Here is a 115,003-nt window from a genome sequence, read left to right as displayed (position 1 = left end):
GGCTCTACCAGTACTTCCCAAACAAGCACGCTTTGCTGCGGGAGTTGACCGAGCAGCACTTCCGCGTCCCGAGGACCTCGGGACCACACAGATGTCTGCGGCGATGCCGACGGATTCGCGGCGACGAGGTCACGCAGGCGGTGGGCAGGTCCGCCTACGGTCGCAGGATCACCTTGCCGACGGTGTGGCGTTCGCCGAGTGCTTGGTGTGCAGCCACGACGTCACCGAGCGAGTGGTCGGTGATGGTCAGTTGTAGTTCGTTGCGGGCGACGAAGCCGAGGAGCCGTTGAAGGGCCTGCCCGATCCGGTCCGAGCGCTTCAGCCAGCCCAGCAATGAGTACCCCGTCACGGTCAGATTGTTTGTCATCAGCGACATTCCGGTATACGAGGCGACGGTTCCGCTCGCGGCACCGAAACTGACGATGCGGCCGAACGGGGCAGTGCATTCGAGGGTTTGTTCGGAGATGTGACCTCCGACCGAGTCCAACACGAGGTCGACGCCATGCCCGTGGGTCGCGTCGAGGACGGCCTTGGCCCATCCGGGGTCGGAGTAGTCGACAGCGAGATCGGCGCCGTGCGCGCGGACGTGGTCGAGTTTGTCCGGCGTGCCCGCGGTCCCGATGACGCGACCGGCTCCGAGCAATGTACCCAGCTGGGTGGCCAGGGTTCCGACGCCTCCGGCGGCGGCGTGCACCAGTATGGTTTCGCCGGAGCTGAGATGTCCTGCGTCGCAGATTGTTTGGTAGGCGGTCAGACCGTGCACCCACAGCGCGGCTGCGCTGCGGTAGTCGACCGCGTCGGGCAGTGTCACCACGGCATCGGACCGTGCCACCGCGTATTCGGCGTAGCCATGGTCGACCATCGCGGCCACCCGCGAGCCCATCGCGGGCCCACCGGCGCAGGTCTGTCGGACCGTGCCGGCGACCTCCTGGCCCAGCCCTGCGGGCAGTTCGAAGTCGTTGCCGAAGCCGCCCTGCCGTTTCATCACGTCGCCGTAGGTGACGCCGGCCGCCTCGACCTCGATCAGTACCTGCCCTGGGCCGGGTACTGGAACAGGGGTGTCGACGACGCGCAGCACGTCCGGGCCGCCGAAGCCGGTCATCCAGACCGCTTTCATCGGTGCTCCAGTACGTGTCCGGAGGAAGCGCGGCGAATGTGCTCATCCAGGATCGCCGGGTGGGTGGCGGTGCTGCGGGCGGCGATGTAGCCGTCCGGACGAATGAGCACTGACCCACCGCCGGCGAGTCCGTAGGCGGAAGCCGCAGCGGGGTCAGCTACCTGCACGATATGCACGAACTCCCGGTGGTGGCCGTACCTCCCGTCGAGTTCGTGTATTTCCTCGCCGAGGACCAGCAGGGTGTGTCTGTCGGTGTCCAGCAGATCGAACAGGCGGATCGCTTCGCCACCGGGTCCGGTGATCAGCAGGTCGGGTGCCCGGTCTCCGACGGCGACCCGGCCGTGCGGCGCTGAACCGGACCCGTCGTGATAGGACACGTCGATCTGGGAGATCGCCCGGGTGAGCGTGCGCTGGACGTGTGCGCGCCCCAGTACGGGCGGGGCGATGCGACGCCGGAACGCCGTGGATACTGGGTTGCGCAGCAACGTCATTCGCGTGATGCGCCGGGTGCCCTTCACCAGGCGCCGGGCGACGGGCGCTCGCTCGGCGGCGTAGGTGTCCAGCAGTGCCGGTTCGGCCCACCCGCGTACCACCGCGGCCAGCTTCCAGCCCAGATTGAAGGCATCTTGAATCCCGGTGTTCATTCCCTGAGCGCCGACCACGGAGTGGATATGGGCGGCGTCGCCGGCCAGGAAAACGCGGCCAGCCGAATGTGATTCGACCCGGCGCTGGTTGATTCGGAACCGCCCGGCCTGTCTGACCTCGGCGATCGCGGCTCCGTGCGGCGCGCACACATCGACCGCGCGCTGAAGCTCCTCAATTGTCACCGCGCCGGTCGGAGTCGGCCGTTCGGGCTGGGCTACTGCAATGCGGTGCCAGCCGTGCAGCATCGGGAAGTAGGCCACGAATCTGCCGCGGTTGAGGAAGGCGAAGAACTCATCCGCGGGCAGCGACCACTTCATTCGCAGGTCGGCAACGGCGAAGTTCTCCTCGAACGAGGTGCCCAGGAAGCGCAGTCCCAGCAGGCGCCGTACTGTGCTGTGCGCACCGTCGGCGCCGATGACCCAGTCGGCGTCGGCGGATTCCACCCGCCCATCGGCGTGGCGCAGCTCGGCTGTCACATGGTCGGTGTGCTGGGTCAGCGCGACCAGCTCGACGTGGTGCTCGACTCGGGTGCCCAGCGTCGCGAGGTTGGCGGCGAGTACGTCCTGGACCTCGTTCTGCGGGATCATCAGCAAGAAGGGGTATGGGGAATCCAGCTGTGCGAAGCTGGTCCGCAGGATCTGATGGTTCTCGCTGAACACGTTGAAGGTGTGGGTCTGCAGGCCCCGTGCGAGCAGTTCGCTGGTGATCCCGTGTTTCTCGAACAGCTCCAGGCTGCGGGCCTGCATCCCCAGCGCGCGGGTCTCGGTGTTGGGTCCGGCCGCTGCGTCCACGATCCGGGTGCGGATGCCGCGTCGCGCTAGGTCGGTCGCTATGGTCAGCCCGGTGGGACCCGCGCCGATCACCAGCACATCAGTTTGATCAGCCATCACGAATGCTCCTCCTGCACAGTGTGTTTGACCGCGCTGCGCACGAACGCGACCTGATCGGCGACGACGTTCTGTCGAACATCGGGTCGGTAGATGCCGAAGTGGCTGACCGGGTAGCTTCGAACATGCCCGCGGGGGGCCCGCTGCGCGATCTCGATGCTGTCCGCGCCGAGGGTTTCTGCGTCGAAGTCGGCGATGCACACCAGCACCGGCATCCGCAATCGCTCCGCGAACCGCCCGGGTTTGTACCGCATCATGTCCAGCAGCCCACGCGGGGCGACCTGGTTCTGCCACGACTCACTTGTCGTATCCGAGATCGCTTGAAGTGCTTCGGAGCTCCCGATGACAGCGATCTCGTCCGGCGTTCCGATCACCTTGATGTAGTACGGGACGCGGCCGAGCGTGCCGCGCAGCTTGTCGCGCACGATCGCCGTCAGCAGCTTGAGGGTCGTCCTCGTCGACCGTTGCTCGACCTTCTTGGGAAATCCGTTGAACGGCACTTGGGCGACCACGGCGCAGATTCGGGGATCTCCGGCCGCGACGGTGACGACGTGACCGCCGCCCAGCGAGGTGCCCCACAGCGTCACGCGTTCAGGGTCGACATCACGACGGGTACGCGCGTAGTCGATGGCCGACCGGATATCGGCGAGCTGACCCTCGATGTCCACCAACTGCCGCGGCTCGCCGGAACTCGAGCCGAAGCTGCGGTAGTCGAAGGTGATCGCGACGAACCCGGCGTCGGCGAAGGCGCGTGCGGTGAACACCAGCGACGGGGTGTCCTGAGTTCCGGCGAAACCCGTGCACAGAATCACGCACGGGCACGGGCCTTCAACGTGGGGCAGATACGCCTGCCCGACGCATGAGGTCCCGGCGGAGTCGAACTGCACGACGGTGGTGTCCATCAACTTCCTTTCGGGTCAGGCGAACTGAGCCGCGAGAATCCTTTCGAGCAGCTCGATGAGCTGGCGGCGATGTTCGGTGAAATCCAGATCGGTGATCCCTGCGTAGGCCTCGTGAAGACCCTGCAGCGCACCCAGCACGGCGATGGCGGTGAAGCCGGCATCGGTGACGGCGAATTCGCCGGCCTGTGTGCCCTCTTCGATCAGCGCCGTCATCGCGGGAAGCAAGCTCGCGGCCACTTGCGCGGTCACACGGCTGTGGATGTCGGCGAATGTGTGCGAATACAGGTCCCGCAGCAGCTCCGAGGAGGCCGCACCGGTGGCCTGCCAGTAGCTGTAGTCGACATAAGACATCAGGCGAGCAGCAGGGGACACCGAGCGGTCCTCGAGGCTGGCCAGGGATGCGTCGACTATCTGCTGCACAACGGTCAGCACGCACGCTTCGAACACCTCGTCCTTGGACCGGAAGTGGTGGTAGAAGCAGCCCTTTGCGACGCCGAGCTCGCCGATGATCGCGGCGACCGTTGTCTTCTCGTATCCGCTCTCGGTGAACAGTTTCAGTGCGGTGGTGACGATCTCACTCTTTCGCACCTCCGGTTGCTTGACCTCTCGCACACCGCCTAGGCTACAGACCGACGGTCGGTCTGTCCAGGTGCACGGTCGATTGGCGAGCGGGAGGGCGAGGCATGCAGGACAGTGGAGGATTCCGAGAACACATACGCCGGCTCGAATTGAGCGCCGGCGAAATCGACTACCTCGACACCGGCGGAGACGGACCCGTGGTGGTGCTGCTGCACGGGGTCAACATGGACGCGTCGCTGTGGCGCGGCGTGGTCGATCGGCTGGCGCCCGAGCACCGGTGCATCTGTCCGACGCTGCCGCTGGGCAGTCACCGGATGCCGATGAAGCGCCCTGACCTGGTGACCCACACCGGCGTCGCTGAACTCGTCGGAGAACTCTTGGTGGCGCTGGATCTCCGCGAGGTGACCCTGGTGCTCAACGACTGGGGCGGTGCGCAGTTCCTCGTCGCAGACGGCACCGATCGGATCGCCGGCCTGGTCCTGGCCGCCTGCGAAGCATTCGACAACTTCCCGCCCGGGATGCCGGGAAAGATGATCGCGGCCAGCGCCCGGATCCCGGGTGCGCTCTGGCTCGCGATGCAGCTGCAACGGTCCGACTGGTTCCGTCGCGCCCCCGGCGGCTGGGGCTGGATGAGTAAGCGCCCCATACCGAAAGATTTAATGGACCGCTGGTTCCGGCCAGCGCTCGTCGACCCCGGAGTGCGCCGTGACCTGCGCACGTTCGCGCGCTCGACACCGAGCCGACAAGAGCTCATGCGACTGTCCGAGCGACTGGGCACATTTGACCGGCCGGTACTCGTGGTGTGGGCCACCGAAGACAAGTTGATGCCCGCCGAGCACGGGCAACGGCTGGCTGCGTTGTTCTCACGCGCCCGCCTCGTCGAGATCGACGACAGCTACACACTGATACCCCAGGACCAGCCGAACCGGCTTGCCGCCGAGCTACGCGGTTTCATCGCCAACGACGTACTTGAACTATGAGCGCCTGGTGAAGGCGCAGCGCCGCGAGAAGGTGCTGTCGGTAGTCAACCGGTTGGTGCGCATGATCTTTCACGTCGCCGACCATGACGACGGGGACAAGGTGTTCACCGTGTCGGAGGACGTTGGTGGGTCGCGCTCCGGGCTCGGCTCACGGCGCTCGCCGGTACCTGAGGCCTTGTCCGCAAGGAACGGACGATCGTGACGTGCCAGCGCGGGTGTGCGGCTATTCGAGCCCACTGACCTCACGGAGAAACGGGCGTATTGCTTGCGCGAGTTCGTGAGGGTGCTCGTGATATGTCGCGTGCGTGCCTGGCACGGCGACGACATCGACGCCAAGACGCTTGCCGAAACGACCGGCCACCTGGACGAAGACCGGAAGGATGTCCTCGCTGACGAGCAGGCGCACCGGGACGGTGATGGCTGCCAACGCCTCATCGTCGGGCATGTAGAGCTCGTAGGTCCCAAGCTCGACCCCGAACAATGTACGGGCGGAGTCCGCAGGCGCTCACGAAGTGCAGGTGCAAGCCGGGCCCAGCCGTCGCCCCCGGCCACGTAGCGCCAGAACGGCTCCACCGCAGCGGGCGGCCCACCGACTTCGAGCGCCTTCTGGATCGACGCCCTCACCGGGGCTGGAACCGCATCGATGTTGTCGACCAAGGCGTACAACATCGGCTCGTGGAGGATTGCGCCGCGCACCGAGGCGGGATGGCGGATCATGAGACAGAGCGCGAAGGTCCCGCCACCGCTGGTACCGAAGACCGCCGCAGGACCAGTCCCTAGTGCGTTCAGCAGGGCCGCCGCGTCGTCGGCCTGCTCCTCCGGCGATGTCGTCTGCCAGTTGTCGGGAACAGGACTACGTGAGTTTCCGCGCCGGTCATAGCTGATGACCATGAAACTCATCAGCCAACCAGTCGGCGAACGCATCGAAATGGCCGCCGTCTCCGGTCGCACCCATGATCAGCAGGACAGGCGGGCCCGCTCCCCGAAGCTCGTAATAGAGCGTGGTCCCGTTGACATCGATTGTTGGCATCTGTGCTCCCGTCGGACTGATGATGTGAAAAGCACTCGCGCCCCCGGCTACCGAGGTGGATCAAGGCAGTCGTTGAACAGCTTGCTGGCGCAGGAACCACACCGGATCAGGGTCGTTTGGCATTTCCCGCCGACGGTGTCCCGAGCATCGCCGCGAGCGCGTCCTCTGTGGACTCGATGCGTTCGATGCCAATCGGATCGCCGGTGCGCACTACGCCGGGCCTGACCACCTTCGCATAGCTTCCGGCACAGGCGACTTGGCCCAACGGACCCAATTGCTTACGGCCGACTCGAGCGATCGCCTTCAGCACACCCATGTCCCTCGGCAAACCAGGTTGTGCGAGCGTCGTCATCACGCACCGCGGCACGGGCAGCACGACATGGACCACCACCTCAGTGCCGATGCGGAGATCACAGCCCAGCCAGTCGTCCTCCTCGCCCAGTTCGCCACCGTCGTCGATGAGCAAGTTCGGCCGCAGCCGCCGCGGATCCCAGTCACCGGCCGGGTATTCGGCCGCCAGTCCGCGCAGCGTGCCCGCAGCCAGGACGTGCAGAGGACCGATGTCGAGCAGGGTGCCGGGTGCTGCCATTCCGACAGCGAAGTCCCTGACCTGCTCGCCTCCTTCGTCGCGGAACAGCGACCTCAGCGCCCCTGGCTCGACATCCTCGATGCCAGGCATGGCCAACTCCGACGAGGCTCCCTCCGGCGCGCCGGTCAGCAGGCGCACGTCGCGACCCATCAACTCCGACACGCGGCGCGTCAGCTCGGACGGGTCATCCCGCACCACCGCGCCGTCCGGGAAAGTGACCTCTATCGGCGGAGCTGGCGCGTCGGGACGGGGCGGCGACAGGAATCGCGCCTGGCACTCCATCAGGGCGCCGTAGCGCTTGGGACGTTTGGCACTGACCACTTTGCCCGTCTCGATGTCCAGGAACCCGTAGGCGCGGTCACCCACCACGCCGCCAGGGCCAATCAGAACTTCCTCGACTTCGGCGCCCTGCATCGACTTAACGGGGTAATGCCAAAGCCGACCAACGGATGCGCCGGTCCTCCGTGGTGTCATCGAGGCTCCTAGTTATCGACCGAATGTGGATGCGCGCCACGGAAACGGCTCCGGGACCAGCATCCCTTCGTCTCCTAAAATGAATGTTCGTTCGGTATCAAAATGATGCAACGCTTGCCATCGACATGTCAAGAACGAGCGTTCATTTTGTGGCATGCTCTGATCGTGCCGAAGGTGAGTCAGCAGCATCGGGAGGCCCGCCGGGAGCAGATCATCGACGCGATGCTGCGTTGTGTCGCTCGCGACGGCTTCCACAAGACGACCATGGCGGCCGTGGTCGCGGAGTCCGGCCTGTCAGCGGGCGCGGTGTACCTCTACTTCAAGGGCAAAGACGACCTGATCCGGGCGATCGCCGAGCTCGTGGCCGGCGAGGGACTGTCAGTCGTGTTGGACCGTGCCGCCGCCGAGGTCCCGCCGCCACACGAGGTGCTCGCCGCTGTGCTGGAGCGGGTCGTCGCGTTGGGCGAGGAGCGCGGGGTCGAACTACATCGAGTGGCGCTGCAGGCCTGGGCTGAGGCGGCTCGGGATCCCGAGATCATGGCGATCTACCGGCGGGAGGGCAGCCGCGGCCGTGCGGCGTGGGCCACCTATGTCGAGGCCGCGACCGCCGCTGGGCACCTGCCGAGCGACGCTGATCCGGCGCGGACGGCTCACCTATTGATCGGACTGATCCCTGGCTTCATGGTGCAGCGGCTGTTTTTCGAGGATCTCACCCCCGCGTCCTACGCTGCGGGCCTCGCCGACCTGATGGGCCATCAAGCCCCGACACTGTGATCAGCTCAGTCCCGTTGTTTGCGCAGCTGGAGCGAAGGGCGCATCAGAAACCGCCAAGGCCAGCTCGGATCTCGGGCTTGCTAAGGACTCGGTCCGCGTGGTGGACGGGCATCCCACAGCGCCGCACAGCTGATGATCAAGGCGCTCAGCACCAACACGGTCGCGATAAGTTCGAGCAGGGCGGCGTAGAGCATCGTCAGTTCCTCGGTGCGGCAGTGGATTGTTCGGTCTTGCGGGCACGCAGACTGGTCAAGGTCACCGTCACCAAGACGATCACGATCACCGCCAATGAGATCGGTGTGGGAATCTCCGGCACCGCAGGCCAGATGCCGTGCGCCCAGTGCAGCACCAGTTTCACCCCGATGAACGCGAGGATCACTGCCAAACCGTGATTGAGGTGTGCGAGCTCGGCGAGCGCGGTCTGCAGCACGAAGTACAGGGCACGCAGGCCCAGCAACGCAAAGGCATTGGTCGCGAACACGAGGTAGGGATCTTCAGTGATGCCGTACACCGCGGGCACGGAATCCAGCGCGAACACCACGTCGGTGGCGAAGATCGCGACCACCACCACGGCCAGTGGGGTCAAGGCGCGGCGACCGTTCTCGCGAACGGTCAGTTCTGTGCCGCGATAATCGTCGGTGACGGGCATCAACCGGCGCAGCAGGCGCACCGACCGCAACTGCGAGACGTCGCCGATGAACGCCCGCTCGGTCACGGCGTCGTGCAGGATCTTGCCGGCGGTGACGAACAGGATCGCGCCGAACAACAGAAATGCCCAGGTGCCAGCCTGCAGCATGGCAGCGCCGGCGGCGATGAAGATTCCCCGCAGTACCAACGCGCCGATGATGCCGTACAACAACACCCGCTGCTGCAGGTCGCGCGGCACGGCGAAGCCGGCCAACAACAACATGAACACGAACAAGTTGTCCACGGACAGGGATTTCTCCACCACGTACCCAGTGGTGAACTCCACCGCCGGAGCGCCGCCATAGGCCATCCAGACGAAGAGTCCGAAGGCCAACGGCAAGGCAAGGTAGAACGCCGACCAGGCCACGGCCTCGCGCATCGAGGCCTCGTGCTGTCGGCGGGTTACCAGAAAATCGGCGGTGAGCAACGCCAGCAGCACTGCGATGCTGACGGTCCACAGCCACGGAGACCCGATCGACGCGGCGGGCTCTGCGTCGAGGCCGGATAACGAGTCATTCATGAAAGCTCCTCGAACTCTTATAGGTTCGAGGTCTCCTTCGCCCGCACCGTGGCGGCCTTCCGGGGACATCGGATGCTGTCCGTAGTGACCGGAGCGACCTTGTGAAGTACTCCCCTCCCCAGCCATTATCCACAACCGCACACGGCACGGCCACCTAGATTGACCGCATGCACACTGTCCTGAAGATCAGTACTGACTACGTTTTACCAGTGTCTCGACGGCATCCACCCCAAGGTCCGACTGGAGCAGGTGCGCTGTGCCTACTGGTAATGATCAGGACCGCTGCCGACCGCCGGCGGACGTCGGCCTCTATTAAAGATCGGCCAACCCATGGACGCCAGCGGCTTCAGCGCGTTGGTGCCGCTCTTTCCTGACCGCACGGTAATCACTTATGACCCGCGAGGTCTTGCGCGCAGCACGCGCAAGGACGGCCAGGTGGACAACAGGCCTGAGGTCCAGGCATCCGACCTCCACGCGCTGATCGAAGCTCTCGGCGCGATTCTCCGCACACGCCTCTGGAAAGTAATGAGATTCGGGATGGATGAAGGCGGCGGAATACTCTGTTGCACAACATGTATCGGCGATCATAACCCTTATCTGAGCGGACAGCGTAGCTGCGTCACAGTGACGAATGGGTGTCCAGTGCGCGGTTGTCGTCGCATGGCGGCTTGACGCGCGGTTCCGCATCAGTCTCGAAGTGGACATGAAAGTGAGAATCGGCGGTGTGGACATCGATTGAGAACGCCGAGATTCATGCAGGTCTGGGGGTCATAAGTGGACACGAAACATGAGAAGCCACAGATCATAGGAGTGTGCCTTCTCAAGTTTGATGTCCAATTCTGAATTGAAATATCCATCTGATGTCCGATTGGACATTTGAATGAGATTCCGCCCATCGAGCCAGCGGTAGCACTGCTGGTCGGCCGCTGGTCAGCGCCGGGGATGGACCACTCCCGCGGAAGCCGCGGGCCGGGCGTTTCATACCCACGCCGATCTGAGTGGCGGCCGACGACACTGTCCGAGTGATCCACCCCAGCAGCGTGCGCCTATGCGTCACCCAAACTCGGCCGGTAGTCGGCCACTTCGGCCTCAGCAGCGAGCAACGCACCCAATTCGCCCTCCTGCTGGGCGACAAACACACCGATAACGTGCCGGCACACCTCCGGCACGCTGACCCCGCGCATATCAGCAATGCGTTTCAACCCGACCAGCATTGACGTCGACACGTGAAACTGCACGGCGAATTGACCGCAAGAACCATCCTCGGGCGGTAACCCCGGACCAACGACCACCGGATGATCTGACCCGAATTGGTCAACATCAGCACCGCGAGCCCTCACAACGGGCCCACCACTAGCGCCGCCAGCAACGCCCTCGTCCGGGTCGCGGAACTCCTCATGGCTGAACAAACCCATTGCGCCACGCTAGCCCTTGCAGAATGCCGAAGCCGCCGAGTGAGCGGGTGAGGCCTGCAAGAGACCGAGGCGGCGGCGAGGCGCTGCGGGGCCGGAGGGTTGTGGTCGTGGTTCTCGGTGCGGCTGGAAGGGGGTTCTCACTGCATGGCCGACGCGGACACCATGCCTCGACGCTAACAGCGCCCTGAGCTAAATACCGGCCCCGAGGCAGCCCGTTTCCAGGACCAACCAATGGCCAGAAGAACCTGCCGCTGAAGCTCGACGGCGGAAACCGTGCCGCCGGCAGGTACTTCTCCATCGAACGACCACAGAAGGATTGCACCGGTGCGCGGCGGCCGCGACATTGTGGCCTAGCGCACGGCAGATACCCGAAACGGCCTAACAAGCTCAGATCCACGCGGTCCTAATTACGTCGGTCTCGGATGCCGCCGGATTTCGGTCTCGTTCGACACTGCATCGAAGGGTGCGAATCGGGAGTCAATGGGCTTGACACCACGGACGATCTTTAAGCACCGGGTGTCACTTATATAAGTCGCGGCTGTTTTGATTCGGTTTGTGCACGCGTTCGACATCCTCGGCGACCCCGTGCGCCGGCGCATTCTGGAATTGCTCGCCGACGGCGAGCAGACCTCTGGCGCGATCACCGACGTGATCCGGGCCGAGTTCGCAGTGTCCCAGCCGGCTGTCTCGCAGCATCTGCGCGTTCTGCGTGAGAACGGGTTCGCGTCGGTCCGAGCCGAGGGAGCCCGCCGGTTCTACGCCGTCGACCCCACATCGCTAAGCGAGGTTGATGTGTGGTTGGACCGGTTTCGCAAGTTCTGGGATCAGCGGCTCGATGCCCTGGGCACGGAGCTGGCCCGCGGCAGGCGTGCATCCCGGACCCAAGGTGTTGGCAAGGCAAATCCACCAGCGAAAGGAAGATGACGTGAAGGACGTAATGGACGAACTGGCCGCTGCGCGCCGGACGATGGGTACAGCCACCCTCCCCGCCGGCGACGCGTACACAATTGAGCTGAGACGTTTCTATGACGCGCCGGTCGACGACGTGTGGAACGCCATCACCGACCCTGAGCGACTAGGCCGCTGGCTGAAGCCAGTGACCGGGGACCTGCGGCTGGGCGGGTCGTTCGAACTGGACGGCGGCGAGCACGGCGAGATCCTCCAGTGCGACCCGCCGCGGCTGCTACGGGTGTCGTGGCTTTTCGGACCGGAGGCCGACGAATGGCCGGGCACCAGCGAGGTCGAGGTGCGTCTGTCCCCGGGCCCCGCCGATGGCACCGAGTTCGAACTGGTCCACGCAGCGGCCGTCGGGGAGCCCATGTTCCCGACCTACGGTCCCGGAGCCGGCGGTGTGGGCTGGGACCTGCATCTCCTCACACTGGCTCTGTTCCTGGCCGACGGCGAGGCCCTCGACCACGAGGAGTTCGAGAACCTGCCCGCGGGACGCGAGTTCGTCAGGCGCAGCGCCGTGGCATGGGGCGAAGCTCACCTTGCCGCGGGTGGCGATCGGGATCAGGTCGCCGCCGCGGTCGAGGCGACCACCGCGTTCTACGCCCCCGCAGTCAACGAGCGATGAAGCACACCTCGATCGAGATCTACTTCCCCGCGAGAAGGTGATCCAGCTTCTTGCTCCGGCGTGATCGCTGGAGCGAGTCCACTAATGCCAGAACGACTACCAGTGCCGACGTCACGGGCATCCGTTTCGAGCGTCGTGCTCTGCGGTGTTGGTGGGTGGTCGCCAGTGACTGACCGGCGAACGCCATGAGGAAGAGGACGGCGGGCCCTGGCCATCGCCGCGATCACCCTTGATCATGTCTCCACGCCACGCCCTTCAGAACCCGCCTCGGTCAGGATCTTCAGTCGGGGAAATCCGCGCTGCGAGAGAGGTTTTCGTTGGCTCGGATGTCGGCCAGGGTCTGCTCCAGCGCATCGATGACGGCGTCGTAGCCGTTATTGCCCAGAACCAGCCGGCGTGGAGGCGGATCTTGAGCCATCGCTGCGATCACCGCACGGGCACCGCGGTGCGGGTCGCCGGGTTGCGTCCCGTCCATCTCGACGAAGGCGGCGCGGACCTGCTCCAGCATGTCGTGATACTGCGGAATCGTCTCCGCGACGGGCTCGTTGGCGAAGCCGGCGTAGGCGTTCGTGCGGAACGCACCTGGCTCGACTGTCAAGACGGAGATGCCCTGAGCAGCCACCTCGTCGCGCAGGGCATCGGTGATCGCTTCGATGGCATACTTTGTCGCGCTGTAGTAGCCGAATCCGGGCGCTGATACCAGCCCGGCCACCGACGACACGTTGACGATCCACCCGTTCCCGCGGGCACGCATCCCCGGCAGCACCGCACGTGTCACCGACAGCACGGCGAAGAAGTTCAGTTCGAACATCGCCCGCAACGAGGACTCGTCCATCCCTTCGATCGATCCGTACCAACCGCGGCCGGCATTGTTGACCAGCACATCGATGCCACCGAAATGCTCCTCTGCGGCGTGCACCGCACGCTGCACCTGGGCCGCGTCGGTGAGCTCCAGCGGGACCACGAGAACGCGGTCGCCGTAATGCTGCACCCAACTGTCCAGCTCCTGCGGACGCCGGGAGGTCAGTACCACCCGGTCGCCGGCCTCGAGTGCGGACTCGGCGAACGCCATCCCGAAGTTGCCGGGGGTGCCTCCGGTGATGAACCAACGCCGCGTCATGGCTCGATCACCACCCGGCTGATCACAGTGCCGTCGAGGGTGAAGCGGTAGTGCAGGTCGGCGGCCCCGCCCGGGAAGTCGCCCTCCAAGTGCTGCCCGACGTCGACGCCTGCTTCGGTCGTGATCGCGCCGGTGAACACGGTGGTGTAGGTGTACTCCGCGGCCGCGGTGGCGACCCACGCTCCGATCTCGTCGTGTCCCTTGTAGTCGTGGCCTTCGTCGGTCACCACGGCATCGGTGGTGAGTGTGGCCAGCGCTTGGTCCACCTCCCGAGCATCGAGCGCGGTCATGAACGTCTTCACGGTGTCCGGGAGTGCATCCCATTCTGTGGTCATGACCCCACGGTGGATCTTCCCCCAAGGGGAAGGTCAACCCCCGGCCGGAGAATTAGTTTCAGACTTGACCTTGCCCTAGGGGGAAACTGCACGATGGCCTCACCCGATGAGGCAGGGCGACAGATTGCACAGGAGGATGCCATGGGCGCACGGGTTTCGATCGGTGACTTCGCCGTGATGACCACCCTGAGCAGGAAGGCGCTACGGCATTACCACGACATCGGCATCCTCGCGCCAGTCCACGTCGACTCTCACACCGGCTACCGCTTTTACGACACCAGCCAGGTTGATCATGCGCACATCATCCGTAGGTTCCGATCGCTCGGCATGTCGATTCCCGACATCAAGGCGCTGCTGAGCACAGAAGATGCCGCGGCCCGCACCGAGATCATCACGACCCATCTCGAACAGATGGAGGTGCAGCTGCAGCAAACGCGTGACACCGTAGGCGCGTTGCGCGAGTTGCTCTCGCCCGTAACCACGCCCGCCCACGTGGAGTTGCATCTCAAGCCGGCGTTCGCGGTGTGGTCCGTAGGCGCCACCATCGACGTCTCCGAGATCGACAGCTGGTTCGGGATGGCGCTGGGGACGCTGCGGGAGGCAGTCGCGGCGGCAGGAAGCGCACCTCTCGGGTTCGTGCCGGGTGGCCTGTACGACCGAGCGCTGTTTCTCGAATCTCGGGGAGAGGCGACACTCTTCGTACCCGCTCCAAATTCCGTGCACCCCCCAGACGGCGTCCGCGCCGAGGTCCTACCTCAGGCCGAGTTCGCGGTGCTCACCCATTCCGGCAGTCACGACGGCATCGACCGCAGTTACGGGGCTCTGGGAAGACACGTAAACGAGCATCTGATCAGCGACCAGGGACCGATCCGCGAACACTACATCGGCTCCACGCCCTCGGAACCATACAACTTCACCTCGACAGAGATTTGTTGGCCGATCTTCAGCACCACCCCACCGTCAGAATGACAGCAGCCCTCGGCTAGTTCGTGACCCGGAAAGGGTTGTGCCGCAGAGCCATCCGTTCGACCGTATTGGGTTCCAAACGAGGTCACCGACCCCGCCGTGAGCACCTCGGCGCCCGTTGGTGTGCGACCCCGAAGGGACGGGTGCTTGATGGGGTCCGTCAGGTGTTCATCGTCAAGATCACCTTGCCGAGATTGCCTCGAGCACTGATTATTTCGTGCCCTTTTGCGACCTCTTCGAGGGGCAGGACCTCGCTGATCACTGCCTTGAGGCTGCCCTCCTCGAGCACCGGGCCCAGCGGCGCCAGCCAAGGCGCGATGGTCCCGCGATCATCCCAGAGAACTCGCTGATCGAGTCCGATCAACGACTTGGAGTCCATCAGGAGATTTGCCGAGCTCAGTCCCTCGATCAATCGGAAGTCCTTGGCTTCGTCTGCGCCAGAGGAGCGTTGGCCACCATCGAAGGAAGACGCCGCACCGAAGATGACCAGACGTCCGCCCGAGCGCAGCAAGTCGTAGCTCTGTGCAAACGATCGTCCGCCGATGGCGTCCATGATGAGATCGAAACCGGGGAGGCGGGTTTCCCAGCCCTCCGTGGTGTAGTCGACGGTTGCGTCCACACCGAGTTGCTCCAGGAACTGGTGCTTCCCGGGTGAGGCAGCACCCCACACTTCGGCGCCCGCCCGTCTGGCCAGCTGTACGGCAGCGACGCCGACACCTCCGGCTGCTGCCTTGATCAACACCCGCTCACCGGGCTGCACGTTGCCATAACTGACCAACGCAGCCCAGGATGTTGTCCCGGCCACCGGAATCGCGGCGCCCTCTTCGAAACTCATGGCGTCGGGCAGTCTGAGTGTGTCGCGGGCGTCCGCAGCGATTCTCTCGGCGAATCCACCACTTCGGGTCATGGCAATGACACGCTCACCCACCGTTCGATCGGTGACGTCGGACGCCACCTTCGAAATGACACCGGCCACCTCGAACCCGCCGATGTAGGGAATGGGGGTTCCGCGCTTGTAGTGCCCGAGACGGGCCATGACATCCGAAAAGTTCAGACCGGCCGCATGTACGGTGATCTCGACCTGTCCGACTGTCAGCGACGGATCGGCGACGTCTTCGATCCGCAAGACGTCGGTTGATCCGTACTCGCGAATCACTATGGCACGCATTGATGTTCTCCTTGTGTAGACGGCGTCGGTCCCAGGCTCTGAAGCATCGTCGACTGGACCGACGGTTCCGACTCTGATCAACCCGAAGCACTGTGGCTAGTGCACGAAAGTGCAGTGTTTGGCAGGCGGGGTGCTTTCGGAGTGGTACAGACGCCCTGCGACTGGTGGATCTCTTGGATCACCGGGGTTCGACGAGGCATGGATCGGCAAACATCATTCCGCCGGTAGCGAGATCAGGCACGTCGCAGCGTTCCCGCAGATGGGGTTCAAGGTGGTGCCTACGATGAAAGGCAAAGCGTCTCAAGTCGGAGGTCAAGGGGCGTTGATCGGCTTTCGCTGATCAGCAGCGCCACCTGTGTGCGTGAATGGCACTTCAACGTGGCAAGAATTCCGCTCACATACTTTTTCACGGTGTCCTCGCGCAGTGCCAACAGCTCGGCGATTGCCGCGTTCGTGAGACCTTCGGCGATCAACATGGCGACCTCGCGTTGACGCGGTGTCAACTTGCCGACCGCGTCGGGTCGGCAGTCAGCCGGTGCCGGCGACATCGACCGGCTGATGGCGTTCAGTGGTTCGGCCATCCTGCGAAGGATGTAAGCATCCCGTTGTTCCTTGGCCGGATCGTCGTTGCCGAACAGTCCGACGAAGGAGTTCTGGTTCTCCGATACCTGGAGATAAAGTCCGACCGCGGATGTCAGACCCCCGCGGATGAAGAAGTCTGCGAGAAACCGCTGGGTCTTAGGCGGAGCGGAGGGCTGTAACTCGCTCAGACTGGACACGCGCGTTGACTGCAGGCAGCGCAATGACTGTGGCATGGCAAAGAAATCGTCTCGGAACCAGTAAGCGTGATATTCGGGGAACATGCGCACGGCATGGCCGATGTGCAGGGGTTTGGGGTCGGCGAACAGCGCCGAGAAATTGGGTCCACTGAAGACCGTCGCGGTCCGGTAGCCGAAGTGCCGGGACAGCGACGTCATCACTGCCTCGTGGAAGGAGTCCACCGACCGAGCGGATGCACAGTCGTTGAGCACCTCGAGCATTCGATCGTATTCGTGCGTGTTCAGCGGCGAACTCATGTGCCCAGTTTCACGCTGGTTGAGCGCTGTCATCCAGCTGCTCCTCTCAGTCCACCTAGCCCAGTGACTGTAATCTCAACCCAGCGTCGCCATGGATATTCCGCATGCGTTGGCCCACAGGGACCATGGTGCGTCCGGGGCGAGGCTCCAGGTCGTCGCATCAACCTCCACTTTCGTGCATTGACGGCCTCGTCACGGGCACCGTCGGCTCAAGATCGCCGACCGCGAGGGCGGTGCCGGGTGGCGCGCGTCGCGGGGACGTGGCGTCCTTCCTTGTGGATGAGGCGCTCCAGGTTTCGTATCGATAAGCGGCGAGCCGGCCGACATGATGATGTTCGGAATACCTCAACGACGAATGAGGTTTGCGATGCTGTGAAGGCTTTCGGATTTCTGAGCTTCGGGCACTATGCGTCTGCCGGCGGGTCCGGCGGGCCCGACGCCGCGGACATGCTGCGCGATGCAGTCGACATCGCGACAGGTGCCGACGAGATAGGCGTCAACGGCGCATACTTCCGCGTTCACCACTTCGCCCGGCAGTCCGCTGCACCCATGCCGCTGCTTGCTGCGATCGCCGCCCGCACCCAGCGGATCGAGGTCGGCACCGGTGTCATCGACATGCGATATGAGAATCCACTGCACCTCGCTGAGGAGGCGGCTGCTCTCGACCTGCTTTCCGGAGGGCGGGTGGCACTCGGAGTGAGCCGAGGGTCGCCCGAGCCGGCGTTACGGGGGTGGGAGGCCTTCGGTTACACCGGCTCCACGGATCCGCGTGGCGCCGACATCGCCCGGGACAAGTTCGACCTGTTCCAGCGTGCCGTCCGCGGTGAGGGTGTCGTCGACGCCGATCCCCGACAGTTTGGGCGGGTTGGAAAGCTGCGCATCGAGCCGCACTCGGCAGGGCTGGCCGAGCGCATCTGGTGGGGTGCCGCATCGCGGGAGACCGCGAGATGGGCGGGCACCGCAGGTGTCAATCTGATGAGTTCGACGCTGCTGACCGAGGCCACCGGGGATGCCTTCGCAGACCTTCAGGCTGAGCAGATCGACCAGTTCCGTGCGGCATGGGCGGCCGCAGGACACCCACGAACTCCGCGAGTATCGGTGAGCCGCAGCATCTTCCCGCTGGTGACAGATCTGGACCGGCACTACTTCGGCCCTCGGGGAGACGATTCGGTAGACGAGGTCGGCATCATCGACGGATTCCGCTCGACCTTCGGCAAGACCTATGCCGCCGAACCCGACGCCCTCGTCGAGCAACTGAAGGCCGATGCCGCGGTCCAGTCGGCTGACACCCTGATGCTCACGATCCCCAGCCAGCTCGGGGTGGACCTGAACCTCCACATCCTCGAAACCTTCGCCCGCTACGTGGCGCCGGCGCTGGGATGGGAGCCGAACTTCGAGGGCCCGCGAGTTCCTGCCGAGGTCTGAGAAGTTAGGCCGTTGCGCTCGAGCTACCAGCCCACTGCGCTCCAGCTACGACATCGCCGTGATTTCTTCGAAGATCAGCGCCGCCTAAAAAGCGTTGTGCCAGTGATCAGGCAACCAGGTGGGATCCACACACTGGCGGGCTATGTCGGATCGCCGGAGGCGGTCAGCGGCTGCGGCCACCCCGCCAACGCTACGTTTGCAACGGCGTGTAGTTCGGCGCGACTGGCCCCACTGCGGGCTTGAACCGAAATGCCCTGGCCTACGGCAACAATCCAGCGTGCCAACACCAGAGTGTCGACACCGGAGAGTTCGCCCTCGGCGACCGCAGCGTCGAATCGTTCGGCGAGTCGGCGCACAATCGCTTCCCGTAATTCGGCCAGACCCGGGGCTTCGCCGACGGTAGTCAGGCATCCGAGGATGGTGCCGCTGACGAGATCGGCGGCACCGTGCACCATGGCCTCGGCGACCTCACGGGCCGACGGCCGGGTCAGCGCATCACTCACGTAACCGCTCGGCCCCGCGAGGTAGCGCTCCGCAGCCCGCATGAACAGCTTCTCCTTGGATCCGAACTCGTCGTAAATGCTGCGGCGGTTGACTCCGGTCACGGCCGTCACGTCGGAGATCGAGACCCCGTCGAAACCGTGCTTCCAGAACAGTTTCATCGCCGCGTCTTCGACTTGGTCGGCGTCGAATTCCCGCGGCCGCCCGACTGCCACGTCGCACCTCCCTTCTCGTGTGATTCCGGTCACATCGGGAGTAAACCCCTTGGCGACCGGCTTTGACCTCAGTGTACTAAGTAACATATCGGTTCGTAATTAGGAGGAGGCGCAGACATTGAGCACACTGACCGGACGACGCGCACTGGTTACCGGGGGATCACGGGGCATCGGCGCGGGGTTCGTGCAGCGATTGACCGCCGACGGCGCCGCGGTGGCGTTCACCTATTCGGCGTCGAAGGTCGAGGCTGACGAGCTTGTCGCCCAACTCACCGCGAACGGCGGCAAGGCGGTGGCGATCCAGGCTGACGCCGCCGACCCGACTCAGACTGCGGCCGCCGTCGACACCGCCGCCGCTGAGCTCGGCGGCTTGGACATTGTGGTGAACAACGCCGCCGTCATTCATAAGGCGCCGGTCGATGAATTCAGCCAGGAGCAGTATGACCGGCTGGTGGCAATCAACATCGGTGGCCCGTTCTGGACTATTCACAGCGCGCTCAAACATTTGGGCGACGGTGGGCGCATCATCAACATCGGCAGCATCAACGCCGATAGGGTTCCGGTTCCCGGCCTGTCGGTGTACGCGATGACCAAGGGGGCTGTGTCGTCCTTCAACCGTGGGCTGGCCCGCGATCTGGGCCCGCGCGGCATCACCGTGAACAACGTCCAGCCGGGTCCGATCAACACCGACATGAATCCGGACGGAGGCGATTTCGCCGCGGCCTTGAAGGGTGTGACGGCGCTCGGGCGTTACGGACAGACCAGTGAAGTGGCCGCCGTGGTGAGCTTCCTGGCGGGCCCCGAATCGAGCTACGTTACCGGTGCGAACCTGAACGTCGACGGCGGTCACAACGTATGACGACCGCAAGGACAACCCTCAGCTCCGCCCCGTCCTGGACCACCACGGCGACTCGAGCGTCCATCGAAGCCGGTCGTGTCAATGACACCGCGAGATTGGCTGTCCCCCAACTGACCAACCAACACACCGTCAAGGAGAACAACTCATGACTTCGACGATCGCGGACGCAAGCACGATCGAAATTGCCGGCAAGACCGTGGCACGGCTCGGATTCGGGTCGATGCGACTCACGGGACGGGGGATCTGGGGTGAGCCCACCGATCGCGACGAGTGCATCGCCGTGGTGCGCCGCGCCGTCGAATTGGGCGTCCAATTCATCGACACCGCCGACTCTTACGGTCCCTTCGTTGCCGAGCAGATCATCAGCGAGGCGCTCCATCCCTATCGCGACGACGTCGTCATCGCCACCAAGGCGGGTCTGACGCGCAACGGTCCCGACGTCGTCGACACCGAGGACGGTCCCAAGCGTCTCGGACCGGCGGCGTGGCCGCCGGTCGGGCGCCCGGAATACCTGCGCCAGCAGGCTCTGATGAGTCTGCGTCGGCTCAAGCTCGACCAGATCGATCTTTTCCAGTTGCACCGCATCGATGAAAAGGTGCCGCTCGCTGATCAGGTGGGTGAGCTCAAGGCGCTGCAGGACGAGGGCAAGATCGTGTCCATCGGGCTCTCGCAGATCACTCCCGAACAGCTCGCCGAAGCACGTACGATCGCCGACATCGCTACGGTGCAAAGCAGATACAACGTCATCGACCGCAGCGCCCAGGCAGTCCTGGACGTGTGCCATCGTGACGGCATCGGCTTCATCCCATGGGCTCCCGTCGCCCAGGGCGGACTCGACAAGGCGCACGACGCGCTCGCCGAAATTGCCCGCCAGCATGGGAACACGCCCGCCCAGGTGGCGATCGCGTGGCTCCTGCAGGTCTCGCCGGTCATGCTGCCCATCCCCGGTACCTCTAAAGTGGCGCACCTGGAGGAGAACCTCGCCGCGGCTGAAGTGACGTTGTCCTCCGGCGAGGTCGAGACGCTCACCGCTGCAGCACAATAGGACACTGGTGACAGGAGCGGCTCGATGACCAAGATGATCGTCGTGCGTGCCGGTGACGGCAGCACGCCATGACCACAGCGCACGATGTCGATGTGCACCACGGTCGGGCCTGGGTTGCGGACGAGTCGGTTCGCATCGGCTATACCGTTGTCACGCCACCTGAACCCACCAAGACCGTCGTGCTTCTCCACGGCGCCCCCCAAACGCGATACGAGTGGCGCAAGGTCATGATGCCGCTAGCCGCCGCCGGCTATCGGGTGATCATGCCCGACTATCGTGGCGCCGGCGCCTCCGATAAACCTCGTGACGGATACGACAAGTGGACCATGGCCGGTGATATTCACAGTCTGGTACGCGAGACCCTCAGCGTGGCGGAGCCCATCTCGCTTGTCGGCCATGATCTCGGGTCGACACTGGCTCTGAGTTTCGCGCTGCGGTACCGCGATGACGTCGTGAGCGCCACCTTCATGGAAGCTCCGCTGCCGGGAACTGCCTACTACGAATGGCGTGTGGCTCAGAAGTCAGCGTGGCAGTTCTCCTTTCATGCCAACACGGACATCGCGGTGTACCTCACGCACGGACGTGAACGTTGGTACATCAACCGATTCTTCGACGAATTGACCTACCAACCGGATGCGATCTCCAATGATGACCTTGACGTTTACGCCCGCGCGTTCGAAGCCCCCGGGGCGATGCGCGCATTGTGCGAGGTCTACCGGGAACTCGACCGCGATGCCGACGACAATCGCGCCGCGCTGCAAAAGCGCGGCAAGCTCACCATCCCGGTTTTGGCTTCGGGAGGGGCTTCCGGGCCTCTCGCCAGCAACTTCCGGGCGATGTGTGAAGAGGTCGCTGATTCGGTGACAGATCAGCTTGTCCCGGACTGCGGCCACTGGGTGGCTGAGGAGCAGCCAGGGTACTTCACCAGGATGTTCTGTGAATTCGACGCGGCCGCTCGGGCTTGACAGTTCAGCACCGCCCGCCTGCAGGGTCGTCAGCAGAGGCCAGTCCACGAAGCTGTCAATGGCACCGCTCGGGTGTCACGGCGGTGCAGGAGCGCTCGTATCGCTGGCGGTTAGCTGGCACGCGGATGGACTAGGGGTGTATTACTCCCACCAATGCGGAAACCAGGAATGTGAACCGAGCGCGGAACTCAGCATCGTCGCGAGACATGAGGATCGACTCCCTTGCTGATGCGGGAGTGAAGGAGCGGATAAGCAGATGACCACGACAGGCAACGGCTGCCGCATCGCCGTGCGGTTCGAGCCAGACTGGCCGGCCGAGGAACTTCCCGAATTCGCCCGGTGGGTTGAAGAACACGGCTTCGAGGAACTGTGGTTCAGCGAAGATCTCGGGTGGTCCGCAGGACTGGTCATGGCAGCGACTGCTTTGGCTCACACGCGACGACTTCGTGTGGGACTTGGTCTTGTGCCGGCCGTCTCCAGGAACGTCTCCACGCTCGCAATGGAAGTCGCTGCCCTAGCGCGGCTTGCGCCCAATCGCCTGACCTTGGCGATCGGGCATGGCGTCCCGGCATGGATGGAAAGGGTCGGAGCCCGATCGAAGACGCCTCAGGCGGCACTCGAGGAGACCGTCGTCGCCCTGCGCGCGTTACTCGCGGGTGAACGAGTGACCACCAAGGGCCGCCACGTCAGACTTGATGACGTCGGTCTCGGCTTCCCGCCTGCGACGATTCCGCCAATCCTGATCGGTACCACCGGACCGCAGGGACTTCGGGCGGCTGGGCGGAGTAGTGACGGCGTTGTGCTGCCCGAGGTCTGTACGCCCGCGGCGGTGCGATGGGCGAGGGCGACGATGAATTCTGAGGGCGCTGTAGTCGTTTTCGCCATGCTCAACGTCTCTGACGACGCCAGTGAGGCACTCGCGCAGACTCGGAGCAAGATGCTCCCCATACTGGACTTGGGTATCTACCCACGAATGACTGAGATCGCCGGATTGAGCGATGGCGGGAACACCCTCACCGATGCAACGCTGCAGTCGATGGCCGCCGCAGGCACCCCTGCCGACTGTGCCCGCGCTATCGGCGATTGGGCCGAAGCCGGCGCCGATCGCGTCGTCCTCATCGCTGGAGGCCCTGATCCTCGCGCCATTTACGAGCGCCTCGCGAGAGACGTGCTGCCACTGGTGCCCACTGCCTCCTGACGCCGCAGTGCATGGATCGTCCACGAATTCTGGGAGACGTGTGATCAGTGCGAGTTATACCGCGTCACCAGATCCGCCGACAAAGCTCGCGGCTGTGCTGTAAAGCTGTTCGGCATCGAATCACAGAGGAGACCGATGTCGACACCGCGGGCTAGCGCTGCGCTCGAACCCCTGGCCACTCACGGGCCCACTCGCGCGTGGGCCGCCGTGGGGGTGCTGGCTCTCGTCGGCACCCTCAACTACGTCGACCGCTTTCTGCCGGGCGTGCTGGCTGAGCCCATCAAGCAGGAACTGGCGTTGTCCGACACCGCAATCGGTGTCATCAACGGGTTTGGGTTCCTCATCGTGTATGCCGTGCTGGGCATCGTGATCGCGCGAATCGCCGACCGTGGCATATTCGGCGCGGTCATCGCCGGCTGCCTGACACTGTGGGGAGCGATGACCATGCTGGGTGGCGCGGTCCAGTCCGGCCTACAGCTCGCGCTGACCCGCGTCGGCGTTGCGGTCGGTGAGGCAGGCAGCACACCCGCAGCGCACGCCTATGTGGCGCGCAACTTCGTCCCGGAGAAGAGGTCGGCACCGCTGGCGGTCATCACCATGTCCATCCCGCTGGCAAGTGCCGCCAGCCTGCTCGGCGGCGGTCTACTCGCCGAGAGCCTGGGCTGGCGCGCGGCATTCGTGGTGATGGGCGGGATCAGCGTGCTGCTGGCACCTTTGGTGTTGTGGGTTGTCGGCAGCCGCCAGAGCCTGCCCACCCCGCCGCCGCGCGAGCCCTCCGCCGCGCTGCGTTGGTGGGATCTGCTGCGCAAACCCAGCTTCCTGGCCATGGTGGCCGGCACCGCGCTGGTGTCGGCGGCGGGCTACTCACTGACCACGTTCGCGCCTGCGTTCCTGATGCGCAGCCGAGGTATGTCGCTCGGCGAGGTCGGAATCCAGTACGGCCTGGCCACCGGCTTGCTCGGAATTCTCGGGCTGCTGATCGTCGGGCGCATCGCGGACCGGCTGGCCACCCGTGACCCGCGCTGGTTGTTGTGGATCGTGGTCATTCTGATCACCGCCCTGCTGCCCGCTTCTGCGTTGGCCTTCGTCGTCGAGAGCCGCACGTTGTGCGTATGGCTGCTGGCACTGGCCTATGTCATCGGTACCGCATATCTCGCGCCGTCCATCGCGGCGATCCAGCGCCTGGTGCTTCCCGTGCAGCGCGCGACCGCGTCGGCCGTCTTCTTGTTCTTCAACGCGACGCTGGGCGCGGTCGGTCCGTTCCTGACCGGTGTGATCAGCGACGCACTGACCGCAGAGCTGGGCCCGCAGGCACTGGGCCGCGCACTGCTGATCTTGGTTCCGACGATGCAGCTGGTAGCGATCGGCTGTTACGCCCTTGCCGCGCAGCGCTACCGCCGCGACATCATCGAGGAGTCCTGAGCAACCTGGGCAGGGACGCCGCCCGGCGTAACCTCACGTTCTTCGGCGCTCCCCACGTCGCTCTGCTGTTCACCCCGGATGTCGACGACTCCGCCGCCACCAGATCGGCCGGATTCCCTACACACGCAGCGCTTTTCATCACAGTCCGGTGGGAAGCGCCTCCGAGCATCTCGCGAGGACGAGCAGGTCGACCGGCCGGGCAGTTTCATCTAGCGGGACGAGTCCGCCTTGTTCGCCTTGATCGCCCGTTCGATCAGCGTCGGTTCCGCGAGGATCGATGGATGAGCCGACATGAAGGACACGGCGTTGAACGCGTCGGCGATCGACTGGTCGCTCAGCGCGGCTTGCAGTACTTGGTTCATGGCCCACCTGTGTTGAGCGACGTCCTCGGGCACCTCGTTTCCCTGCAACGCATCCAGTCGGGCGGCGTCAGGGCCGGTCGAGAGGGTCCACGCGGCGTCGGTCACGATCGCCTGCAGATCGAAGAACTCCGTCGCGGCCCTACCCAACTGTGGACCGGTGGTGAGGTATTCGGACAGACAGTTCGCATGCAGCGCCGCCGAGGACATGCCCTGACCATGAATGGGGTTGAAGGAGGCCACGGCATCTCCGACACTGACCAGACGGGCCGGGAAATGCTGCAGTGCGGTGAAGTCGCGGCGACGGCTGTCGGCTTGCCGGTAGGTCTGCACCTCGCGGGTGAGCCGACCTCGCGTCGCGTGGGTGAAGACGGGCGGCAGCTTGGTACACGTCGCACGAAACTCTTCGGGCGATGCGGGAGGTCGAACGGGTTCATATGCCGTCAGCATCACCATCCACTGGTCGTTCTCGGCGGCGAGAGCTGCGCCGAGGGCTATCCCATCGGGCGCATCGGGGCCGGGGTATAGCGCGAGTGTGCTCATGGGCAGTTCTGCGACGTCCTCTGAACGGTCGAACAAAGCTGTCGCATAGTTGATGTCGCTGCGCAGCCGGTGCAGTGGGGGGCGTTGGAAGCCCGCCCGTTCAACCCACTCCGACGCCTTGCTGGAGCGGCCCATGGCGTCGACCACGAAGTCGGCGGCCACCACCCGCTCGGCATGGTCCGCGCACCGTACGGCGGCTACCGCACCGTCCCGGAACTCAAGCCCGGTCACCCGGGCGGACAGCGCCGATACGTTCGGCAGCGCGAGGACCCGGCTGCGGATTCCAGCCTCGATGAATGGCCGCGTGGCCGACAGGATGGGCAATTCGCGGTTCGGCAGCCTGGGTCGACCGCCGAGGTATACCGCCTGACGTTCGACCTCGACGAGAACGGCACCCTCGTCGTGCGATTCGCCGGTGAAGCCTGGCAGCCAGCGTTCGATCTGCGTGCGACCCCCCGGCAGCAGGACGTGACCCTGCCGATCTTGCGGAACCCCCGTACGAGGAGATCCTTCGGCATCGACGGCGTCGCGTTCGATGATCACCACTGTGCCGGCGTGATCGGCGAGCACCCGTGCCGCCAGCAGTCCGGCGACACTGCCGCCCAGCACACAGGCGGTGTCGAATAACTTCGGGGCGTGCGTCGGGGCCTCTGCCCGGACCAAGCGATCGAACACGACCCGGTCATGATCGGCACTGATGTCCAATTACGACACCAACCCCGCGATCGTGACGATGGGCAGTGAGGCCGGCAGAGCGGAGCCGAGAATGAACGGCAACCGTGGCCACCTGCGGGGTGCATCTCGGGTTGTATCGGGACGGTCGGACACGATGCGGCTCTGCGGGGCCGCCAGTCCACGGCGTACCGGACCAGTGAGCAGCAGGACGACCGGAAGGAAGGCGATGGCCAGAACCGCCGGCGTGTTCGACTGGCCAAGCCGCTGGGATGTCTTCTTTGCAAGGCGCACAGCCGTCCGTGTCGTGCAGCGATGGCAGCGTTACGCGGGCGGTCTCGTGCTCGTCGCCGCCGTTTCGTCCGCCCGCGATCTCGCACATGATCCTCGGACGCCCCATCCGTACCGATGTTGTCGAATCACATTTTGTAGACAACGCATCACAAAGCGAGAACCAAAGGCGATCTCCGTGACTTACAAATCGCCCGCGTGGCCGACTATTTCGGCCGTACCGGAATCCATGGTGCCTCCACCGGCAGCTCCTACTGCCTTGAATTTGTACCTCAGATTGTTGGTTGGTGCCGACGATTGGGAGGTGGACGCCGAAGGCGCCGATCCTTTGGCGCACCCGCGTAGCTGCAGTTAGGGCTCTGCCGCCGACGCAGCCACAGACTGACGAGCAGCTAGAGTCCGATACCGCCCCGGCGTGGTGCCGAAGACGCCCGGAGATCAGCTCCCTGGACCGGTGTAAGCCAGTCGCGTGGTGGGCTGTCCGGTTATCGCGGTGATGGTGTCGAAATCTTTGTCGACATGCAGGACGGTTAAACCGGAAAGTTCGGCGGTGGCCGCGATAATGAGGTCGGGGATCGAGGGGCCGCGGTGCTGGCCCCGATCGGCTAACAGCATCTGGACTTCCAGCGCGCGGTCCTCAATCTTTGGCGTCAGGTACTCCACTGGCATTGCCGCCAAGGGCGATCTACGAAACTCACGTCGAGCGGCGTCACCGGATTGGTTCGAATAGCCGATTTCCAGCCGTGTCACGTTGCTGATGTGCACTAGTCCGCGCTCGATGCGGTTGCTCCAGAGGTCGGGATCGCTGCTGTGTGCCAGGCGGGCGAGGGCCGACTTGTCGATCAGCCACTTTGGCTCGGTCATTGCCAGGCTTGGCGCATCAGGTCATCGTCGGCAAGGCCGGCGACGGACGCTGCAAAGCGATGCAGGTCGTCGCGAGTGACCGGAACCCGCGAGGCGCGCGCATCCTGGGCGAGGCGTCGGCGAATGTACTCAACGCGCGACAAGCCCAGCTCAGCAGCTCGCGCGTCGATTTCGGCGAGCACATCATCTGGTAGGTCGCGGATCAGCACGTTGCTCATGCCGCGATGATATCTGCCGATATCGCCTCTGTCGAGCAGCCAACCGCGAGTTGTCCTGCGACCACCGTGCTCCAGCTACTCGCCGCAAGCGCTGCGATCCGCTCGACAACGCTCGGCTGGACACGCGAAGGCACCTGATGTTCGGCGGCCCGCATGCGATCCTCGGGGGATGGCACGAACGTGGTTGTCGATAACGGTGGAGTTGCTCGGCGGGCGCGGTGAGGACTTGTGGCCTTGGCCTGGCCGCGTTTTCGCAGTCGGACCGTCGCACACGTTCATGGATCTCGCGAATGCAATCAACGACGCCTTCGCCAGGTGGGACAGGTCTCACTTGTCGATGTTCAACCTCGCAGATGGACGAGTGGTCACCGACGCGGAGACTGGGGCGGAGATGGCTGGGTCGATCGGTGGGCCCATCACGGAGTCAATGGACATCGAGACGGCCAAGGTTGCTCGGGTGGTGGGGCCCGAAGCAGAATTCCAGTTCACTTTCGACCTGGGCGACGACTGGATCCACCGCTGTGTGGTCGGCGCCGACAAGGTCGACCCGGTGGACGTGTTGGGAATCACGCCCAGGAAGCCCCTGCCTTACTGGGGATGGGGCAGCATCCCGGACCAGTACGGGCGCCGCTGGTCAGAAGACGACGGGCAGAGCCGAGTTCCGAGCAGACCAACCCAGCCGCACCCGATGCTGCTGCAAGCGTGGCCCGCATTGAAGCAGGCGGCCTCGGTCGACCTGTCCGAGCTGCGTGCAGCTATGGCGACAGGAGATGCAGGCCGCTTTCTCGCCGGGGTGATAGGACACGATATCGACGACGTGTTGCAACAGGTAGGCGACGGTCTTCCGATGGCACTCGAACAGCGACGGGACAAGGCTGAGCCGGTGACGCTGTCGGTCATCAACCGGCTGACTTGGCGCGCCGCCACAGGTGACGACATCCTGGCCGAGGACCTCCTCGCGTGTCTGCGCGGCGAGCCGCTCGCAGGACGGGTGGTGCCGGTCGACCTCGAGATGCTCGGTGCTGTACTGGAGGGCGATCTGGCCATGTCAACCGGGGGCTACCTCGACCTGGGCACCGGGAGCGTGCTCGATGAAAGCAGTGCTGACCCGATGATGGTGGGGGAGGACGTCGCCGTCGATGTGGAGGCCGATCCCAACCGTTGGCTCCGGTTCGATTGCGCCGGCTCGCGGGACGGCTGGCGTGACATGGCGGCCTTCGGCGAGCGGCAACATGATTCGACGCTGCGGGAGCGGCTGGAGCGGGCGATCGAGGGCAAAGGCGCGTTCCATCGGTTCCGTGACATCGTCCACGAGGAGGGTCTCGCCGAACAGTGGCATGCCTTCTCCGCCGACCGCCAACGGGGTCGTGCCCGCGCGTTCCTCGCCGGCGAGGGAATCCGCGTGGGTTGAGATGCTCGACCCCGCCAGCCAGGCAATCACCCGCTGGAGTGATCGTGGGAAACACCGACGGCAAGATAGTCGTGCTCGCGGGCGGTGCGTAGGGTCGTGTTCAACCCAGAGCTCCTCGATCGTGAGCCGGCTCGCAGCGAATGCTCATATGACCAAATTGGATGTTGCCAATTCGCCACGCAAGCGCCGATGGCGCTCTTGTTAACCTCTTTTCATGCCAAGGAGATTCAGTGACGAAGAGGTTGATGCTTATCTTGATAGCCGCCCGGCCTGGGCGATACTGAGCACCATCGACAAGGACGGATTTCCGCACTCGGTACCCCTGGGATACTTCCGCCTTGGCCGCGACATCATCATGGGTGTGCGAGACCGGACACGCAAAGTTGCGAACGTCGAGAGCAATCCAAACGTGAGTATCTTGCTCGAAGACGGCTCGAGCAAGGCAGATATCCGGGGAGTGATGTTCCAAGGTCACGCCCGCATTGTTCGCGAACCAAGCGAAGCGCTTCAGCTCGCGAGAGAAGGTGCCCGGGCGCGGGGCGTGCCAGAGTCCGAACGGCCTACGGCACCCAGGCCGGGCACCGCCTATATCCGTGTGACACCGGTGAGAACATTGTCCTGGGACTACGCAAGTCCAACGTCGGACCAGGCTTAGTTTCCCTTCGCTCCCGTAGCTACGGTGCAGGCACGGGTGTCGCGTCTCTGCCGCACGGTCGCGGTTCCGTTGCCAGGAACGATTCGGAAGGAAGCCATGAATTCTCATTCCTCGGGTGACCGTGCGATGAGGAGCCACCCCATTGCCGCCGATCTGCTTCGTGGTTTGGCTGAGCTGGAAGCGACCGACCGAGGGTGGCTGCCCCATCGGCTCCCGGCTCGGGCCCGCGCACAGTGCGATGATGCCCAGCTCGCGGCCGTGGAGGCGCAGCCCTCCGGCGTGCGATTGGTGTTCCGCACTCGCGCCACCGCGGTCGAACTCGATCTGCTGCGAACGCGGACGATTCTGGTGGGGGTGCCCGAGCGCCCCGACGGCACGGTCGACCTGCTCGTCGACGGGAGCCTCACGCAACAGGTGAGGACGACCGGTGGCGACGTGGTGCGAGTCGACCCCGCCACGGGACACACCGAGAGGCAGCGCGGATCCGTTGGCACCGTGCGGTTTACGGGACTGAGCGCGCAGGACAAGGACGTCGAGATCTGGCTGCCGCACTACGAGCGCACCGAGATCGTCGCCCTGCGTACCGACGACGCAATCACCAGGACACCACTTTCCGGGCGGCGGGTGTGGCTGCACTACGGCAGCTCCATCAGCCAGGGCTCCAACGCAGCGAGCCCCAGCACGACGTGGCCCGCGTCGGCCGCCGCGCTCGGTGGCGTGGAGCTGGTCAACCTCGGATTGGCGGGCAGTGCGATGCTCGACCCGTTCGTCGCCCGCACGATGCGCGACACACCCGCTGACGTCCTCAGCATCAAGGTCGGCATCAATCTCGTCAATGGCGACGTGATGCGGGTGCGGGCTTTCGGGCCTGCGGTGCATGGGTTCTTGGACACGGTCCGCGACGGGCACCCCGACAGCCCGTTGCTCGTCGTGGGTCCGCTGTACTGCCCCATTCATGAAAACACGCCAGGGCCAGGTGCTTTCGACGTCGAAGCCCTGGCCGCCGGGCACATCCGGTTCATCGCCACCGGTAACCCCGCAGACTCGACGCGCGGAAGACTGACACTATCGGTGATCCGCGAGCAGCTCGCCGAGATCATGGCCGCACGGTCGATCGACGACCCGGACCTGTACTACCTCGATGGACGCGATCTCTACGGCCCCGACGATTCCGCTGAACACCCACTGCCCGACAACCTGCATCCTGACGCCGCGACGCACCAGATCATCGGCCGGCGCTTCGCCCGCTTGGCATTCTCGGCAGGCGCACCGTTCGGCTGAGAGCGTCTTCGCGTACCTCGCTCAGACCTTCTCGGCTTCGACGAGGTCGTGCGGCACGACCGAGAACGTGCGGCCGGTAGGCCGCAAACCGGCGCCGGTGAGCAGTGTCGACAGTTCGGCCAACGAGCGCAGACGTCCACCGTCGCGTTGGGTCAACGTATGTAGATCCAGAAGCGGGGAGAACGGATTCGGGCGATTCCGCGGCTGGAGATACTCGACCACCACCAGCCTGCTGCCACTGGGCATGCTCGCCGCCACCGCGGCGAGGATCTTCGCGCAGCGTTCGTCATCCCAGTCGTGCAGCACATCCTTGAGCACGTACACGTCGGCGGTCGCGTTGATAGTGCGGAAGATATCGCCCTCGACACGATCGATGCGCTCGGCGACATCGCGGTCGGCGAGGAATTTCTCGGCTTCGGCGATCATTCCCGCACTGTCGACCAGAACCCCACGCAGGTTCGCTTGAGACTCGGCCACGATCACCGACAGCAGCGTGCCGATCCCGCCGGCCACGTCGCACACGACCGCGCCGTCTGGCCACGGGTAGGCCCGCGCAATGGCGCGGGCACTGATCTCGGTGGCCTGGCGCATCGTCGACGCGAAGACGCGCTGCTCGTCCGGGTGCGCGGCGAACCACTCCCACACCGACATGCCGTGCACGAGCTCGAACGCGCTCCGGCCGCTGCGCACGCTGGCGGCCAGGCCACCCCAGGCGTCGACGGTCGACCGCATCCCCTTGTAGCGCATCCAGGCCCGCAGCGACGCAGGATGGTCGCTGCGCAACACCGCCCCCATGCGGGTCAGCTTCACCGCACCGGTCCGGTGGTCCATCGCGCACAGGTCGCACGCGACGGCACCCCGGAGCAGACGGTGTGTGGTCTCTTCATCACACTCGATCCGGGCGGCAATCTGCGCCGCGACATCGGTCCACTGGCGAGCACATCGGCAATCCCGAGTTCGGCAATGGCTGCGGCGATCTGAACACTGCCGACACCCTCGCCGAGGTCCAGCATCGCGATCTGAGGCGGCACCAGCTTGTCTGCGAGCTGCTTGAGCCTGCGTCGCAGGGCGAGCGTGGCCAGCACCACGGGGAGAGGCGTCGATGGCATCCGGTCAGGCTAGCCCCTGCCGGTACAGTGCGGCCACGTCTTCGTCCGGAGGTCTGATGCCGACGTGTAACGCCACGCTGTACCGACGGCACTCATGTATCGGAAGCATTTTGACCTTTCGACCAGAGGAAGCCAATGTCGCTGCAAACGCGCAGCTCCCGCGTCAGCGCAGGCTACGGTGTGACTGCATGAGCACCCAGACCAGAACGGTCTTCCGCGGGAGTGGCGGCGAGTTGGCGGGCAAGCTGGAACTGCCGACCGGAACCCCCAGGGCCTTCGCGCTGTTCGCCCACTGCTTCACCTGCGGCAAGGACAATGTTGCCGCAGGGCGGATCTCGCGCGCGCTTGCCAAGCAGGGAATCGCGGTGCTGCGCTTCGACTTCACAGGGTTGGGGGAGTCCGACGGTGACTTCGCCTCGACGAGCTTCAGCTCCAACATCGAGGACATGGTGAACGCTGCAGACCATCTCCGCAGTCAGTACTCTGCACCGTCCATTCTGATCGGACATTCACTGGGAGGAGCGGCAGTCCTGGCCGCTGCCCCGTTGATACCCGAGGTGCGCGCGGTCGCCACCATAGGTGCACCAGCCGACCCCGCCCACGTGCTCGGACTGTTGGGCGGCGCCCTGCCCGCCGTCGAACGGGGTGAGGAGGCCACGGTGTCGCTGGGAGGCCGGCCATTTCGGGTGAGTCGGCAGTTCCTCGACGACATCGCGTCTCAACCACAGCGCGAACGGATCTCCGCGCTCGATGCCGCCCTGCTCGTCCTGCACTCCCCAGTCGACGAGGTGGTGTCGGTCGACAACGCGCGAACCATCTTCGACACCGCGCGACATCCGAAGTCGTTCATCAGCCTCGACGGTGCCGACCACCTACTCAGCAACCGGGCTGACGCCGAGTACGCGGCGAATGTCCTCGCCGCCTGGTCGAGCAGGTACGCGGATGCCCCCACCAGCATGGTCCAGATCGCTGACACCGCCGACACCGCCGACGGTGTCGTACGGGTCGCTGAAAGCGGCACAGGCAGACTCACTCAGCAGATCAGTGCAGGCAGTCATCGACTGTCCGCAGACGAACCCCACCCTGTGGGTGATGACACGGGCCCCAACCCGTATGACCTGCTCCTTGCCGCGCTCGGAGCGTGTACATCGATGACGGTGCGGATGTACGCCGATCGCAAGCAGTTTCCGCTCGAACGTGTCGTCGTCGAGTCACGCCGCTGCCGAATCCACGCCGACGACTGTGCCGAGTGCGAGACCGCCACGGGGATGGTGGACCGGATCGAACGCGATATCACCCTGATCGGGCCCCTCGACGCCGAACAGCGGGCTGCATTGCTCGCCATCGCCGACCGGTGCCCGGTGCACCGCACCCTTCGTTCCGAAGTGGTGATCCACACCGTTGAAACGCGAACCGACGAAGACAGAGGCTGATATGACACAACCCACCGAGTTCGACGTGATCGTCATCGGCGGTGGCCCGGGCGGCGCTTCGGCGGCGGGCTATCTCAGCGCCGAAGGGTTGACCGTCGCGCTGGTCGAGGAACGCTTGATCGGCGGCGAATGCCACTACTGGGCGTGCAATCCGACCAAGACACTCCTGCGGCCGATCGAGGTGCTGGCACTGGCGAAAGCCGTTCCCGGCGTGCGCGAAGCCGTGGGCCAGGCGCAGGTCGACGTGGCCGCGGTCTTCGCCAAGCGTGATGCGATCGTCGACCATCTCAACGACGACGGTGTCACCGCGGCCCTGCAACACGACGGGTTCGCGGTGATCCACGCTCACGGTCGGCTGTCGGGCGAACGTGAGGTCACCGTGACTCACCGTGATGGACGTGAGGAGCCGATCAGCGCGCGGCATGCGGTAGTGCTGGCGACCGGCACCCGCCCCGCCATCCCCGACGTACCGGGACTTGCCGACGCGCGACCCTGGACCAATAGGGATCTGGCCACCATGACCCGGGTGCCGCCGCGCGCGCTGATCGTCGGTGGCGGTGTCGTCGGCGTGGAATTCGCCACCATCCTGGCGGGCCTCGGTTCCACGGTCACCCTGCTGGTGCGAGGTCACACGCTGCTGCGCAACTCCGAGGCCGTGGCCGGCGAGATGGTCACCGAATCGTTGCGCCGCAACGGAGTGGACATTCGATTTGGTGCCCAGCTCTCGGCGGTGACCCGGTCCGACGCAGATGGTGTCGTCACGGCCACCGTCGACGACGAATACATCGAAGTCGATGAAATCGTCGTCGCCGCCGGCCGGGTGGTCAATACCGATGCCCTCGGCCTGGACGCCGTCGGGCTCCCCGCCGGCGACTTCGTTGCGGTCGACGACCACTTGCACGCAGTGGGGACCGACGGAACCTGGCTGTACGCAATGGGGGACACCACCGGGCGTGCGCTGCTGTCACACCTGTCGCAGTATCACGCGGTGGTCGTCGCCGACGTGATCGCTGCGCGCGCACGGGGACGCCAACTCGGCCCCGACGAACTCATCGCACGAGACCCACACAACCTGCCGCAAGTGGTCTACACCGACCCGCAAGTGGTCGAAGTGGGCCGCACCGAAAGCCAAGCACGCGCAGACGGATTCACGGTCACGACAACCACCGCGCGCTATCCGGAAGCGGTGCCCGATCTCGCGATCTTCCGCGACGGCTTCGACGCCTGGGCGAAACTGGTCATCGACGCGGACACGGACACACTCCTGGGCGCGACATTCGTCGGACCCGAGTTCGCTGAACTCGCACAGGCCGCCACACTCGCGGTGGTCGCCAAGGTGCCGATCGACGTGCTGCGCCACGTGGTGGCGCCCCACCCGTCGATCAATCAGATATGGAACCCGCTTATTGCTCGACGGAGGAGCGAGTAGGCGGATTACGTCACAGACCAACTGAATCAGCGTCGCGGAAGTCCGAGAGAGTTTCCCGGGCCAGCCGCGCGAGCTCCCTGGTTGCGGGGGACAAGACAGCGGACTCCTTCTGGATCAGAGCGACGGTGTCGTAGAGCGGCTCGTCGAACGACAGATACCTGATGCCAGGTGGCGCGATCGGGGATTCGGCGACAGCGCGCGACACGAAGGTCTCGCCTGCTCCGGCCACTACCAGATCGAGGGCGGTGTCGACTTGTTCGACCTCGATCAGCGGGGTCAGCGTCAGACCTTTCAGCAGTGCACGCTCGGCCAGTTGGCGGCGGGTGGGATCACGCCATCCTGCGTGCGCGTCATAGAGAATCAGATTCGCGGCGGCGAGATCCTCGAGCGTGACGGGCCCGGTGCGCGCGGGACTGGACGTTGCGAACACCACCTCGTCGCGGAGCAGGGGCGTGACACTCAGTTCCCGGGTGTCCACGGGCAGGACGACCAATCCGGCCTCGAGGGCGCCATCGCGAACCAGGTCGGCGACATCGGCGGAGTTCACGCCGACGACGCGAAGTCGGACATTGGGGTAGCGGCTGTGAAACGACGTCAGAAGGTCCGCCATTGCATAGTATTTGGCGTTGCGGAGCAGTCCGATCGATGCGACGCCGCCCTGTAATCCGGTGACCGCCTTCAAGGCGCGGTCCGCCCCGTCCGCTGATGCCAGGGTCTGCTCGGCCAGGGGCAGGAGTTCCTCGCCGGCAGCCGTGAGGATCAACCTCCTGGCGCCTCGCACGAACAGCGGCGTGTCGTAGTGCTGCTCCATGCGGCGGATCGTTTCCGAGACGGTGGGCTGCGACATGTAGAGCTGCTTCGCCGCCGCGGTGAACGAACCGCACTGCGCTGCCGTCACGAACACACGCAGTTGGATCAGCGATAAAGCCATAGCGTCACACGATATCAAACCCAAGATTTCACAAGGTTGTCCTCTCGCAAGACTCCTTTTAGCGTGGATCCACCCGACAAACCGATGCGCGCCAAGAGGAGAATCACAGTGGAAAGCTCCGAGGAGGACCGCCAGCTCGGCGAGCTGGGCTACACCCAGAAACTCAGTCGATCGGTGGGAGGCGTCTCGTCGTTCTTCCTCGGCTTCTCCGTCATCAGCGCCACCACTGCTGTGTTCTCCGGGTTCGGATTCGGGCTGAGCACGGCCGGCCCAGCCTTCGTGTGGACCTTTCCCATCGCGGTCTGCGTCTTCTTCGTCTGGGCACTCATCGCAGCCGATCTGGTAGGTAAGCTCCCACTCGCCGGCTACGCGTACCAGTGGACGAGCCGGCTCGTCAATCCGAGCCTGGGGTGGTTCACCGGATACGCCGGCGCCGTCGGATTCATCAGCGGGTTCACCGGGGTCGCCTTCGTGATGGCCGGCTACATCGGCGGGCTGCTGGGTGTCGAGATGACCACTCCGGTCCAGATATTCACCGCAATCACGGTGGTGCTGCTGTGTGTGCTCATCAACGTCTACGGCGTGAAACTCGCGACCATGCTCAACAACATCGGAGTGGCGCTGGAGTTGGTGGTGACGATCGGAGCCACTGCGTTCATCGGCGTCGTCGCCTTCTTCATCTCCGACGAACACCAGGGCATCAACTTTCTCTTCTCCACCGGCGCCGCGGATGCGTCGACGTCGCCCTATGTCATCGTGTGGTTGACCGCCAGCCTCGGCTGCATCTTCGGACTGCTCGGAGTCGAGGCAGCAGCCGACATCGCCGAGGAAACCAAGGACGCTCGTCGCACCATTCCGCGCACGATGTTTCTGGCGTTGGGCGTTGCGTCGGCGATCGAATTCTTCATGTACATCGTCTTTCTTCTGGTGATCAAGAATCCGGCCACGATCACCGACAGCGCCTCGCCGATCGCCGATCTGTTCTCCCAGCAGGTATCCCCGTGGTTCTCCAAACTCGTGATCGCTTTGGCGCTGACGAACATCCTGGTGTGCGTGCTGGCGATCATGCTCGTGGCCAGCCGATTGGTCTATGCCCTGGGCAGAGACAACATGCTCCCCGGATCGCACCTGTTGGGCCGGGTATCGGAGAAGCACAAGGTCCCGACGACTGCGATAATGGCGACGGGGCTGGTCTCGCTGGCACTTCTGCTCTCGGCCCTTGCCAACGAGACGACGTTCTCGTACATCGTCGGGATGTCGGCTCTCGGATTCTTCTGCGTGTACCTGCTGACCACCGCCGGGCTTCTGGTGGCCAACGCGCGCAACCGCATTCCGGTGGGGATTGCGGGAATCTTCGATCTCGGTCGATTCCGGGTGCCGATCTACGTACTGGGCCTGGTTGTGTTCGGCGCGGTCATGTCGGCGCTGTTGTTGCTCCCCGACTTTCGAGCCAATGCAGTCGTCTTTGTTCTGACGATGGCAGTGGCCGGCGTCTGGTGGCTACTTGTCCTGAGGGGACGCATCGCCCGTTCAGAAGCGGGGCCGAAATACGCGCTCGCGATGGGCGAAGACGAGCGCGCCGCCGCTGCTTTGGTCGATGAGCGGACCACCGACAAGGACCGCGACGAAGCGATCCCGTCGTAGCAACTGTCTGAAGGGGAGCTACTGCAGATCTGCGATACGCAGTGCACCAGGCCGCGCATGATCTGATTCGTTCAGATCATGCGCGGCTGAACCTGTTTGCGCCAATAATGAAGTGCGGCATAGCCAAACCCTTTGCCTCACCGCGGGGATAACAGTCTGGTCCCGGTGGAAGAACACCTTTACCGTCAGTCGTATGCGCTACTCCACCCCTCTCCTCGAGCGTTTGCAGGGCTCGTTCCATCACCTGAAACTTCCCTTGATCGACGCCCCGGCGGCACAGCGAGACCCAGCGGTCATCGACACCGTCACCACCATGCTCCGCGACATCGAAACCAGAGGGCTTGACGCCGTGCGCGACTTCAGCCGTGCGCTGGACAACGACAATCGTGATGACTTCGAACTCTCCGCCGCCGACATCGCCACAAGCGGCGACCGTCTTCCCGGCGACCTCCGGGAAGCGATCCAACTCGGGTCAGAACGTACCCAGGCATTCGCCCGGGAACAGCGCTCGCACCTCGTGGATTTCGAGACCGAACTTCGTCCGGGTTTGGTCACAGGGGCCCGCTACGTGCCCGTGACCCGGGTCGGCGCGTATCTGCCCGCCGGCCGCTTCCCACTGACCGCGTCCGCCTTCATGACTGTCGGCGTAGCGAAGGTGGCCGGCGTGTCCACCGTGATCGCCTGCACGCCGCCTCAGCCCGGCGGCGGCGCGAACGACGCCGTCGTGTACGCGGCCCACGTGTCCGGAGTAGACCGCGTGTTTGTGCTCGGGGGCGTACAGGCGCTCGCGGCCATGGCGTTCGGCCTGCTCGGCGAGCTGCCCGTCGACATGCTCGTCGGTGCGGGCAATGCCTATGTCGCCGAGGCGAAACGGCAGTTGTTCGGCGCTGTGGCCATCGACCTGCTCGCGGGCCCCTCGGAGGTGGCCGTGCTCTCCGACGAGACCGCCGACCCCGAGATCGTCGCCGCCGACCTGCTCGGTCAGGCCGAGCACGGCTCCAACTCTCCGGCCGCTCTGGTAACGACCTCCGAAGAGCATGGGAATGCCGTGATCGCAGCGGTGGAGCGTCAGTTGGAGGGTCTGGCGACCGAGCCGATCGCAGGCCCGGCGTGGCGCGACTACGGAGTGGTGACGGTCGCCCACGACCGGGAGACCGCCGCTGCGCTCATCGACGATCTCGCGCCGGAGCACCTCGAGGTCATCACCGCGGACGACGACTGGTACCACGACAGGTTGCGCAACTACGGTTCGGTGTTTCTCGGACCCTGGAGCACGGTGGCCTACTCCGACAAGGGCATGGCGGGCACCAACCACGTACTCCCGACTGCCGGCGGCGCAAAGCACAGCGCGGGTCTGTCGGTCTCGCGTTACCTCAAGCCGCTCACCTATCAGCGGGTCACCCGCGAGGCCACCCCAGCGCTGGCCCGTGCCGTTCAGATCATCTCGGATTCGGAAGGGATGGCTGCGCACAGCGCCACCGCGACGCGCAGGCTGGCCATCTATGCCGATACCGTGGGAGCCGAAAACGTCGCGTCCCGTTGAGTACTGACAGATCGAGCAAGAGGTAACACGATGTCCCCTGTGGACCACACTCAAGTCGTCGGTGCCGTTCAGATGGCACCGGTGTTCCTCGACCGCGCCGCAACGCTCGCCAAGGTCGAGAACTACATCGACCGGGCCGGTGAGAGTGGTTGCAAACTGGTGGTATTCGGTGAGACTGTGGTGCCCGGCTATCCGTTCTGGCTCGGGCGAACGGACGGGGCGAGGTTCAATTCCAGCCTCCAACGGGATATCCATTCGCTCTATCTGCAGGAAGCCGTTCAGATCGAGGCTGGTCACCTCGACGGCGTGTGCGAAGCTGCTCGACGCAATCACATTTCGGTGGTGCTCGGCGTCGCCGAACGGCCACTGGATCGCGGGGGCCACAGCATCTACTGCTCGGCGGTCACGATCAACGCGCTCGGCGACATCGCCTCAGTGCACCGCAAGCTCACTCCCACCTATGAAGAGCGCTTGAGCTGGGCCAGCGGCGACGGCCACGGGCTGGTCACGCATGCGTTGCCGCCGTTCACTTTCGGCACGCTCAACTGTTGGGAGAACTGGATGCCGCTGTCACGCACAACGCTGTATGCGGAGGGTGAAGACCTCCACATCGCGCTGTGGCCGGGCGACGTTTCCGATACCACGGACATCACGCGGTTCATCGCGTTGGAGTCGCGCTCGTATGTGATCTCCGTGTCAGGACTTCTGCGACGGGACGACATTCCGGACACCATGCCCGGGGCGGAGATGATGAGGGAGGCGAGTGACGAGCAGATCAGCACGGGCGGGACGTGTATCGCCGCCCCTGATGGAAGCTGGGTTGTCGAACCGATCGACTCCGACGAGGGTCTGACGGTCGCGACGCTCGATCATGGCGAAGTTCGTCGCGAGCGTCAGAACTTCGACCCCGCAGGCCACTACGGCCGCCCCGACGTCACTCGGCTCGTCGTCGACCGACGGCGGCAGAAGCTCGCGACCTTCACGGACTGACGCGGGTCGATCACCCGGAGACTCCTTCGGCAGGTGCCACCAGCTCACTTGCTGAGAAGGATTTGTGCTCCGCCCCTTTCACATTATGGGGAAGAGGGGGTCTTGCGGCAAGACCCCCGTGGGGGTGCACACTCGTCCGGCCACGTGATCGGACAAGGGGGAATCGTTGTGCCACAGACACCGACACCATTCGAGGTGCACGAGTCGGGTGCGTTCCTACACGGCACCAGAGCGGATCTCTCCGTCGGGGATCTGCTGGTGCCCGGTCGCCGATCGAACTACGACCGGAATCGCGTCATGAACCACGTTTACGTGACCCAGACCTTGGACGCCGCGGTGTGGGGGGCCGAGATGGCCGCCGGTGACGGCCGATGCCGCATCTTCATCGTGGAGCCGCAGGGGTCTGTCGAGGACGATCCGAACGTGACCGACAAGAAGATGCCGGGAAACCCGACCCGTTCCTATCGCACCCGCGAACCCGTGCGGATCGTCGGCGAGATCACCGACTGGGTGGGACACACCGACGAGCAACTCGAGGCCATGCGGGCAGGCCTGGCCGACCTCAAGCGTCGCGGCCTGGACGTCATCTACGACTGAGATCGCCGCAGCTCATCGTCGGCCCCGGTCGGTGACGACGGCCGTCCGATCCCACCGATCGCCCGAAAGTAACAGACGACGGCCGCGTCGGCGGCACGCCGAGGGGTGATCAGCGGGGGGACTTGACGAGCTCGAACACCGGGATGGTTCGTGGCGGGGTCGGATAGCCCGCGAGGTGGGGGTGGCCGGACGCGATGTCGGCGAACACGGCGGCACCTTCAGATTCGGGGAGTTCGTGGGCGGTGACGTCGTATGCGTCGTGGCCGACCTCGACATGCGCGTGCGCGTTGGCGCGGAGGTTGTGCACCCAGGCCGGGTTGGTCGGTGCGCCACCGAACGTGCCGAACAGGAGCAACCGTCCGTTGCTCTCGAAGTACTCCAGTGGAGTGATCCTCGTGCGGCCCGACTTGGCGCCGATCATGGTCAGCAGCAGCACATTCAGGCCCCGGAAGGGGCCGCTCACGGTCCCGCCGTTGTGGCGGAACTCGTCGACGACGCGTGTGTTGAACGCTCTCAACGCATCGGGGTTGTCTTGCACCTCTGCGATGGTGGGAATGGCGGGCAGCTCAGAGGACCGCGCCGGTTGAGGCGTGCGGTCGGTTTGAGTAGAAGACATGCCACGACTGTGGCCGCACCGGCGGGAACCATCCAGGGCCGGACACGTCCAGGGACTGCGGAACCGGGGTACCGTCATGTCCCCGCTGGGTGCGGGCCGTGCGGCATCATGAGGTGTGGGCAAATCGGAGTTGGGGGAGTTCCTGCAGGCCCGCCGGGCCGCGGTCTCACCGGCTGCGGTGGGTATCCCCGATACCGGGCGGCGCCGTGTTCCCGGTTTGCGGCGCGAGGAGGTGGCCGATCTTGTCGGGTTGTCCACCGACTACTACGTTCGGCTCGAGCAAGGGCGTGGCGGTCACCCATCCGATTCGGTGTTGGATGCGATCGCGTCGGCACTTCGTCTCGATCCGACCCAACGCGCGCACCTCTACCACCTGGCCCGCCCGTCTCGCCGGCACAGAGAGGAGGTGGCGCACCGAGTCGGGACGTCGACGCTGATGTTCGTCGATACCCTGACCGTGCCTGCGCTGGTCCTCGCCGCGAACACCGATGTCATCGGCTGGAACGAGCTGGCCTGTGCAGTGTTCACCGACTTCTCGGCGCGACCTGCGCGGGAGCGCAACACCGCATGGCTGCTGTTTCGGGACGAGGAGGTCGCGTCTCGTCATCGTGACTGGGACAACGCCGCACGTGACACGGTCGGCATGCTGCGATTGGCGGCAGGCAGGAACGCCGATGACCCTCGATTGACCGCGCTGATCAACGAACTGTCCAGGCACAGCACGACTTTCCGCCGATTCTGGGACGACCATCATGTGTACGAGAAGGCCAGCGGGCTCACGTTGCTCCGCCATCATGAGGTCGGCGACATCGATCTGAACTTCGTCACCTGGACGACGCCGGCGTCACCGGACCAGATGCTCATCACCTACATGCCCGAGCCCGCGTCGAGATCGGCTGAGGCCCTCCGCCTCCTACAATCGAGCATCAGCACAGATGCCTGAGGCGGACGAGTATCCGCTGACACCGATTCAGCAGCGCGCCTGGCTCAACTACATGCGCGTGTACCACCGGCTCGAGTACGAGATGAACCATCACCTGCGTACCGAATGTGGGCTCTCGCTCTACGACTACACGGTGCTCAACGCGCTGTCGCGAGCGCCCGATCGCCGCTTGCAGGTGACATCGCTGGCGACGGTGATCGGGTGGGAGCGCAGCAGGCTGTCGCATCACCTGATGCGGATGACGCGCCGCGGCCTCGTCGAGCGCACGGCGTCGGAGACCGATGGCCGCGGCACCGTCGTCATCCTCTCGACCCCAGGTTGGGACCTGCTCGCGGCGGCCGCCCCGATACACGCGGAGTGGGTGCGTCGCACGTTCTTCGGCGACCTTGATCCCGGCCGCGAGGATGCCCTCGCTGACATCCTGGCCACGGTGCACGAGGGATTGCTGCGCGAGGGGACCCTGCCGCGTCCGGACGTCTAGACCTGGTTCGTGCCGCCGTCGACGTGGACCTCGGAACCGGTCATGAAGCTGCTCGCATCCGATGCGAGAAAGACCACCGCGGCGGCCAACTCCTCGGGATTGCCGATCCGCTTCATCGGGTTCGATGCCAGATTGTCGAGCATGGCCCGGCGCTGGTCGGGATCGGGCTCTAGTTCCGTGAGGCCGGGGGTCAAGATGGGGCCGGGAACGATGGTGTTGACCCGGAATCCGCGGTCGCCCAACTCGGTGGCCCAGGTGCGGCCGAAGGACCGGATGGCGGCCTTGGCGGCGGCGTAGGCGCCGAACGCCGGCATGCCTCTGCCGGCCGCTGTCGAGCCGGCGAGCACGATCGAGGCCCCGGGGTTCAGTAGCGGCAAGGCCTTCTGCACGGTGAACACTGTTCCGCCGACGTTGCGGTTGAACGTGTCGATGAGGTGTTCGGGTGTCTCGTCTTGCAGGGTCACGTACTCGCCGCTGCCGGCGTTGGCGAAGACGATGTCCAGTCCGGCTCCCGAGGCGCGAATGACATCCATCAATCGGTCCAAGTCCTCGACACTGGTGACGTCGCTGGCAACACCGACCACGCCGCCGCCGAGAGACGTCGCGGCGTCGTCGACGCGCTGCTGGGTCCGGCCGGTGAGGAACCCTTGGCGCCCACGTCGGCGAATGCCTGCGCTGTCGCGTAGCCGATGCCGGACGTGCCGCCGGTGACCAGTGCTGTCTTTCCTTCGAGTTGACCCATCGTGACCTCCTGTTGTCGGGGAACGCCCGTCGCGCTCCACTTCCGATAACTAGGTGACATGTCACGTTATTCCAATGACACTTCACCATTGCCGGAGAGCTGACCTCCGCAGGGTTGATGAACAGGTTGGCCGAGTCTGCCAGTGCGGACTCGGATATCGCGGGTGACCCGGCTGCCCGCACCTGCCCGGGTCTGGCGCTCAGCACCGGGACGTCGACCACACGGAGCACTTCGGGGCCGCCGTGTTCGGAGAACTGGATTGCCGCGTCATCGTGTCGTCTCCAATTCGCTTCGCTTCGGGTGCTATAGCTGTGTTTCATAGCGCTCGCAGTTGGCGTGAAGGCGTGGAAACCGAAACTCAGTCGGCAACCAGCACGGCTGCCACTGTGAGCGCTAAACTCATTGCGGCGGTGTAGAATTCGGCGCGGAGAGTGATTTCAAGCCACCACCCGATGCTGAGCCCGGAAGTACCCGCGGTCAGCGGCGACGGCAACCAACAAGATGCGCAGCTGGGACCGACCGCGGTGGATCCGTGACATGACGGTGCCGAGCGGCGTGCTCATGATCGCGCTGATCTCCTTGTAGGCGAGTCCTTCGACGTCGGCGTAGTACACCGCCATCCGAAAGGCTTCGGGCAAGGAATCCAGTGCGTTCCTGATGTCGTCGTCGGGCAATGACTCCAAGACCTCAACCTCGGCGGAGCGCAGTGCTGTTGGTGAACGTTCGACGTCGGCGGCCAGCTGCCAGTCATGGATCGTGTCGGCGGGCACCTCATCGGGCCGGCGCATCCGCTTGCGGTACCGGTTGATGTGGGTGTTGGCCTGGATGCGAAAGAGCCACGCTTTCAGATTTGTTCCCTGCTGAAAGGTCCTGAAACCCGTGTACGCCTGCACCATGGTCTCCTGCACCAGGTCTTCTGCGTCGGCACGCTGTTGGGTCATTCGCATAGCCCCGCCAAACAGCTTGTCCAAGAGCGGGATCACGTCACGCGCGAAACGCGCCGCCACTTCAGCGTCGGTTTCTTCGGGGACCGGGCTGGGGTGGCCGTTGATGTTTTGAGGTACAGCGGGTTCGAGCTTGATCATGGCAGTCTCCTAGTGCTGTTCGGTCAGTGTGAGCAGCGGCATTGCGAGGGCGGGCGCGAGCTGATTCTGGAGTGCCACGACGGCTCGCAACGGCCGCAGGTGGATCGACAGCGAGGCGACCTTGCCTTCGGCGTTGATCCCGATCAGATCCACGCCGTCGATCTCGGTGGTGCCGATCTTGATATTTGTTACAACTGCGAAATGCCCATCGCCGGTGATGATTTCGGTGACGATGAACTCGTCGAAGACATCGAGGAGCTGAGTCACGACGTTCGCGACCCTTTCGCGTCCGACGACTGGCTCAACGGCGATCGGGCTCTCGAGAATCACATATTCGGCGAGTTGAGCTGCTGCGCTCGTGGCATCGCGTGCCTGCACAGCTGCCAAGAATGCCGAGAGTGCTTCAGGAATCTCATCCATGGTGGCCGACTTCCGTTGTTTCCAGGTTTTGCTGGAGATGTGTGTGCTTCGGGTCGAGTCGGCGGAACCGGCTTTTTCCGTGCCACAAGGTTCGCAGCGCCGAGGGCGCCTTCGCGTCGGTGAAAGTCCCTTACGTAGTTCGCGACCGCTACCGTCGTGGCGATCTATGTCACCGCCGGGTCGCGGCCGAGCCATCGGCGTGCGCACGAAGCGGTGTCGGTGATCGACAACGCTGGAACGGACCATTACGTCCGCTCGACAAGGGTGCCAGCTGTCAGCGCACTCCCTGGAACACGACCTCAAGAATGGCGTCGACGTATCCGGGTTCAAGTGGCATCGAATGAAACAGCCGGTACTCGACGACGCCGTACAGCAGGTCGCGCAAAGTCTGCCAGTCGGCGTCGGTGCGCATCTCGCCACGCTGCATTGCCAGTGCGGTCCGGGAGCCGAAGTCCTGAATGCTGGGTTCGATGATCTGGTCGAAGAGGGTGCGCAGGAGGTCGGGGTCGGACTGGCCGGCGGCGATCAGCCCCCGATATGCAGGACCGAAGCCGGTGGTCGTGATCACCTCCAGGATCCCTGTCAGCTGGGTCCGGATGTCGGCGACGACGTCGCCGGTGTCGGGGATGGCGACGACGGCACCGAGTCTCTCGGTCGCAGCTTCGAGTATCACCGCACCTTTGGACGGCCACCAGCGGTAGATCGTCTGCTTGCTCACGCCCGCGCGCCTGGCGATCGCCTCGATGGAGATGTTGTCGTACCCGAGCTCGCCGATCATCGAGAAGGACGCGTCGAGGATGGCCCGACGCGATTGCTCGTTGCGGCTTGCTGGCATGCCGGACACCGTAGGCGAGAGGGCGCCTACGAAGCAATACGGTCCGGTTCGTATTGACGGTAAGCGGACCGTCTCGTATCGTTTCCGGCGGCTGGTGCGGAGCTCCCGGCCAACGCTCGGATCAGCAGGGATAGGCGCCTCCGCAGGAAAGGAGGCTGCCGTGTCCGTCGAAGTGATCGATTCAGAAGGCGCTCCGCCCGCCCAACAGCCTTCCGCGACGGGTGCCCTGCGGTGACGATCGTGGAGCTGCCGGCGGCACGGGTGGAGGAGGGACTCTGCCGAGTCCGGACTGAGCAGAAAGCAGCTGACCTGCTGGGGCGTCGCGCAGAGCGTGACGCGATCGGCCGACTCCTCGCCGAGGCGCCGGCGGGACGCAGCGGGGTGGTCGTGGTGCGCGGGGAAGCGGGCATCGGAAAGTCTGCGCTGCTGCAACACGCCCGCGACACCGCCGCCTCGTTGGGGATCCGGGTGGGATCCTCGGTCGGCGTGGAGTCGGAGACGCAGTTCGCATTTGCCGGCTTGCACCAGCTGTGCGCGCCGCTACTCGACCGCACAGAGACGCTGCCAGACCCGCAGCGGGCCGCCCTAAGCGTGGCGTTGGGCCGTCAGGGCGGCGCCCCGCCGGACCGCTTCCTGGTCGGGCTGGCCGTCCTCAACCTCCTCGCCGAGAAGGGACCGCTGCTGTTGCTCGTCGACGATGCCCAGTGGCTGGATCAGGCGTCGGCGCAGGTTCTTGCGTTTGTGGCGCGGCGGGTGGTGGCCGAACGGCTGGTGCTGATGTTCGCGGTGCGCGACCCCTGCGAAACCGGTGGAAACCCGTTGGTCGGCTTGCCCGAGGTGCAACTGGCCGGACTGGGCGAGGCTGATGCTCGGGCGTTGTTGACCACGGCTGTTCGCGCACCGCTCGATCGTGGGGTCCGCGACCGGATCGTCGCCGAGGCACGCGGTAACCCGTTGGCGCTGCTGGAGCTGCCCAGCAGCGTGCAGTCGGCCGGTGGGTTCGAACTCCCCGACGTGATGAGCGTCCCGCGCCGCGTCGAGGACAACTTTCAGCGGCGCTCGGCAAGCCTGCCGGCTGAGACGCAGCAGCTGATGTTGGTGGCTGCTTCGGAGCCGACCGGCGATGTGGCGCTGCTGTGGCGTGCGGCCAAACATCTGGGGATCTCGCCTGAGGCCGCCGTGCCCGCGGAAACCGCAGGGCTGCTTGAGATCGACACCCGAGTTCGGTTTCGTCATCCACTGGTGCGCTCAGCGGTCTACCGTGCCGCCACGTCCCCGGAGCACCGTCGGGCCCACCACGCCCTGGCCGCTGCCACCGATCCGCAGGCCGACCCGGATCGCCGCGCTTGGCACCGCGCGCAGTCGGTGCTGGGCACTGACGAAGAAGTCGCCGCGGAACTGGAGCGTTCGGCTGATCGTGCGCTGGCCCGCGGCGGATTCGCCGCCGCGGCTGCATTCCTTCGGCACGCCACCGATCTGACGCCCGACCCTGCTCATCGGGCGAGACGGGCACTGGATGCCGCCAACGCCAAGCATTGTGCCGGTGCGCCTGACGCCGCCCTGGAACTGCTGGAGAGTGTCGACGCCGCGCAACTGGATGCGCTGCAACGCGCCCGCCTGGAACTGCTCCGAGCCCAAATCACATTCCACCTGACCCAAGGCAGCGAGGTGCCGGGGATGTTGTTGCGCGCCGCTCAGATGTTGGCTCCGTTGGATCCCTCGCTCGCTCGTGAGACCTACCTGCAGGCCTTCGACGCGGCCACCTTCACCGGGAGCCCGGGTATCGACCCGGGCCTGCCGGAGATTGCCGAAGCTGTCATGGCCGCACCGGCGCCGCTGGGAGCGCCAGGACCGGCGGATCTGCTCCTCGGCGGGTTGGTGGGCGTTCATACCCATGGATTCGAAGCCGGTGCGCCCGTCCTCAGGCAGGCTCTGGAGGCGTTCCGCGAGCACGTGTTCCCGGTCGAGACCGCCCGAGCCGGCGACGCCGGGAACTGGCTGTGGCTGGCGACGCGGACCGCTATCGGGCTGTTCGAGGACGAACTGGTCATCGTGTTGGCCGACCGCTACGTGCGACTCGCGCGCGAAGCCGGCGCCCTCGCCACGCTGCCGGCTGCGCTGGTTGTCTCCGCGTGTGCGCGGGTCTACACCGGTGAGCTTGCTCTCGCCGCCGAGTTGGCGGACGAGGCCGCGGCGCTATCACATGCGTCGGGTGCGATGCCTACGAGCATCGCGCACACGTACGTGGGCGCGTGGCGTGGGGTTGATGTCGAGGCCACCGATCGGGACGACCCCGGTGACGTCGAGGCGACAGAACGCACGCGGGGCATCGAAGCCACGGTGTCCATGTGTGCGATGGCGGTGCTCCACAACGGCCGCGGCAACTATCCGGCAGCGCAGAAAGCCGCTTCTCAAGCGTGTGACACGGACGAACCGTCGATCAGGTGGCAGGCGCTGCACGAGCTCGTCGAGGCGGCGGCCCGCGCCGGCGATCCGGAATCGGCTTCTCGCGCAATGGAAGAGCTCAGCATGAGAGCCCAGGTCAGCGGTACCGAATGGGCGCTCGGTGTCGCTGCGCGCTCACGTGCGCTGGTCTGCAACGGATCCGACGCAGAAGAGCGCTATCGCGAAGCGATAGAGCGGTTGGGAAATTGCCGAATGGGCGCCTTCCTGGCCCGCACCCACCTCGTCTTCGGCGAGTGGCTACGCCGGGAAGGCCGCCGTAGTGAGGCCCGCGAACAACTCCGCACCGCGCACGCGTTCCTATCGGAGATGGGCGCAGAGCCGTTCGCCGCCCGCGCCGCCCGCGAACTGCGTGCCACCGGCGAGCATCCACGAAAACGAACCGCTCAACCCACCGACGGGCTCACCGCGCAGGAACTGACCATCGCACGACTCGTCGCGACCGGCGCGACCTCCCGCGAGGTCGGTGCACAACTCTTCCTGAGCCCACGCACCATCGAAGCGCACTTGCGAAACATCTTCCGGAAACTCGGCATCACCTCGCGCCGACAACTCAAGGAGTTGCCCCTGCCGTGACCGGAAGAGGATCGAAACCCGCCCTCGCAGAGCACTTCCGAGAAAAGTCAGTGACAACCTACTTGAACGTTCATGTAACGCTCGGTACTGTGGGCGGCGACCTGAACATCCATTTGCGCTAACCGCGACCGCCGAGCAGCCTCGCTCGGGTTCCGGGACCGGCTGCGAATCCCGTTGCCCAGCCCCGGCGAGGAGTGTCGTGAGTATCGGTACAGCGAATGCACTGCGGGTGGCGTCCTTGGACGACCTGACACCCGACAAACCGCATCCCGTCTCGGTTGGTGGTGTGGACATCATCCTCATCCGCCGAGGCGAGAGCGTGTCCGCCCTCAACGGTCGGTGCCCCCATCGGGGTGCGCTCCTGGCGGACGGGCGTATCGAGGGCGACCTGGTGGTGTGCGGCGTGCACGGTTGGCGATACGACTCCGAGACTGGCGTGTCACCGGTGAACCGCGCGGTAGCGCTCGCCAAGTTTCCCGCCTGGGTGTCAGGCGGCGACGTGTACCTGGATGAGTCGTCGGTGACGGACTTCAAGCGCGCCGACTCGGTGGCCTACGAGGATGACGGCTATCAGGGCCGCTGGATCAAGCCGGCCGACTCCGCCGACGAACCGTTCGTCACACACATCCACGAACTCGCGGCACACGGCCTGGACAACGTCGGCCACCACGGACCGATGGCGGCCATGGGCGTGCCCAGGGATCAATTGCCGAAGTGGGAGTCGATCCAGCTGGTGACCGGGCAACTGGCGCGATTGCCGCTGCTGGAGGACGAGCCGGTCGATACCACGACAGTGATCGGGCCTGCGGCCAAACAGCCACTGGTACTGGATATCCCGCTGTTCGTCAGTGATATGAGCTTTGGAGCGCTCTCGGAGGAGGCCAAGGTCGCTTTGTCCGCGGGCGCGCAGCTGGCCGGCACCGGAATCTGTTCCGGCGAAGGCGGCATGCTTCCCGAAGAGCAGCAGCACAACGAGCGATACTTCTATGAACTTGCCTCCGCCCGTTTCGGGTGGAATTTCGAGCATCTTCAAAAGGTGCAGGCATTTCACTTCAAGGGCGGACAAGGCGCCAAAACCGGCACCGGCGGCCATCTGCCCGGAACCAAGGTGACCGGCAAGATCGCCGAGGTGCGGGGCCTTTCGGAGGGCACGGCTGCGATCTCTCCCGCCCGGTTCCCCGATTGGACCTCGCTCGATCAGTTTCGCGACTTCGCCGCACAGGTGCGAGAGGCGTCCGGGGGAATTCCCATCGGGTACAAGATGAGTGCGCAGCAGATCGAACGCGATATCGACGCGGCTCTGGCGATCGGTGTCGACTACATCATCCTCGACGGGCGCGGTGGTGGAACTGGCGCAGCACCAACTCTGTTCCGCGACAACATCTCCGTACCGACGATCCCGGCACTGGCCAGGGCGCGACGGCACCTGACAGCGTCCGGGGCCCACGACGTCACGCTTGCCGTCACCGGGGGGATTCGTACCGCGGCCGACATGGTCAAGGCTTTGGCGCTGGGCGCAGATGCCATCGGATTGTCCAACTCGGCACTTCAAGCCATCGGATGCGTCGGGATGCGCGCGTGCAACAGCAACGCCTGTCCGGTGGGGATCGCCACGCAGCAGCCCCACCTTCGCGACCGGCTGCCTGTGCAACTTGCCGCGCAGCGCCTGCACCGCTTTCTACACTCCACCGTCGAGCTGATGGTGGTTCTCGCCAGGGCATGTGGCCACCGACGCCTCTCCGAGTTCGAACTCGACGACCTGGTCACGTTCGACCGTGACTTCGCCTATCTCAGCGGAGTCCCCTACGCAGGAGTGGTGCCACTGTGACGTACGACAACATCGATCACGGCCGAAACATGCAATGGCATAAAGCGATCGACTCCGAATCCCTCGACGAGGGGGAAGTGACGGTGTGCCCTGTCGGTCTGAAGTCCGTCGCGCTGACGAAACTGCGCGGCGAGTTCGGCGCCATCGACAACCGCTGCCCCCATCAAGGCGGGCCGCTGGGGCAGGGCACCCTGGAGAACGGAAAGATCCGGTGTCCCTGGCACGGCTTCGATTTCGACCCGTTCACTGGTGAAGCCGCAGGCGGACCCGACTTCGACGTCCCAACCTACCCTGTTGAGGTTCGCGCGGACGGGGTCTACGTAGGCACGCCGGCGCCTGCCCCACACGTTCGTACGGTCAGCGACGTGCTGGTCGAGACGATGACCAACTGGGGAGTCGACACGGTATTCGGGATGGTCGGGCACTCGAATCTCGGTATGGCGGAGGCGATGCACCGTGCGGAGACCGAGGGCAAGCTCCGCTACTTCGGCATTCGTCACGAGGGGGCGGCGGCCTTCGCGGCATCGGCCTACGGCAAGCTGACCGGCAGGCCCGCCGCCTGCTTCGGCATCGCCGGGCCAGGTTCCACGAACCTGCTGACCGGTCTGTACGACGCGAAGGCAGACCGTGCACCGGTGCTGGCCCTCTCGGGCAACGTGGATTCGTCTGTTGCAGGCAAAGGCGCCTTCCAGGACATCGACCTGCTCGCCGCGTTCGCCGACGTCTCCACCTATTCGGCCATGGTCCGCTCGGGATCCGACCACGCCGAACTGATGACAATGGCACTCAAGCACGCCATTCTCGAACGCGGAGTCGGGCACCTCGTCCTGCCCGACGAGGTGCAGGTACTCGCGGCGCCGCGACAGCCCGCCTCCGACCCCACTGGGCGGATGCCCGACCTTCGCGTTGGCCCGCCCGCACCTGCGCTCGAGGAGGCTCTCGACCGCATCGCAGCCGCCGCCAGGCCGGTTGTCGTGGTGGGTGCGGGCGCTAAATACGATATGGCACAGGTGATTTCACTTGCCGAACGATTGAACGCCCCGATCCTGACCACGTTCAAAGCCAAGGGGCAGATCTCCGACAGGCATCCACTGGCCTGCGGAGTCCTGGGACGTTCCGGAACACCCGTCGCTTCCTGGATGATGAACAAGGCCGACCTGTTGCTGGTGTTCGGCGCATCGTTTTCGAACCACAGCGGTATCTCGCCCTATAAGCCGACAGTGCAGGTGGACACCGATCCTCTGATGCTCGGCCGGTTCCAGCCTGTAACGGTGCCGGTACTCGGCGATGTGGGGGTCACCGCCTGCGCGTTGGCGGAAGGTCTGCGCATTCACCCGGAGATCGTCGACCAGCGCCCGGAGATCGCCGAACGCTGGGCGGTGTGGCGCACGGAGAAGGCCCGACGTGCGGTTGTAGCGCGGGGCAACGGGCGGGTGTCCGCAGCGACGGTCTTCCACGTGCTGAACGGGCTGGCACCTGAGAACGCCGTCATGACAGTCGACGTGGGCAACCACGCCTACTCGTTCGGGCGGTATTTCGAACCCACGTCACAGGCGGTTCTCATGTCGGGCTATCTCGGTTCGATCGGCTTCGGCTTCCCGGCCGCCCTCGGCGCGTGGGCGGCGGGGCCGGATCGCCCGATCATCGCCGTCACCGGCGACGGTGGATTCGGTCAGTACCTCGCCGAATTCACCACCGCTGTGAAGTACGACATGAACATCACCCACATCCTGCTCAACAACGGCGAACTCGCCAAGATCAGCGAAGAACAGCGCAGCGCCGAGTATGCGGTCTGGCAGACGTCGCTGCTGAATCCCGACTTCTCATCGCTGGCCCGTGACTGCGGCGCCTACGGCAAGCGTGTCACCGATCCGGCCGACGTCGGGTCCGTCATCGCAGAAGCGCTCGAGCACCCCGGACCGGCCATGGTGGAGATCATGACCGACCCGAGAACGCACTAGCCCAGATTCGACGCGATCCCGTCGAGAGCGTCTCGCATCGCGTGTTGCTGGTCGGTATCGAGGATGTCGAAGACCAGCCTGCGGACGGCGCGCACATGGGCAGGGGCCGCCGCCTTCAGTTGAGTCAGTCCGGCTTCGGTCAGGATCGCGTTCGTGCAGCGACCGTCGGTCGGGTCAGGCGCCCGGCGAACCAGTCCGCGCTGCTCCAGACGCCCGATGAGATGGGAGAGCCGCGACAGCTCGGAGTTCACGAGGAAAGCCAGTCTGCTCAACCTGACCGTGCGATCTGCCTGCTCGGAGATCATGACGAGGACGTAGTACTCGACGAAGCTGAGCGAGAAGTCCTCGCGCAGCTGACGATCCAGTTCGTTGGGAAGCAGCACCGATACGCGGTGCAGCGCCATCCAGGTCCGGCGCTCATCCTCGGTCAACCATGGGGCGGGGCCGTCGAACGACGGCGGCGCCTCGGCTGGTGTCATCGCTGCAGTCTAAGCGAGGCAGCAGCACATCACGGGGCACCTTCCACCGACCCTCGCTTACGCCGGTCGTATTCCGACTTCATCTGAGGCCGCGGCGGCGCCGCTGCAAAGTAACCCGTTATCTTTCGCCATAGCGCAGCGCCGCAAGTTGCCGAGGTTCCCGCGGCGGGTGCCCGGGACGGTGCGGCTTTCCGGTCGGATGTCGACCAAGCGGATGGAGCCTGCATCATCGACAGTTACGACCGAGAAGTCGTTGTCCACGTACTGACCCGAGTCGGCAATCCCCGCCGGGCTGATGTGCTTCGATCTGAACTTCATCACCTGGACGACGCAGGCGTCACCCGAGCAGATGCTCGTCACCTACATGCCCGAGCCCGCGTCCCCGTCGGCTGAGGCCCTCCGCCTCCTCGAGTCGATTGTCAGCACAGATGCATGAGGTTCGTGCGCCGCGTCGATGCTGCGACTTGCGCTCGCCGCAAGCCGAGGTCGGGAGAAGCCGGGTTGCTCGATTGTCACGACGGCGGGGTTGAATCTGTTGGGGTGAGTCGCGATGACTGGCTCGAGGAGGATGGCGTGGTGCTAGGACCGCGTTAGTTCCCGTCGACGAAACTGCGCCGTGGTCTATGACGAGGTTCCATCGGACCGCACCTTCGCTGATGCCGGCCTTCGGAGCCAGCTGCCGCACAAGATGACGTAGAGCACCCGGCTCAGGGCTGAAGAAGAGCTGCATCACCCCAAAGTGCAGACCGACCCGATTGGTGACTGTCCGCGCCACCGCCCCTGTCGCGGCGGAAGTGTCGACCGGTGGACCTTCATCGGAGATCCTGCCCCTCCGCGGAGTTCGACGGGCGCGCAGCGTGATCGCTTCACAAGCGTGCAACCGATGGGGTCGAACGTCCTAGCAGGCTCATGCCGGTGAACTGCCTACGACGGACCGGAACGTAGAACCGGAGGAGTGGATTCGATCGGATCGAATCTGTTGACCGCCACTGTGATGTTCGCTACATTTGGCCGGTGAAATTCGATCAGATCGAAAATGACGAAGACTCAGGCACAGCCGAAATGAGCGCGTCTGAACGCGTTCACGCGGCGCTGCGGTCGCGCATCCTCAAAGGAGATCTGCGCGACGGCCAACGTCTGGTGGTTCGAGAGATCGCACAGACCTACAGCGTGAGCGACCTGCCCGTGCGCGAAGCCATCCGCATGCTTCAAAGCGACGGACTGTGCGTGGTCAACAGAAACCGCGGCGCTTGCGTCACCACGATCACCCCCGAAGACATCCCAGGCGCCTACCTGCTGCGTGGCGAAGTTGAAGCACTGTCGACAAGGTTGGCAGGCCCGAATCTCTCCGAGACCGACCTGGCGAAACTCGCCTCGATGGCGCAGGACATGGAACTGCTTGCCATGCAGGACGAAACGGAGGGATACGTCGCCGTAAACCGGGAGTTCCACGCGCTGATCCTGGCGCGCTGTCCTTACGCCAACATCCGCCGGATGGTGGAAGAGCTGACTGACGGTCACTTCGACTACGCCGTCATCTTCGGTGTCGACACCCGTGAACTGAGTCGCTCGTCCAGCCATCACAACAAGCTGGTCGACTGCCTCAAAGCAGGCGACTGGCATCAAGCCGGAGCAGTCTCGATGGGCCGCAAGATGGAGATCGCCCGCACTCTGCTCATCGCACTCAACCGTCCGGTCCCACCGGAGCTCTACAGCGAGGCTCCGGAGGCCGGCAATGACTACGAGTAGGCAGCCGTTGGAGGGCCTGCGGGTGCTCGATCTGAGCAACCTGCTGGCCGGCCCGATGTCGACAATGCACCTGGCCGACTACGGCGCCGATGTGATCAAGGTCGAGCATCCGACTCGCGGCGACGAGATGCGCAAATGGGGACTGCAAAAGGACGGCGTCGGACTTTTCTTCAAGGTCATCAATCGGAACAAGCGCACGATAACCATTGACCTAGGCAACCCCCAGGGACGCGACCTGGTCCGCAAACTGGCCGCCGAAGTCGACGTTGTCGTGGAGAATTTTCGCACCGGAACCGTCGAGCGTTGGGGCATCGGATACGACGATCTTGCGGCCGCCAATCCAGATCTGATCATGGTGCATCTCACGGGGTTCGGGCGCACCGGTCCCTTAGCGCACGAGCCTGGATTCGGTTCGCTGGTCGAGGCTTTCGCCGGCGCCGCCTACGTCAACGGGCACGACGACCGGGAGCCGCTGATCCAACCGTTCGGCCTCGGCGACACCTCCGCAGCCATCTTCGCCGCCTTCGCGGTGATGGTGGCGGTCTACAACCGAGACCAAGGGCACGGTGGCCAAGAGATCGACCTCGGACTGTACGAGGGGTTGTTCACGATGCTCGGTCCACAGGTGATCAACTACGACCAACTGGGAGTTATCCAGGAACGCTACGGGGCCGACAATCCGTTCGTCGCCCCCCGGGGAACGTATCTGACCCGCGACGGGCACTGGGTCGCCATCTCCGGCTCGACGCAGGCGACATTCGAAAGAATCTGCCGGGCACTAGAACTGGACCACCTACTGACTGACGAGCGGTTCTCGACCAACGCTTTGCGCGTTGCAAACGGCGCCGCCCTGGCCGACCTGTTGCGCAAGTCGATAATTGGCCGGGATCGCGACGACCTTGTGGCGCTCGCGCGCAAGCACCAGGCCACCATGGGCCCCGTGAACAACGTCGCGGACATGTTCACAGACAGCCAGGTCGAGGCTCGCGGCAACCTGGTGGAGATCGAGGATCCTGAGCTCGGACCGGTGCGAATGCAGAACGTGGCCATCACTTTCAGCGAGACGCCAGGGAATGTCACTCACACCGGGCCGGAGAAAGCAGCGTTCAACGATGAGGTCTTCGGTGGCCTTCTCGGTCTCGGGAAGGAGGAGATTGAGCGGCTCAAGGATGCCGGAGTCATCTAGCCGACAGGGCCGGAGATCGTCGCGCTCGCGGCGTACCGGCGCCGAACTGCAGCACACTACGAAGAAGGGCAAGCAATGAAGCTTCATCCACCACGCTTCGGCAGACGGATCACCGCCACGGTCGCCTGCTTCGCAACGTTGAGCATGGTCCTGGCGGCGTGTGGGTCATCCGATTCCCCGACGACAGACCTGGCTGAAGGCAGCTACCCCGACTACTACCCGGCCGAATACTCCGAGATAGTCGAGGCATCTCGCGATGAGGCGCCGCTTGACGTCTACAGCATCATGTCAGCCGAAGACTGGGCCCCGCTGCTTGAGGGCTTCAACCAACTCTATCCCTGGATCGAGGTGCGGACAGTCGACCTCGGCACCACCGAAGTCTTTGAGCGTTACTACGCTGAGGCGGCCACATCGGCACCGACTGCCGACGCCATCGTCTCTATCGCCGCCGACGGGTGGCAGCGCTTCATAGACCGCGGTGAACTCCAGCCCTACCAGTCGCCCGAGCTGGCAGAACTGCCCGAATGGTCACACGAATGGGCAGGCGACGGCCTGTACGTCATGTCTGCAGACCCCTTCTCGATCGTCTACAACGAGACGCTGCTGCCTGAAGGCGCCGAACCGCCTGAGAGCTTCGCGGACGTCGTGCAACTCGTCCAGTCCGATCCCGACTTCTACCAGGGCAAGGTGGCCACCTACGCGGGTGACGCTCAGTGGGGAATGTTCTGGTTCATCGATCGCAAACTGCGCGAAAAGTTCTGGGACGGAATGCGTTCCATGGGACCGGCGCTGCGCTTCGAGGCATCCGGCGGGGCAATGGGCGAAAAGATGGTCAGCGGCGAGTATGCCATCGCGATCTACGCGCCGTTGAGCACCATTCCACGTGGATCGGATTCGTTCCTGAAGTTCGCTCTCATGGATGACGCCCAACCGATCAGCGACCGCAGCATCGGCATCACCAAGCAGGCCAAAGCGCCCAACTCCGCCAAGCTGCTCATCGACTTCCTCCTCTCAGAAGCCGGCCAGCAGCTGATCCCGCTGATGGAACGCGTGCCGTACCGGCCCAGTGTGCAAGCTGCGGTCGAGGAGACCGGTTGGTGGCATCTGTCCGGGATCATCGACGAAGTCGGTGAGGACGCGATCGTCCAAATGGGGCCCACACCCGACATTCTCATCGATGGCGAGTATGACCGGATCATCGACGGATTCGCCCAGTTGCAGAGCAGTTGACCCTTCACGCCTGTGGCCTGTGCCCCGGCCACACCGGGGCGCAGGCACCGTCACAACGTGATCGGCAGAAAGCAGAGGGAATTCGGTGACCACAGACACCATGGTGCGTCGGACACGGTCCGGCGATGCCGCGGTGGCGGCCCCCTCGGGACCGCGCCAGCGGGCATTCCAGTGGGCGGTTCTCTCGGTCACGGGCTTCATCGTGCTTGCCCCGGTGTTGCCGGTCGTTTGGCAGTCCTTCCTCGACGCTCCGCTGTACGACGACGGCTCGTTCACCCTGGACAACTATGCGCAACTGGCCGTCTCCGGCGAGGTGCGCACAATGTTGCTCAACACCATCGGATTCGCTTTCATGACCACAGCACTCGCCGTCGTGTTGGGGCTGGGAGTGGGCTTTCTGGTCATCCGGACGGACTTGCCTGGGCGCCGCGTCATCTCGGCGGTGTTCAGCTGGCCGCTGTACACCTCAGCGCTTGTGCTCGCATTCGGTTGGGTCATCGTCTACGGACCCGCCGGATATGTGACGAGTGGGATCGCGAACCTGTTCGGGATGAGGCAGGGCCCAGGCTGGCTGTACACCTTGCCTGGGATGGCAGTTGTAGCCGGAATCGCCGAGGCCCCCTTGGTGTATATGTTCGCGACACGCTCGCTGCAGTCATTCAATCCCGCACTCGAGGAAGCGGCACGCACGCTGGGCGCATCACCATGGCGAGTGATCGGCACTGTGGCGCTCCCGCTGATGCGTCCGGCGATGCTGTACAGCATCCTGCTCGTGTTCATCGCCGCGTTGGAATCACTGTCGATCCCCTTGATTCTCGGAAAGCCCTCGGGAATCGAGATGTTCGCGAGCTTCCTTTACATGGAGGGATTGGTGCGCCCGAACCCCAACTACGGTCTGCTGGCCGCCGCGTCGATCGCATTGATCGCCTTTGCGGCGTTGCTGATCTGGGTGCAGGGCCGAATCTTGGGTGACAAACAGCGTTTCGTCACCGTCACCGGCAAAGCAACTCAGCCCCGGCGGTTGGCGCTTGGCGCGCTGCGGTGGCCCATCGCGCTGTCGGTCGGAGGCTTTGTGCTCTTCGCCTCGTTCATCCCGATCGTGGGAATCGTGCTGCGGTCGATGACTCAGATTCTGAGCCCTTTTGTTCCTCTGGGAGATTCGCTGACACTGGGCAATTTCGAGCAGATCTTCAGTACGCCGTCGTACATGTCCTCGATCCAGACGAGCCTGATCGTCGCATTGGTGGGCGCGGCGATCGCGGCCGCACTGGCGGCGACGATCGGCCTGGTGGCCTACCGGTCCGACTTCCGGCTTCGTAAATCACTCGACTTTCTTTCTGTCACACCCCGGGCGCTACCCGCGATCGTCGTCAGCATCGGGGTGTTCTGGGCAATGTTCATGTTCCCGTTCATGGATCCGCTGCGCGGGACCTTGTGGATCCTCGTTTTCGCGTTCATCATCCGGTTCCTGCCGCTGGGTATCGGCCTGGTGGTGCCAGCGTTCATCGGTGTCCATCGCGACCTCGACAACGCTGCCCGGATGGCCGGTGCGTCGTGGCTGCGCGCCACTACCGCGATGACACTGCGACTTTCAGCGCCGGCGGTGGCAGGGGCCTATATCGTGCTGTTCTCGCACTTCCTGCGGGAGTATGCGTCCGCGGTTTATCTCATCTCGCCCGGCGTCAACGTCATCGGCACGTCGATGCTCCAACTTTGGGATCAGGGCATCGTCGGCGCCGTGGCCGCCTTCGCCATGATCCAGATCGCCCTCGGCACGGTCGTCGTGCTGATCGGGAAGCGTCTGACGGGAGTGAAAGCCCATGGCTGACATCCGTATTGAAGGCCTGACGAAGCGGTACGGTGACGTCGCCGCCGTCGACGACGTCAGCCTCGACATTCGAGGTGGCGAGTTCTTCACACTGCTGGGGCCCAGCGGGTGCGGCAAGTCCACGCTGCTGTCGATGATCGCGGGGCTCGTGGAGCCCGACGGCGGCCGGTTGAGTATCAGTGACCGGGTGGTCTCAGATAAGGCGAAACGCGTATTCGTGATGCCCGAGAAGCGTGACTGTGGGCTGGTTTTCCAGTCCTATGCGTTGTGGCCGCACATGAACGTCTACGACAACCTCCGGTATGGCCTCAAGCTGAAGAAGGTGCCACGTGACCAGCAGCGTGAGCGGATCCAGAACGCGCTCGAACTAGTTGGTCTGGAGCGCCTTGCGGAGCGCTACCCGCATGAACTCTCTGGCGGTCAGCAACAGCGGGCGGCGCTGGCGCGCACCATTGTCGCCGAGCCCAAGGTGCTGCTGCTCGACGAGCCGCTTTCGAATCTGGACGCGAAGCTACGGACCCAAGCACGCATCTGGCTGCGCGAGATCCACGAGGAGACGCGGCTGACCACGGTGTACGTCACGCACGATCAAGAGGAAGCGCTGTCGCTCAGCAACCGGATAGCGGTGATGGACCGCGGAACGGTGCAGCAGGTCGACGCCCCAGAGACGCTGTATCAGAAGCCGGCTTCGAAGTTGGTCGCGGAATTCATCGGCACCACGCACTTCGTTGACGGCACGGTCACCCATTCGAACGGACGGCAGTTGACCATCGGACTGGATGGCGAGGCTCAAGGTGACGCGCCAGGTCCGGAGCTGAGCACCGAAGTGACTGACAGTCAGCGGCAACCCGGCGACCGGGTCACCATCGCATTGCGACCGGAGCAACTCGAGATCCTCGACACCGACGTTGCCACGGGCCACGCCGACCTGCCTTGCCGGGTCCTATCGGTGGCGTACCTCGGCGGTCGCTATCTCTATCGGCTCGCCGCCGGCGCGAACGAACTCGAGGTGCACAGCGCTCGACGGATCGACAAGCAGAAATGCGTGATCCGCATAGCCACTGAGGATCTGCCGGTGTTCGATCTGACCGTCGGCTGAACAGGCATACCGATTACTGACTGAGGAGGTGTGCGGTGCCCGAAGTGCCCGCAACACAATTCAACGAGACGACGCGGTTGTGTCCCGGTTTCGTAGGTGTCACCGCCTTCACCACTGCGATCTGTCAACCCTCGAGCCTCGGTGACAAGCTGCGATTTCGTGGTGTAGATATCCGCGACCTCGTGGGCGTACGCCCCTATGACGATGTGTGGCGGCTGTTGGTCGACGACGATCCCGGCGCAGGCACGTTGGCTCAGATCGCCGACACCGAAGTGGTCGCCGCTCTCGACGTCTCGGGGAACCCCAGGGTGTCTCTGCAGCGGATGATCCTACGGCTGGGGCAAGGCCGGGAAATGAAAGTTACCCAAGGCGGGGACGCCGGCGCTCTGCGCGACGACCTGGCTCTGTTGTCGATGGCGTACGCGGTCGGGCTCGGAGTGCTGCTGTCTTCGCGCGCTGATGGCGCCAACGAGACCCCGCCAATGGACTTGATGTCGCTGAGCGTGGCTGAGCGGTTGGTGCTGGCGTGGCGCGGTGAACTCGAACCGGCAGTGGTTCGGGTGGTGGACTCGATGCTGTCGACAGTGGCTGAGCACGGCACCACCGCATCAACTTTCGGGGCCCGAGTGGTGGCCAGCACCGGAGCCGACGCGGCGGCTTGCCTCAGCGCTGGGTTATCCGCCATCGGCGGACCACGCCATGGCGGCGCCACGCGCGGGGCGATGATGTTGCTGCGGGAACTGAGCGTTGATCCTGCTGCCGCGCCGAGTTACGTCGAACGGCTGCTGGCCGCCGGCCGCCGCTTGCCCGGTATGGGCCACCGGGTGTACCGCGAACAGGATCCGCGGGTGCCGATTCTGCGGGGACTCGCCGAGAGTGTTGACGCACCTCTGATTGCTGCGGCGGATGCCTATCAGCGGGCGGCAGAGGCGGCACTCGCGGCTCGCAGCGCCGACCGTCGGCTTCCTGCCAATCCAGACCTGTGGCTGCCGGTGGTTCTCGACGGCATCGGCGTGCCCGACGACTTCATGGACGCGTTCCTGGCCGGATCGAGAATCGCGGGTTGGAGTGCTCACAGCGTCGAGCAGGTGGTGACCGGCGGTCCACTACTGCGCCCCGACGATATCTATTCCGGCCGCGACGCACGCACTCTCGCCAAGGACTGAGGTTGGGTACCCACGCGCTGTGTAGCGGTGCTGCCAGCAGCTTAACTTGGGACCAGCCGACCCGATCAACCCTCCGCCGCACGCCACGCACCTCGCCGAACTCATTGGCAGCGCTCGTCTCGTGACGGTCCCGGACATGGGCCACGCGCTCGGTGCTCCGGTGATCGAACCCCTTGCCGCGGCGATACTCACCCAGACGACGGTTGTTGGGTCCGCGTGCCGACATTCTCCGGACCCCGGCAAGTGACGGACGATCGGCTCGTGGATGTGGCTGGCACACTGCAGTGTCAGACATCGATGCAGAGGACCAGTCGAAGGAGAGATCGATGAAATCGCCGGTGCCCGATTACCTCGACGAGATCATCGAGACGTTCAAGGATGATCGTCAGGGGGAGTTGGCCGACTACATACCGGAATTGGCGCGCGCTGATCCGGACACGTTCGGCATCGCCCTGACGGTGGCTGACGGGCGGACGCACAGCGCTGGGAACGACGACTACACGTTCTCGATCCAGTCGATCTCCAAACCGTTCGCCTACGCTGCGGCGTTGACGGATCTGGGTCTGGACGCGGTTCACGAGACCGTCGGAGTCGAACCTTCTGGTGAGGCCTTCAACGAGTTGTCCCTGGAGCACGGGACCAGACGTCCGAAGAACGCCATGATCAACGCCGGCGCGATCGCGGTGCATCAACTGCTGGTCGGCCGGTCATCGAACGTGGAAGAACGTGTCGAGCGAGTCCGCTCGTTCTTCTCCGAGCTGGCCGGCCGTGAACTGTCCGTGGATGAGGCAGTGTGCCGGTCTGAACTGGACACAGCCGATCGCAATCTGGCGATCGCGCACATGCTGAAGAACTACGGCATCATCGACGATGCTCCACACGACGTCGTGGAGGGCTACACGCGGCAGTGCTCGATCGGCGTGAATGTCCGCGATCTGGCCATGATGTGCGCCACGCTGGCGAACATGGGGGTTCACCCGGTCACTGGTCAGCAGGTCGTCAGCCGCCGGGTAGCCCGCCAAACGCTGTCGGTGATGACCGTCTGTGGGATGTACGACGCGGCCGGAGAATGGCTGACCACGGTCGGGATTCCCGCCAAGAGTGGTGTATCAGGCGGGTTGATCGGGGCGCTACCGGGGCAATGCGGTCTGGCGGTGGTGTCGCCGCCGCTCGATGAGCACGGCAACAGCGTGCGTGGCGTCCGCGCCTTCCGCAAGCTCTCCGACGACATGGGCATGCACCTCGCCGAAGCCGAACCCCAGGGCGCCACAGTTGTCAGGGATTTCTATGTCCGCGGCGAGAAAGAGGCGGTACTGGAGCTGCAGGGCACCGTGCAGTTCAGCGGTGCGGAGGCAGTCCTGCACGCCTTGGAGAATGACACCACCGGCACAGACCGGCTCACTTTTGATCTCAGCCGGGTCGACCGCGTCAACGACGTGGCCCGCCGGATGCTGTTGGAGGCCAAACGCCGAGCAGAACTCGACGGCCGCACCACTGATCTGGTCGACCCCGACGGCGTTCTCACCTCGTCCGACGTCGACGCGGCGAAAGAGGCAGCGTCCGAATCGCATTGATACGCGTCACGCCGTGCAGAATCGGACTGACACATCAGGAGGAGAACTCAATGGCTGTCCACAATCCCGCAATGCAGAAGGCATCTCTGGCTCGCATCGACAGTGATGTGCACGGCCTGATCTCGAAGCGTACGGCCGAACTCGACGGCGTTGCGGTCACGGAGGTGACGTTCGACGTCGGCGCGCGATGGTCGAATGATCTGCAAGCCTATGCAGGAACGGAACTGTGCGAGTTGCCCCACGTGGCGTACGTCGTATCCGGGACGCTGGCGGTGCGGATGGCCGACGGTGCGGAGGAGACCTTCGGCGCCGGTGACGTCATGCTGCTCCCGCCGGGCCACGACGCGTGGACCGTCGGCGAGCAACCGTGCACGTTCGTCGAATTCTCCCGCGGTAACGACTACTACGCACCGTGACGGCCGCAGAACGGGTTTAGATCTTTCCGCCGGGGAACATCGTCTCGACGGCCTGGGTGATGTGCTCGCGTGCCGTGGCTTCGTCGGTGGGGTCCAGGGAGCTGATCGCCATCACGTAGCGACGGTCGGGTCCGATGGCGCCGGTGGACACATGTAGCTGGTTGCCGCCGTTCCAGCAGCAGAACCAGCCCTGCTTGACGGCAACCGGCTCGCCGTAGAGCCCTTCAGGGATGCCGAACCGCTGCGGGTACCCGTCGTTTCCCGTCGGTGTGGACTGCGCGAGGTTGCCGATGATGATGTTGGCCTGTTCGGCTGGCAGTCCTCCGGTGCCGTTCAACAGTTTGTCGTAGTAACTCACGAGATCGCTTGCGGTGCTGGTTGTCACGTCCCAGCGTCCGTTGGAGGGCGCGGTGGTTCCAGGCAACCCGTACCGCGCCTTGACGCGGGCGATGACGGCGTTCTGGCCGCTGCGATCCCAGAAGCTCTGGGCTGCGCTGTCGTCGGAGGAGCGCAGCATGATGTCCAGTGACCTGCGGTCGGCAGGGGAAAGTTCCGTTTCCCCCTGCGACTCCCGCAGCAGCAGGTCGTCGGCGATGAACAGCTTCACCACCGACGCGATCGGGAAGGATGAGTTGGTGCCGTCGGAGACGAGCTGTCCGGTGTCACGGTCCAGCACAGCGGTCTCGATGTCGGCCCCCGAGGAGGCTGCGTCAGCGGTGGCTTGGCGGACCCGGGCATCGAGTCCGTCGAACGACGGCGCGGGTTGGGCGGGCGGCGGGGCTTCGGGCAGCGCAGGCAGTGAAGCCGGCGGGGCCTGGGGCAGCGACTGCGGAGTGTTCTCCGCAACCGGCGGCGCACCATGCACCTGGGCACATCCAGTGGCGAGCATTGCCACACAGATGATCGCCAGTCCCGTCATCGCCCGATTCGGTAGCCGCCGGCGCATAGTTCTCCCTCGAGTGAATTCCTGAACCAGGGGAGCGGGGGTCGAAGCTGCGCCCACCGGTTAACCCAGCCTAGTTGACCGATCCTGGCAGGCACCTGGCTGAGCCCGCGACGACTGACTCACGCCGTACGCGCGCTCCATTCCGCTGTCCGCTCCGGGCTCGCCTCGGCGAGCGCAGTACGGGTGTTCTCCGCGTCCAGGTCCTTGCCGTAAACCGGCGTGCCGGGCTGCTGACGCCACGATTCGGAGATCGGGCCGGCATCAACAGGATCGAACCCGAGTTGGTCGGCGATGTCGTGGACGAGTTCACGGCCGGGCCCGTCCTCACCCGCGATCGGCAGCGCGATGCGGTCGGGTGTGCCGCTGGGCTTCCCGCTCTCGAGCAGGTGCTTCCACCAGATCCCGTTGAACACCTTGTACACCGGTGCGCCAATGAGCTCGGCGACCCATGCACTCTCGACCTGACCGTCTTCGATCGCGGTGATCTCACCGTCACGCTGCTGGGGGTAGTAGTTGTTGGTCTCGATCACCGGCGCACCCGGCTTGCGGGCATCGACGATTCCGGCCGCGAGGTCGGGGACGTTCTTCTGCGGGATGCTCACCACGACGAGGTCGGCGTCGGCCGCGGCGTCCTTGGCCCACGCCGCCGTTGCACCGGTTTCGGCAGCGAGGTCGGCCAGAGTCTCAGGGGAGCGCGAGTTCGACACCGTCACCTCGTGTCCGAGTTCCCGGAACCTGCGTGCCAGCGTGCCGCCGATGAGTCCTGCCCCGATGATGCCGATCTTCATGTATCGCCTCCGTGCGTTGGGTTCACCCTGCGTCGGGCAACGTCCGGCCGGTAGGCACTATTCCGGGTGGGCTTCGACGACCGCGATTCGGCTACCACGGGTAGAGGTCGCCGGTGTCGCCGCGGAACTCGGCGGTGGGCCCGTCATCGTCGATGAGGGCCATCGTCACTGCGACGGTTGCTCCGTCAGCCGGGTCGCCGGCTCCCGGAGTGGGCAGTCCACCGTTGAGTTCAGTGGCCCGGTAGCCCGGGCAGACCGCGTTCACCTTGATGCCGGCACCACGTAATTCGTTGGCGTACAACACGGTCAACGCATTGAGTGCTGATTTCGAGGACTGGTAGGCAGCCTGGTTCAGCTTGGTGATCTCGACAGTCGGGTCGGCGATGAGAGCGATGGATCCCATTCCGCTGGAGACGTTGACTATCCGCGGCGAACCCGATCTGCGCAGCAGCGGGAGGAATGTGTTGGTGACGGTGACGACCCCGAAGACGTTGGTCTCGTAGGTGCGCCGCAGATCATCGACGGTCACCTCCGATGCGGGGTCGGCGCCGCTGGTGATGGCGGCGTTGTTGACCAAGATGTCCAGACGGCCGTCGGTGTGATCGATCTGTTCGGCGGCGGCGATAACGGACGCGCTGTCGGTGACGTCGAGGTGAACGAACTCGACGTCGAGCCCCTCAGCGGTCAGGTCGGCGGCGGCCGCCTGTCCACGGACTGCATCGCGGGCCGCGAGATAGACATGCACGCCCTGCCCGGCGAGCTGGCGGACGATGTGGTTCCCGATTCCCTTGTTGCCACCGGTGACCAGTGCGATTTTGGTTGAATTGCTCATTCCTCAAGGTTTGCGCGGGCGGCGGCCCCGTGCCAGGCACAAGCTGTGTCAGGTAGGGACCGGCGCTCCGCGGCATACTGACACTCATGGATCAACGGCCGATGGCGAGGTTCCTGAGGGATCGCCGCGCTCGGCTCGATCCCACCGACGTCGGCCTCCCCCTCGACGGTCCCCGCCGAACCGCCGGCTTGCGACGCGAGGAAGTCGCAACGCTCGCACACATCTCCGCGTCGTACTACTCCCAGCTCGAACAAGCCCGTGCGTCGCGTCCCTCATCAGACGTGCTCAACAGCTTGAGTCACGCGTTGAGGCTGAGCGATGACGAGCGCACCCTGCTGTTCACCTTGTCCGGGCGCTCACCCGACAGCGACACGACGAACCCGCGACGCGACGTGACGCCCAGCGTGCTCGACCTGATCAACCGGATGCCCGGCACCGCCGCACTGATCCTCGACGCCAAGTTCGACATTCTCGCGTGGAATCACCTGGCAGCAGCCCTTTTTGAAGACTTCTCCACTGTGGAGCAGCCGAAGCGCAACCTGATCAGAGCGTTCTTCCTCGAGGCTGACACTGCGCAGCGCCACTACGGCGTCAATGGAAGCGAGGATTTTGCGAAGCTCGCCGCCAGCCAGCTCCGCGCCGCGGCCGAACGGTATCCCCGCGACGGCGAGATACGCGCGCTCATCGCGGAATTACGTTCCACCAGTGCTGAATTCGAGAATCTGTGGCATCAGGTCGACACTGTAGTCCCTCGTCACCAGATGAAGTCGATGACCCACCCCATGGTGGGGCCACTCGAATTGCACTGCAATCTGTTGATGGTTCCGGACCGCGACCAACACATCGTTGTCTTCACCGCAGAGCCAGGCACGCCTTCACATCAGGCGCTGTCGCTGTTGTCGGTGATCGGCACTCAGAACATGACCTCTGTCGGCGGCGGCCGACCACCGATGCAACAACCCGATTAGAGGCGGACCCCGGGATATCGCCACCGACGCATTCACGGGCGGATCACAGGGCGGGGGTGGTGGGCTGCAGCACGGCAACGGCGACCGACTCGGCGCGCAGGTGTTCGAACTCCTGGTAGTCCGGATCGTTGACCATGTCGACGAAGTTCTGCCGACTCGGGTAGCTGATCAGCGCGACCATGTCCCAGTCGCCTCCTTCAGCGGCGACGAGCGATGGATGCCCGACGCCGCCGTAGACGACTGACACGCCGTAGCGATCCTTGACGCCGGAACTGCTGAAGCGCTCGATGTATTGCAGGTACTTGGCAGCGCCATCAGGCACGAAGCGCAGCAGATTCAACATCACCACGGGGCTATTCGGGTCAGCGGCGACAAAGTTCTCGAGATCGGATGCATCGAGGACGGACATGTGAGGACTCTCCTTCGTAGTTACTTGCTAGACGACACACAACTTAGCGGAGGGCTCCGACACGTGAATGGGGGAGAATGTCCGCCATGACTGACGCGCAGGTGGGCAGGCGAACGCAGGCCGAACGCCGCGCGGAGACTCGACGGCGAGTACTCGATGCCGCGACGTCGTTGGTCGCCGCCCACGGGTCGCGGGCGGTGTCGCTGGCTGCTGTCGGCGAGGCCGCCGGCTACAGCCGCGGCATCGTCAACCATCACTTCGGCAGCAGGGCCCGGCTACTCGAAGAACTCATCAAGCACACTCAGCAGTTCGACGTCCCGACCGACGCCCTCACAGGGTTGGACCGCTTGACGCAGTTCGTCGAGGCGTACCTGAGCGGCATGCACGAACGCTCGCCACGCTCGGAGGCGTTCTTGAAGCTGTGGACCGAGTCGGCGGGAGCGGAACCGTCGCTCGCACCGTTGTTCGCCGAGCGCGATGCAAGCTTTCGAGACCTACTCGAGCAGTACGTCCAGGACGGGATGGACGATGGCTCGATCCGGCCTGAGGCCAGCCCGCACGTCGCTGCCGTGGCGGTCATCGGATTGCTCCGGGGCACCGCGATGATGGCTCTCTCGACGGCCCGCGACGTCTCGGTGGCCGAACTCTCCTCGGAGGTTGCGCGAAGCGTCGGACGCAGCCTGGCGGCGGAGGCGAAACCTCAGCTGCCGTAAAGGCCCAGAATCTGGGCTGTCGTCGTCGCGACGTCGCCGCTCAGCGCCGCGATGGGTGGACCGCCGCGCTGGTGGATCACGTTGGCCAGGATGACGACGTAGGTGTTCGATCCCGGGTCCATCCACAGCGTCACGCCGGTGAAGCCGGTGTGGCCGAAGCTGCCGACGGGAAAGATCATGCCGCGTGGTCGGGAGTGGGCTGTATCGATATCCCAACCGAATCCGCGGAGGTCCTGTCCCGCCAGCGCCGGATAGTTCGGAGCGGTCGCTTCTCGGGAGGCATTGTCGGCTGCCTCGAGCTGTCCCGCGGTGTGTCCCGGCTGCTGCGGGCTGGTCATCACTTCCAGGGTGGCTTGCGTCAGCGGAAAGGTGCTCGGCCGCCCGGCGAGACGATCAAGGAGCGCCTGCGCGTAGCGGCCGACGTCATCTGCTGTCGAGAACACCCCGGCGCTGCCGGTCGCCCCACCCATGCGGCGGGCCGTGGGGTCGTGCACGGTGCCGCGAAGCAGGTGCCCGAAGTCGGGGTTGAGGCCCGGAGTGTCGCCGTCATGCGCCGTCGGTGCGATGCGTGGCAGGAGCGCGGTGCTCCACGTACCCGCCGGACACTGACCCGACCAGGGCGCGTTCTGTCCGAGGGTGATCGCGGTGCCCCGGATCTGGTGCGGCCCGCATGCTTTGGCCGCCGGAAGGTAGCGGGTGTCTGACATTCCCAGCGGTGCCAAAACATTCGCAGGCACATATGTACCCAGCGGCTCGCCGGTGATCTTCGTGATGATCGCGCCGACCAGGATGAAGTTGATGTCGGAGTAGTGGAAGGCCGTTCCGGGATCGAACACCACCCATGCCCCGAGCGCTCGGCGGATGCCCTCGGCCTCATCGGCTGGGTCGAGCCCCCAGGGACCGTCCAGGCTCAGATCTCCCGCAATGCCCGACGTGTGTGTCAGCAACATCCGCAGTGTCACCTGCGCCCGTCGCGGGTCGTTGGCGGGATTGAAGTCCGGCAGGTACCGCTGCACCGGCTCGTCGATCTGAACCAGGCCCTTCTCATGGAGCTGCAGAAAAGCCGGCGTCGTCGCGACACTCTTGGTCAACGATGCCAGGTCGAAGATCGTGTCCTCGGTCATCGGCTCAGCGGGCGTTGGAACCCCGTGGAGTCCCGGTTCGTCCGCGAGCTTGCGCGAGCCGAACGCCTCCCGGAAGACGACCTTGCCTGCGTGCCCGATCTGGACCACTGCGCCGGGCATCCGTTGCGCCGCAATCGCATCGTTCACCAGACGGGAGACGGGTGAGAAATCGGCCCCCGTATTCACCTCGGGAACGGGAGCCACCGCGGGAACGGACGTCACCTGGGGAACGGTGGTGGCCGACGTAGTGGTGTCTGCCGGCGGCTGCGTGGCGTGCCCGCACGACGTGGCCGCGATCAGCGCGAGGACGACGGTTCCACTGGCGTAGAACCGGGCGACGCGCGACTTTGACACTGTCACCAGGTCAACGGTAGCCGGGCACTCTGCGAGGCGTCCAGGTCAGATCGCGGTCCCGCCACCGTCGACGTGCAGCACCGCTCCGGTGATGAAACTCGCTCGCGGGGAGGCCAGGAACAGAACGGCGTGTGCAATCTCCTCGGGCTCGGCCACCCGGCCCAAAGGCAGTGCGCGGCCGAGCTCTTCGTTGGTGTCGCCCCATTCGGCGATCACGCCTGCAGTTCGTGTAGGCCCCGGCGCGACTGCGTTGACGCGGACTTGGCTGCTCCCGAACTCAGCGGCCCAGGTGCGGGTCAGCGACTCGAGGGCCGCTTTCGACGAGCTGTAGACCGAAGCGGCGGGAACTCCTTTGGAGGCCACCATCGACGTGATGTTGACGATGCTGCCGTGCTGTCGCTCGAGCATGCCTCGGGCCAGTGCAGCGGTCAGGAAGTAGCACCCGCGCACGTTGGTGTCGAAGGTGCGCGTGAAGGAGCCGGCGGCCTGGTCGACGGTCAGCGCACCGGGAAAGCTGGCCGCGTTGTTGACGAGTACATCGATGTCGCCTGCCTGCCGTACCAGCGCTCTGACGGAGTCGACATCGGCGATATCGGCCTGGATGAGGCGGATTCGTTCGTGAGTCGCGGCCGCGGCCGCCCCGCGAGCGGCGTCGCGGCCGGTGATCGACACCTCGGCGCCGGCCTCGGCCAGCAGCCGAGCACTGGCCAGGCCGATCCCGGCGGTGCCGCCGGTGACGAGCGCTCGACGATCGTGTAGTTCCATGACTGTCCTCTCCTCGGTCATCTGCAGAAACCGCCCAGGCCCCGCTTGGTCATCCGGCAGTGACGACGGCCTCAGGGGATGAATCGGCGTCGGGCGCGGGGTTCTGGCGGTCGGAGGCGGTGATCACGTCGCCTCACATCAAGCGAACAGAAGAGGTCACCATGAGGATCGTTGTCATCGGCGGTACAGGCCGAATCGGATCGAAGGTGGTTCAGGGGCTGACCGAGCGGGGTCACGACGTCGTGGCTGCGGCACCGTCTACCGGTGTCAACGGCTTCACCGGTGAGGGATTGTCCTCCGTGCTGGTGGGGGCGCAGGCGGTTGTGGACGTCACCAACTCACCGACCTTCGAGGAGGCGGCTGCTCAGGAGTTCTTCAACGTGTCGACCACCAATGTGCTTGCTGCGGAAACGCAGGCCGGCGTCGCGCACCATGTGGCGTTGTCGGTGGTCGGAACCGAGCTGTTGGCCCGCGAAAGTGGTTATTTCAAAGCGAAGTTGGCGCAGGAATCGCTGATCGCCACCGGTGGCGTCCCGTACACGATCGTGCGGGCGACGCAGTTCTTCGAGTTCCTCACCGTCATCGCGGATTCCGCGACCGTCGACGGCACGGTGCGGCTACCGGATGCACTGATACAGCCCATGGACACCACCGATGTCGCCGAAGCTGTGGCCATCGCTGCGGTGAACCAACCGGTCAACGGGATCGCCGAAGTCGGTGGCCCCGAACAGTTCCGACTCCCCGAATTGATCCGTACCGCGCTCACAGCGCGTGGCGACAGCCGCGAGGTGGTCGCCGATCCCGCTGCACGCTACTGGGGCGTCGACATCAGCGAGCGCACCCTGGTCCCCGGACCCGGGGCGACGTTGTTCGACATCCGCTTCGAGGACTGGATTCTCGAGAAAGCGGCCAGAAGCTGAGCGCATTATCGACCACGATAGGAACACCATGGACGTTTACGAGGCGGTCACCACCCGCCGTGCCGTACGCGGGTTCACCGACGAGCCTGTGCCCGCGGAGATTCTGGAGCGCGTTCTCGCTGCGGCCGCATGGGCGCCTTCGGGGTCGAATCTGCAGCCGTGGCGCATCTACGTCGTGACCGGGCAACCGTTGGCCCGACTGAAGAAGCGGGCAGTCGAACGTGTTGCCGCCGGAGATCCCTGGGATGAGCGGGAGTTCGAAATGTACCCTGCCGCATTGGAACCGCCGTACAGCGACCGGCGCCGCGATTTCGCCGAACAACGCTACGGCGCCCTCGGCATCGTGCGCGACGACTGGGAAGCGCGGCATCGCGCATCAATCGGCAACTGGGATTGCTTCGGGGCGCCCGCCGCGCTATTCTGCTACGTCGACCACAGGCTGGGATTGCCTCAGTGGGCCGACGTCGGTATGTACCTGCAGACCGTCATGCTGTTGCTTCGTGCCGAAGGATTGCACAGCTGTCCTCAGATGGCGTGGTCGACCACCCGCGAGACCGTCGCAGAAATAGTAGAGCCGGCCGAGGGACTCACGTTGTTCTGCGGCATGTCCATCGGGTACGAGGACCTCACCGTCGGGTATGCCCGCACCGGCCGGGCGCCATTGCCCGAGACGGTCACGTTCATCACGGACGGCTAGACCGCGGGCGCGTCCTCTCGTTACCATCCATCCGGGCCGAGGCTTTGACCAGGCACACAGACGGTGGAATTCCCGAGCGGACGCGGTGGTGCGAAATGTCGAGCCGAGCTCGAGGACGAGCGCTGCACGGCCGGAACGCAGAGACCGCGGCGCTGCACGAGGTGACGTCCACCGTGCGAACGGGCAGGCCGCACGTACTCGTGCTGCGCGGTGAGGCGGGCGTCGGCAAGACAGCTCTGCTCGGTTACCTGCTGGAGCAGGCCGAGGGTGTGCGCTGCGTCCAGGTCTCCGGCGTCGAGTCCGACATGGAGATGGCGTACGCGGGCCTGCACCAGTTGTGTGCCCCGCTGTTGGGGCACCTCGACGACCTGCCGCCCCCGCAGCGTGACGCGCTTTCGGTCGCCTTCGGAATGGGCGTCGGCCCTGCGCCCGAACGCTTCCTCGTCGGATTGGCGGTGTTGAGCCTGCTCGCGGCGGCGGTACGAGATCGGCCGCTGCTGTGTGTCATCGACGACGCCCACTGGCTGGACCAGGTATCGGTGCAGACGCTGAGCTTCGTCGCGCGCAGGTTGATGGCCGAGCCGGTGGCATTGGTGTTCGCCGCACGCAACGAGGGGGCCGAGGTCCTGACAGGACTGCCCGAACTGCCCGTCCACGGTCTGCCGCCCGCCGACGCGCGAAACCTGTTGGACCAGGTGATGATCGGCGGTATCGACCCGGGTGTCAGAGACCGAGTGGTCGCCGAAACCCGCGGCAACCCGCTGGCATTGCTCGAAGTGCCGCGCGCGTACACCGCGGCGGAACTCGCCGGCGGATTCTGGACTGTCGACGCGCAGACCTCACCGAGTCGGATCGAGGAGAGTTACGTCCGGCGGATCCAGGCGTTACCGGACGAGACACGTCGACTACTCCTGATCGCCGCTGCCGAACCCGTGGGCGATTCCGCCCTGTTCTTGCGCGCTGCCGCGATGCTCGGTATCGCTGTGGACGCGCTGGCCCCCGCGGAATCGGCCGGTGTGATCGAGTTCGGCCCCCGCATGCGCTTCTATCACCCGCTGATGCGCTCGGCCGCCTACCGTGCCGCCGATCTCACCGACCGCCGAGCGATCCACGGGGCGCTTGCCGCCGCCACCAAAGCCGACTCCGATCCCGACCGTCGGGCTTGGCACGCGTCCAACTCGGTGGCCGGTACCGACGACGCGATCGCCGCCGAACTCGAGGCATCGGCAGGCCGGGCGCAGAGCCGGGGCGGAATCGCCGCGGCCGCCAGCTTCCTGGAGCGTGCGGCTGTGCTAACCGCCGATCCCGAGCTTCGTGGAAGCCGGGCTCTGGCTGCTGCGCAGGCCAAACGCGACTCCGCAGCAACCGCGACGGCCTATGAACTGTTGACCATCGCTGAGTCGACGCCGTTGTCGGAACTCCAGCGCGCCCGCGCCGCCCGGCTACGTGCCCAGATGCAGTTCGAGGGCAGCCGGGCGGGGGACAGCGGGGCGCCGTCGGTCGGGGAAACCGCACCGGCGTTGCTCGAGGCCGCGGAGCAATTGGAGGACGTCGACGGCTTCGCCTCTCGTGAGACCTACCTCGAGGCGTTCGCCGCGCTGATGTACGCCGGCCGACTGGGGGAGCCCGGGGCTCTCCTCGACGCTGCGGAAGCGGCCCGCTCGGCCATGGCCCGCACATCGGAGTTGCCACGCGCGGTGGACCTCTTCTTCCGCGGGATGACCGAGCGGATCACCGGTGGGGTCGGCGCTGTCGAGAATCTGCGCACCGCGCTGGACGCGATGCGCGAGTTGGCATCGGCCGATCCCGGTCAGCTTCTGCGGTGGCTTGTACCGGCGTTCCCGATCTTGCAGGAATCTGCGGCCCACGAGTTGTGGGACGAAACGCTGGTCGATTCACTGTCGGCGGCGGTGGTATCCCAGGCCCGGACCGCGGGCGCCTTGGCGGGCCTCCCGAAGGCGCTGGTGTACCGGGCCGGTGTGCAGCTCTTGCTCGGCGAATTCGCCACTGCGGCAACGCTGATCGCCGAAGCGCAGACCATCACGGCGGCCACCACACATAACGGCCCGGTCCGGTACTACGCACTCACGCTGTCCGCATGGCGCGGGGATGCCGTGGAGGCCCTGCGGTTGATCAACGCGGCCGCTGCCGACGCGGTAGCACGTGGCGAAGGACGCCTGGTCGGGTTGACCGGGTATGCGACCGCGGTGCTGTACAACGGACTCGGCCGCTACCGGGAAGCCTTCGCCGCGGCGCGTGATGCCTGCGAGTATGAGGATCTCGGTTTCTACAGCTGGTGTCTGCACGAGCTGGTGGAAGCCGCCGTGCACACCGGGGATCTGGTCACTGCGCAGTGGGCGATCACCCACATCGAGGATCGCGCCGGTTCCAGTGGAACCCCCTGGGGTCTCGGCGCGATGGCCAGTGCCAGGGCCATGCTGGCCGACAACGAAGATGCCGACCGGTTGTTCAACGAAGCCCTCGATCATCTGGGCCGATCGCGAGTGGTGGTGCACCGAGCGCGGACGCACCTGGCCTACGGGGAGTGGTTGAGGCGCATGAACCGCCGCGGTGATGCCCGCCGTCACCTCAACGACGCCCACGGGATGTTCATCCAGATGGGCGCACAGGCCTATGCCGAGCGGGCCCGCAAAGAGTTGATCGCCGTCGGCGAGAAGGTCCGAAAGCAGCCGCTGAGCTCGGGCGACGAGCTGACGGCGCAGGAGGCGCAGATCGCACAGTTGGCCGCCGACGGTCTGACCAACCAGGAGATCGGTGCCCAGTTGTTCATCAGCGTGCACACAGTCGAATGGCATCTGCGGAAAGTGTTCGTGAAGCTGGGCATCACGTCGCGCAGGCAGCTGCGCACCGTCACGTGGTCCGGCTGACACCACTGACTACGGGCACCACGAACCTTTGACCACGGGTGACCAAGGGTCCCCCCAGCGTTGTATGCCGACAGTCTGATTTCGACGGCCCATCCGGGTTCGCAGCGAAATCAAACCGGAGGTACTTCCATGAACGCCATCGCCCATGACGCCGTCGTCGACGAGGCCGTCCTCAACGACGCCGAACTCAAAGCCCGGTTCACCACGGACGTCTTGCCGCTGGCCGACGTCCTGCAGCGAGGAGCCCGACGGCTCACCCGTAACGACGCCGACGCCGAGGATCTGCTTCAGGAGACGCTGATCCGTGCCTACAAAGGTTTTCGTCACTTCAATGACGGCACCAACCTCAAGGCATGGCTGTTCCGGATCCAGCACAACCAGTGGATCAACGCCTACCGGTGGAAGGAGCGCCGGCCCGCTGAAGTGCTCTCCGAGGAGATCACCGACCGTGAACTGGCGGGCTACGGCGCGCACCTGTCCACCGGCCTGCGCTCCGCCGAAGCGGAAGTGCTGGATTCGCTGCCCGACAGCGAGGTCCGCGATGCCCTGGGCCGGCTCTCCGAAGGCTTCCGGATGGTCCTCTACTACGCCGACGTCCAGGGCTACACCTACGCTGAAACCGCCGTGCTGATGGACATCCCGATCGGGACCGTGATGTCGCGGGTGTCGCGGGCGCGCACGCAGCTTCGTGGCGCCCTGGCCGACACCACGTCTGCCCGCGGCCGTTCCGTGTGCGGTCCCGCCGTTGCCCGTCACCGACGGCCGCAGGGCAACCCGGCGACCCGCCGCGCCACAGTCGGGGCATGCAGCGCACGATGTGCGCCCCGTGACATCAGCGCGCAGAGCTCAGCCGAGTAGCGACTCCGGCACGTCCCGCTGCACGCCTTTGAATCTGTCGAAGTCGTTGTCGTAGCTGACGATACGAGCACGGTGTTCGAGCGCAAGTGCCGCCAGGTGGGCATCGTTGACGAGGTTGCCCCCTGCTCCGACTGTCGACAGTAGGCCGGAAAGGAGGTCGGCGTGCCGGGCGGTCGGGTTGACGGTCGTGGCACCCGGTGCCGAGCACCATGCGGTGATCTGCGCCATGGCATCGTCGGGACTCATCGGTGACGGGAACAGTCCGTGCTTTGTGGCGAGGCGGGCGAAGGCCAGCATAGGTACCCACGCGAGTCCGACGACGTCTCTACCCGACAGGGCACCATCGAGCCATCGTCGGCATGCGTCGTGGTGGTCCGAAGACGAGTTCACTGCGTAGAGAAGCACATTCGCGTCGACGATTCTCATGCGCCCTGACGCAACCGGCGGACGAGTTCGTCGTCCTCGAGTTCAGCGGCGAGTTGGAGGGCGCGATCCAAACTCACTGACGGCACCCCGAGATCAGCCGTTCGGGTGACGAATGCGGCCGGTTCTGGCCTGCGGGCAGCGCTCTCGCGGATGGCGTTGTTCAGCGCTTCCTTGAAAGAAAGGCCGTCCTCGGACATTCGTCGCTTGATCACCGCCAAGGTGTCGTCGTCGAGTGTCACAGTAGTGCGCACCGTGACAGCATAGCATCACACACCATGACAGCATGCTGTCATCACGGGTCACCCCTGCGAATGGATCAGTAGAGTTGGCCCCTTCGGCGCGGCATCGCTAACACTGCTGTGGCCGCCGTCGATAACAGAGGCATGATCCGACTCCGTTTTGCCGGCGCGCTCGCGGTCGCGATGGCCGCGCCCTGGTGGGGGACGGCAACGGCCCAGGCAGAGACCTTCGCGCAACTCGAGCGAGTGCCGGTGGTGGCGTCCCCGACTTGCGCCGGCACGGTCAGCGCCGAGGCCCAGGTGACGCCGGTGCAGGTCGACGAAGCCCGTGTCGAGGGCGGTGTCCGCGTGGCGATCCACTACGACGCCGGTATCTACGACGGTTCCTGCGCGCTGACCGTGACCGCGACCTGGGAGAACCTCGACACCGGGGCCTCTGGCAGCGATGACATCACCGCGGTGTCGACCATCGACGGGCACTACGGCTTCGTCGGCTACGCGAACACCACGTTCGAGACGGGTGACGGCACGATCGTCGTCACCGTCAGTTCCCACCCGGGCACCGAGATGCGGATCACCGCTCTCTGACGCTGACTGCCTATCGGGCGTTCGGCCGTGCCAGCAGTGGGTTCCGGGGGCTCGCTACGATCTGGCCCGGATCGACGCCGGGGATGAACTTGCGCCAGTCACCGCTGACCATGGTCGGGCTGGGCACGACCCGGGTGCCGTCGGCGAAGTACGTCGTGGCAAGCACGACGCGGTCGGCGGTCGTCCGGTTCGGCCCGGCGGTGTGGAAGCAGCTGGCCGCGTGGAAGCTGACCTCGCCCACCGCGAACGGCCCGTCCTCGACCTGAACGGCATGTGCGCGAAACGCTTCCGACACCCCTCGGTCGTAGGACGTACCGTGCTTGTCGAATTCCAGACCTGCGACCAACTCTCCGACATCGGAGCCGCGGGCGAAGGCCAGCGGGCCCATCTCGCGAGGGGTGGGCTGCAGCGGGATCCAGGCCGTCAGCACATCGGGCGAGTCCAGCGGAAAGTGGTGGGCGTCGTGGTGCCAGGGGGTGCGTCCCGCGCCGGGCTGCTTCGACAGTGCGTTGTCGTGGTAGAGCCGCACCTGACCCGTGCCCAGCAGGGCCGCTCCGATGCCGCCGATGCGCGGCGACAGGACTGCTGCGCGAATCAGGTCGTCATCGAGCCACATCATCTCGCGGCTCTGGAAACCGACCGCGGGATCGACTGCGGCGTCGAGCAATTCGCGCAACCGGGCCCGCAGCCGCTCGACGGTGCCGGGGGTCAGAACGCCGGGCAACTTGATGAACGCGTCAGCCTGGAAGCGCCGGATGTGGGCGTCGGTGATCGGGTACGGGTCGGCGAGTTCCGCGGCGACCTCGTCGTCGGAGGGCAGCGGACCCGGATCGTGCGGCACGGGATCGACGAGGGGGCCGTCGGGCTCAGGGCCGTCGGCCAGCGACATGTACCAGTCCCACCACTGGTCGTTGCCGCGATCCCATTCGACGGCAACGTTGGACGCGGTGCCCGCAGCGGTGGACTCGGACAGGTGCGGGTTACGAATCATGGCTGCTGCCAGGTGATCAGGTGGGCTTCGTGCTGAAACGCATAGGCGCCATCGGTGTCCCGGCAGTCGGCCAGGTACTGCCCGAGCACGTCGCTGGCCTCCATCTGATCCAGCGATACCGCGTCGTCGAACGCGCAGCGCTGCAGGAACCCCTCGGCGACCACACGATCGGATGTCCCCGTGCGGTAGTGCAGCACGTGGACCTCGATCGGTGCGCCCGCTGCGCGAAGGGCGGACGCAACACCCTCGGCGTCGGTGTAGGGAGTGGCGTCGGGCGCGAACGAGGCGCGGTAGGCGTCGTAGAAGGTCAGGTAGTGCGACCGCGACGACGCCTGCGCGACGGCTCCGAACCCGCCGGGACGAAGGGCGCCGACGATTCTGGCGACACCGGTGGCCAGTTCGGCAGGAGGCAGCGCGTAGAGCGCATGGGTGGCCCAGGCGACGTCGTATCCGGTGCCGACGAAGTCCTGCAGGAACACTTCGTGCTCGCCCGTGGCGACGAACGGTGGCGCGAGCGCCTGGCGCGCCTCGGCGATGCTGAACGCGGAGGGATCGAGCAGGTCGACCTCGACGACGGGATGCGCGGGCAGTCCCGCAGCCAGCAGTGCCGTCGGGAACTTCCCGCTCCCACACGCCACGTCGAGCAGGCGCACCGAACCGTCGACGGCGTGCTCGGCCAGGTCGGCCTCCCACTGCCGGGCGGCGGCGAGTTGCCGGTAGTCCTCGGTGGCCAGCGCATAAAAGGCCTGCATCTCCGATCGGCCGGCTTCGCTCCAGTGGTCCAGGCTGCGCTGGGCGGTATCGGATCGGCTCATGGCTCAACCCAACCACGGATTCCGAGGGTCGATTCTTACGCAACGGTGTCGGCATCGGGCATCGTGCCGTTCGACAGGGTTTTCGGGGCACACTGGCGTCAGTGACAGTGATGGGTCCGCCCCTGACCCTCGACGAACTGAGGGCACAGATCCTCGACCGGCCGGACCTGCCGGCGTTGACCCCGGAGCGGTACGCACACACCCACGCCCTGTACGAGGCGGCCAGCGATCAGCGGCCGCGACTGCAGTCCTGGCTGGCCACCGCGCTGCCGCCGATGCTTGCGCACTGTGACCCCGTGCGGGTCGTCGGCGTCGGCGTGGGTGACGGCAGTGTCGATGCGCCGCTGGCAGCCGCGCTCGCCGCGGATGGACGACGGGTGCGCTACACCGGGGTCGAACCGCACGCACCGTCGGCGGCGGATTTCGCTGCGAGGCTGACCGCAGTCGATGCGGGGACGCTGACGCCGACCGTCGTCATCGGAGAGTTCGCCGACCACGAGGCCGGTCAGCCCGCCGACCTGGTGCACTTTGTGCATTCGCTCTACTACGTCGCTGACCTGCCCGCGGCGGTGGACCATGCCCTGAGCATGGTCAAGCCCGGCGGTCTGCTGCTGGCCGCGATCGCGCCGCTGGAGCCGCTGTGCGTGCTGACCGAGATGCTCTGCCCGTGGGCCGGGCTGAAACCGTGGTTCGCCGAGGACGTCCGGTCCGAACTCGAGCTCCGCGGCCTGTCTCCGCGCACCGAAACCCTGGTCGGACACCTCGATGCCCGCGAGGCACTGAGTGATCCGCTCGGACGCGGCGAGGCGGTGCTGGACTTCCTCATCGGTGCTCGTTCGCGAGCGCTACGACCCGACGCCCGCGGGCGGCTGCTCGACTACCTGCACGACATCTCGTTGCCCGGCACCCCCGGAATCCTGCCCCATCCCGTCGATCTGCTGCTCACTCGCGTTCCCTGACTCCTGACGTACCGTCGAGTGCCGGAGGTGCATGAGGACGGAGGGGCCGGGTGTGGTGGCGTGACGCTGCTTCCCAGGGTGTGACCAAGCTGGACCGCCTTGTTGCGGCGACCCCGGACTCGCGTGACCGGGTGGTCGACGCCACCCGCGCCGTGTGCATCGTGGTGGTGGTGCTGTGGCACTGGACATTGTCAGTAACCCATCGAACCGCCGACGCCAGCTTGGTGATGCCCAATCCGATCCACGTGACGCCGGGCAGCTGGGTGGCGACCTGGGTGCTGCAGGTGATGCCACTGTTCTTCGTGGTCGGCGGGTACGCCAATCTGGTGGCCTTCCAGCGGGCTCGGACGCGCGGAACCACGGCCGGACAGTTCGTCGGCGGCCGGCTGCGCCGGGTACTGTGGCCCACCGCTGTGTGGGCCGTCGCCTGGCTGGGCAGCGAAATCCTCGCAGCAGCTCTCCTGGGTGAGCACCGGTGGATGTGGCAGTGGTTTCCCGGCTATCTCATTCCGCTGTGGTTTGTCGGCGTCTACACGGTGCTGATCATGCTGGTACCGGCCACTGCGGCGCTGCACGCGTGTGCAGGCAAGTCGGTGCTGGTCGTGCTGGTGGCGCTGATCGTGGGCGGCACGGTCCTGGATCGCGGCGCGGGCCTGGAATGGGCCGGATGGGTCACCGCAGTGCTGGTGTGGTTGTTCTGTCACCAACTCGGCTACGCATGGCGCAGTTGGCAACTCGGGCGGCGGCCGCTGGTCGCCCGGGTGGCAGTTGCCGCGGCGGGCCTGGCCGCGCTGATGGGATTGATGGCCGCGGGGTTCCCGCGGTCGATGGTGGCCACCGTCGGAGCCGCCGAATCGAACCTCTTCCCGACCAACGCCACGATCGCGGCGCTGGCGGTTTTCCAGCTGGGGTTGCTCATTCTCATCACGCCGGCCGCAGAGCGGCTGCTACGAAGGCCCGCGTGGTGGAAGCCGGTGGTGGCTCTCAACGCGGTCGCGATGACGGTTTTCGTCTGGCACATGACCGCCTACCTGGCGGTGGTGTTGATCTACGAGCGGACAGGGGCCACGTTGTCGGCCGAGCCCAGCGGCGCCTGGTGGGCACAGCGTGGGCTGTGGCTCGTCGCCCCGCTCTTGGTCCTGGTCGTGCTGATCGCCGTATTCGCCCGCGTGGAGTTCGCGGCCCGGCGCCCTAACGAGAACCGCGCGCCATCGAGGTCCACCCGGAGCTGATCAGGGTGGTGAGGTCGTCGGCCCACGCCGCGTCCAGCGGGGCGTCGTGGCGCACGATGATGCGGAAGATCGCGCTGCCGACAACGACTTCCGCGAGCAACGGCAGGGTGCCATCGTCGTTGGGCAGGCCGGGCGTCCGGTCAATCCTGGTCCGGAAGGTGGCGAGGCTCTCGGCGAAACGAGACGTCATTCTGCTGTGCACATCCGGATCAGCGACGGTGTCGGCGATCAGTGCCGGGAGTGCGACCCGGACCTCGGGCCGGTCGAACATGATGCGTGTCGCTTCCACCAATGCCCGGATGTCCTCCACGACGTCACCGGATGCACTGGGCATGGCCGTGACCTCTGCGGGCAGGATCGCCTCGTGAACGAGTTGGGCCTTGCCCGACCAGCGCCGGTAGATCGCGGCGGTGGTGGTGCCGGCGCGAGCCGCGATCGCGGACAGCGACAGCGCGGGATAGCCCGTCTCCAGTAGAAGGTCGCGGGTGGCTTGAATGATCGCGGCGTCGATCTTGCTGTCGCGCGGTCGACCTGCAGACGATCGGATTGGTCCCTTGTCTTCCGCGGACCGATCTGTTCTCATAATTACAATATAGCTCGCATCGTATTGTTATTGGGGAGACAGTTGTGTTCTTGAGTCCGCTGGACGAGTACCCGATCCACCAGGCGCCGGTGCCGATCAGCGCCCCGGTGACCTCGGATCGCAACTTCTACGATCGGTCGTACTTCAATGTCCTTGACCGCCAAGGCCGTTTCATGGCGCTGACCGGTATCGGCTACTACCCCCGCCTGGGCGTCAAGGACGCCTACATGGTCATCCGGCGAGGAGACACTCAGACCGCCGTCCGCTTCAGCGATGCGATCGACGGCGACCGTCTGAATCAGAACGTCAACGGGTACCGACTCGACGTTGTCGAACCGTTGCAGGAACTGCATCTGACCGTCTCGCACACCGAGGGTATCTCCGCTGACCTCAGGTGGCGGGGTCTGTTCTCGGCCGCACTGGAGCATACGCACCAGATGCACTCGGAACGGCGAGTCACGTTGCAGGCGTGCCGTTTCGCCCAGCTCGGAACCTGGGAGGGTTGGATCGACGTCGACGGCGACCGCCTCAGCGTCGACACCACCAGCTCAGTGGGCAGCCGCGATCGTTCGTGGGGCATCCGGCCCATCGGTGAGGCAGAGCCCGCTGGCCGGCCCGACACCGCCTTCGGCGGGATGTGGTGGCTGTATCTACCGCTGGCGTTCGATGACTACCAACTCTTCCTGATCATTCAGGAGGATCCCGACGGCCATCGCAGCCTCTACGACTGCACCCGACGTTGGCGCGACGGCAGGGTCGAACAGCTCGACGGTGTGCGGGCGACCATCCGGTACACACCGGGCACCCGGATTCCCTACGGCGCGCACATCGAGATGATGACACGCTCCGGGAGCAGGCTGCAGCTCGACGTCGAATCGAAACTGTTCGCGCCGATCGCCTTTGGCAGCGGGTACGGCGGGGATTCCTCCTGGATGCACGGCACGTGGAAGGGCGGGCCGTTCTCTGAACGCGTCTCCTACGATCTGACGGATCCCGAGGTTCTGGCGCGAGCACCTTTCAGCCTGATCGACCACGTCGGTCATGCCGTCTGCACCGAGTCCGACGGCAGCACACAGCAGGGCGTCGGACTGTTCGAGCATGCCGTCATCGGGCCGCACCATCCATCGGGTTTCGCCGACTGGACCGACGTCCCGGCGGAGGCGACATCGTGAAGGTCATGACCGCCTTGTTCGGCCCCACCGATGCGGTCGAACGGGCGGCGCTGCTTCGGGAAGCCGGAGCTTCCGGGGTGTTCACGTTCGAGGGCCCGAGGGAGGTCTTCACTCCGCTGGTTCTGGCGTCGACCGTCAGGGGCCTGGACCTGATGACCAATGTGGCAATCGCGTTTCCGCGCAACCCGATACAGCTGGCCCACGAGGCAAACGATCTGCAGGAGATCTCCGAGGGGCGGTTCATCCTCGGCCTCGGCACCCAGATCCGCGCGCAGATCGAGAAGCGCTACGGCGCCGAGTTCGACCGCCCGGTGGGGCGGATCAAGGAGATGGTCGGCGCACTGCGGGCGATCTTCGCGGCCTGGAACGAGGGCGAGCGACTCGACTTCCGTGGCGAGTTCTACCGGCACACGTTGATGACACCGACGTTCAATCCGGGACCGAATCCCTATGGGCCTCCGCCGATCTACCTCGGGGCGCTGGGCCCGCAGATGACCCGGGCAACCGCCGAAGTCGCCGACGGCCTACTCGTGATGCCTTTCGGGTCGAAGAAGTTCCTGCACGAGAAGACCATGCCTGCGGTCCGGGCGGGACTGGCGGCCGCAGGACGAGACGCCGGCGACTTGGCGGTGGTGCCCGAGATCATCGTGTCGGTGGGTGAGGATCACACGTCGACACGGATGCTGCTGGCGTTCTACGGCTCCACACCCGCGTACCGTCCGGTGCTGGACGCGCATGGCTGGGGTGACCTGCAACCCGAACTGAACGCGATGTCCAAGCAGGGGCGGTGGCAGGAAATGGCCACACTGATCGATGACGAGGTGCTCCACACGATCGCCGCCTGCGGCACCCCGGCCGAGGTGGCCGCGCACATCCGAGATCGCGTGGACGGCGTATCGGACCGGATCTGCCTGTATCAACCCGGGCCGATCGCGGTGGACGCGCTGGCTGAGATCATCGACGCGTTGGGCTGACGATGCAGACCACACCGATCGAGTTCGCCGAGGTCGTCGACGACCGGTACGGCGGAAAGGCGCTGGGGCTGGCCGAGTTGACGCGGCTCGGTCTCTCCGTCCCCACGGGTTTCGTGATCGCTGAAGCCTCTTCGCTGCCACTCCCGGACGCGGTCACGGACCGCTTCGCCAGGGTGCAGTCGCCCGTGGCCGTCAGATCCTCGGCTACCGGAGAGGATGGCGCCGAGCAGTCGTTCGCGGGGCAGTACGACACCGTGCTCGGTGTCGATTCGGTGGAGGGGTTTGTGGCTGCCGTGCGACAGTGCGTCGACTCCACCGGGTCCGAACGCGCCTCCTCGTACGCCGGCCACGATGACGCGGGCGCTGCCGTCATGCATGTGGTCGTCCAACAGATGGTCGACGCGCGCGCGGCCGGAGTGGTGTTCACCGCAGATCCGACGACCGGTCGTCGGGATCTCATAGTGATCGATGCCGTCGCCGGACTGGGCGAGGCGCTCGTCGACGGATCCGCCGTCTCCGACCACCTCGTGCTGACGTCTGACGGCACCCGGGCCGTGTGCGAGGTCGGTGACGTTCCGGTGCTGTCCGATTCGGAGGTCTCCCAGATTCGCGCCGGAGCGCTGCACGCCGCGCAACACTGGGGCAGGCCGATGGATCTCGAATGGGCGATCGACAAGGCCGGGAAACTGTGGTGGTTGCAGGCCCGGCCGATCACCACACTGCCCGGGGATCTCAACGAAATGGACACCCCGGTGGCCGGCACCAGACATGTCTACACCCGCTGCAACATCGGCGAGATGATGCCGGGGGCATTCTGTCCGCTCACCGCGTCGGTGTCGGGACATGCGATCGACTATGCGATGCAGATGACCCAGGTGGTGGCTCGGGCGCAGGAACGCTACGACCGACAGTGGCTGCAAGTCGGCTACTTCTACGGGCACATGTTCCTGAACATGACCGAAGGGACGGCGCTGAGTTCGGGCATTCTCGGAAACTCGTTGGAGCAGTTCTCCATGTCGATCTGCGGTCGGGTGATCGACGAGCTCGAGGCCAAGCCCCCCAAACCCCTTGTGTCCAAACTGATCAACACGGTGCGGCTCACCTCGCATGCGCTGTCCGCCGGGCCGGCTATCCGACGGCTCGGCGAACGGATAGCCGCGTTCCCCATCCCCACCAGTCGCAACGCCGAACAAGTGCTGCAACAACTCGAGTCAGGCGTCGACTTGTATTGCTATGTCACGCTGGTCCACGTGCGGTCCTCCTCACGTGCCGCCGTGGGCGCGAATGTGCTGGAGAGCTATCTGGTGCGCAGCGCGGTCAAGAACGGTCGCGACGAGAGCGAGGGCCAGGCGGAGGCCGCTCGGCTCATGGCGGGTGCCGCTGACGTCGAGAGCGCCGTGATGGTCGACGAACTGTATGCGGTGGTAGGGGAGATCGCCGCCGATGACACCGCCGCGGATCAGTTCCTCTCTGCCGCACCGTCGGATGCGGTGACCCGTTTGCGGAACACCGACGGTCCTGGCGCAGAGCCGTTGCGGCAGTTTCTGATTCGACACGGACACCGCGGGTACCGGGAGCTGTGCATGCGTGACCCCGCATGGGCGCAAGACGCCGAGGGACTCGGATCGATGATGCAGGTCATGTTGCAGTCGGTCCGCGATTCCACCGGTGAGCGTCCGACTCGCACACGTGTGGAAACACCAGGTTCGAGGACCGTGAGATTGCTTGCGCGACTGGCACAAGGGGGAGCACGCGGGCGGGAGGAGACCAAGTCGAAGATGGCCCTGATGGCGCACCGACTCAAGCTCGGATACTGCCATCTGGGTGACGTGCTGGCCGACTCCGGGCGCCTCCCCGATGCCGATCTGGTCTTCTTCTTCGACCGCTCGGAATTGCCCCGTGTGGTGGGTGACGATGACATCGCAGCCCTCGTGCAGTCAGCGCAGCAGCGCCGCGATGCGCTGGCTTTCCAACAGGCACTGGAGTTCGAGGACGTCTCCGTCGGACGGCCCGCACCCATCGTGGCCCGGCCCGTCGGCGCTGTCACCGATGACCAGATCCAGGGCCGACCGGCGAGCCGGGGGATAGCGGAAGGCACTGTACGCGTGGCGAAGTCGATTCAGGACGCGCGCCAGGTGCAACGTGGCGAGATCCTCGTCGCACCCGTCACCGATGTGGGCTGGACACCGTACTTCACCGTGATCGCCGCACTGGTCACTGACATCGGCAGTTCGGTCTCGCACGGGGCGGTGGTGGCGCGGGAGTACGGGCTACCCTGCGTCGTCAACACGCTGGTGGCCACGCAGGTACTCAAGACAGGCGATCGCGTCAGGGTCGACGGCGACAGAGGAATGGTCACTCGACTGGCATCGCAGTAGCTGCGAGCGGCGCGGTCTGGGAGTTGTCCGAGTTGGAAGCTATTCAACCGCGGGGCCCCGATCCGATGGCATCGCCACTGCTGCGGGCGTCGGCCACACCATCGGCGATCTGCTGGAAGGATCCGAGCAGCTGGAACGCGAGATGTCCGCCGAAGATACGCTGCGCGAGTGGCTCTTTCGTCTCGCGTGGCGGCTGCGTATCTGGCACGGCCTGCCGAGTTGCATCGCCACCGCAATCGACGACAGCACACCTCCCGTGCAAGAGGTGTGTACCCACCTGACGAATCGAACCAGCGACTTCCTGGGTCGCGCGCAGGAAAAGGGCACGTCATCGACCTCGGTCGCGACGGAAAAGGTGTTCGAGCTCATCACGGCCGTGTCCTGGGCCGTCGACCGCTTCGGGGATGACCCCGAGCAGGCTCGTCAACGCGTGATGCTGGCTACCGCCGGTGTGTTCCACGTTGGTGGTCAGCAGAGCTGATCGCTGGGCACGAAGTGCAGCCACGGCCGCCGTGGCGTCGATGGAATCAACTCTCCGGATCTGCTGTTAGACGGGACATCGGTGGAACTTCCACCCGCGAAGCAGCTTTGAAGAGGGACGAGGCGATCTTGATGAAGAAGAACATGGGACTGGCTGGCATCGTCGCCGCCGCGTTGTTCGCAACCGTGATCGGTGTTGCAGGTCCTGCCCAGGCCGACAGGGATGGTTATGGGTTCAACGGTGGCGACGACGACTACGGCTACGGCTACAACTTCGGGTCGACGCGTGATCGCAGCAACAATCCCTGGCTGGATAAGCTTTACCCGTCAGTGAGGGTGCCGCAGGTTGACACCTCCGTGCGCAACTGAGCGGCAGTCGTGAGACGAGGGCGTCCGCATCTGCGGGCGCCCTCAATACTTCGGACTGGCACCTGCTGTTGGCGCGACAGACGATCGCGTCAGGGTCGACGGTGACCGAGGGCTGGTCACTCGACTCGGCTGACCCTCGCTTGTCAGACCCTTCTGTGATGATGGTGTCATGTCCTCGGCTGCACCGTGTTTCATCCCCAGCCCGCCCCGGGGGGCGCGGCTGGAGGTGCTGTTCGACGAGTTGTCTGAGTTGGCGGGTCAACGGAATGCGATCGACGGACGCATCGTCGATATCGTCGCCGAGATCGACCGCGACGGCTTATGGTCGACGACCGGCGCCAGAACGGTCACCGCGCTGGTGGCCTGGAAACTAGGCACCTCCCCGCACAACGCCGAAACCCTGGTCACCGTCGCCGAACGCGTCGAAACCTTCCCGCGCTGCCTCGACGCACTCCGCGAGGGCCGGTTCTCCCTGGATCAGGTCGGTGTCATCGCTGAGCGCGCCGCTGACGGCTCCGACGATCACTACGCGCTGCTGACTGAATCCGCGACGGTCTCCCAGTTGCGGATCGCGACGAAGGCTGAACCCCGCCCCAAGCCCGATCCTCAACCCGAATCTGAGTTCGATTCTGAGCCCGAACCGCAGCCCCCGCCCGAACCCGAACGCACGATCGCCAAAACCAGCGACCACACCCACACCACCTACCGGATCCGGCTCCCCCACGCCGAAGCGGCCACCGTCGACGCCGCCCTGGCCTCGCACCTCGATGGGTTGGTCGCCGACTGGAAAGCCGCCCACGGATCCGGTGACGACGACACCGGCGAAGCCGTCTCCGAGCAGGCGCCGCCGTTCCCGAGCACCATCGATGCGTTCATGAGCGTCATCCACGCCGGCTGGGACACCGAGGTCGCGCGGCGCCCGCACGGCCAGCGGACCACCGCGGTGATCCACGTCGACGCCGACTCCCACGTCGCCTCGCTGCACCTGGGACCGCTGCTGTCTGACGCCGACCGCCGATTCCTGCTCTGTGATGCCACCTGCGAAGTGTGGTTCGAGCGCCACGGACAGGTCCTCGGCGCCGGACGGGCCACCCGCACGGTGAACCGGCGGTTGCGCCGGGCGCTGGAGCACCGGGATCGCTGCTGTGTGGTCCCCGGCTGCGGGGCTACCCGCGGCCTGCACGCCCACCACTTGCGGCACTGGGAGGACGGCGGCCTCACCGAACTGTGCAACCTGGCGCTGGTCTGCCCGTACCACCATCGCGCCCATCACCGCGGGCTGATCACCATCACCGGCCCCGCCGACCACCTCGTCGTCACCGACCACACCGGCCAACCACTCACCAACCGATCGTTGGCCCGACCCCCCACCACACCCCCGCCAGCAGTGGACCCCTACCCCGGACCGACCGGCGAACGCGCCCAATGGAAGTGGTACCACCCCTACCAACCCGAGCCGCCGCCCGCCACTGACATAGCCAGTTAGTTCATTGGCCTAGTAGGCCTTGGCTTGTGCTTCGGCGAGCCGCTGATGCAGCCTGGCGCGACTGTCGTCCGGAGTGTAGGCAGTGCGGCGCCGCTGCGCCTGGACGGAATCAATGCCCGGGATCGCCTGTTACACGCGGTGTCGTCGGGACTTTCGCCCGTCGGCATAGCGGTAAGAGGGAAGAGGCGAGGTCGATGAAGAAGTTCGGATTGGTAGGCGTTGTAGCCGGAGCATTGTCCGTGGCCGTGATCGGGTTCTCCGCTCCGGCGCAGGCTGACGACAACGGGTACGTATTCGGTGGCAGCAACAACAGTGACTACGGCTTCGGATATGGCTACGGCCGTGATCACCGCAACAACCCCTGGCTGGACAAGATCTACCCGTCGGTGAAGGTGCCGCAGGTCGACACATCCGTGCGCAACTGATCGTCGCTGACTACCGGCGGTTGTCGAGGATGACCTTGCCGATGGTATTCCCGGACTCCAGCAGCCGATGGGCCTGTGCCGCTTCGGCCATCGGAACGACGGTGTCGATCACGACGCGGACCGAGCCGGATTCGAACAGGGGAAGGACATCGCGGGTGACCCCCGCGACGATCGCGGCCTTTTGATCGATCGGCCGAGCTCGCAGCATCGTCGCCGTAACGCTGGCGCGTTTGGACATCAACAATCCGAGGTCGAGCAGCGCGGGCGAGGTGTCGCCTCCGATGATCACCAGATGTCCGTCTGGTGCAAGACATTCGACGTTTCGCTCGAGATAGCTCGAGCCGACCACGTCCAAAACGGCGTCCACACCGCGCCCGTTGGTCGCTGCCACCGTAGCGGCAACAAAATCGCGGCTACGGTAGTTGATCGCCGTCTGGGCTCCTACGTCGAGTCCGGCACGCGCTTTGGCGTCGCTGCCGGCGGTGGTGATGACTTGTGCGCCGATAGCGGTAGCCCACTGGATCGCGAAAGTGCCAATGCCGCCTCCTGCGCCGTGGATCAATACAGCCTGGCCCTCGGTCAACCCCGCGATCATCGCGAGGTTGGAGTAGACGGTGGCGGCGACCTCAGGGATCGCGGCGGCCTCGACGATGCTGAGACCCGAGGGGATCGGCATGACCTGCGTGGCTGGGACCGCGACCTCGTCTGCGTACCCGCCACCGTCGAGCAGCGCGCACACCTGGTCACCGGGCGACCAGGCTGTGACCGCGGATCCGACGTCGGTGATAGTTCCGGCGCACTCCAACCCCAACGGGCGGGGTGCCCACGGCGGCACAGGGTAGTGACCGCGCCGCTGCATGAGGTCGGCATTGTTCACTCCGGCGGCCGATACTCCGATCACCACCTCGTGCGCGCGGGGAAAGACGGGATCAGTTGCGCGCCAGCGCAGAACTTCGGGAGGCCCTGGGTTGTCGAACAGCACTGCTGAGGTCATCGCAACGCCTCGCCGATCAGGCGATCACAGAGGATTGGGCCGTTGCCCAGCGGGCGATGCTCTGTGCGTACAGCGGCGTTTCGATACGGCAGTGACGGCCCGAGGCCTCCTGCCGTGCCGCCGCCGCCTCGTCGAATGTCTGACCGTTCTCGGCGATGAACTTCAGAAAGTGCTCAGTGGGGTGGGAGGTCACCGTGTTGGTGTACTGGCAATGATCTCCGTTGAGTTTCTCCATGCGGAGTTCCCAAATGACCTGCGTGGTAGTCCATCCCGACGGGGTGAGGATATCCGATAGGGACACCATCTTGCAGTAGTGGGACTCGGCGACTTCGAAACGATACTGCTGGATGACCAGGCCGGTGCCGATCATCTCGACGTTGATCGACATCGGCGTCCCGTCGTCGTCGACCGTGTATCCCGCGGCCTTGTGGTCCCCGGGGGCGCACCGTTGGTACTCGTGCGTCGGGAGGGTTCTGAGCCATTGCGTGATGTCGACCCGATCGAACGGCGCCTCCACCTCGGCAGTGACAACTGCGTGTGAGAGAACCAGGTCCTCGCGAACTGCGGTGCCCATGTCTTGCTCCTGTCGTAGACCGCGACTTCTATGATCGGCCCGCTGGATCAGATGGCACTGGTGGCGAGCCGACGCGACAAGAATGTCCGCGCACGGGTGGAGCTCACAATGACGCTGCCCTGACCGTGCAGGTGGTGCTAGCCCCCACACGTTCCTCAGCCGGAACCCGCAGACTTGCGGCCCCGACCCAAGCGTCATCAAATGACCACCCTCGGGGGTGCGCGTGCTCACCGCGCTGCCGGTTACATTACGAGCGTGCCGCAGCCCGAACCATTTCCACGATCATGCTGACGTGTGAAGCCTGAGCCATGCCCGCAGAGATAGCCGTACAGTTCTTCCTCGCGCTGGCCGTCATCCTCGGGACGTGCCGGCTTGCCGGGCTGGCCGCGCAACGCGTCGGTCAACCACAGGTCGTCGGCGAGATGATCGCCGGCGTTGTCCTCGGCCCCTCCCTGCTGGGGCGGATAGCGCCTGACCTGCAGGACGCGCTCTTCCCATCGGGTGCGTCGAACGTCGTGCTCTACACCACGGCGCAGATCGGCCTGGTGCTCTACATGTTCATCATCGGCCTCAACTTCGACGTCGGCCACATCAAACAGCGCGCAGGCACCACGGTTGCAGTCTCGGCGGCAGGAACCTTCGCTCCCATGGCCCTCGGGGCACTCGTCGCCGTGCCGATGCTGTCAGGCGGGGACTTCTTCGGCGCCGACGTCCCCCTCATTCTGGCGATGTTGTTCCTGGGCGCGGCCATCGCGATCACCGCGTTTCCCATGCTCGCCCGGATCATCTTCGAAAAGGGGCTCAGTGGAACACCTCTGGGCACCCTTGCACTGGCGTGTGGTGCCAGCGGCGATGCGATTGCCTGGTGTGTTCTGGCCGTCGTGTTGGCCGTGCACCAAGGTAGTCCGGCGACGGCGGTCATCGCGATCGGTGGCGGCCTTGTCTACACCTTGCTGCTGCTGACGATCGGAAGGCGCGCTCTGGGGGCGCTCGGCAGGGTGTCCGAAGAGCGCAAGGCCATCCCGCCGTCGGTATTGAGTGCGGTCCTGATGCTGCTGATGGTGTGCGCCTGGTACACGGAGACCATCGGAATCCACGCGATCTTCGGCGCATTCCTTCTGGGCGTCGCCATGCCATCCGGTTTCTTCGCCGCGCGCCTCACCGACACCATCGAACCCGTCACCACGACGTTCCTGTTGCCGTTGTTCTTCGTCTACTCAGGTCTCAACACACAAATCGGTTTGGTGAACACCCCGGCGCTCTGGGCCGTCACTGCGGGTTTACTCGTCGTCGCGATCGCAGGAAAGGGAGTCGCGTGCTCGGTAGCGGCCCGTTTGAGCAAATTACCGATGCGCGAATCCGTCGCGCTCGGTGCGTTGATGAATGCGCGCGGGCTGATCGAACTGATTCTGCTCAATATCGGACTTCAAGCAGGCATCATCACTCCGACATTGTTCACCATTCTGGTGTTGGTGGCCATTGCCACCACACTGATGGCTTCGCCGATATTCGAATTCGTCTACGGCCGCCACCGGGTGCCGACGAACCCGTCGTCGACGAGCGACGACGGGACGTCGCCCAGCGGCCTGCCACCCCGGTGAACCCCCCTTTTCCCCGCTGGAAGGGACCTCGCCGCGTGTAACGTTGCCCTCGCTGAGACACTCCTCCAGCCCATCGCCGGAAAGGGAAGCGCATGGACACGCGAGTGCAACTTTCGCAGCTTGACGCCGAGACGCGAGAGGCCTTGGCCCGCAGAATTCGGAGTCAGCTCGCGGCAACCGAGACACCGGGGACGAATCACGAGGTCGTGATCGTCGGCGGCGGCGCCGCGGCTCTCACCCTCGCCCTCGAGCTCCGCGGTGAGCGGCCGAGCACCAGGATTCTGATCATCGAACCGATCGCTCATCCGGTCCCGGAGATCACCCACACGGTCGGAGAATCGACGGTCGAAGTATCGGCGCACTACTTCCGGGAGCGGCTCGGTTTGGGCGACCACTTGAGCACGTCACACATTCGTAAGATGGGCTTGCGGATGTTCTTTTCACACGACGGAAACACCGACATCACCCATCGAATGGAAATCGGCGGTTCGCGCTTCGTGCCGCAGCCGACCTATCAAATCGATCGCGGCAGATTGGAAAACGAACTCACTCGCCGTTGCATTTCTGCCGGCGTAGATATAGCGACCGGTCGGGTGCGGTCAGTGGAATTCGGTAGCGGAAAAGAGCCGCACACCATTTCTTTCCAGAACGGTGACAAAATCACGCAAACGACGGCGCGGTGGGTGGTCGATGCGTCCGGCCGGAATCGTGTGCTGCCCCGGCAGTTGGACCTCAAGCGCTCCAACGAGCACCACTGCAATGCGGCGTGGCTACGTGTCGCCACGGAGATCGACATCGGTCGTTGGAGTGATGACCCCACATGGCAGCGACGCCTCGTCGAGGGCGAACGTGCGATGTCCACCAACCACCTGATGGGCGACGGCTACTGGGTCTGGCTCATCCGACTCGCTTCCGGTGCCACCAGCGTCGGGATCGTCGCCGATCCGGCGGTGCACCCGTTCGACACCTTCAACACACCTGACACCTTCAAGGCATGGCTTCGGGAGCACGAACCGCAGTGCGCCGCAGTGCTGGCCGAGCATGACCACCTGATCAGGGACTTCCGGGTCATGAAGAAGTACAGCCACGGCGTCACGAAGATATTCGACGGCAACGATCGATGGTGCCTGACCGGCGACGCCGGAGTTTTCCTGGACCCGCTGTACTCATCCGGGCTGGACCTGGTGGCGATCGGCAATGGCCTGATCACCGACATGATCACCCGCGATCTCGACGGCGAGGAAGTCGTCGCACGATCGCAGATCAGCGACACGCTGTTCCGCTCGCTCACCGACATGTGGCTCGCCATCTACCAGGACCAGTACAGGCTGATGGGCGCCCCGACCGTGATGTCGGCGAAGGTCGTCTGGGACATCGCGTTCTACTGGGGCTTTGTCGGTCTTCTCTACATGAACGACCGATTCGCGCGCGTCGCCGACGACCCCGAGTTCGTCCCCCACCTGGAAGGGCTCATCGCACTGAGCAATCGTGTCCAGCAGTTCTTCCGGGAGTGGGCGGCAGTGGAGGAGGGACCTTCTTCGGTTCCTTTCCTCGACCTGTACGCGCCACTGAATTTCATGGAGACGCTGCACATCGCGATGATGAAACCGACTCCGAACTTCAACGAGGTGTTCGAAACCAATGCGCAGCTGCTCCGTCAGCTTGCGGGTCAACTCGTCGACACCGTCCTCGCAGAGAAATCCTCGATGTTCGGCGACGACGGCGTCATGCGGCAGGTCCAGGCGTGGCAGCAGGATTCGCTTCTGCGCGAGATGCGTTCGGTCTATCGCCGTGAGCAGGAGATCAACCCCGTCAGCGACGGGTGGATCATCGCCACCGCGCCGGCACTGCAGTCGAGTTGACACCCGGCTTACCCGCGACGGTATCGATCGACGAATCAAGAACGGACTGCAGCCGGTGACCGATCCCGGTTGTGAGGGCAGAGGATGAACATGCTTCCTGAAGACAGCAATCACGCGCCGTTGGCGATCGTCGGCGTCGGATGTCGCTTCCCGGGAGGTGCCGACTCCGCGGAGAGCTTCTGGGACCTGCTGTGCAGCGAGACCGACGCCACCTGCGTCGTGCCCGAAACACGCTGGCACGCTGGGCGATACCACGATCCGAATCCGGCGAAGATCGGCAAGATCGTCACCCGCCGCGGCGGATTCCTCAGTGACGTCGATCAATTCGATCCGCAGTTCTTCGGCATCTCCCCGCGTGAGGCCCACACCCTCGACCCGCAGCAGCGTCTGCTGCTGCAGGCCACATGGGAGGCATTCGAGGACGCGGGCATTCCCGCCGACGGACTCGCGGGCACTGATGTCGGGGTGTTCGTCGGCGGCTTCACCCTGGACTATCAACTGCTGCAGAACCAGGGCCGCACCAGTCGTTACCGGTTCAAGTCGCATTCGGCGACCGGGATGATGATGACGATGCTGGCCAACCGGCTCTCGTATGCGTTCGACCTCCGCGGGCCCAGCATGACGATCGACACAGCGTGTTCCAGCTCGCTGGTGGCGGTACACCTTGCGGCGCAGAGCATCTGGAACGGCGAATGTGACCTCGCTCTGGCCGGCGGCGTGAACCTGATGCTCGGTCCGAACACCGCCATCGCCGAGTCGAGAAGCGGTTTCCTCAGCCCGGAGGGACGTTCCAAGGCCTTCGACGATTCCGCCGACGGCTACGCGCGCGGGGAAGGTGGCGCGATCGTCATCATCAAGCCGCTCGAGCAGGCACTGCGTGACGGCGACGAGATCTACGCGCAGATACTCGGCACAGCCGTGTCGCAGGACGGCCACACCGACGGCATCACGGTGCCCAGCGAGGACGCGCAACAAGCGGCGATCACGACAGCGCTCCGGCGTGCGGGTGTCGAGCCCGCCGAGGTCGGATACGTCGAAGCGCACGGCACCGGAACACCCGTCGGCGACCCCATCGAGATGCGGGCGCTGGCGACTGCGCTTGCACCGGGCCGGCCGGCGACGGACCCGCTTCTGATCGGATCGGTGAAAACGAACATCGGCCACCTCGAGGCCGGCGCCGGCGTGGCCGGTCTGATCAAGGCGGCGCTGGTGCTCAAGCACAGCTACATTCCCGCCAACCTCCATCTGAAGACACCGACTCGGCACGTCTCCCTCACCGAACTCAACATGGACATCGCTGGGACGGGACGGCCGTTTCCCGACAACGACCGACGAATCGCAGGGGTCAACTCCTTCGGGTTCGGCGGCACCAACGCCCACGTGGTGCTCGCCGAGCCTCCCGCGCCGATCGAGGCAACAGATGCCGAACAATCGCTCCCGCTTGCGGTACTGCCGATCTCGGCGCGCAGCGACGAAGCGCTGGTTGCGGTCGCCGGACGGTTGGCGCAACATCTGGCCACGCATCCTGACATCACGCTGTCGGATCTGAGCTACACCCTCGGCCGGCGACGCTCGCATCTGAATCACCGCCAGGCGCTGATCGCCGACAGCGTCACCGATGCGCAGGAGCAACTCCAGGCCCTCGCCGACGGCGCGCAGATAGCGGCGGTCCGCACCGGATCCGTCGCGCCCAAGCTCGCCTTCGTCTGCACCGGAATGGGCCCCCAGTGGTGGCGCATGTGCCGGGATCTGCTGGACACCTCGCCAGTTTTCGCCGACAGCATCACACGCAGCGACCGGGAGCTGTCCCGCTACGCGGACTGGTCTCTGCTCGACGAGCTCCGCCGCGATGAGAACAGTTCGCGCATGGGCGAAACGGAGATCGCGCAACCCGCCAACTTCGCCATCCAGATCGCACTGGCCGAGCAACTCGCGCAGTACGGGATCAGCCCGGATGCCGTCGTCGGCCACAGTGCCGGCGAAGTCGCCGCGCATCATCTGGCCGGGCTGCTCACCTTCGAGCAGGCGATCGAGGTGATCTACCACCGAAGCCGGCTGCAACAGCGCACCACCGGCCAGGGTCGGATGCTCGCCGTCGGCCTCAATGCCGAATCGCTGATGCGGGCGCTGGACGAGAAGGTGAGTGACGAGTTCGGGCAACGGGTTTCAGTTGCTGCGATCAACAGCCCGTCAGCGGTGACCGTCGCCGGGGACGGCGACGTCCTCGAGGACATCGCACGGCAGTTGGACGAAGCCGAGATCTTCAACCGGTATCTGTCCGGGAAGGTGCCCTACCACACCCACTACATGGACGCGGTGAAGGACGATCTCCTCAGTGCCTTCGAAGGCCTGTCGTCTGCCACCGCGGAGCTGCCGCTCTACTCGACGGTCACCGGCGAACGGTTGGACGGATACACCGCCGGCGCCGCCTACTGGTGGCAGAACACCCGCGCCACCGTGCTGTTCGAACCGGCGATCCGGCGAATGATCGACGACGGATACACCCACTTCGTCGAACTCGGGCCGCACCCCGTGCTCGCCGCGTCGATCTTCGAAACTGCTGGAACGCAGCGCGTTTCCGTCACCGCGACGCAACGTCGTGACCACGACGCGCGGCGGACACTGCTGAACTGCGTCGGCGCGCTGCACTGCCAGGGCCACGACGTCGCGTGGGACGCCGTGCAACCCGGCGTCGGTGGACGACTGCTCAAGCTCCCGTCGTACCCGTGGCAGACGAAGCGCTTCTGGAACGAAACCCAGGAAGCGACCGAGACGCTGTTCTACGACCCCGTGCACCCCCTGCTGGGGCAATCGGTGAGCGGCGTGCATCCCACCTGGGAAGCCGAACTGAGCACCGTACTCAACATATTTCTGGCCGATCACCTTATCCAGGGAAGTGTGGTCGTGCCGGGATCGGTGTACATCGAGATGGCCCTGGCCGCCGCCAAGGCGACCTACGGGTCCAATCACAGCGTCGACAACCTCGTTCTGCGTCGGGCCGTCATCCTCGACGACACCTGCGATCCCATTCTCAGGACCACACTCGACCAGGACGACGGCACGCTGGAGTTCGCTGCGTTCACGGCCACGGCCGACGGGGACCTGAAGTGGACCATCACAGCGACCGCGGAGCTCAACACGCTTCCGGCGGTACCGCGTCGCGATGACCCGTCCGGCAGTGAGGAGCAGGTCACCTCGCTCAGCGGCGATGATTTCTACGCCCGCACCGCGGCAATCGGATTCGACTACGGTGACGCATTCCGATCCGTCCGGAGCGTGACCGCCGGTGAGGACTGGGCGGAGGCCGAGATCGACGTGCCCGCCGTGATCGCCGACGAGCTCGACGACTTCAGCTTCCATCCGGCGCTCATCGACGGCGCCTTCCAGACGCTTTTCGGCGCACCGTTTCTCGGGGAGGGAAAGGGTGAGGACCCGTACCTGCCGACCCGGATCGGGCACTGCGCCGTGTACGGCCCGCCCGACAAGCGCATGACGGTTCGGGTCCACGTCCTCTCGGCGACCAGGGAGGAGATCAAGAGCGACATCACGATCTCCGACCAACTCGGTAACACCCTCGCCGTCCTGGACGGCTTCACGGTGCAGTCGCTGAGCGCGTCCTCGCGGATGTCGGCTGACCGAATCGACAAGGGTCTGTACGAGGTCCAGTGGTGTGAGATGGCCGATGAAGACTCGGACAGCGTGCGCGAGAACGTGGCCGAGGGATCCTCGTGGCTCGTTTTCGTCGACGCCTCGGGTACCGGCACGGCCGTCGCGGCCGAATTGCGCAGGCGCGGTCACCGTGTGCACACCGTCGGACAGCAGCGCGGTGCGGCGCTCGAAGAGGTCGACGGGGGCTACCTGATCGACCCACACGAACCCGACCAGGTTGGCCGGCTCGTCGCAGCACACCTCGCCGGCGTCGGCGACCTGGCGGGCGTGGTCAACTGCTGGCCACTGGACATGTCCTCCCAATCCGCCACCGAGCGCCCAGCCCTCGACGCTGCGAACCACCAGATCGGGACCTTCACGCTCCTGCGTCTGGTGAAAGCCCTGGCGGAGAACGGCGCCGTCAAGCCGCGGTTGTTCCTCATCACCGCCAACACGCAACCCGCACCCGGAAGCGAGGTGACCGAGGTCGACCAGGCCGCCGTCTGGGGGCTCGGCCGGGTCATCGGGCATCAGGAGTTCCCCGAACTGTGGGGCGGTCTCATCGACATCGACGGTGCCGGCACACCCGCCGGCAATGCCGCGCGTATCTGCCAGCATGTGCTCGACGGCGGCTCCGAAGACCAGATCGCGATCCGTGGCGACACGACGTACGTCCCGCGCCTGCGTCCGTGCGCCGGCCTGACCAAACCCTTTCCGACCAAGCTCACGCCCGACGCGACCTACGTCGTCACCGGTGGGGCCGGAGCGTTGGGCCGCGTCGTGGCGACCTACCTCGCGGAGCGGGGGGCGCGGCACATCACGCTGCTCGGCCGAACCGCCATCCCACCGAGGAGCAGTTGGTCGTCGATGACCGAACACGACAGCCACTTCGCGACGGTGTCGACGATTAGGGCGGTCGAGCGCCACGGTGTCGACATCTCCACCGCCAGTGTGGATATCACCGATTCGGCTGCGGTGGCGGACTGGCTGCGTGACCACATCCGCGACGGCGGACGGCCCGTCCGCGGAATCGTCCACGCCGCGGGAACGGTTTCCGACCAGCTTCTCGTCAACATGAGCGAAGACGACTTCGCCACGGTGTTGGCCCCGAAGGTCACCGGCACCCGCGTGTTGCACGACACGTTCGAAGACCTGGAGTTCTTCGTGATGTTCGGTTCCGCCGGGTCCACCATCGCCGCGCCCGGGCAGGGGAACTACGCGGCCGCCAACGCCGTCCTCGATGCGTTCGCGGCGTTCCGGCAGGCGCAGGGACTGCCCGCACTCACCATCGGGTGGGGACCTTGGTCGGTCGGAATGGTCGAAGAGCTCAAGCTCGAGAAGATCTACGCACAACGAGGAATCGAGCTGATCACACCCGCGGTGGGCGCACGCATCCTCGACCGGCTCATCAGTCAGAGAACACCCAGCGTCGTTGCCATCACCGCGGACTGGGGCCGGGCCCGCCAGGCCGGCCTCGGCGGGCGACTGCCGTCGATGTTCTCGCAACTCGAGGTGGCCGACACCGCTTCGCAGGCCGAGGGGCTGGACACCTCGATCCTCGATGTTCTGGCGGCGACAGCGGATGTCGACAGGCCGGCCGTCATCGCAGAACACGTCCGACGCATCGTTGCCGGAGTGTTCGACTGTGCGGTGGCCGACATCGAGCCCGACGACATGCTGGACGACATCGGCCTGGATTCGATGATGGCGATGGACTTCCGGGTCAGGATCAATACGATGTTCTCGATCGATCTACCGGTGCTCGAGATACTCCGAGGCGTCAGCGTGAACTCATTGTCCGATCGGGTGCTTGCCGAACTCGAGTTCATCCACAGCGATGCACCGCCTGCCACCGAGGAGCCGACGCCGCCACAAGTCCCCGGCGCCGACGCCGACGTGGCCCAATTGATCGACGACCTGTCGGATGCCGACCTGCGGGCGCTGCTGGCCGAACTCGAGGCGCAGACTGGCGAGCCCGAGCGGTGACGCAGCCGAATCAATCGTCGGCAGTACAGGTTCGGGGGTTGTCGAAGTCCTACGGGCAGCTTCAGGCGGTGCACGATCTGGATCTCGACGTCGGCTACGGCGAGATCTTCGCCATCCTGGGACCCAATGGGGCGGGCAAGTCGACCACGATCGAGATCCTCGAAGGCAACCGTAAACGCGACTCCGGACAGGTGCGGGTGCTGGGTGAAGACCCGGGTACCGCCGACCGCAATTGGCGGGCCAGAATCGGCATCGTCCTGCAGGAGGTCAGCGACGCCGGAATGCTCACCGTGCTCGAGACCGTGCAGATGTTCACCAGGTGCTACGGCACCGCTCGAGGTACCGGGGAGATTCTCGACCTGGTCGGACTCGCCTCGGTCGCCGGCTCGAGGGTGCGGACACTGTCCGGTGGCCAGCGTCGCCGACTCGATGTCGCCCTCGGCATCATCGGCATGCCGGAACTGCTGTTCCTGGACGAACCCACGACGGGGTTCGACCCTGAGGCCAGACGCCAGTTCTGGGAGCTGATCAGGGTCCTGGCTGCCGACGGCACGACGATCCTGCTGACGACCCACTATCTGGAGGAAGCCGCGGCGCTGGCCGACCGGGTGGCGGTCATCGCCGGCGGCAAGGTGGTGGCGATGGATTCGCCGACACGGTTGACCGAGCACGTCAACACCTCCGCGACGGTCCGGTGGATGGTGGGCGACGAGGTCCATGTGGAACACACCGACTACCCGACCGAGTTGATCAGGCAACGGAGCGCGGATGGCACCGAGCTGGCACAGCTCACCGTGACGCGGCCGACGCTCGAAGACGCCTATCTGCACCTGATCGGACTGGCCTGATGTCCGTCGGCCACTCGGAGAAGTCATCGTCGGCCCGGCACCGCGCCGACGGTGTGCGATCCCCGATTCCCTCCGCCGTGCGCATCGGGTTGTCGCGAGTCGTTCCCGAGTTGAAGATGTTCTACCGCCGGCCCGAACAGATGGTTCTGACGTTCGCGATGCCGGCGGTGATCTGCCTGCTGCTGGGTTCGATCTTCTCGCAGAAACTGCCGAACAGCGATATCAGCACCGGCGCCGTGATCGCTGCGAGCATGCTCGCCTACGGAATCCTGTCGACATCCTTCATCAACCTCGGTATCAGCGTCGCCGCGGACCGTGACACCGGTGCCCTGAGACGCCTCCGCGGGACGCCGACAACCGCGTCGTCGTACTTCATCGGCAAGATCGCGCTGGTCGGGATCGTCAGTCTCGCCGAGGCCGTCCTGCTGCTGCTCGTCGGTGTGTTCGTTTTCGGACTTCGTTTGCCCACAGACGTTTTCGGATGGTTCACGTTGACGTGGGTCTTCGTTCTGGGCATCGTCAGCTGTTCCCTGCTGGGCATCCTGATCAGCAACTTCGCGAGCAACGCCGTGTCCGCGGCGGTACTGACCAACGGTCCCGCCGTGGGCCTGCAGTTCCTGTCGGGTACCTACGTGCCGATCATGGTCTTGCCGACGTGGATGCTGATCGTCGGTTCGCTCTTCCCCGTCAAGTGGATGGCGCAGGGGTTCCGCTCGGTGCTCCTGCCGCCTGAGATGGTCGTGCTCGAACCGGCGGGCAGTTGGGAGCACTGGCGAATCTTCCTGGTGCTGATGGTGTGGACGGTCGGCGGACTGATCGGCTGTCTCGCCGTGTTCCGGTGGTCGGACCGGGACTGATCAAGACGCTGGCGTCGCCGGTCCGGCTGATCCCCGATCGGTCTTTGGCCGGGGCACCTGCAACGTGCCAGGATTGTCAGGTGGCCTCACCAAGGACAACCTGCCTTGGGAGCCGAGTGTCGAGCGAACCTGGGGCAGGACACGTCGGGATTCGGCAGTGAGCACGCCGCGCGTCCTCGCCGATCGCTACGAACTGCGCGAGATCGTGGGAATCGGCGGCATGTCCGAAGTTCATCTGGCCCGTGACCTGCGACTGAATCGCGACGTGGCGGTCAAGGTGCTGCACGCGGATCTGGCCAGAGATCCCAGCCTCAACGCGCGATTCCGGCGGGAGGCACAGAAGACGGCGGGACTGAACCACGCCGCGATCGTTGCGGTGTACGACAGCGGCGAGGTGGAGACGTCCACAGGGCAGCTCCTGTACATCGTGATGGAGTACGTCGAGGGTCTGACGTTGCGGGATACCGTGCGTGCCCGGGGAGCCATGACCCCGCGGCGGGCGATCGGGGTCGCCGCGGATGTCTGCGAAGCGCTGGAGTTCAGCCACCGGCACGGGATCGTCCACCGCGACGTCAAGCCCGCCAACATTCTGATCAGTGAGGCCGGAGCAGTGAAGGTGGTGGACTTCGGCATCGCCCGAGCACTCGCCGACAGCGACAACAGCGTCACCCGGACCGGGGCGGTGATGGGCACCGCCCACTATCTGTCCCCCGAACAAGCCCGTGGTGGCGATGTCGACGCCCGCTCCGACGTCTACTCACTCGGGTGTGTGCTGTACGAATTGGCCACCGGCGAAACGCCTTTCGCTGGTGATCTGCCCGTCGCGATCGCCTACCAGCACGTCCGCGAGGACCCGGATCTGCCGTCCAGCCGCGACGGTCGACTGACACCGGATTTTGACGCCGTGGTGTTGAAGGCGATGGCCAAAGATCCCGCCGATCGGTACCAGTCGGCCGCGGAGATGCGCGTCGACCTGATCCGCCTTCAGAATGGCGATCCGCCGTTCGCTGCCGCGCAGGGGACTGCCGCTGAACTCACGTCGCCGTTGTCCTTGGCCGGGCCGGATCGCCCGACCTCACCGAACGAGCAGGTCCCGACGCATCCGTCGCGGCGGAGTGGTTCGTCGAGGTCACGGAAGTTGATTGCTTTCGGTGCGCTCGCAGTGCTAGCGGTGGTGCTGGCCGTCGCGGTCAACCTGGCCGGACGTGGCCCTGGCAGTGCTCCGCTTCCGGACGTGCGTGGTCAGGCCCTGACCGACGCGGTCGCGGCCTTGCACGAATCCGGCGTCAGCACCCGTGTGCAGGAACAGGAGCATCCGACGGTGCCGAGCGACCACGTGATCGATACCGACCCCGCGGCGGACACCGCAGTGGGGTCCGGCGACGAGATCACCGTCAACGTGTCCACAGGCCCCGCACGGAACACCCCCGACGCCGAGAAGCCGGCGCTACGAGTGGTTCCTGATGTGACGTCGCTGACCTATGCCGAAGCGGTTCGGGTGCTGATCGACGCGGGCTTCCTGCAGTTCCAGCAGGCGTCGTTACCGTCACCCCCCGAGCTCGAGGATCGTGTGGTGGGCACCAATCCATTTGCCGGGCGAACCGTCGAGGTCACCGCCCAGATCACGGTCGTGATGGGCTCAGGTCCCGTGCCCGACAACCCGTGACGTCCAGTAGTCCGTCATGCTCGAACCAGCGGGCAGCCGGCCGCGACTGGAAGAATGAACCGATGACTGAACACGACCGTGACGACTCGGACCCCACCGTCGACGAGACCCGGGCGCCGGCACCGCACCGACCGGACGCCACCGAGGGACTGGCTTCGGTGACCCCCGAGCTCGAGCGACTGGCGCGCCAGCTCAACGTGAAGTCGGTGCTGGTGATGCGCTCCGAACCGGACTCGATGGTCGTGGCCGCCACCGGCGGTGAGGCCACCAAGCACTACACCGTGGGCGGCGGGAAAGAAAGCCGGTGACGACCAGGACCGGAAACCGCTGTACTGCGAACGGGTGGTGAACTCCGACGAGGCGCTGTTCGTGCGGGATTCGCGCACCGACGCTGTGTTCGCCGGAAACGAGGACGAGACCGAGTTCGGACTGCACAACTACCTCGGCCTACCCGTCCACGACGCCGACGGCAACGTGGTGGGCACGGTGTGCGCACTCGATGACACGGCCCGCGACTACTCCGCCGACGAGCAGCAGAAGCTCGCGCAACTGCGGTCCGACGTCGAGGCGATCGTTCGTCAGAACCCCGGCGCACTCAGCTGAAGCGGACGTTCATCGTCGCCAGCCCGAAGATCTTCTTGCCGTCGGACTTCGCGGCGATGACAACGACGCCGCTGCGGGTCGCCGGGTCCAATGACTTGATCCGGCCGCTGAACTCGATGTCGGTTCCTTCGGTGGCGGACACGATCGCCGGCGCAGACAGCCGCACCGCGTAACGGGTGACCGCCCCGGGGTCACCCGACCACCCGGAGGCGAACCCGGCGCCCAGACCCATGGTGAGCATTCCGTGGGCGATCACGTCGGGCAGCCCGGCCAGCTTGGCGATGTCCTCGTCCCAGTGGATCGGATTGGCGTCACCCGCAACGCCGGCGTAGTTGACGAGGTCGCCCCGCGACAGTCGCGTGTGCCGCACCGGAAGTTCGTCACCGACGTTGACGTCCTCGAACGACGGGGTTCCCGGAGTGCGGGTGGTGCCCCCCTCGGCGATGCGCACCTCGCCCTCCGGACGCACCGTCTTGTGGTATTCGGTGTCGAACGTGCCGATACCGGAGAAGTCGACGTCATGCATCATCGCGTTCTGCACGGCGGTCTTGATCGTCGGATCAAGATCCTCGGCGGTGACGCCGACGACAGTGGTGTGCAGCGTGTGCACCCTCTCGCCGGCGGCGTCGGTGAAGGTGTTGGTCACGGTGATCATGTCCCTGCCGGCGATCCTGCGAACCGACGTCAGTTCGACGTCGACGTGCAGTTCGTCTCCCGCGACGATCGGACGGTGTTGTTCGAAGACCTCCTCGGTCTGCAGGTAGGTGTCGTAACCGATGACCACTGATTCGAACATGCGGCGATTGCAGGACATGCCCGGCGCGGAGGTGAACGTCAACGGTGCCACCAGACCGGAGTAGCCCAGCGCGGCGGCGGCGTCGACATCCCAGTGCGCGGGGTGATAGTCCTGCACGGCGCGGGCGTACTCACGCACCTTCTCGCGGCCGACGAGGTAGGTGTCGTCCATCTGGTAGTAGTGGCCGACCCGCGCCTCGAGTGCCGGTGCGTCTGCTGATGCGGTCATGACTGTGCTCGACTTTCCTGGCCTCTCGTTCGCTGAGGCCGACCGAAGCACACTAACGCGCGCACCCCGTCGCACCGCACACCGACCTTTGACCTCGAATCCGAGACAGCCGGCCGGAGACGTCCGGTTCAGACCTGGGGATAGGGCGCCCAACGCTTGTCGAAGCCGGCTTTGCGTGTCGCCAGCTGTACCGCCCGCTCCGCGGCCGTGACGTAGATCGTGCCCGCGGGCAGATGTTCGTCGAGTTCTTCGAGTTTGACCACGACCGATTGCACACCCGGTGCGTCGCTGGACTCCGGGTCGAGGTTCTGGAACCGCATCGAGATGATGCCCTGGTTCAGCCCGCCGGTCGAAATCCAGTTGGCCACACCGGGATCGGTCACCGAGACGACCATGGTGTAGGTGCCGTCCGGGTTGGCGACGGCCTGGTCGTCGTTCAGGCTCGTCTGCTGGTTCCAGTAGTCGTCGGTGATCGTCCAGTCGTTGTAGACCGGAACGGTGAAGAACCCGGCGTTGCCCGGGTCGATCGTCAGCACCAGGGCCTCGTCATCGGCCAGTTGGAAGTAGCCATTGCTCTGCAGCTGGTTGGCGAGGAACTCGGCGTTGCTGGCCGGCTGAGTCATCACGTTGGGGGCCCGGAGCTCACCGGTGTCGGGATCGGTCGTCGCCAACGCCATGTACTTGGCCTGCTCCGCGCCTCTGACCACCAGTAGCAGCGCGGTCAGCGTGCCCCGGACGAAACGTGATTCGGCGATGCCCAGCGGCGGTATCAGCGACACCAGCGACGTCAACAGCGGACTGTCGTTGACCAGCCCGCCCAGCAGAACGAACCCCCCGAGTTGAGCGAACAGACTGTTGCGGGGACCGCTGACACGGTGCACCGCCAACCCCATCGGATCCTCGACTGTCCAGTCGCCCAACGTGTCTCGGGCTGCGATCAGGGTGGACTTGGAGGTCAGCTGCAGGTGGTTCCGCTGGCCGGGCGCGGCGGGGGCACCGCTGACGGTGATCACGAACGTGCCGTCGTCGTCGACGTCCAGGTCGCTCAGGGTCAGGATCGTCGACGTCGTGCCGGCGGTTCCCTCGAGCACGCTGAACGTGGTGTCCGCGGGGATCCCGTCGTACAGGCGGCCGGTGATCACATATTCCGACGTCTTGTTGACGGGCATGAAGCGGTAGATCGTATCGGGGTTGTCGTAGAGCAGACGTGAGCCGCCGACATCGATCCCGTACCAGCTGTGCGGCGGCGCGACCTGGGTGACGACGGCCGGATCCATGGGATTGAGGATCTGCTGCTGGAACGCTGCGGCGAGCGCGTACTCGTCGACGGCCCGGTCCAGCGCGTCCAGGTTCGCGGCGTCGGGACCGCCGACAAGGGCGAACTGTTCTTTGGCGGCGGCCAGGAAACCAATCCGGAGAACAAGTTTCATGAAGGCCACCGGTAGCGAGTTGGCGGTCTGCATGGCGATCTTCTCGCGGGCGATCTGTTCGGGTGTGCCCAGTGGGCTCACCTGGTTTGTCAGAGCGCTGCTGTTGATGCTCACGGTGGCCTGAGGCTGCGCAACCGCGGTGTTGGCCTCGACGCCGACCTCCCGCCGCGTCGCCGCCGCCATCGCCCATTCGGCCGGTGACGCGAGCGGGGCCTCGGCGGGGTCCTCCGGGGCCGACCGCGCGGAGGACTCGACGATCTGCACCTCGGCGACCGGCACTTGTGTGGTCACGGAGCCCTCGTCCTCCGGTGCGTCAGGGGGTTCGGTCGAGGTGTTGTTGTCGGACTCGTCGTCAGCGGATTCCGACTCCGCGGCTTCGTCAGGATCGCCCGCAGGCTCGCTGCGCTTTCCGGGGCGGGGGCTCTCGGCGGCCTCCCTGTCCGAGGTCTGGGCCGTGTCGTCTGAATCGGTCGTCGACGATGACGACGCTGAAGAAGTCCTGGACTTTCTTCCGGTGGACTCAGTCGCCGAGTCTGACGACGAACTCGACGACGAACTCGAGGACGACGAACTCGTAGACGACGAACCCGCGGACGAGTCGTCGCTGTCTGCGTGCGCGGACGGCATGGCAAGTGCCGCACCGACGCCGAGGAAGACCGCGAGCGCGCCGACCCGCCCGATGAACCTGCCGGACCCGGCGGTGCCCCCGGTTCCGGACGTCAGCGCCTCGGTCTCGCGGGTCGGTGAGCGCATCGAGTCTCCTCAAAGTGTGTTCTACATCACTCCAACCCGTCAGGTTTAGCAGGCGGGGCAGCCCGACCGCAACAGCTTCGTGAATGCGTCTCATTCAGAAGACAATCAGGCGCCCGGTGTCTCACCGGGGAAGTTCACGCGTAGCTGGCATGGTGGGCAGATGGTCGCCGATCACCTCTCACCCGTCGTCGTCACCGGAGCGAACGGTTTTGTCGGTGCGCGTACCTGCGCCGCGTTGGTGGAACGCGCGGTCGCAGTGCGCGCTGTCGTACGCCGCGCGGGCACCGCACCGAACCTCAGCGGTGTCGAGGAGTGGGTGGGGAGCTTCGGTGACCCGGACTTCGCCGCTGTCGTGGTCGTCGGGGCCGGCGCCGTCGTCACGACCGTGCATCCGATGGGCTCTGATCGGCAGAACCAGCATCGAGTGGCCGTCGACGGCACCCCGGTGATGGCGCGGGCGGCCCGGGCCGCCGGCGTCGACCGTCTGGTTCACATGTCGACCGCCGCCGTCTACGACCGGTCGCCCGGCGTCGGTGAGGTCGACGAGTCAGCGGCGCTGGTGGACGACGATGCGGGCGACTATGCCGTCACCAAACGCGACACCGACGCCGCCCTCGCCGCGCTCGACGATCTGACCCGCGTCCTGGTGCGGCCGCCGGCCATCCTCGGCCCCGGCGAGACCTCGATCTGGAACTCGCTTCGCCCGCGCGAGATGGCGACAACCGAGTCCGCACGCCACGCCGTCCCGGGAAAGACATTCGCGTGGGTGCACGTCGACGATCTCGCGGCCCTACTCGCCGATCTCGCGACAGGGCGGATCAAGACGTCCACCGACCCTGAACGAGGTCCGCTCGAGAGCGGTTGCACGGTGGTCAGCGCCGCCGATGGGCCGGCGACGCAGCGCGACTACTTCGGGGCCGTGGCCGACGCGTTGGGGATCGACATCGTGTGGGAGCAGCAACCTGCATGGACCGGCCAGATCGTCGCTGACCGTGCGCGCCGCTGGGGTTGGACCCCGAGAGTCGGGCTCACGCGGGCGCTCGCCGAATTGCGGGACGGACTACAGGCCTGACCGGCCGGCGACTGATCTTTGAACACCTGATCGAACCGCCCGGTGCGGTACAGATGTTTGCCTGCGCAAACGAGTGGATATGCACCTGCGAAGTCCCTGTGAGGGACCCGAAGCCCGTGATTGGAGATCCGCAGAATGCGCCGTCACCTCGTCCTGTTGGCCGCCGCCGTCGCCCTGATCGTCCCGGGGGCGGCAGCCACGCACGCGGCGGCACCCGCTGCTGCGCAATCGGCGTTCACCCTGCCGCCTCTGCCTTACGCACCTGGCGCGCTGGAGCCGGTGATCGACACCGAGACCATGACCATCCACCACGACAGGCATCACCAGGCCTACGTGGACGCACTCAACGCGGCGGTGGCTGCCGACCCTGCGCTGCAAGGAGTTCCGTTGGAGCAGTTGGTCGCCACGGCGGGCACGATGCCCGCAGCGGTTCGCAACAACGCAGGCGGGCACTGGAATCACAGTTTCTTCTGGACGACGATGACCTCGCCCGGCACTGTCGGTGGGCCGTCGCCGGAACTGCAGGCTGCCATCGACCAGGAGTTCGGGTCGATGGAGGCCTTCAGGTCGGTGTTCAACGAGGCGGGTACCAAGCGCTTCGGCTCCGGATGGGCGTGGTTGATCGTCGAGCCGAACGGCGAACTCGCTGTCACGTCGACTCCCAACCAGGACAACCCGCTGATGGACGTCGCCGAAGTCAGAGGAATCCCCTTGCTCGGTAACGACGTTTGGGAGCACGCGTACTACCTGAAGCACCAGAACCGCCGGGGCGACTACCTCAACGCGTGGTGGCAGGTGGTCGATTGGGACGAGGTCTCCGCCCGTTACGCCGCTGCCACGGCCTGATTCGAACCCCACCATCGCGAGTGCCGAGCGCGATTGGCGCTTATCGCGGAGCGCTACTAACTTCCCAGGGGTGATGTCCTCAATAGCCGGCGCTGTCGCACGGTGGGTCGCTCCTGTCATGACGGTCGCCGTCGTCGTCGGAATGGGCGTCGCCGCCGCCCCACTGCATACTGGTTCAGGTCCGGCAGTGCGCCTCGCCAGCGAGGCGAACCCGCTGGTCGGCCTGCCCTTCTACGTCAACCCGAACTCGAAGGGCACACGCGCGGCGGCCGGCGATCCGAACCCGCTGCTGGCGGCTGTCGTCAACACGCCGACCGCGTACTGGATGGACCACCTCTCCACCCCGTCCGTGGACGCGAAGTACATCGCCGACGCGCAGGCCGCCGGCACCATGCCGATTCTTGCGCTCTACGGGATAACCAATCGCGACTGCGGCAGCTACGCCGCAGGTGGGTTCGGGTCGGCCGGGGCCTACCGAAGCTGGATCGACGGAGTCGCCGCCGCCATCGGTTCAGGACCGGCGGCGATCATCCTCGAGCCCGACGCGCTCGCCATGGCCGACTGCCTGTCGGACGCCCAGCAGCAGGAGCGCTATGACCTCATCGGGTACGCCGTCGACACGCTGACCCGCAATCCAGCCACCGCCGTGTACGTCGACGCCGGTCATCCCCGCTGGGTGGCCGCCGACGTGATGGCCGATCGGCTGAACCGGGTCGGCGTCGCGAAGGCCCGCGGCTTCAGCCTCAACACCGCGAACTTCTTCACCACCGACGAGAACTTCGGCTACGGCGGCGCGATCTCGGGAATGACGGGCGGCAAGCCGTTCGTCATCGACACCTCGCGCAACGGCGCCGGGCCGGTGGAGAACGATGAGCTGTACTGGTGCAATCCCAGCGGCCGCGCACTCGGCGTCGCGCCCACCACGGCGACCGGCAACCCTCAGGTCGACGCCTTCCTGTGGGTCAAGCGACCCGGTGAGTCCGACGGTTCCTGCCGAGGCGCGCCGAGTGCGGGGACCTTCGTCAACCAGTACGCCATCGATCTGGCCACCCGCGCCGGCTGGTAGGGGCCACAGAGGCTCAGCCGAGGGGTGCGGTCAGCTCGATGTTGATGTCGTCGGGATCCTGGATCGACAGGATGGCGATGCCGGCATCGTCCAGATCGATGATCTCGCCGTGGGTGATGCCGGCCGCGGCCAACGCCTCGCAAGCGGCCTCGAGATCGGAACGCGCCGACACGGCGAAGCTGACATGGTCGAGGCCCGTTCGCGTGGAATCAAACGCGGAATCGCCCACCGGACGTAACCCGAAGAGCGTGCCCTGCGGCGTCTGATAGACGACGCCGCCGTAGAACTGTTCGGCGGAATCCTTGACGCCGGGCTCCGCCGCCTGAGCCGACGCATCGATGGCTTTCGGCCACCCGAAGAGCTCGTCGTAGAACTTCTTGGATCGGCCGATGTCGGTGACGGTCAGTCGGACGTGAGCGAATCCGGAGCTGTTGATGTGTGCCATCACGATGGTCTACCCACGCGGGTCGGGGAACAGACCATGAGTCCGGCGCGGTCATGCTCTGGTCACAGACCTCGTGCCGCCGGTGCGTGCCGGCACGCCCACGATGAGACCATTGGGCCATGACCGCAACGCTTGTCGCGAAGGATGTGGCCGGCGGTTTCGCCCACCGCACCCTTTTCGAGGGGCTGGATGTGACCGTGGCGCCGGGTGATGTCCTGGGAGTCGTCGGCGCCAACGGAGCCGGCAAGAGCACCCTGCTGAGGATCCTCGCCGGTGACCTGGAACCGCTCGAGGGCACCGTCAGCATCACGCCGGGCGACGCGTTCGTCGGATGGCTGCCGCAGGAGCACGAGCGCGTTCCCGGGGAAACCGTTGCCGGGTACATCGCACGGCGTGCGGGATGCACGGAAGCGACGCGGGCCATGGACGCAGCAGCGGCGGCACTGGCAGAGCCGGAGAATGGTTCCGCCGGTGCGGATCCGGCCGGCACGTACTCCGCCGCGCTGGACCACTGGCTCGCCACCGGGGCGGCGGACCTCGACGAACGGGTGCCCGCCGTGCTGGCCGACCTGGGCCTGGGCTCCGATGCGGTGCGACCGGGATCGACTCTGATGACGGATCTGTCAGGTGGGCAGGCGGCGCGGGTGGGCTTGGCCGCGCTGCTGGTGTCGCGGTTCGACATCGTCCTGCTCGATGAGCCCACCAATGATCTCGACCTCGACGGACTCGCCCGGCTGGAGCGCTTCGTCGGCGAGCTGCGCGGTGGCGTGGTGCTGGTGAGCCATGATCGGGAATTTCTGGCCCGCACCGTGACTCGGGTACTCGAGCTGGACCTCGCGCAGAACACCACCACGGTGTTCGGCGGCGGCTACGAGAGCTATCTCGAGGAGCGTGAGGTCGGGCGTCGGCACCGGCGGGAAGAGTACGAGGAGTTCGCCGACAAGAAAGCCGACCTGGTGGCGCGGGCACGCACCCAACGGGAATGGTCGAGCCAGGGTGTCCGCAACGCCATGCGCAAGTCACCCGACAACGACAAGATCCGGCGGCGCGCGGCGACGGAGTCCAGTGAGAAGCAGGCGCAGAAGGTCCGCCAGATGGAGAGCCGGATCGCCCGTCTCGAGGAGGTCGTCGAGCCGCGCAAGGAGTGGACACTGGAGTTCACGATCGGCACGGCGCCACGGTCGAGCGCGGTGGTGGCGACACTCGACAATGCCGTTGTGCGCCAAGGCGACTTCGTCTTGGGTCCGGTGTCACTTCAGGTCGATTCCGGTGAGCGGATCGGCATCACCGGCCCCAACGGGGCCGGCAAGTCGACACTGCTACGTCTGCTCCTTGGCCGCCGTCAGCCCGATGACGGCCGTGCGAGTTTGGGAGCCAATGTGGCCATCGGTGAAATCGACCAGGCGCGTGCCGATTTCACCGGAAACGAACGACTTGTCGACCGTTTCGAGCAGCGAGTGCCGTCGTGGTCGACGGCCGAGGTACGCACGCTGCTTGCCAAGTTCGGACTGGGTGCCGACCATGTCGAACGCGCGGTGGACGATCTCTCGCCCGGTGAGCGGACCCGCGCCGGACTGGCGTTGTTACAGGCTCGCGGCACCAACGTGTTGGTTCTCGACGAGCCCACCAACCACCTCGATCTCGCGGCCATCGAGCAACTCGAGCAGGCGCTCGAAACCTACGAGGGTGCCTTGCTGTTGGTGACGCATGACCGCAGGATGCTGCAGAACGTGCGATTGGATCGTTCGTGGCTGGTCGACAACGGCCGTGTCGCAGAGATGTAGGGAGATATCCAATGGCCGGCGCAGGGGCGCACTTCTATCGAACCGAGGACGGACCGGGGCTGCCCCACGATCCGTTCAACGCGATCGTCGGCCCCCGGCCGATCGGCTGGATCTCCAGCCAGAACGCTGCCGGCGTACAGAACCTCGCCCCCTACAGCTTCTTCAACGGCTTCAACTACCGCCCACCGATCGTCGGGTTCTCGTCGATCGGCTGGAAGGACAGCGTGGCCAACGTCGACGCCACCGGCGAATTCGTCTGGAACCTCGCCACCCGCGAACTCGCGACGGCGATGAACGAAACCGCCGCCACACTTCCTCCCGAGGACAACGAGTTCGACCGCAGCGGACTGACCGCGGTCCCGTCCAGCCTTGTCGCCGCACCGCGTGTGCTCGAGAGTCCGGTCAACTTCGAATGCCGGCTCACGCAACTCATCAGGCTCAGCGACACCGAAGGCGACGCGGTCGACGCCTGGTTGGTCCTCGGTCAGGTCATCGCCGTCCACATCGACCCGCAGTGGTTGGTCGACGGTGTGTACGACACCACCGGTCCCCGGCCGATCCTGCGTGCAGGCGGACCTGCCGGCTACTGCGAGATCGGGCCCGAAACCGCATTCAGCATGAAACGTCCGACCTGAGATGTAGACAGGGCAGCTGATCAGAGCCGCTGCCTCTCAGTGCTTTTCGCTGCAAGCGCGGCCGACACGGCCGCCTGGACGCCGTGGCCGGCGGCGACGATGGGCTCGGTGGAGCGCAGCGTGCGACAGAGCACGAACGCGCCCTCCAGTGCTGTCAGGGTGACCAGGGCCAGCTGTCGACTCTGCTCCTCGGACACGTCGAGCTGTGCAAACCACTGGGTGAGCGCGCCCAGCCAGATCTCGAAGACCCGGGCGGCCTCCTGCCGGAGGTGGTCGTTGGTGCTCGCCACCTCCAAGGCGATGGTCTCGATGGAGCATGCCTCGCTGTAGTCCTGCGATTCCATCAGCTTGCCCGCGTTCGCGAACAATGTAGGAACCCCACTGGCGGGGTCGGTGTGCCTCAGCTGAGTCCCGACGAACTCGCCGTAGCGGACTCCTTCGGACCGGATGACCTCAGCGGTGATCGCTTCCTTACCGCCCGGGAAGTGGTGGTAGATCGAGCCGAAGGGTGCCTTGGCCGCACTCGAGATCTGTTTGAGGCCGGTCGCGGACATGCCCTGGCGTCGGTAGAGCTCGGCGGTCGCCTCCAGTATCCGGTCGCGGGTGCTCGGATCTGCCATGACGGTCCCTCCTTGTGCTGGCTGAGGGGAAGCATATCGCCACCGGCTAGAACGATCTATCAAGGCTAGCGGAGGGACTTGCTCAGGCGTTGAATCCGCCGTCGACGGTCCACGTCGCGCCGGTCACGTAGCCCGACTCCGGAAGCGCGAGATGGGCCACCACACTGGCGATTTCGTGTGCCTGACCGTAGCGGCCGATGGCCAGTGATGCGCGATTGACGCGGGCGAGGTCGCCGTCGTCGTCCGGGTTCATCTCTGTCGCGGTGGGACCTACCGCGATGTTGTTGACCGTGATGCCCCGCGGACCCAACTCACGTGCCAACCCCTTCGTCAGTCCCGAGACCGCGGCCTTGGTCATCGCATACACCGAGAGGTTCGGCACGTTCACGCGATCGCCACTGACGCTACCGATGGTGATGATGCGACCACCGCCGTCCATATGCGGCACGGCTGCCTGAACGGCGGTGAACACACCGCGCACGTTGACGGCCACCAGACGATCGAACTCGTCCAGGGGAAAGGACTCGATCGGCGCCATGTGTGCGACGCCGGCGTTGTTGACGAGGATGTCCAACCCGCCCAGGCGGCGGGCGGTCTCATCGACAGCACCACGCATCGCCTCGGCGTCTGCGCTGTCGGCGTGCAGCGCGGCCACCGTCGAACCCGACTCCGAGGCCAGCGCAACCACTTCCTGGGCGCGCTCCGGCGACGAGTTGTAGGTGAAGGCCACCGACGCTCCGTCGCCGGCGAGGCGGCGCACGATGGCGGCGCCGATGCCGCGGGAGCCTCCGGTGACCAGCGCACGGTGCCCGGTCAGCGGTTTCGGTGACGTGTGGGTGTAATGCTCGGGGGCGGAGGTGCCCATGGTCTGTCTCCTGTCGATGGTGGGCTTGCCGTGCTGTGACCCGTTGGCTCGGCGCAGAACTGACAGGTGCACTTCGGTATCGATCAGTACCCAACTCGGGTCTGCAGCGCGGAATTCCCTGCCCCTCGGATCCCGGACACGCAGGCGCACTAGCGTCGGACCGTCGATTCGGCAGGTCGCCCGTCGATATCGTCGGCCGGTTCCAGATCGGTGAGTGCCCGGGATATCAGCACGGCGGCCGCGACCGCGACCCAGACCGCGACGACGGTGCATGCGGCGGCAACCGGTGACGCGTACTCGGCGACCACCGCGGCAAGTCCGATACCGGCGGGCGCGGCGACCTGAAGTAGCGCGTTCTGCACGCTGAGCACCCGTCCGCGCACCGAATCCGCTATTCGCTCGGCCTGCAACACACCCAACACGGCGCCCAGCACCGCGTTGCCGACACCGATCAGGGCCGCCCCCGCGAACACCACCGCGGGCGAGGTCAGCGTGGCGATCAGACCAAGCCCCGCGGTGGTGCCGATCAGGGCGGAGGTCATCCAGAACCGTCGCCGCAGGCGTGCCCCCACGGTCGCAAAAATGACTGTGCCACAGAACATCCCGACTGCCAGCGCCGTCAGCACGAACCCCAGTAGGTCAGGCCGGGAGAGCTGGCTGAAGTACAGCGGCAACACCAGGCCCTGCAACCCGCCGATCACGATCACCAGTCCCACGGTCAGAGCGACTGTGCCGCTGAGGAATCGGCTGTGGCGAAGCGCTGCCGCTCCCGCCGTCAGCTGAGCCCACAGAGACTCTCGCTGTGCGGGAGCCTGGTCGACGGCACCGAGCCGGTGTGGCATCACGAGGGTGAGCAGTGCCGCGGCAGCCGACGTCGCTGCGGTGAGGTACAGGACGGTGCTGCCATCGAACAGCGACAGCAGAGTGCCGGCGGCCGCAGGCCCGATCACCAGCGCTATCGACGTCATCGACTGACGCAGGCCGACCAGTCTCTCCAGTGTCACGCCCGTATGCCTGGCCACCGCCGGTACCAGCACCTGGCGCGCGGTCATCCCTGGAACGTCGCCGAAAGAGCCGGCGATCGCGAGCGCGATGAACCACCCCATGTTCAAACCCCAGAACACATCGACCAGCGGGATGGCGGCGACGGCCACCGCCGACACGATATCGGCGAGCACCGAACAGGTCCGGCGGTTGAGGCGGTCGAGCACGATGCCTGCGGTCAACCCGACGAGCAACGCGGGAACGGCGGTCGCCGCCGAGACGGCGCCAACGCTCAGTGGGCTACCCGTGGTCTGCAACACGATCAGCGGTAGCGCCACAGCAGC

General features: G+C 65.4%; 105 protein-coding genes and 3 pseudogenes (1 of these 108 only partly in view). 63 read left to right on the top strand and 45 right to left on the bottom strand.

All coding sequences use genetic code 11. The annotated features are described in order from the left end of the window. Positions 1 to 154: 154 nt before the first annotated feature. The 4 genes from ABDC78_RS29365 to ABDC78_RS29350 are packed head-to-tail and all read right to left on the bottom strand — an operon-like array spanning position 155 to position 4,163. Complete coding sequence (locus ABDC78_RS29365) at positions 155 to 1,117, bottom strand: zinc-binding dehydrogenase (protein WP_178357726.1); 963 nt, start codon at positions 1,115 to 1,117, stop codon at positions 155 to 157. Then, positions 1,114 to 2,649 carry an FAD-dependent oxidoreductase gene (locus ABDC78_RS29360; RefSeq protein ID WP_178357725.1) on the bottom strand — a complete coding sequence of 512 codons (1,536 nt, stop codon included), beginning with the start codon at positions 2,647 to 2,649 and terminating at the stop codon, positions 1,114 to 1,116. The genes ABDC78_RS29365 and ABDC78_RS29360 overlap by 4 nt, the downstream gene beginning before the upstream one ends. Then, positions 2,649 to 3,551: an alpha/beta fold hydrolase gene (locus tag ABDC78_RS29355; RefSeq protein WP_178357724.1), complete on the bottom strand. Its 903-nt coding sequence runs from the start codon at positions 3,549 to 3,551 to the stop codon at positions 2,649 to 2,651. The genes ABDC78_RS29360 and ABDC78_RS29355 overlap by 1 nt, the downstream gene beginning before the upstream one ends. A gap of 15 nt (positions 3,552 to 3,566) precedes the next feature. After that, a complete protein-coding gene (locus tag ABDC78_RS29350; protein ID WP_178357723.1) occupies positions 3,567 to 4,163 on the bottom strand; it encodes a TetR/AcrR family transcriptional regulator in 597 nt (198 codons plus the stop codon). A gap of 116 nt (positions 4,164 to 4,279) precedes the next feature. Between ABDC78_RS29350 and ABDC78_RS29345 the strand changes: the two genes are divergently transcribed. Next, complete coding sequence (locus ABDC78_RS29345; protein ID WP_306172901.1) at positions 4,280 to 5,110, top strand: alpha/beta hydrolase; 831 nt, start codon at positions 4,280 to 4,282, stop codon at positions 5,108 to 5,110. 7 nt (positions 5,111 to 5,117) lie between these two features. Continuing rightward, positions 5,118 to 5,312, top strand: coding sequence for a hypothetical protein (locus ABDC78_RS29340; RefSeq protein ID WP_347133276.1), 195 nt, complete (start codon positions 5,118 to 5,120; stop codon positions 5,310 to 5,312). 21 nt (positions 5,313 to 5,333) lie between these two features. Here ABDC78_RS29340 and ABDC78_RS29335 read toward each other — a convergent pair whose 3' ends face one another. The 3 genes from ABDC78_RS29335 to ABDC78_RS29325 form a co-directional block, all read right to left on the bottom strand. Further along, positions 5,334 to 5,555: an alpha/beta hydrolase gene (locus tag ABDC78_RS29335; protein WP_256735910.1), complete on the bottom strand. Its 222-nt coding sequence runs from the start codon at positions 5,553 to 5,555 to the stop codon at positions 5,334 to 5,336. Between the two features lie 429 nt (positions 5,556 to 5,984). Further along, on the bottom strand, positions 5,985 to 6,140 hold the full coding sequence (locus tag ABDC78_RS29330) for a hypothetical protein (RefSeq protein ID WP_178357721.1): 156 nt from the start codon (positions 6,138 to 6,140) through the stop codon (positions 5,985 to 5,987). A gap of 106 nt (positions 6,141 to 6,246) precedes the next feature. Then, entirely contained in the window at positions 6,247 to 7,143 is an 897-nt protein-coding gene (locus ABDC78_RS29325; RefSeq protein ID WP_178357802.1) for an MOSC domain-containing protein, read from the bottom strand. Positions 7,144 to 7,368: 225 nt separating this feature from the next. Here ABDC78_RS29325 and ABDC78_RS29320 point away from each other — a divergent pair, with 225 nt between their 5' ends. Next, positions 7,369 to 7,977, top strand: coding sequence for a TetR family transcriptional regulator (locus ABDC78_RS29320; protein WP_178357720.1), 609 nt, complete (start codon positions 7,369 to 7,371; stop codon positions 7,975 to 7,977). A 196-nt stretch (positions 7,978 to 8,173) separates the two neighbouring features. On the opposite strand, the gene ABDC78_RS29315 is transcribed toward ABDC78_RS29320, so the two are convergent. Together ABDC78_RS29315 and ABDC78_RS29310 are read right to left on the bottom strand one after the other, a co-directional pair. Beyond that, positions 8,174 to 9,253, bottom strand: coding sequence for a TerC/Alx family metal homeostasis membrane protein (locus tag ABDC78_RS29315; protein ID WP_347133275.1), 1,080 nt, complete (start codon positions 9,251 to 9,253; stop codon positions 8,174 to 8,176). A 977-nt stretch (positions 9,254 to 10,230) separates the two neighbouring features. After that, on the bottom strand, positions 10,231 to 10,599 hold the full coding sequence (locus ABDC78_RS29310; RefSeq protein WP_178357718.1) for a hypothetical protein: 369 nt from the start codon (positions 10,597 to 10,599) through the stop codon (positions 10,231 to 10,233). Between the two features lie 555 nt (positions 10,600 to 11,154). Between ABDC78_RS29310 and ABDC78_RS29305 the strand changes: the two genes are divergently transcribed. Both ABDC78_RS29305 and ABDC78_RS29300 read left to right on the top strand, forming a co-directional pair. Beyond that, positions 11,155 to 11,523, top strand: a complete 369-nt coding sequence (locus ABDC78_RS29305; RefSeq protein ID WP_178357717.1) for a metalloregulator ArsR/SmtB family transcription factor — start codon at positions 11,155 to 11,157, stop codon at positions 11,521 to 11,523. 1 nt (position 11,524) lies between these two features. Next, complete coding sequence (locus tag ABDC78_RS29300) at positions 11,525 to 12,175, top strand: SRPBCC domain-containing protein (protein WP_347133274.1); 651 nt, start codon at positions 11,525 to 11,527, stop codon at positions 12,173 to 12,175. Positions 12,176 to 12,455: 280 nt separating this feature from the next. On the opposite strand, the gene ABDC78_RS29295 is transcribed toward ABDC78_RS29300, so the two are convergent. Both ABDC78_RS29295 and ABDC78_RS29290 read right to left on the bottom strand, forming a co-directional pair. Next, complete coding sequence (locus tag ABDC78_RS29295; RefSeq protein WP_178357716.1) at positions 12,456 to 13,295, bottom strand: SDR family NAD(P)-dependent oxidoreductase; 840 nt, start codon at positions 13,293 to 13,295, stop codon at positions 12,456 to 12,458. Then, positions 13,292 to 13,630 (bottom strand): nuclear transport factor 2 family protein, encoded by a 339-nt coding sequence (locus ABDC78_RS29290; protein ID WP_178357715.1) that lies wholly within the window; start codon positions 13,628 to 13,630, stop codon positions 13,292 to 13,294. Before ABDC78_RS29290 ends, ABDC78_RS29295 begins: the two co-directional genes overlap by 4 nt. Before the next feature lie 141 nt (positions 13,631 to 13,771). Here ABDC78_RS29290 and ABDC78_RS29285 point away from each other — a divergent pair, with 141 nt between their 5' ends. Further along, positions 13,772 to 14,599, top strand: a complete 828-nt coding sequence (locus ABDC78_RS29285) for a MerR family transcriptional regulator (protein WP_178357714.1) — start codon at positions 13,772 to 13,774, stop codon at positions 14,597 to 14,599. Between the two features lie 157 nt (positions 14,600 to 14,756). Here ABDC78_RS29285 and ABDC78_RS29280 read toward each other — a convergent pair whose 3' ends face one another. Next, a complete protein-coding gene (locus tag ABDC78_RS29280; RefSeq protein WP_178357713.1) occupies positions 14,757 to 15,764 on the bottom strand; it encodes a zinc-binding dehydrogenase in 1,008 nt (335 codons plus the stop codon). A gap of 278 nt (positions 15,765 to 16,042) precedes the next feature. Further along, a complete protein-coding gene (locus ABDC78_RS29275) occupies positions 16,043 to 16,873 on the bottom strand; it encodes a LuxR C-terminal-related transcriptional regulator (protein ID WP_178357712.1) in 831 nt (276 codons plus the stop codon). Between the two features lie 339 nt (positions 16,874 to 17,212). On the opposite strand from ABDC78_RS29275, the gene ABDC78_RS29270 reads away from it, so the two are divergent. After that, the gene (locus ABDC78_RS29270) at positions 17,213 to 18,265 is read left to right on the top strand and encodes an LLM class flavin-dependent oxidoreductase (RefSeq protein ID WP_178357711.1); all 1,053 of its coding nucleotides are present in this window, start codon (positions 17,213 to 17,215) and stop codon (positions 18,263 to 18,265) included. Between the two features lie 140 nt (positions 18,266 to 18,405). On the opposite strand, the gene ABDC78_RS29265 is transcribed toward ABDC78_RS29270, so the two are convergent. Continuing rightward, positions 18,406 to 18,981, bottom strand: coding sequence for a TetR/AcrR family transcriptional regulator (locus tag ABDC78_RS29265; protein WP_178357710.1), 576 nt, complete (start codon positions 18,979 to 18,981; stop codon positions 18,406 to 18,408). Positions 18,982 to 19,099: 118 nt separating this feature from the next. On the opposite strand from ABDC78_RS29265, the gene ABDC78_RS29260 reads away from it, so the two are divergent. The 5 genes from ABDC78_RS29260 (at position 19,100) to ABDC78_RS29240 (ending at position 24,470) form a co-directional block, all read left to right on the top strand. Beyond that, positions 19,100 to 19,840, top strand: a complete 741-nt coding sequence (locus ABDC78_RS29260) for an SDR family oxidoreductase (protein ID WP_178357709.1) — start codon at positions 19,100 to 19,102, stop codon at positions 19,838 to 19,840. Between the two features lie 145 nt (positions 19,841 to 19,985). Beyond that, positions 19,986 to 20,885, top strand: a complete 900-nt coding sequence (locus tag ABDC78_RS29255; RefSeq protein ID WP_178357708.1) for an aldo/keto reductase — start codon at positions 19,986 to 19,988, stop codon at positions 20,883 to 20,885. Between the two features lie 68 nt (positions 20,886 to 20,953). Continuing rightward, entirely contained in the window at positions 20,954 to 21,850 is an 897-nt protein-coding gene (locus tag ABDC78_RS29250; RefSeq protein WP_178357707.1) for an alpha/beta hydrolase, read from the top strand. 256 nt (positions 21,851 to 22,106) lie between these two features. Beyond that, entirely contained in the window at positions 22,107 to 23,048 is a 942-nt protein-coding gene (locus ABDC78_RS29245; RefSeq protein WP_178357706.1) for an LLM class flavin-dependent oxidoreductase, read from the top strand. A 135-nt stretch (positions 23,049 to 23,183) separates the two neighbouring features. Continuing rightward, positions 23,184 to 24,470, top strand: coding sequence for an MFS transporter (locus ABDC78_RS29240; RefSeq protein WP_178357705.1), 1,287 nt, complete (start codon positions 23,184 to 23,186; stop codon positions 24,468 to 24,470). 209 nt (positions 24,471 to 24,679) lie between these two features. On the opposite strand, the gene ABDC78_RS29235 is transcribed toward ABDC78_RS29240, so the two are convergent. The 3 genes from ABDC78_RS29235 to ABDC78_RS29225 form a co-directional block, all read right to left on the bottom strand. Further along, complete coding sequence (locus tag ABDC78_RS29235; protein ID WP_178357704.1) at positions 24,680 to 26,047, bottom strand: FAD-dependent monooxygenase; 1,368 nt, start codon at positions 26,045 to 26,047, stop codon at positions 24,680 to 24,682. A gap of 726 nt (positions 26,048 to 26,773) precedes the next feature. Beyond that, positions 26,774 to 27,199, bottom strand: coding sequence for a PIN domain nuclease (locus tag ABDC78_RS29230; protein ID WP_178357703.1), 426 nt, complete (start codon positions 27,197 to 27,199; stop codon positions 26,774 to 26,776). Next, positions 27,196 to 27,417, bottom strand: a complete 222-nt coding sequence (locus ABDC78_RS29225; RefSeq protein ID WP_178357702.1) for an antitoxin — start codon at positions 27,415 to 27,417, stop codon at positions 27,196 to 27,198. The genes ABDC78_RS29230 and ABDC78_RS29225 overlap by 4 nt, the downstream gene beginning before the upstream one ends. 427 nt (positions 27,418 to 27,844) lie before the next feature. Here ABDC78_RS29225 and ABDC78_RS29220 point away from each other — a divergent pair, with 427 nt between their 5' ends. Continuing rightward, the gene (locus tag ABDC78_RS29220) at positions 27,845 to 28,828 is read left to right on the top strand and encodes a UPF0158 family protein (RefSeq protein ID WP_256735908.1); all 984 of its coding nucleotides are present in this window, start codon (positions 27,845 to 27,847) and stop codon (positions 28,826 to 28,828) included. Positions 28,829 to 29,609: 781 nt separating this feature from the next. Beyond that, positions 29,610 to 30,764: an SGNH/GDSL hydrolase family protein gene (locus ABDC78_RS29215; protein ID WP_178357699.1), complete on the top strand. Its 1,155-nt coding sequence runs from the start codon at positions 29,610 to 29,612 to the stop codon at positions 30,762 to 30,764. A 21-nt stretch (positions 30,765 to 30,785) separates the two neighbouring features. Here the strand turns inward: ABDC78_RS29215 and ABDC78_RS29210 are convergent, their stop codons facing one another. Beyond that, positions 30,786 to 31,595, bottom strand: a complete 810-nt coding sequence (locus ABDC78_RS29210; RefSeq protein ID WP_178357698.1) for a methyltransferase — start codon at positions 31,593 to 31,595, stop codon at positions 30,786 to 30,788. Next, positions 31,571 to 31,873, bottom strand: a complete 303-nt coding sequence (locus ABDC78_RS29205) for a hypothetical protein (RefSeq protein WP_178357697.1) — start codon at positions 31,871 to 31,873, stop codon at positions 31,571 to 31,573. Before ABDC78_RS29205 ends, ABDC78_RS29210 begins: the two co-directional genes overlap by 25 nt. A 188-nt stretch (positions 31,874 to 32,061) precedes the next feature. Here ABDC78_RS29205 and ABDC78_RS29200 point away from each other — a divergent pair, with 188 nt between their 5' ends. Together ABDC78_RS29200 and ABDC78_RS29195 are read left to right on the top strand one after the other, a co-directional pair. Continuing rightward, the gene (locus ABDC78_RS29200; protein WP_178357696.1) at positions 32,062 to 33,306 is read left to right on the top strand and encodes a bifunctional alpha/beta hydrolase/OsmC family protein; all 1,245 of its coding nucleotides are present in this window, start codon (positions 32,062 to 32,064) and stop codon (positions 33,304 to 33,306) included. Position 33,307: 1 nt separating this feature from the next. Then, positions 33,308 to 34,735, top strand: coding sequence for an NAD(P)/FAD-dependent oxidoreductase (locus tag ABDC78_RS29195; RefSeq protein ID WP_178357695.1), 1,428 nt, complete (start codon positions 33,308 to 33,310; stop codon positions 34,733 to 34,735). Positions 34,736 to 34,745: 10 nt separating this feature from the next. Here the strand turns inward: ABDC78_RS29195 and ABDC78_RS29190 are convergent, their stop codons facing one another. Beyond that, complete coding sequence (locus ABDC78_RS29190; RefSeq protein WP_178357694.1) at positions 34,746 to 35,666, bottom strand: LysR family transcriptional regulator; 921 nt, start codon at positions 35,664 to 35,666, stop codon at positions 34,746 to 34,748. A 108-nt stretch (positions 35,667 to 35,774) separates the two neighbouring features. Here ABDC78_RS29190 and ABDC78_RS29185 point away from each other — a divergent pair, with 108 nt between their 5' ends. The 4 genes from ABDC78_RS29185 (at position 35,775) to arr (ending at position 40,440) form a co-directional block, all read left to right on the top strand. Next, a complete protein-coding gene (locus ABDC78_RS29185) occupies positions 35,775 to 37,310 on the top strand; it encodes an amino acid permease (protein ID WP_347133273.1) in 1,536 nt (511 codons plus the stop codon). A gap of 193 nt (positions 37,311 to 37,503) precedes the next feature. Beyond that, on the top strand, positions 37,504 to 38,853 hold the full coding sequence (gene hisD, locus ABDC78_RS29180; protein ID WP_178357693.1) for a histidinol dehydrogenase: 1,350 nt from the start codon (positions 37,504 to 37,506) through the stop codon (positions 38,851 to 38,853). A gap of 39 nt (positions 38,854 to 38,892) precedes the next feature. Beyond that, on the top strand, positions 38,893 to 39,843 hold the full coding sequence (locus ABDC78_RS29175) for a carbon-nitrogen hydrolase family protein (RefSeq protein WP_218620446.1): 951 nt from the start codon (positions 38,893 to 38,895) through the stop codon (positions 39,841 to 39,843). Between the two features lie 168 nt (positions 39,844 to 40,011). Further along, positions 40,012 to 40,440: an NAD(+)--rifampin ADP-ribosyltransferase gene (gene arr, locus ABDC78_RS29170; RefSeq protein ID WP_178357691.1), complete on the top strand. Its 429-nt coding sequence runs from the start codon at positions 40,012 to 40,014 to the stop codon at positions 40,438 to 40,440. Between the two features lie 109 nt (positions 40,441 to 40,549). On the opposite strand, the gene ABDC78_RS29165 is transcribed toward arr, so the two are convergent. Then, positions 40,550 to 41,056, bottom strand: coding sequence for a nitroreductase/quinone reductase family protein (locus tag ABDC78_RS29165; RefSeq protein ID WP_178357690.1), 507 nt, complete (start codon positions 41,054 to 41,056; stop codon positions 40,550 to 40,552). A gap of 115 nt (positions 41,057 to 41,171) precedes the next feature. On the opposite strand from ABDC78_RS29165, the gene ABDC78_RS29160 reads away from it, so the two are divergent. Together ABDC78_RS29160 and ABDC78_RS29155 are read left to right on the top strand one after the other, a co-directional pair. After that, complete coding sequence (locus tag ABDC78_RS29160; RefSeq protein WP_178357689.1) at positions 41,172 to 41,999, top strand: helix-turn-helix transcriptional regulator; 828 nt, start codon at positions 41,172 to 41,174, stop codon at positions 41,997 to 41,999. Next, positions 41,992 to 42,480 carry a MarR family winged helix-turn-helix transcriptional regulator gene (locus ABDC78_RS29155; RefSeq protein WP_178357688.1) on the top strand — a complete coding sequence of 163 codons (489 nt, stop codon included), beginning with the start codon at positions 41,992 to 41,994 and terminating at the stop codon, positions 42,478 to 42,480. The genes ABDC78_RS29160 and ABDC78_RS29155 overlap by 8 nt, the downstream gene beginning before the upstream one ends. On the opposite strand, the pseudogene ABDC78_RS29150 reads toward ABDC78_RS29155, so the two are convergent. The 4 genes and pseudogenes from ABDC78_RS29150 to ABDC78_RS29135 form a co-directional block, all read right to left on the bottom strand. Then, positions 42,477 to 43,222 (bottom strand): annotated as a pseudogene (locus tag ABDC78_RS29150) (SDR family oxidoreductase). The gene ABDC78_RS29155 and the pseudogene ABDC78_RS29150 sit on opposite strands and share 4 nt — an antisense overlap. A 437-nt stretch (positions 43,223 to 43,659) precedes the next feature. Then, positions 43,660 to 44,307 (bottom strand): sigma-70 family RNA polymerase sigma factor, encoded by a 648-nt coding sequence (locus ABDC78_RS29145; protein WP_178357687.1) that lies wholly within the window; start codon positions 44,305 to 44,307, stop codon positions 43,660 to 43,662. A gap of 9 nt (positions 44,308 to 44,316) precedes the next feature. Next, entirely contained in the window at positions 44,317 to 44,973 is a 657-nt protein-coding gene (locus ABDC78_RS29140) for a nuclear transport factor 2 family protein (RefSeq protein ID WP_178357686.1), read from the bottom strand. A 28-nt stretch (positions 44,974 to 45,001) separates the two neighbouring features. Continuing rightward, positions 45,002 to 45,562: a TetR/AcrR family transcriptional regulator gene (locus ABDC78_RS29135; RefSeq protein ID WP_178357685.1), complete on the bottom strand. Its 561-nt coding sequence runs from the start codon at positions 45,560 to 45,562 to the stop codon at positions 45,002 to 45,004. A gap of 231 nt (positions 45,563 to 45,793) precedes the next feature. Between ABDC78_RS29135 and ABDC78_RS29130 the strand changes: the two genes are divergently transcribed. From ABDC78_RS29130 to ABDC78_RS29120, 3 genes are all read left to right on the top strand, one after another. Then, entirely contained in the window at positions 45,794 to 48,601 is a 2,808-nt protein-coding gene (locus ABDC78_RS29130) for an AAA family ATPase (RefSeq protein WP_347133272.1), read from the top strand. Between the two features lie 199 nt (positions 48,602 to 48,800). Then, positions 48,801 to 50,429, top strand: coding sequence for a glutamate synthase-related protein (locus ABDC78_RS29125; RefSeq protein WP_178357684.1), 1,629 nt, complete (start codon positions 48,801 to 48,803; stop codon positions 50,427 to 50,429). Beyond that, positions 50,426 to 52,390, top strand: coding sequence for a thiamine pyrophosphate-dependent enzyme (locus ABDC78_RS29120; RefSeq protein ID WP_347133271.1), 1,965 nt, complete (start codon positions 50,426 to 50,428; stop codon positions 52,388 to 52,390). Before ABDC78_RS29125 ends, ABDC78_RS29120 begins: the two co-directional genes overlap by 4 nt. Here the strand turns inward: ABDC78_RS29120 and ABDC78_RS29115 are convergent. After that, positions 52,387 to 52,869, bottom strand: coding sequence for a MarR family transcriptional regulator (locus ABDC78_RS29115; protein WP_178357683.1), 483 nt, complete (start codon positions 52,867 to 52,869; stop codon positions 52,387 to 52,389). The genes ABDC78_RS29120 and ABDC78_RS29115 overlap by 4 nt on opposite strands. A 1,014-nt stretch (positions 52,870 to 53,883) precedes the next feature. On the opposite strand from ABDC78_RS29115, the gene ABDC78_RS29110 reads away from it, so the two are divergent. The 8 genes from ABDC78_RS29110 (at position 53,884) to ABDC78_RS29075 (ending at position 63,117) form a co-directional block, all read left to right on the top strand. Then, a complete protein-coding gene (locus tag ABDC78_RS29110; RefSeq protein WP_178357682.1) occupies positions 53,884 to 54,618 on the top strand; it encodes a GntR family transcriptional regulator in 735 nt (244 codons plus the stop codon). Continuing rightward, positions 54,605 to 55,804 (top strand): CoA transferase, encoded by a 1,200-nt coding sequence (locus tag ABDC78_RS29105; RefSeq protein ID WP_178357681.1) that lies wholly within the window; start codon positions 54,605 to 54,607, stop codon positions 55,802 to 55,804. The genes ABDC78_RS29110 and ABDC78_RS29105 overlap by 14 nt, the downstream gene beginning before the upstream one ends. A gap of 75 nt (positions 55,805 to 55,879) precedes the next feature. Then, complete coding sequence (locus tag ABDC78_RS29100; RefSeq protein ID WP_178357680.1) at positions 55,880 to 57,034, top strand: extracellular solute-binding protein; 1,155 nt, start codon at positions 55,880 to 55,882, stop codon at positions 57,032 to 57,034. 85 nt (positions 57,035 to 57,119) lie between these two features. Further along, a complete protein-coding gene (locus ABDC78_RS29095; protein WP_178357679.1) occupies positions 57,120 to 58,862 on the top strand; it encodes an iron ABC transporter permease in 1,743 nt (580 codons plus the stop codon). Then, complete coding sequence (locus ABDC78_RS29090) at positions 58,855 to 59,961, top strand: ABC transporter ATP-binding protein (RefSeq protein ID WP_178357678.1); 1,107 nt, start codon at positions 58,855 to 58,857, stop codon at positions 59,959 to 59,961. The genes ABDC78_RS29095 and ABDC78_RS29090 overlap by 8 nt, the downstream gene beginning before the upstream one ends. A 35-nt stretch (positions 59,962 to 59,996) precedes the next feature. Next, entirely contained in the window at positions 59,997 to 61,127 is a 1,131-nt protein-coding gene (locus ABDC78_RS29085; protein WP_178357677.1) for a citrate/2-methylcitrate synthase, read from the top strand. A gap of 326 nt (positions 61,128 to 61,453) precedes the next feature. Further along, positions 61,454 to 62,701 carry a glutaminase gene (locus tag ABDC78_RS29080; protein ID WP_178357676.1) on the top strand — a complete coding sequence of 416 codons (1,248 nt, stop codon included), beginning with the start codon at positions 61,454 to 61,456 and terminating at the stop codon, positions 62,699 to 62,701. 50 nt (positions 62,702 to 62,751) lie between these two features. Next, a complete protein-coding gene (locus ABDC78_RS29075) occupies positions 62,752 to 63,117 on the top strand; it encodes a cupin domain-containing protein (protein WP_178357675.1) in 366 nt (121 codons plus the stop codon). Between the two features lie 16 nt (positions 63,118 to 63,133). Here the strand turns inward: ABDC78_RS29075 and ABDC78_RS29070 are convergent, their stop codons facing one another. The 3 genes from ABDC78_RS29070 to ABDC78_RS29060 form a co-directional block, all read right to left on the bottom strand. Beyond that, positions 63,134 to 64,063: a serine hydrolase gene (locus ABDC78_RS29070; RefSeq protein ID WP_178357674.1), complete on the bottom strand. Its 930-nt coding sequence runs from the start codon at positions 64,061 to 64,063 to the stop codon at positions 63,134 to 63,136. Between the two features lie 119 nt (positions 64,064 to 64,182). After that, positions 64,183 to 64,851 carry an NAD(P)-binding domain-containing protein gene (locus tag ABDC78_RS29065; protein WP_178357673.1) on the bottom strand — a complete coding sequence of 223 codons (669 nt, stop codon included), beginning with the start codon at positions 64,849 to 64,851 and terminating at the stop codon, positions 64,183 to 64,185. 91 nt (positions 64,852 to 64,942) lie between these two features. Then, the gene (locus tag ABDC78_RS29060; protein ID WP_178357672.1) at positions 64,943 to 65,683 is read right to left on the bottom strand and encodes an SDR family oxidoreductase; all 741 of its coding nucleotides are present in this window, start codon (positions 65,681 to 65,683) and stop codon (positions 64,943 to 64,945) included. Positions 65,684 to 65,769: 86 nt separating this feature from the next. On the opposite strand from ABDC78_RS29060, the gene ABDC78_RS29055 reads away from it, so the two are divergent. Next, entirely contained in the window at positions 65,770 to 66,651 is an 882-nt protein-coding gene (locus ABDC78_RS29055) for a helix-turn-helix transcriptional regulator (protein WP_178357671.1), read from the top strand. A gap of 43 nt (positions 66,652 to 66,694) precedes the next feature. Here ABDC78_RS29055 and ABDC78_RS29050 read toward each other — a convergent pair whose 3' ends face one another. Then, entirely contained in the window at positions 66,695 to 67,060 is a 366-nt protein-coding gene (locus tag ABDC78_RS29050; RefSeq protein WP_178357670.1) for a DUF1330 domain-containing protein, read from the bottom strand. 86 nt (positions 67,061 to 67,146) lie between these two features. On the opposite strand from ABDC78_RS29050, the gene ABDC78_RS29045 reads away from it, so the two are divergent. Then, entirely contained in the window at positions 67,147 to 67,773 is a 627-nt protein-coding gene (locus tag ABDC78_RS29045) for a TetR/AcrR family transcriptional regulator (protein ID WP_178357669.1), read from the top strand. Here the strand turns inward: ABDC78_RS29045 and ABDC78_RS29040 are convergent. After that, positions 67,761 to 69,119, bottom strand: a complete 1,359-nt coding sequence (locus ABDC78_RS29040) for a serine hydrolase domain-containing protein (RefSeq protein WP_347133549.1) — start codon at positions 69,117 to 69,119, stop codon at positions 67,761 to 67,763. The two genes, ABDC78_RS29045 and ABDC78_RS29040, sit on opposite strands and share 13 nt — an antisense overlap. A 177-nt stretch (positions 69,120 to 69,296) precedes the next feature. After that, on the bottom strand, positions 69,297 to 70,016 hold the full coding sequence (locus tag ABDC78_RS29035) for an SDR family oxidoreductase (protein WP_178357667.1): 720 nt from the start codon (positions 70,014 to 70,016) through the stop codon (positions 69,297 to 69,299). A gap of 161 nt (positions 70,017 to 70,177) precedes the next feature. Here ABDC78_RS29035 and ABDC78_RS29030 point away from each other — a divergent pair, with 161 nt between their 5' ends. The 4 genes and pseudogenes from ABDC78_RS29030 to ABDC78_RS29015 form a co-directional block, all read left to right on the top strand. Further along, positions 70,178 to 70,936, top strand: a complete 759-nt coding sequence (locus ABDC78_RS29030; protein WP_178357666.1) for an SDR family oxidoreductase — start codon at positions 70,178 to 70,180, stop codon at positions 70,934 to 70,936. Between the two features lie 28 nt (positions 70,937 to 70,964). Continuing rightward, the gene (locus ABDC78_RS29025) at positions 70,965 to 71,633 is read left to right on the top strand and encodes a nitroreductase (RefSeq protein ID WP_178357665.1); all 669 of its coding nucleotides are present in this window, start codon (positions 70,965 to 70,967) and stop codon (positions 71,631 to 71,633) included. 95 nt (positions 71,634 to 71,728) lie between these two features. After that, the gene (locus tag ABDC78_RS29020; protein WP_178357664.1) at positions 71,729 to 74,521 is read left to right on the top strand and encodes a helix-turn-helix transcriptional regulator; all 2,793 of its coding nucleotides are present in this window, start codon (positions 71,729 to 71,731) and stop codon (positions 74,519 to 74,521) included. A 129-nt stretch (positions 74,522 to 74,650) separates the two neighbouring features. Further along, positions 74,651 to 75,226: pseudogene (locus ABDC78_RS29015) on the top strand (sigma-70 family RNA polymerase sigma factor); the annotation flags it as partial. 141 nt (positions 75,227 to 75,367) lie between these two features. Here ABDC78_RS29015 and ABDC78_RS29010 read toward each other — a convergent pair. Together ABDC78_RS29010 and ABDC78_RS29005 are read right to left on the bottom strand one after the other, a co-directional pair. Beyond that, complete coding sequence (locus ABDC78_RS29010; RefSeq protein ID WP_178357662.1) at positions 75,368 to 75,805, bottom strand: type II toxin-antitoxin system VapC family toxin; 438 nt, start codon at positions 75,803 to 75,805, stop codon at positions 75,368 to 75,370. Beyond that, on the bottom strand, positions 75,802 to 76,056 hold the full coding sequence (locus ABDC78_RS29005) for an antitoxin (protein WP_178357661.1): 255 nt from the start codon (positions 76,054 to 76,056) through the stop codon (positions 75,802 to 75,804). The genes ABDC78_RS29010 and ABDC78_RS29005 overlap by 4 nt, the downstream gene beginning before the upstream one ends. A gap of 132 nt (positions 76,057 to 76,188) precedes the next feature. Here ABDC78_RS29005 and ABDC78_RS29000 point away from each other — a divergent pair, with 132 nt between their 5' ends. Then, complete coding sequence (locus ABDC78_RS29000) at positions 76,189 to 76,632, top strand: hypothetical protein (RefSeq protein WP_178357660.1); 444 nt, start codon at positions 76,189 to 76,191, stop codon at positions 76,630 to 76,632. A gap of 10 nt (positions 76,633 to 76,642) precedes the next feature. Here ABDC78_RS29000 and ABDC78_RS28995 read toward each other — a convergent pair whose 3' ends face one another. Continuing rightward, positions 76,643 to 77,623 (bottom strand): phytanoyl-CoA dioxygenase family protein, encoded by a 981-nt coding sequence (locus ABDC78_RS28995; RefSeq protein WP_178357659.1) that lies wholly within the window; start codon positions 77,621 to 77,623, stop codon positions 76,643 to 76,645. Beyond that, positions 77,620 to 78,438 (bottom strand): class I SAM-dependent methyltransferase, encoded by an 819-nt coding sequence (locus ABDC78_RS28990; RefSeq protein ID WP_178357658.1) that lies wholly within the window; start codon positions 78,436 to 78,438, stop codon positions 77,620 to 77,622. Before ABDC78_RS28990 ends, ABDC78_RS28995 begins: the two co-directional genes overlap by 4 nt. A 110-nt stretch (positions 78,439 to 78,548) precedes the next feature. On the opposite strand from ABDC78_RS28990, the gene ABDC78_RS28985 reads away from it, so the two are divergent. Then, positions 78,549 to 79,397: a methyltransferase domain-containing protein gene (locus tag ABDC78_RS28985; RefSeq protein ID WP_256735916.1), complete on the top strand. Its 849-nt coding sequence runs from the start codon at positions 78,549 to 78,551 to the stop codon at positions 79,395 to 79,397. An 80-nt stretch (positions 79,398 to 79,477) separates the two neighbouring features. After that, entirely contained in the window at positions 79,478 to 80,629 is a 1,152-nt protein-coding gene (locus tag ABDC78_RS28980; protein ID WP_218620443.1) for an acyltransferase, read from the top strand. Here the strand turns inward: ABDC78_RS28980 and ABDC78_RS28975 are convergent. Further along, the gene (locus ABDC78_RS28975) at positions 80,589 to 81,212 is read right to left on the bottom strand and encodes a TetR-like C-terminal domain-containing protein (RefSeq protein WP_178357656.1); all 624 of its coding nucleotides are present in this window, start codon (positions 81,210 to 81,212) and stop codon (positions 80,589 to 80,591) included. The genes ABDC78_RS28980 and ABDC78_RS28975 overlap by 41 nt on opposite strands. 44 nt (positions 81,213 to 81,256) lie before the next feature. Here ABDC78_RS28975 and ABDC78_RS28970 point away from each other — a divergent pair, with 44 nt between their 5' ends. The 7 genes from ABDC78_RS28970 to ABDC78_RS28940 all read left to right on the top strand — a co-directional run bounded on the left by ABDC78_RS28970 (position 81,257) and on the right by ABDC78_RS28940 (position 88,496). Further along, entirely contained in the window at positions 81,257 to 82,384 is a 1,128-nt protein-coding gene (locus tag ABDC78_RS28970; RefSeq protein WP_178357655.1) for a hypothetical protein, read from the top strand. Next, entirely contained in the window at positions 82,381 to 83,358 is a 978-nt protein-coding gene (locus tag ABDC78_RS28965; RefSeq protein WP_178357654.1) for a TIGR03617 family F420-dependent LLM class oxidoreductase, read from the top strand. The genes ABDC78_RS28970 and ABDC78_RS28965 overlap by 4 nt, the downstream gene beginning before the upstream one ends. 2 nt (positions 83,359 to 83,360) lie before the next feature. After that, positions 83,361 to 85,736, top strand: a complete 2,376-nt coding sequence (locus ABDC78_RS28960; RefSeq protein WP_178357653.1) for a PEP/pyruvate-binding domain-containing protein — start codon at positions 83,361 to 83,363, stop codon at positions 85,734 to 85,736. A 142-nt stretch (positions 85,737 to 85,878) separates the two neighbouring features. Continuing rightward, on the top strand, positions 85,879 to 86,217 hold the full coding sequence (locus tag ABDC78_RS28955) for a hypothetical protein (RefSeq protein ID WP_178357652.1): 339 nt from the start codon (positions 85,879 to 85,881) through the stop codon (positions 86,215 to 86,217). A 131-nt stretch (positions 86,218 to 86,348) separates the two neighbouring features. Further along, complete coding sequence (locus tag ABDC78_RS28950) at positions 86,349 to 86,585, top strand: hypothetical protein (protein WP_178357651.1); 237 nt, start codon at positions 86,349 to 86,351, stop codon at positions 86,583 to 86,585. Positions 86,586 to 86,754: 169 nt separating this feature from the next. Next, on the top strand, positions 86,755 to 88,071 hold the full coding sequence (locus ABDC78_RS28945; protein ID WP_347133270.1) for an HNH endonuclease signature motif containing protein: 1,317 nt from the start codon (positions 86,755 to 86,757) through the stop codon (positions 88,069 to 88,071). Positions 88,072 to 88,265: 194 nt separating this feature from the next. Next, positions 88,266 to 88,496, top strand: coding sequence for a hypothetical protein (locus ABDC78_RS28940; protein WP_178358081.1), 231 nt, complete (start codon positions 88,266 to 88,268; stop codon positions 88,494 to 88,496). 10 nt (positions 88,497 to 88,506) lie between these two features. Here the strand turns inward: ABDC78_RS28940 and ABDC78_RS28935 are convergent, their stop codons facing one another. After that, a complete protein-coding gene (locus ABDC78_RS28935; protein ID WP_178358082.1) occupies positions 88,507 to 89,490 on the bottom strand; it encodes an NAD(P)H-quinone oxidoreductase in 984 nt (327 codons plus the stop codon). 16 nt (positions 89,491 to 89,506) lie between these two features. Beyond that, on the bottom strand, positions 89,507 to 90,064 hold the full coding sequence (locus ABDC78_RS28930) for a hypothetical protein (RefSeq protein ID WP_178358083.1): 558 nt from the start codon (positions 90,062 to 90,064) through the stop codon (positions 89,507 to 89,509). A gap of 308 nt (positions 90,065 to 90,372) precedes the next feature. Between ABDC78_RS28930 and ABDC78_RS28925 the strand changes: the two genes are divergently transcribed. From ABDC78_RS28925 to ABDC78_RS28890, 8 genes and pseudogenes are all read left to right on the top strand, one after another. Next, positions 90,373 to 91,665, top strand: a complete 1,293-nt coding sequence (locus tag ABDC78_RS28925; RefSeq protein ID WP_178358084.1) for a cation:proton antiporter — start codon at positions 90,373 to 90,375, stop codon at positions 91,663 to 91,665. Positions 91,666 to 91,757: 92 nt separating this feature from the next. After that, positions 91,758 to 93,527, top strand: coding sequence for a lycopene cyclase family protein (locus ABDC78_RS28920; protein WP_178358085.1), 1,770 nt, complete (start codon positions 91,758 to 91,760; stop codon positions 93,525 to 93,527). A gap of 90 nt (positions 93,528 to 93,617) precedes the next feature. Continuing rightward, a complete protein-coding gene (locus ABDC78_RS28915) occupies positions 93,618 to 99,161 on the top strand; it encodes a type I polyketide synthase (RefSeq protein ID WP_178358086.1) in 5,544 nt (1,847 codons plus the stop codon). Further along, positions 99,158 to 100,009: an ABC transporter ATP-binding protein gene (locus ABDC78_RS28910; protein ID WP_178358087.1), complete on the top strand. Its 852-nt coding sequence runs from the start codon at positions 99,158 to 99,160 to the stop codon at positions 100,007 to 100,009. Before ABDC78_RS28915 ends, ABDC78_RS28910 begins: the two co-directional genes overlap by 4 nt. Then, complete coding sequence (locus ABDC78_RS28905) at positions 100,009 to 100,866, top strand: ABC transporter permease (protein ID WP_178358088.1); 858 nt, start codon at positions 100,009 to 100,011, stop codon at positions 100,864 to 100,866. The genes ABDC78_RS28910 and ABDC78_RS28905 overlap by 1 nt, the downstream gene beginning before the upstream one ends. 157 nt (positions 100,867 to 101,023) lie before the next feature. Beyond that, a pseudogene (gene pknB / locus ABDC78_RS28900) lies at positions 101,024 to 102,514 on the top strand (Stk1 family PASTA domain-containing Ser/Thr kinase); the annotation flags it as partial. 80 nt (positions 102,515 to 102,594) lie between these two features. Beyond that, positions 102,595 to 102,840 carry a hypothetical protein gene (locus ABDC78_RS28895; protein WP_256735966.1) on the top strand — a complete coding sequence of 82 codons (246 nt, stop codon included), beginning with the start codon at positions 102,595 to 102,597 and terminating at the stop codon, positions 102,838 to 102,840. 34 nt (positions 102,841 to 102,874) lie between these two features. Then, positions 102,875 to 103,135, top strand: a complete 261-nt coding sequence (locus ABDC78_RS28890) for a GAF domain-containing protein (RefSeq protein WP_347133269.1) — start codon at positions 102,875 to 102,877, stop codon at positions 103,133 to 103,135. Here the strand turns inward: ABDC78_RS28890 and ABDC78_RS28885 are convergent. After that, positions 103,128 to 104,159, bottom strand: coding sequence for a fused (3R)-hydroxyacyl-ACP dehydratase subunits HadA/HadB (locus tag ABDC78_RS28885; protein WP_178358090.1), 1,032 nt, complete (start codon positions 104,157 to 104,159; stop codon positions 103,128 to 103,130). The genes ABDC78_RS28890 and ABDC78_RS28885 overlap by 8 nt on opposite strands. A 128-nt stretch (positions 104,160 to 104,287) precedes the next feature. Further along, positions 104,288 to 105,880, bottom strand: coding sequence for a DUF1214 domain-containing protein (locus ABDC78_RS28880; protein ID WP_347133268.1), 1,593 nt, complete (start codon positions 105,878 to 105,880; stop codon positions 104,288 to 104,290). A gap of 163 nt (positions 105,881 to 106,043) precedes the next feature. Here ABDC78_RS28880 and ABDC78_RS28875 point away from each other — a divergent pair, with 163 nt between their 5' ends. From ABDC78_RS28875 to ABDC78_RS28860, 4 genes are all read left to right on the top strand, one after another. Continuing rightward, a complete protein-coding gene (locus tag ABDC78_RS28875) occupies positions 106,044 to 106,391 on the top strand; it encodes a hypothetical protein (protein WP_347133267.1) in 348 nt (115 codons plus the stop codon). Between the two features lie 111 nt (positions 106,392 to 106,502). Next, positions 106,503 to 107,414, top strand: a complete 912-nt coding sequence (locus ABDC78_RS28870) for an NAD(P)-dependent oxidoreductase (protein ID WP_178358091.1) — start codon at positions 106,503 to 106,505, stop codon at positions 107,412 to 107,414. Between the two features lie 135 nt (positions 107,415 to 107,549). Continuing rightward, positions 107,550 to 108,260 (top strand): superoxide dismutase, encoded by a 711-nt coding sequence (locus ABDC78_RS28865; RefSeq protein WP_178358092.1) that lies wholly within the window; start codon positions 107,550 to 107,552, stop codon positions 108,258 to 108,260. A 73-nt stretch (positions 108,261 to 108,333) separates the two neighbouring features. Further along, a complete protein-coding gene (locus tag ABDC78_RS28860) occupies positions 108,334 to 109,326 on the top strand; it encodes a glycoside hydrolase family 6 protein (RefSeq protein ID WP_178358252.1) in 993 nt (330 codons plus the stop codon). Positions 109,327 to 109,339: 13 nt separating this feature from the next. On the opposite strand, the gene ABDC78_RS28855 is transcribed toward ABDC78_RS28860, so the two are convergent. Continuing rightward, positions 109,340 to 109,771 (bottom strand): VOC family protein, encoded by a 432-nt coding sequence (locus ABDC78_RS28855; protein WP_178358093.1) that lies wholly within the window; start codon positions 109,769 to 109,771, stop codon positions 109,340 to 109,342. Between the two features lie 119 nt (positions 109,772 to 109,890). Here ABDC78_RS28855 and ABDC78_RS28850 point away from each other — a divergent pair, with 119 nt between their 5' ends. After that, positions 109,891 to 111,555, top strand: a complete 1,665-nt coding sequence (locus ABDC78_RS28850) for an ABC-F family ATP-binding cassette domain-containing protein (protein WP_178358094.1) — start codon at positions 109,891 to 109,893, stop codon at positions 111,553 to 111,555. Positions 111,556 to 111,566: 11 nt separating this feature from the next. Further along, positions 111,567 to 112,190, top strand: coding sequence for a flavin reductase family protein (locus ABDC78_RS28845; RefSeq protein ID WP_178358095.1), 624 nt, complete (start codon positions 111,567 to 111,569; stop codon positions 112,188 to 112,190). 20 nt (positions 112,191 to 112,210) lie between these two features. On the opposite strand, the gene ABDC78_RS28840 is transcribed toward ABDC78_RS28845, so the two are convergent. From ABDC78_RS28840 to ABDC78_RS28830, 3 genes are all read right to left on the bottom strand, one after another. Then, positions 112,211 to 112,810, bottom strand: a complete 600-nt coding sequence (locus ABDC78_RS28840) for a TetR/AcrR family transcriptional regulator (RefSeq protein ID WP_178358096.1) — start codon at positions 112,808 to 112,810, stop codon at positions 112,211 to 112,213. Between the two features lie 82 nt (positions 112,811 to 112,892). Beyond that, entirely contained in the window at positions 112,893 to 113,675 is a 783-nt protein-coding gene (locus ABDC78_RS28835) for a 3-oxoacyl-ACP reductase family protein (protein WP_178358097.1), read from the bottom strand. Between the two features lie 149 nt (positions 113,676 to 113,824). Next, positions 113,825 to 115,003 carry the 3' portion of an MFS transporter gene (locus ABDC78_RS28830; protein ID WP_178358098.1) on the bottom strand. 63 nt of this gene lie beyond the right edge of the window, so 1,179 of the gene's 1,242 nt are visible here — the last part of the coding sequence; its start codon lies beyond the right edge, outside the window — the gene reads right to left on this strand; it ends in the stop codon at positions 113,825 to 113,827.

Source organism: Mycobacterium sp. DL (assembly GCF_039729195.1).
Classification (GTDB): Bacteria; Actinomycetota; Actinomycetes; order Mycobacteriales; family Mycobacteriaceae; genus Mycobacterium; species Mycobacterium hippocampi_A.
The sequence above is the reverse complement of the archived record's forward strand: the minus strand, read 5'-3'. Positions and strand labels throughout refer to the sequence as shown.

Bases quoted from the DNA above. Each gene is read 5' to 3' on its own strand.
- ABDC78_RS29365 (WP_178357726.1), bottom strand. From the start codon at position 1,117: ATGAAAGCGGTCTGGATGACCGGCTTCGGCGGCCCGGACGTGCTGCGC.
- ABDC78_RS29360 (WP_178357725.1), bottom strand. From the start codon at position 2,649: ATGGCTGATCAAACTGATGTGCTGGTGATCGGCGCGGGTCCCACCGGG.
- ABDC78_RS29355 (WP_178357724.1), bottom strand. From the start codon at position 3,551: ATGGACACCACCGTCGTGCAGTTCGACTCCGCCGGGACCTCATGCGTC.
- ABDC78_RS29335 (WP_256735910.1), bottom strand. From the start codon at position 5,555: ATGCCCGACGATGAGGCGTTGGCAGCCATCACCGTCCCGGTGCGCCTG.
- ABDC78_RS29330 (WP_178357721.1), bottom strand. From the start codon at position 6,140: ATGCCAACAATCGATGTCAACGGGACCACGCTCTATTACGAGCTTCGG.
- ABDC78_RS29325 (WP_178357802.1), bottom strand. From the start codon at position 7,143: ATGCAGGGCGCCGAAGTCGAGGAAGTTCTGATTGGCCCTGGCGGCGTG.
- ABDC78_RS29315 (WP_347133275.1), bottom strand. From the start codon at position 9,253: ATGTCCCCGGAAGGCCGCCACGGTGCGGGCGAAGGAGACCTCGAACCT.
- ABDC78_RS29310 (WP_178357718.1), bottom strand. From the start codon at position 10,599: ATGGGTTTGTTCAGCCATGAGGAGTTCCGCGACCCGGACGAGGGCGTT.
- ABDC78_RS29295 (WP_178357716.1), bottom strand. From the start codon at position 13,295: ATGACGCGGCGTTGGTTCATCACCGGAGGCACCCCCGGCAACTTCGGG.
- ABDC78_RS29290 (WP_178357715.1), bottom strand. From the start codon at position 13,630: ATGACCACAGAATGGGATGCACTCCCGGACACCGTGAAGACGTTCATG.
- ABDC78_RS29285 (WP_178357714.1), top strand. From the start codon at position 13,772: ATGGGCGCACGGGTTTCGATCGGTGACTTCGCCGTGATGACCACCCTG.
- ABDC78_RS29280 (WP_178357713.1), bottom strand. From the start codon at position 15,764: ATGCGTGCCATAGTGATTCGCGAGTACGGATCAACCGACGTCTTGCGG.
- ABDC78_RS29275 (WP_178357712.1), bottom strand. From the start codon at position 16,873: ATGACAGCGCTCAACCAGCGTGAAACTGGGCACATGAGTTCGCCGCTG.
- ABDC78_RS29255 (WP_178357708.1), top strand. From the start codon at position 19,986: ATGACTTCGACGATCGCGGACGCAAGCACGATCGAAATTGCCGGCAAG.
- ABDC78_RS29250 (WP_178357707.1), top strand. From the start codon at position 20,954: ATGACCACAGCGCACGATGTCGATGTGCACCACGGTCGGGCCTGGGTT.
- ABDC78_RS29245 (WP_178357706.1), top strand. From the start codon at position 22,107: ATGACCACGACAGGCAACGGCTGCCGCATCGCCGTGCGGTTCGAGCCA.
- ABDC78_RS29240 (WP_178357705.1), top strand. From the start codon at position 23,184: ATGTCGACACCGCGGGCTAGCGCTGCGCTCGAACCCCTGGCCACTCAC.
- ABDC78_RS29230 (WP_178357703.1), bottom strand. From the start codon at position 27,199: ATGACCGAGCCAAAGTGGCTGATCGACAAGTCGGCCCTCGCCCGCCTG.
- ABDC78_RS29225 (WP_178357702.1), bottom strand. From the start codon at position 27,417: ATGAGCAACGTGCTGATCCGCGACCTACCAGATGATGTGCTCGCCGAA.
- ABDC78_RS29220 (WP_256735908.1), top strand. From the start codon at position 27,845: ATGGACATCGAGACGGCCAAGGTTGCTCGGGTGGTGGGGCCCGAAGCA.
- ABDC78_RS29215 (WP_178357699.1), top strand. From the start codon at position 29,610: ATGAGGAGCCACCCCATTGCCGCCGATCTGCTTCGTGGTTTGGCTGAG.
- ABDC78_RS29210 (WP_178357698.1), bottom strand. From the start codon at position 31,595: ATGGACCACCGGACCGGTGCGGTGAAGCTGACCCGCATGGGGGCGGTG.
- ABDC78_RS29205 (WP_178357697.1), bottom strand. From the start codon at position 31,873: ATGCCATCGACGCCTCTCCCCGTGGTGCTGGCCACGCTCGCCCTGCGA.
- ABDC78_RS29200 (WP_178357696.1), top strand. From the start codon at position 32,062: ATGAGCACCCAGACCAGAACGGTCTTCCGCGGGAGTGGCGGCGAGTTG.
- ABDC78_RS29195 (WP_178357695.1), top strand. From the start codon at position 33,308: ATGACACAACCCACCGAGTTCGACGTGATCGTCATCGGCGGTGGCCCG.
- ABDC78_RS29190 (WP_178357694.1), bottom strand. From the start codon at position 35,666: ATGGCTTTATCGCTGATCCAACTGCGTGTGTTCGTGACGGCAGCGCAG.
- hisD (WP_178357693.1), top strand. From the start codon at position 37,504: ATGCGCTACTCCACCCCTCTCCTCGAGCGTTTGCAGGGCTCGTTCCAT.
- ABDC78_RS29165 (WP_178357690.1), bottom strand. From the start codon at position 41,056: ATGTCTTCTACTCAAACCGACCGCACGCCTCAACCGGCGCGGTCCTCT.
- ABDC78_RS29155 (WP_178357688.1), top strand. From the start codon at position 41,992: ATGCCTGAGGCGGACGAGTATCCGCTGACACCGATTCAGCAGCGCGCC.
- ABDC78_RS29145 (WP_178357687.1), bottom strand. From the start codon at position 44,307: ATGATCAAGCTCGAACCCGCTGTACCTCAAAACATCAACGGCCACCCC.
- ABDC78_RS29140 (WP_178357686.1), bottom strand. From the start codon at position 44,973: ATGGTCCGTTCCAGCGTTGTCGATCACCGACACCGCTTCGTGCGCACG.
- ABDC78_RS29135 (WP_178357685.1), bottom strand. From the start codon at position 45,562: ATGCCAGCAAGCCGCAACGAGCAATCGCGTCGGGCCATCCTCGACGCG.
- ABDC78_RS29115 (WP_178357683.1), bottom strand. From the start codon at position 52,869: ATGACACCAGCCGAGGCGCCGCCGTCGTTCGACGGCCCCGCCCCATGG.
- ABDC78_RS29105 (WP_178357681.1), top strand. From the start codon at position 54,605: ATGACTACGAGTAGGCAGCCGTTGGAGGGCCTGCGGGTGCTCGATCTG.
- ABDC78_RS29100 (WP_178357680.1), top strand. From the start codon at position 55,880: ATGAAGCTTCATCCACCACGCTTCGGCAGACGGATCACCGCCACGGTC.
- ABDC78_RS29090 (WP_178357678.1), top strand. From the start codon at position 58,855: ATGGCTGACATCCGTATTGAAGGCCTGACGAAGCGGTACGGTGACGTC.
- ABDC78_RS29080 (WP_178357676.1), top strand. From the start codon at position 61,454: ATGAAATCGCCGGTGCCCGATTACCTCGACGAGATCATCGAGACGTTC.
- ABDC78_RS29075 (WP_178357675.1), top strand. From the start codon at position 62,752: ATGGCTGTCCACAATCCCGCAATGCAGAAGGCATCTCTGGCTCGCATC.
- ABDC78_RS29070 (WP_178357674.1), bottom strand. From the start codon at position 64,063: ATGCGCCGGCGGCTACCGAATCGGGCGATGACGGGACTGGCGATCATC.
- ABDC78_RS29065 (WP_178357673.1), bottom strand. From the start codon at position 64,851: ATGAAGATCGGCATCATCGGGGCAGGACTCATCGGCGGCACGCTGGCA.
- ABDC78_RS29060 (WP_178357672.1), bottom strand. From the start codon at position 65,683: ATGAGCAATTCAACCAAAATCGCACTGGTCACCGGTGGCAACAAGGGA.
- ABDC78_RS29055 (WP_178357671.1), top strand. From the start codon at position 65,770: ATGGATCAACGGCCGATGGCGAGGTTCCTGAGGGATCGCCGCGCTCGG.
- ABDC78_RS29050 (WP_178357670.1), bottom strand. From the start codon at position 67,060: ATGTCCGTCCTCGATGCATCCGATCTCGAGAACTTTGTCGCCGCTGAC.
- ABDC78_RS29045 (WP_178357669.1), top strand. From the start codon at position 67,147: ATGACTGACGCGCAGGTGGGCAGGCGAACGCAGGCCGAACGCCGCGCG.
- ABDC78_RS29035 (WP_178357667.1), bottom strand. From the start codon at position 70,016: ATGGAACTACACGATCGTCGAGCGCTCGTCACCGGCGGCACCGCCGGG.
- ABDC78_RS29030 (WP_178357666.1), top strand. From the start codon at position 70,178: ATGAGGATCGTTGTCATCGGCGGTACAGGCCGAATCGGATCGAAGGTG.
- ABDC78_RS29025 (WP_178357665.1), top strand. From the start codon at position 70,965: ATGGACGTTTACGAGGCGGTCACCACCCGCCGTGCCGTACGCGGGTTC.
- ABDC78_RS29020 (WP_178357664.1), top strand. From the start codon at position 71,729: ATGTCGAGCCGAGCTCGAGGACGAGCGCTGCACGGCCGGAACGCAGAG.
- ABDC78_RS29010 (WP_178357662.1), bottom strand. From the start codon at position 75,805: ATGAGAATCGTCGACGCGAATGTGCTTCTCTACGCAGTGAACTCGTCT.
- ABDC78_RS29000 (WP_178357660.1), top strand. From the start codon at position 76,189: ATGATCCGACTCCGTTTTGCCGGCGCGCTCGCGGTCGCGATGGCCGCG.
- ABDC78_RS28995 (WP_178357659.1), bottom strand. From the start codon at position 77,623: ATGATTCGTAACCCGCACCTGTCCGAGTCCACCGCTGCGGGCACCGCG.
- ABDC78_RS28990 (WP_178357658.1), bottom strand. From the start codon at position 78,438: ATGAGCCGATCCGATACCGCCCAGCGCAGCCTGGACCACTGGAGCGAA.
- ABDC78_RS28985 (WP_256735916.1), top strand. From the start codon at position 78,549: ATGGGTCCGCCCCTGACCCTCGACGAACTGAGGGCACAGATCCTCGAC.
- ABDC78_RS28975 (WP_178357656.1), bottom strand. From the start codon at position 81,212: ATGAGAACAGATCGGTCCGCGGAAGACAAGGGACCAATCCGATCGTCT.
- ABDC78_RS28960 (WP_178357653.1), top strand. From the start codon at position 83,361: ATGCAGACCACACCGATCGAGTTCGCCGAGGTCGTCGACGACCGGTAC.
- ABDC78_RS28955 (WP_178357652.1), top strand. From the start codon at position 85,879: ATGTCCGCCGAAGATACGCTGCGCGAGTGGCTCTTTCGTCTCGCGTGG.
- ABDC78_RS28950 (WP_178357651.1), top strand. From the start codon at position 86,349: ATGAAGAAGAACATGGGACTGGCTGGCATCGTCGCCGCCGCGTTGTTC.
- ABDC78_RS28945 (WP_347133270.1), top strand. From the start codon at position 86,755: ATGTCCTCGGCTGCACCGTGTTTCATCCCCAGCCCGCCCCGGGGGGCG.
- ABDC78_RS28940 (WP_178358081.1), top strand. From the start codon at position 88,266: ATGAAGAAGTTCGGATTGGTAGGCGTTGTAGCCGGAGCATTGTCCGTG.
- ABDC78_RS28935 (WP_178358082.1), bottom strand. From the start codon at position 89,490: ATGACCTCAGCAGTGCTGTTCGACAACCCAGGGCCTCCCGAAGTTCTG.
- ABDC78_RS28930 (WP_178358083.1), bottom strand. From the start codon at position 90,064: ATGGGCACCGCAGTTCGCGAGGACCTGGTTCTCTCACACGCAGTTGTC.
- ABDC78_RS28925 (WP_178358084.1), top strand. From the start codon at position 90,373: ATGCCCGCAGAGATAGCCGTACAGTTCTTCCTCGCGCTGGCCGTCATC.
- ABDC78_RS28920 (WP_178358085.1), top strand. From the start codon at position 91,758: ATGGACACGCGAGTGCAACTTTCGCAGCTTGACGCCGAGACGCGAGAG.
- ABDC78_RS28915 (WP_178358086.1), top strand. From the start codon at position 93,618: ATGCTTCCTGAAGACAGCAATCACGCGCCGTTGGCGATCGTCGGCGTC.
- ABDC78_RS28905 (WP_178358088.1), top strand. From the start codon at position 100,009: ATGTCCGTCGGCCACTCGGAGAAGTCATCGTCGGCCCGGCACCGCGCC.
- ABDC78_RS28895 (WP_256735966.1), top strand. From the start codon at position 102,595: ATGACTGAACACGACCGTGACGACTCGGACCCCACCGTCGACGAGACC.
- ABDC78_RS28885 (WP_178358090.1), bottom strand. From the start codon at position 104,159: ATGACCGCATCAGCAGACGCACCGGCACTCGAGGCGCGGGTCGGCCAC.
- ABDC78_RS28870 (WP_178358091.1), top strand. From the start codon at position 106,503: ATGGTCGCCGATCACCTCTCACCCGTCGTCGTCACCGGAGCGAACGGT.
- ABDC78_RS28865 (WP_178358092.1), top strand. From the start codon at position 107,550: ATGCGCCGTCACCTCGTCCTGTTGGCCGCCGCCGTCGCCCTGATCGTC.
- ABDC78_RS28860 (WP_178358252.1), top strand. From the start codon at position 108,334: ATGTCCTCAATAGCCGGCGCTGTCGCACGGTGGGTCGCTCCTGTCATG.
- ABDC78_RS28855 (WP_178358093.1), bottom strand. From the start codon at position 109,771: ATGGCACACATCAACAGCTCCGGATTCGCTCACGTCCGACTGACCGTC.
- ABDC78_RS28850 (WP_178358094.1), top strand. From the start codon at position 109,891: ATGACCGCAACGCTTGTCGCGAAGGATGTGGCCGGCGGTTTCGCCCAC.
- ABDC78_RS28845 (WP_178358095.1), top strand. From the start codon at position 111,567: ATGGCCGGCGCAGGGGCGCACTTCTATCGAACCGAGGACGGACCGGGG.
- ABDC78_RS28840 (WP_178358096.1), bottom strand. From the start codon at position 112,810: ATGGCAGATCCGAGCACCCGCGACCGGATACTGGAGGCGACCGCCGAG.
- ABDC78_RS28835 (WP_178358097.1), bottom strand. From the start codon at position 113,675: ATGGGCACCTCCGCCCCCGAGCATTACACCCACACGTCACCGAAACCG.